The sequence below is a fragment of the Ralstonia psammae genome, from assembly GCF_958405935.1.
Lineage (GTDB): Bacteria > Pseudomonadota > Gammaproteobacteria > Burkholderiales > Burkholderiaceae > Ralstonia > Ralstonia psammae.
This window is the reverse complement of sequence record NZ_CATZBU010000001.1, coordinates 223908-336022: the sequence shown is the minus strand read 5'-3', so window position 1 is coordinate 336022 and position 112115 is coordinate 223908. Positions and strand designations below refer to the sequence as shown.

The following is a 112115-nucleotide window of genomic DNA, read 5'->3' as shown; positions in this document are numbered from 1 at the left end:
TCGTCACCGGCCCGACGCGCACCAACGTCAATGACTATCGCGTCATCCTAATTCTCTGATTCACGTTTTTGCTGACCGCTTCCGTACGCACCATGACCGATACTCTTACGATCGTCCGCCCCGATGACTGGCATCTGCACCTGCGCGACGGCGATGCCCTCGCCGATGTGGTGGGCGACACGGCACGCCAGTTCGGCCGGGCGATCATCATGCCCAACCTCAAGCCGCCGGTGACCACCACCGCGCAGGCGCGTGCCTACCGCGAGCGCATTCTCGCCGCGCTGCCCGCGGGCACGCGGTTCGAGCCGCTGATGACGCTGTACCTGACCGACAACACCTCGCCCGACGTCATTCGCGAGGCCAAGGCCAGCGGCATTGTGCACGGTGTGAAGCTGTACCCGGCGGGCGCCACAACCAACAGCGACGCCGGCGTGACTGATCTGCGCCGCTGCGCCAAGACGCTCGAAGCGATGCAGGAAGTCGGCATGCCGCTGCTCGTGCACGGCGAGGTGACCGACCCGACCGTCGACATCTTCGACCGCGAGGCTGTCTTCATCGACACGGTGATGCTGCCGCTGCGCCGCGATTTCCCCGCGCTGAAGGTCGTGTTCGAGCACATCACCACCAAGCACGCCGCCGAATACGTACGCGATGCGGAAGGCCCGGTGGGTGCGACCATTACCGCGCATCATCTGCTGTACAACCGCAACGCACTGTTTGTCGGCGGCATCCGCCCGCATTACTACTGCCTGCCGGTGCTCAAGCGCGAAACGCACCGCCTGGCGCTGGTGGCTGCGGCCACCTCGGGCCACCCGCGCTTCTTCCTCGGTACCGACAGCGCGCCGCACGCCAAGGGTGTGAAGGAACACGCCTGCGGTTGCGCCGGCTGCTACACCGCGCTGCACGCCATGGAGCTGTACGCCGAGGCCTTTGAAGACGCCAACGCACTCGACAAGCTCGAAGGCTTCGCGAGCCTGCACGGGCCGGACTTCTATGGCCTGCCGCGCAACGCCGGTACGCTCACGCTCACGCGCTCGCAATGGCAGCTTCCAGCCGAAGTCCCGTTCGGCGAGCAGACGCTGGTGCCGTTGCGCGGCGGCGAGATGCTGCGCTGGAAATCCGTCTGACTTGGCGATTGAATGGTTGCGTGCGATCGACTGGAGTCATCCGGCGTTCGCACCGCTCGCAGCGGTCGGCGGGCCCATCGCCGATGCGATCGAGCGCGGAGCCGATCTGCGCGACGCGCTGAACGCGCATCCAGCCGCGCAGGCCATCCGCACGTCCAGCGGCGATGCCGTGCGCTTCATCCCGCAAGAGGCGCTGCCGGCCGGCACCGCCTACGAAGCGCACGTTGCCGCAACCGGCGAGGTGCCGACGCGGGACAATCTCCACGACTTCTTCAACGCTCTGATCTGGCTGCATTGGCCGCGCGCCAAGGCGGCGCTTAACGCGCGTCAGGCGCGGGCGATTACGCAGGATGGGATTGGCGCGGCCCGCGGCATTGTCCGCGATGCCGCCACGCTGTTCGACGAGAACGCCCTGATCTTCCTGCACACCGATGACGCGCCGCAGCGCTGCCTGACCGCTTTCGACTGGCGCGGCCTGTTCGTAGAGGGCAGGGCAGCGTGGGGCGCAACGTGCGCCGTTCTGCCGTTCGGCCATGCGCTGCTGGAAAAGCTGGTCGCGCCGTATAAGTCGATCACCGCACATGCGTGGCCGGTGCACGTGGCTGCATTGCCCACGAATCTCTTCTCACTCGATGCCGCACTGGCCGAGGGGCTCATGCACGCCGAGCTGGCGCCGCGCAATTTTTGCCCGTTGCCCGTCATGGGGATCCCGGGTTGGTGCGATGCCAATCAAGACGCTGGCTTCTATCTGGATGCAACCGTCTTTCGCCCAGGCCGCCGGGCAAAGTGCTAGACTCGCGCCTCGCGAAGCGGACCAGACAACCGCTGCTTGCGCCGCCTTGTGCGAGCGCAAGGGGAGGAAAGTCCGGACTCCATAGAGCAGGGTGATGGCTAACGACCATCCACGGTGACGTGCGGAATAGGGCCACAGAGACGAGTCTTCGCCCAGGCTTCGGCCAGGGCGAAGGGTGAAACGCGGTAACCTCCACCCGGAGCAATCCCAAGTAAGCAGGCGATGAAGCGGCTCGCTGAGCCTGCGGGTAGGGAGCTTGAGCCGGCTGGCAACAGCCGGTCTAGAGGAATGGTTGTCACGCCGCTGGTTTCGGCCATGCGGCGCACAGAATCCGGCTTATCGGTCCGCTTCGCCTCTTATTCCGACGCCGTTGGCTGGGTAGCCAGATCCACCAGTTCCAACGAGTGCGTGATCTCTGCCGTCTTGGCCAGCATGATCGACGCCGAGCAGTACTTCTCGTGCGAAAGCTGCACGGCACGCTCCACCGTTTCCCGCTTCAGGTTGCGCCCCGTCACCGTGAAGGCGAAGTGGATGCGCGTGAAGATCTTCGGGTCGGTCTCGGCGCGGTCGGCGTGCAGCTTGACGCTGCAGCCTTGCACGTCTTGGCGGCCGCGCTTGAGGATCAACACCACGTCATAAGCGGTGCAGCCGCCGGTGCCCAGCAACACCATTTCCATCGGGCGCGGTGCGAGGTTGCGGCCACCGCCGTCGGGCGCGCCATCCATCGTGACGAGATGGCCACTGCCCGTTTCCGCCAAAAAGGCCATGCCATCCGGGCCGGTCCAGCTCACTGTGCAATCCATGTCCAATCCTTGTGCAAAGGGTCGGCCAGCGCCGACGAAAAGCCACATTGTAGCCACGGCGCCTCGCACGCGTTGGCACCCTAGGGTGAACGCGGCTTGACAGTGACACCTATGTGAAAAGGTGCAACCCGTCTTTTTTGCACCGAAATCGCGCTGAAATTGGAGGAATATCTCTAGTGTGCAGCAACCTACCTAAGATCGATTGATTGCAAGCAATTGATTAATAAAGGAATTGTGTCAAATCTTCCCCTCTTATTTGCTTTCCGCATTACGAAATGAGATTTCGTAGTGCAAATTTCCTTGCGCGTGCCCCAGAAATGGGTATAATTTGCACCATTGGATCGGCTGACGCGGTGCAACCCACCAAGTCAACGATCAGCAGGTGTCTCCTCCACCCTCCTCCTTTGGTGGATTCAAACCCAAGCTTGATGGCTTGGGTTTTTTTTCGTCCGTAGGACTTGGGTGCGCATTTTTTCTTGTGTCAAGAGGTTCTGCGGGGTAGAATCGAAATCTTTTCCGGATTGCCCGCGGAAAAGAAATCCAGAGAGCCCGCACCAACAAGCGGGAAGGCGGGCCGGCGATGACCTCGCATGAGGTTGCGCAGGCGTCCGCAAGACGATCCGTTCGTGAGCAGTTTGAACGTCAGTTCTCAGCGCGATACGGGTCCACTCGGGCACTGACTCAATATTTGGAAAAATCATGAAGACCTTTTCCGCAAAGCCCCATGAGGTGAAGCGCGATTGGTACGTGATTGACGCGACGGACAAGGTCCTCGGGCGTGTCGCCAGCGAAGTGGCACACCGACTGCGCGGCAAGCACAAGCCCGAATTCACTCCGCACGTCGATACCGGCGATTTCATCATCGTCATCAACGCAGCCAAGCTGCGTGTGACGGGCGCCAAGACGACCGACAAGAAGTACTATCGCCACTCGGGTTACCCGGGCGGTATCTACGAAACGACGTTTGGCAAGATGCAGCAGCGTTTCCCGGGCCGCGCCCTGGAGAAGGCTGTGAAGGGCATGCTGCCGAAGGGTCCGCTGGGCTACGCGATGATCAAGAAGCTGAAGGTTTACGCCGAAGGCTCGCATCCGCACGAAGCTCAGCAGCCGAAAGCGCTGGAAATCTAAGGGGCCTAATCCATGATCGGAAACTGGAACTATGGCACCGGCCGCCGCAAGAGCGCTGTGGCACGTGTCTTCATCAAGTCCGGCAAGGGCGACATCATCGTCAACGGCAAGGTCATCAACGAGTACTTTGCTCGTGAAACCTCGCTGATGATCGTGCGTCAGCCGCTGGAACTGACCAACCACGCAGCTACGTTCGACATCAAGGTGAACGTGGTTGGCGGCGGTGAAACCGGCCAAGCCGGTGCAGTGCGTCACGGCATCACCCGCGCCCTGATCGATTACGATGCAACGCTCAAGCCCGCCCTGTCGAAGGCCGGTCTGGTGACGCGCGATGCACGTGAAGTCGAGCGTAAGAAAGTGGGTCTGCGCAAGGCCCGCCGCGCCAAGCAGTTCTCGAAGCGTTAATCCGCTTCCTGCTGCTTCAGCAAAGAACCACACCCTCGGGTGTGGTTTTTTGTTTTTGAGCGTTCGAACCAAACAGTGTGATCTTCCCGGCGCCTCACTTACCCTTTGCAACAGCTCCGACATGTCTGCGGGACTACAATTCACATTTCGTTAGCGTTCGGCCCGTATGATGCAATCCGCTGTTTCTCCTAATCCGATTCTGATCCGCAAGGCGGCTCAGGAGGCGCTCGCATGAAGGCACGCCGCGTGTTGCGTCGCGTTTCCGTGCTCGCCCCGCACGTCACGGTACGTTCGCGTCTGCCTTGGCCGGTAACGGTGTTGCTGATTGCGGTGGTACTTGGGCTTGCGGCCGCAGCGGCGCTGTGGGCCTTCGAAGAAGGGCGCCGCCTGACGGGGCCGCACGACGCCGATTTGCGTGCAATGAACCGTGAGCTGACCGCCAAGCTCGCCGCAGTACAGGCCGAGCGCGACAAGCTTTCCGCTTCCGCCGGCACCGTGGACGCCCGTCTGGGGATCGCCGAAGGCGCGCAGGCGCAGATGGCCGAGCAGCTTAAGGCGCTGGAAACCGAAAACGCGCAGTTGAAGGAGGATCTGGCCTTCTTTGACAGCCTGTTGCCCGCACCCACCAATTCCGCCGGTATTTACGTGCGCAGCTTCCGCATCGCGCCGGACGAGGCGCAGCCAACGCGCATGCGGTTCCGTGTTCTGCTGATGCAAGGCGGCGGCAAGGCCTTTGCGCCGGTCTCCGAGTTCGAGGGGCAACTGGCGCTCACGCTGAATGTGGTGCAGGATGGCAAACCTGCTACGATCGATTTCCCGAGCGCGGCGGCCGGCGGATCGCCTGCTACCAGCGCCCGCGTCAAGCTCACGCACTACCAGCGCCTCGAAGGCTGGGTGGACGTGCCCCCCGGCACCACGGTGCACTCGGTGATGGTGAAAGTGCTGCAGAACGGCAAGATCAAAGCGAGCCAGAGTTTTTCCATCTGACGGGCGTTGTCCTGTCGAGGATCCGTACACAGAGGAGTCGACGATGCTGTTTGGCAAAAAGAAAGGGCTGGCGATTGAAACGCTACTGGGGGCCCGTACCAAGCTGGAGGGAGATCTGCGCTTCTCGGGCGGTCTGCGGATCGATGGCGAGATCAAGGGGAACATCTACGGCGATCCGGAAAAGCCCAGCATGCTGGTGATTACCGACAGCGCACGCGTCGAGGGCGAAGTGCACGTCGGTCACCTGATCCTGAATGGCACGGTGGTTGGCCCCGTACATGTGGCGGAGCTGCTGGAACTGCAGCCGAAGGCGCGCATCGAGGGCAACGTGCAGTATGCGGCGCTGGAAATGCACCAAGGTGCGGTCGTCATGGGCACACTGAAGCACGCGGCGCCTGGCGATGTGAAGTTGCTGCCCAATCTCAAGCTGGCGTCCAATCAGGATTGATCACATCGCGCGCTGGCCGTTGCTTGCGCACCGCACAATGCCCACTTGAAACACGGGGCTTCGGCACGATTTGCAGCTTGCGCTTAAAATACAGGCAAGTTACAGACGTTCCCACAGGAGATTTTCATGAACGCAGTCGCGCAGGCAGCCACGCCCGATGTGAACGAGGTTCCGGCTCCGCTGGTCTTTACCGACAGCGCTGCGGACAAGGTCAAGCAACTGATTGAAGAGGAAGGCAACCCGGAGTTGAAGCTGCGCGTGTTCGTGCAAGGCGGCGGGTGCTCGGGCTTCCAGTACGGCTTCACCTTTGACGAAGAGACCAACGAAGACGATACGACCATGACGAAGAATGGCGTGTCGCTCTTGATCGACTCGATGAGCTACCAGTACCTGGTGGGCGCCGAGATCGACTACAAGGAAGACATCAACGGCGCGCAGTTCGTCATCAAGAACCCGAATGCTTCGACCACGTGTGGTTGCGGCTCGTCGTTCTCGGTCTGACGCCGCATCGCTGTAAAAGAAAAAGCGCACTTCGGTGCGCTTTTTTGTTGCCTGCAAATTGGGCGCTCAAGCCGGGTAGATCGCGCCGAGGATGCGGCCGCCCGATGCGCCGGTCGCTGTGTGCAGATTGCCGTGGGCGCGAAGCACGCACTGGCGCGCAAGCCACGCGAAGGCCAGCGCCTCCACCTGATGCGCGGGCACGCCGAAGTCATCTGTTGGCGCAACTTGCACGCCCGGCAACTGCTGCGCGATACGTGCCATCAGCGCGCCGTTGCGTGCGCCGCCACCACAGACCAGCAGTGACGCCGCCTGCGGCGCATGGGCACGTACGGCATCGGTGATGGTGTCGGCGGTGAGGGCCAGCAACGTGGCTTGAACGTCTTCGGGGCGGGCGGCGTTCAGCGCATCGCCGAGGGTCCGTTGCAGCCACGCCGGGTTGAGCAGGTCGCGACCGGTGCTCTTGGGCGGAGGTGCCGCAAAGAACGGCTCCGCCTTCAGACGCGCGAGCAGGGCTTCGTCGATGCGTCCGGTGCGGGCCCAGGCGCCGTCGGCGTCGTAGCGGGTGTCGCGGTGCGTGTGGACCCAGTAGTCCATCAGCGCGTTGCCGGGGCCGCAGTCGAAGCCGAGTACGGCGTCGCGCGCGTCGCTAGCCTGCGGCGGCAAGACCGTGAGGTTGGCAATGCCCCCGATGTTGCATACCACGCGCCATGCATCCAGCACGCCGAACAGCGCGCGATGCAGCGCCGGTACGAGCGGCGCGCCTTGGCCGCCGGCGGCGATGTCGCGGCTGCGGAAATCGGCGATGACGTCGATGCCGGTGCGTTCAGCCAATACCGCAGGGTGCTGGGTCTGGCGCGTGTAACCGACGCCGTCATGCGCGCCGGGCTGATGGCGAACCGTCTGCCCATGGGCACCGATGGCCTGCACGTCGTGTGCGGCCAGACCAGTGGCGCCGAGCAGCCGGGCAACGCATTCGGCGTAGACCATGGCCAGCGCGTTGGCGGCCAGCGCTTCGCGATGAATCTCGTCGTGGCCGGCGTGCTGCAGGTCCAGAAAGCGCTGGCGCAGGTCGGGCGGGAAGGGCACGTAGACGTCGGCGAGGACGGCCGGATGTTCGCCGGAAAAGTCCGCCAGCACGCCATCGACGCCGTCCAGGCTGGTGCCCGACATCAAGCCGATGTAGCGATCGTTGGGGAGTGCGGTGTGGTTGGGATGGCTCATGCGCGACAGCTTACCAGCGCAATGGCGGGCCAAATGGACACATCACGGTAAAATCGCGAGATTGCGCGGCCGGCACGTTTGAGTCGATGTCGGCCATCGCGCACGCCCCGTTTCCCTGATTGTTGATCCGTTCGCGCCGTTTTCCATAGGCGGCGCGGTGACCTTTCCTTTTGCCATGACTGCATCTGCCACTTCCGCCGCCTCCGACAACGCCACGCCGGGCACATCCAAGTATCCGGTCACCCCGGAGGTGGCGCACGCGATGGAAGTGTCGTTGCGTGGCTGCGACGAACTGCTGATCGCCGCCGAGTGGGAGCAGAAGCTGGCCAGGAGCGCCGCCACCGGTGTGCCGCTGCGCATCAAGCTGGGCCTGGACCCCACAGCGCCTGATATCCACATCGGCCACACCGTGGTGCTCAACAAGATGCGCCAACTGCAGGATCTGGGGCATCAGGTGATCTTCCTGATCGGCGATTTCACGTCGACGATCGGTGACCCGTCCGGCCGCAACGCCACGCGTCCGCCGCTGACGCGCGAGCAGATCGAGGCCAACGCGCAGACCTACTACCGCCAGGCCAGCATGGTGCTCGACCCGAGCAAGACCGAGATCCGCTACAACAGCGAATGGTGTGACCCGCTGGGCGCGCGCGGCATCATCCAGCTGGCCGCCAAGTACACCGTGGCCCGCATGATGGAGCGCGACGACTTCACCAAGCGTTACAAGGCCGGCGTGCCGATCTCGGTGCATGAATTCCTCTACCCGCTGATGCAGGGCTACGACTCGGTGGCGCTCAAGTCCGACCTGGAGCTGGGCGGCACCGACCAGAAATTCAACCTGCTGGTCGGCCGTGAGTTGCAGAAGGAATACGGCCAGGAGCCGCAGTGCATCCTGACGATGCCGCTGCTGGTGGGCCTGGACGGTGTGGAGAAGATGTCCAAGTCCAAGGGCAACTACGTCGGCATCAGTGAGGCGCCGAATGAGATGTTCGGCAAGCTGATGAGCATCTCCGACGACCTGATGTGGACGTACTACACGCTGCTGTCGTTCCGCCCGCTGGCCGAGATCGACATGATGAAGCACGAGATTGCGCTGGGCCGCAACCCGCGCGACTGCAAGGTGCTGCTGGCGCAGGAGATCGTCGCGCGCTTCCACAGCCAGGCCGACGCCGAACGCGCGCTGGAAGACTTCAACCACCGCGCACGCGGCGGTGTGCCGGACGATATCCCGCAGATCGAGCTGTCGGGCGCGCCGCTGGGCATTGCGCAACTGCTCAAGCAGGCCGGGCTCTGCCCGTCCACGTCGGACGCCAACCGCAACATCGAGCAGGGCGGCGTGAAGATCGACGGCACCGTCGTCAGCGACAAGGGCCTGAAAGTTGAAGCCGGCACTTTCGTGATGCAAGTCGGCAAGCGTCGCTTTGCGCGCGTGGTGCTGTCGTGATCGGGCTGATCCAGCGCGTGTCGGAAGCGGCCGTGCGGGTGGACGGCCGCGTGGTCGGCGAGATCGGTCCGGGGCTGCTCGCGCTCGTGTGCGCCGAACGTGGTGACACCACCGCCGAGGCCGATCGGCTGCTGGAGAAGCTGCTGAACTACCGCGTGTTCTCCGACGCGCAGGGCAAGATGAACCTGCCGGTGCGCAATATCGACGGCAACGGGCAGGCAGGCGGCTTGCTGGTGGTGTCGCAGTTCACGCTGGCGGCGGATACCAAGTCCGGCACGCGCCCAAGCTTTACGCCCGCTGCGGCGCCGGAAGACGGCCGCCGCCTCTACGAGCATTTCGTGGCGAGAGCGAAAGCGCAGCATCCCATCATCGCCACCGGCGAGTTTGGCGCCGACATGAAGGTGTCGCTCGTCAACGATGGTCCGGTCACGTTCTGGCTGCAGGTGGCGCCGCAAGCCGCTCCGTCTGTTGCAAGAGCGGCCCCGCCGGAAGCGGCCAAATCCGTCTGATTCGTTCGGGAACCCTGTGATGCCACGTGCCGCCGCCATCCCCCTGCCGATGCCGCAGATCACCCACATCGTGCTCATCCGCCATGGCGAGACCGACTGGAACCGTGAACGCCGCCTGCAAGGCCAGCTCGACGTACCGCTGAACATGCAAGGACTGGAGCAGGCCGCGCAACTGGGCAAGGCGCTGGCGCGCGAACGGTTCGATGCCGTCTATGCGAGCGATCTGTCGCGCGCCAAGCAGACGGCGCAGGCGCTGGCAGATGAAGTCGGCGCAACCGTGCGCGATGACGCGGGTTTGCGCGAGCGCTGCTACGGGCAGTTCGAAGGCTTGACCTACGCCGAAGTCGCCGCACAGCATCCGGCCGACTTTGATGCCTGGCAAAACCGCGTGCCCGAATTCGCTCCGCCCGGCGGCGAGACCCTCACTGAATTCCACGAACGGGCGGTCGAGACCGCGTTGCGCCTGATCCGTCGCCACCCCGGCGAGCGCATCGCGCTGGTCAGCCACGGCGGTGTGCTCGATTGCCTGTATCGCCACGCCAACGCCATGACGCTCACGGAGCCGCGCCAGCATGAGCTGCGCAACGCGAGCATCAACCGGCTTTCATCCGATGGTCACCAACTGACCGTGCTGCAGTGGGGGGAGGTCGCACACCTGGACCTGCTGGTGCTCGACGAGGTTGACCGTCGCGTTCCTTAAACCTTCAGCCGGAACGGCGTGAAGTTCGTATCGCGGTCGTAGTAATCCTCGTTTTCGGCGCGCTTGAGGAAGGCGACGACGCGGTAAGTGAGCGGCGTCGCGACAATTTCCCAGCCGGTCTTGAGGATGTATTGCGCGATGGCCACGCGTAGCACCTGTTCGTGCGGCCAGATGCCGTAGAAGGCGATCACGTAGAACAGCGACGAATCGACCGCCTCGCCCACCACCGTGGACCCGACGATACGTGTCCACAGCCATTTCCCTTCCGTCGCAATCTTCATCTTCGCCAGTGTGTAACTGTTGGCGAAGCTGCCGCACCAGAAAGCGATGAGCGACCCGGCGACGATGCGCGGCGTGTTGCCGAACACGTCGTTCAGGCTCTTCTGATAATCGGACATGAACGGCGCCACCGGCAGCGCCAGCACGACCAGCGACATGAAGGACGCGAAGATCAGCGCGGCAAAGCCGGCCCACACCACCCGCCGATCACGTCCGTAGCCGTACACCTCGGTGAGGATGTCGCCGAAGATGTAGGAAATCGGGAAGAACAGCACGCCGGCGCCGAACGTGACCGGTCCCAGGACCGGTAAGGTGATCTGCGCCGCCTTGGCCGCGCCGATGAGGTTCGAGCACAGCAGCACCGTCACGAAGGCGGCCATGACGAAGTCGTAGTAGCGGAAGTTGCGCTGCGGACTTGGGGCGGTCATGGCGGTGGATGGCGCGTCAGTTGTTATTGTTGTCGTCCCAGAGGTCCGGCACGAGGCCGCTCTTGGGTGCGCCCAGCCCGAAATGCTGGTACGCCGAAGCCGTGGCCACGCGCCCGCGCGGCGTGCGCTGCAGGTAGCCTTGCTGGATCAGGTACGGCTCGAGCACGTCTTCAATCGTGTCGCGCTCTTCGCCGATGGCTGCGGCCAGGTTGTCGATGCCGACTGGGCCGCCGTTGAACTTGTGCAGGATCGCTTCGAGCAGCTTGCGATCCATCAGGTCGAAGCCCACCGCGTCCACATCGAGCATGGCCAGGGCGGCATCGGCCACCTCGCGGGTGATGATGCCGTCGGCCTTGACCTCGGCATAGTCGCGCACGCGGCGCAGCAGGCGGTTGGCGATACGGGGCGTGCCGCGCGAGCGCTTGGCAATTTCCAGCGCGCCTTCATCCACGATGTGGGCGTTCAGCAGGCCCGAGGAGCGCGTGACGATCTTCGCCAGCTCGGCAGGCGTATAGAACTCGAGCCGCGCGACGATGCCGAAGCGGTCGCGCAGCGGGTTGGTCAGCATGCCGGCGCGCGTGGTGGCGCCCACCAGCGTGAACGGCTGCAGATCGAGCTTGACCGAGCGTGCCGCCGGGCCCTCGCCGATCATGATGTCGATCTGGTAGTCCTCCAGCGCCGGGTACAGGATTTCCTCCACCACGGGCGAGAGCCGGTGAATCTCGTCGATGAAGAGGACGTCGTTGGCTTCGAGGTTCGTGAGCAGCGCGGCCAGGTCACCCGGGCGCTCCAAGACAGGGCCGGAGGTCTGGCGCAGATTGACGCCCATTTCGCGTGCAATGATGTGCGCCAGCGTCGTCTTGCCCAGGCCCGGCGGGCCGAACAGCAGCACGTGGTCCAGCGCCTCGCCGCGGTTCTTGGCCGCGGTCATGAAGATATCGAGCTGGCCGCGCACCTTTTCCTGGCCGACGTATTCGTCGAGCAGCTTGGGGCGCAGCGCGCGCTCGAACGCCTCCTCGTTGGGAGAGGCGGGGGAGGCTGAGATGATGCGCTCAGCAGAGACAGCCTTGGCGGCGAGCTTGTCGGTTTCGATCATGACGGGCGGACGGCGCCGGGAAGGCGCGAGCAGGCCATTCTACCGTCTCGCCGCGCTCGGGGCGTCAGCCTTTGGATAACGCCTTGAGCGCCAGCTTGATCCCTTCGGACACGCCCGTACCGGCCGGCACCTGCTTGATGGCAAGCGCCGCTTCCTTGTCGGAGTACCCAAGCGCCAGCAAGGCGTTGAGCACGTCGACAGCGTCGTCCGAGACGGCAGGGCCGCCGGGCACCGCACCGAGGTCCGCACCAAGCTTGCCCTTGAGTTCAAGCAGCAGGCGCTCGGCCGTTTTCTTGCCGATGCCGGGGATGCGTGTCAGCCGCCCGGCCTCCTGCAGTGTGACGGCCTGTGCCAGTTCGGCGACCGACATGCCCGACAGCACCGCCAGCGCAATGCGTGCGCCGATGCCGGAAATCTTGATGAGCTGGCGGAAGGTCTCGCGTTCGGCCGCAGTGCCGAAGCCGTAGAGCAGATGCGCGTCCTCACGCACGATCTGCTGGGTCAGCAGAACGACCTTTTCGCCGGTGGCAGGCAGGTTGTAGAACGTGCTCATCGGCACGTCGATCTCGTAACCAACCCCGTGGCAATCGACCACCAGGTGCGGCGGGTTCTTTTCGATCAGCGTCCCGGCGATGCGTCCAATCATGGGTAGTGTTCCTCCTCCAAAACGGGACGCAGTGTAGCCCAAACCTACTGCACGACCCGATCTTGACCCGGCGATGCTCACCGTACCGTTGTACGGTTGCGCTTCTGGGCGCAGCCTCGGGCCGCTCGATACGGTTTGATGCGCGAAAACTAGCGCTTGAAAGTCGACAAGGCTTGCCGCCCGATGGCGGGATCGTCGGTGAAGATGCCGTCGACGCCTGCGCGCAGGAACGCCTGGATCTCCGTAATCGAGCCGTTGACGTTGCGCGTGTTGTCTGCACCGCTGCGCAGCGACGGCGGCAGGAAGGTGTTCTCTGGGCGGAACGTGTACGGGTGGACGATCAGCCCGGCGTTGTGCGCATTGCGGATCAGGTCGGTTGGGTCGGTGAGGCGGCCGTTGGCATCCAGCCCCATGATGCTGCTCTTGTCGGGGCCCACACCGTTGGCATACGCGGCGATGTCGCGCATGCCCTGGCTGGTCATCATGTCGCCGAAGGTGCGGCTGTCTTTGGCGACCACAAAATCGTAGGGCTGTCTGCTGGATGTGCCCATCAGTTGCACGAGCTTCCAGTTGGGTTGGCTGCTGCCGATCTTGTTGCGGATGGTCTTGAGGTTCGCCACTTCGAACGACTGGATGTAGACCGCCGTGCGGCTGGCCGTGAAGGCGTCGCGGCGCAGGCCGTCGATCAGCCTGTCTTCCAGCGGCAGGCCGATCGACTGGAAGTACGTCGGGTGCTTCGTCTCCGGATAGATGCCGATGTTGCGACCGAGCCTGGCGGACTGGTCCCGCGCCAGCGCGATGATCTCGTCGAGTGTGGGGATGTCGAACTGGTCGTTGTAGGCGACGTTGTCGGGCCGGATGCTCGGTATGCGTTCTCGCGCGCGCAGTGTTTTCAACTCGCTCAGCGTGAAGTCTTCAGTGAACCAGCCGGTGACGCTCTGGCCGTCGATCGTCTTGGTGGTTCTGCGACCGGCGAAGCCAGGCATGTCCGCCACGTTGGTCGTGCCGGAGATTTCATTCTCGTGGCGCGCAACCAGCACGCCGTCTTTGGTGGAAACGAGATCCGGCTCGATGATGTCCGCGCCGTCGTCGATGGCCTTCTGGTACGAGGCCAGCGTGTGCTCGGGCCGCAAGGCAGGCGCACCGCGATGGCCGATCACCTGAACGGTGGCGATGGGCGTGGTGTTGCCCCCACCATTGCCGCCACCGTGGTTGTATTCCAGCCGGCAGGCCGACAAGGCCAGGGAGGCACTCAAGAAGAACGGGCTCAGCAGGATGAGACGGCGCAGCATCGGGGTCTCCTGAAGACGGGTACCCCGAATGGTAGTCGCCGTGTGTGGAAGCAGCTACCTGCCGTCTTTAAGAATCCTGTCAGCCGACGAGGCGCCCGCGCCGCACGCGCAGGCCCTTTTGCGCAAGCTGCGGCGCCAGTCCGGCCATGGCGGCGAGCGTCTCGCCACCGTGCGCATGGCAGATCGCCACGCCCAGCGCGTCGGAGGCATCTGCGCCGGGTTTGCCCTCGAGACTGAGCAAGCGCACGACCATTTCCTGCACCTGGTCCTTGTTGGCGCGGCCGTAGCCGACCACCGCCTGCTTCAGTTGCAGCGCGGTGTATTCGAACACGGGCAGGTTGCCGCTCATCAGGCCGCAGATCACCGCGCCACGCGCCTGGCCAAGCAGCAGCGTCGATTGCGGATTGACGTTGACGAACACCTTTTCGATGGAGGCGCAGTCCGGCCGGTAGGTGTGAACCAGTTCCGATACGCCGTCGTACAGTGTCTTCAGGCGGCTGGGCAGGTCGGCATTGCCGTTGCTCTTGATCGTGCCCGAGGCCACGTAGACGAGCTTGTGGCCGTGCCGTTCGAGCACGCCGAAACCCGTAGTGCGAAGGCCGGGGTCAATGCCGAGGATGCGCATGAAGGAAGTGGGCAGAAAGGAAAACGGGGCAAGGCGCCAGTTTACGCCTTGCCCCGTTGGTGCGTCGCGTGGACGGTGTTGCTTAATGACGGAAGTGGCGGGTGCCCGTGAAGATCATTGCCACGTTGCGCTCGTCGGCGGCGGCGATCACTTCATCGTCGCGCACCGAGCCGCCCGGCTGGATCACGCACGAGGCACCAGCGTCGACCACCACGTCCAGACCATCGCGGAACGGGAAGAACGCATCCGACGCCACGGCGGAACCGGTCAGCGCCAGGCCCGCGTTCTGTGCCTTGATGCTGGCGATGCGTGCGGAGTCCACACGGCTCATCTGGCCGGCGCCCACGCCCAGCGTCATGCCGCCGCCGCAGAACACGATGGCGTTCGACTTGACGAACTTGGCGACGCGCCAGGCAAACAGCAGGTCGTCCATTTCCTTCGGCGTCGGGTGACGCTTGGTGACCACGCGTAGTTCGCTCGGCTGCACGTTCTTGGCATCCGGGCTCTGCACCAGCAGGCCGCCGCCAACGCGCTTGAAGTCGTAGGCATTCACGCCCGCATTGGCCCCATGGGCCAGCGGAATTTCCAGCACGCGGACGTTCTGCTTGGCCGCGAACACGGCACGTGCGCCGTCCGAGAAGCCCGGGGCGATCAGCACTTCCACGAACTGCTTGGCCACCACTTGTGCGGCTGCTTCATCCAGCGGCACGTTGAAGGCGATGATGCCGCCGAAGGCCGAGGTCGAGTCGGTCTTGAAGGCCTTCTCATACGCTTCTTGCACGGTGCCGCCGATGGCCACGCCGCACGGGTTGGCGTGCTTGATGATCACGCATGCAGCGCCATGGGCCGGATTGAACGACTTCACGCATTCCCACGCGGCATCGGCGTCGGCGATGTTGTTGTACGACAGTTCCTTGCCCTGCAGTTGCTTGTAATTGGCGAGCGCGCCGTCGACGGCCTTCAGGTCGCGGTAGAAGGCGGCCGATTGGTGCGGGTTCTCGCCGTAGCGCATTTCCTGCACCTTCTCGAAGGCCAGGTTCAGCGTTTGCGGATACGCGCTGCGCGTGCTGTGCGACTTGTCCGCACCGAGGCTCGTCAGGTAATTGGTGATGGCGCCGTCGTACTGCGCGGTGTGCGCGAACACCTTCTTGGCCAGCATGAAGTTGGTCTCGTAGCCAACCGTGTTGTTGTTGGCCTGCATTTCGGCCAGCACGGTGGCGTAGTCGGCCGGATCGACGATGACCGTCACATCACGATGGTTCTTGGCCGCCGAGCGCAGCATGGTCGGGCCGCCGATGTCGATGTTCTCGATGGCGTCGGCGAGTGGGCATTCGTCCTTGGCAACCGTCTGCTGGAACGGGTAGAGGTTCACCACCAGCAGGTCGATGGTCGGGATGCCGTGCTCGGCCAGCGCGGCCATGTGCTCGGGCAGGTCGCGGCGGGCCAGGATGCCGCCGTGCACCTTCGGGTGCAGCGTCTTGACGCGGCCGTCGAGCATTTCCGGAAAGCCGGTGTAGTCCGCCACTTCCGTCACGGGCAGGCCGGACTCGGCGAGCAGCTTGGCGGTGCCGCCGGTGGAGAGGAGCTTGACGCCGCGCTCGTGCAGGGCACGGGCAAAGTCGACGATGCCGGTCTTGTCGGAAACGGAAAGCAGGGCTTGCTGGATCATGGTGGAAACGCCGGTGGGCGGGTGTGGCGCTGGGTTTGCCGAGTTGGCAGGAGGCGCCGTCAGAAAGGAAATCGGTTCAAAGGCCGGCTCGCAACCTCAGATGAGGCCGTGCTGCTGCAACTTCTTGCGCAGCGTGTTGCGGTTGATGCCAAGGTAGTCAGCCGCCTGCGACTGGTTGTTGGAAGCCCATTCCATCACGGTTTCCAGAAGCGGCCGTTCAATGGCCTGCAGCACCATGTCGTAGACGTTGGACGGATTCTCGCCGTCCAGGTCACGGTAATACGCATCCAGGCTGTCGCGGATGCAACGTTCGATCGGGTTGCGGCTCATGCGGCAAGCAGTTCCTTGTTGTTGTCGTTGTTGCCCGTCGTGGGGTGGTCGCCACCGGTGGCTGGGTCTTCGTAGACCAGACGGTCGGACAGCGCACGCTGCTCGTCGAAGAACGCATTCACGGCAGCCAACTGGGCCGTGGTGTCTTCGATGGTGTTCATGCGGTGGCGGAACAGGTTGGCCCCCGCCAACCCGCGCGTGTACCAGGCGATGTGCTTGCGTGCGGTGCGCACGCCTGTGTATTCGCCATAGAACGCGTAGTGCTCTTCCAGATGGGCGTTCATGATGCCGCGAATCTCTTCCACCTCCGGTGCCGGCAGCAGCGTGCCGGTCTGCAGGAAGTGGGAAATCTCGCGGAACAGCCACGGGCGCCCCTGCGCCGCACGGCCGATCATGATGGCATCCGCGCCGGTCACGGCCAGCACGTGCCTGGCCTTGGCCGGCGTGGTGATATCGCCGTTGGCCACGACCGGAATGCGCACCGACGCCTTGACCGCAGCAATGGTGTCGTATTCCGCATCCCCGTGGTACAGATCGGCTCGGGTGCGGCCGTGCACGGTCAGCATGCTGATGCCGGCGTCCTGCGCAATGCGTGCCACGCTCAATGCGTTGCGGTGTTCGCGGTCCCACCCGGTGCGGATCTTCAGCGTCACGGGCACGCGGTCGCCCACCGCACCCACCACGGCCTCGACAATGCGCTGGACCAGCGGTTCGTTCTGCAGCAGGGCAGAACCGGCAGCCACGTTGCACACCTTCTTGGCCGGGCAGCCCATGTTGATGTCGATAATCTGCGCGCCGCGATCGACGTTGTAGCGCGCGGCCTCGGCCATCATCATCGGCTCGGCGCCGGCAATCTGCACGGCGATCGGCTCGACCTCGCCCGTGTGGTTGGCGCGCCGCATGGTCTTCTCGCTTTTCCAGAGCTGTGCGTTGGACGCGACCATCTCGGACACCGCATAGCCCGCGCCCAGCCGCTTGCAGAGCTGGCGGAACGGGCGGTCCGTCACACCCGCCATGGGGGCGACGAACAGGTTGTTGCGGAGGGTATGCGGTCCGATCTGCAAGGCTGGCGAGAAGAAGCGGCTGAAAGAAACGAAAAATCACCCCTTCCGCCCAGAGTCGGATGACGAGCGGGCGGAGCGACGGGAGTGAAAAATGCGAGGACGGGATTTTACCGCCAAACCGCCGGATTGCCTAAATGTTGTGCACAAACTATGCGGCGATGCGGTCGGCGGCGGGGTTCTTGCCGTGGCGGGCGTTATCGAAACCGTTGTAGGCCGTAGGGCCGGGCGTCGATGAGGGGCGTGCGCTCACCGACCAGATCGGCGATGAGTCGGGCGGTGCCCGGCGCGCCCGTCATGCCCAGATGCCCATGCCCGAACGCAAAGAACACGTTGCGGTAGCGCTCTGAGCGGTCGATCACGGGCAGGCTGTCGGGTAGAGAGGGCCGATGGCCCATCCATTGGCTGTCGTCCGCGAACCTGAGGCCCGGAAAGAGCTGCTGGCCCTGTTGCATGAGGATGCGGGCGCGGCGATAGTCGGGCGGCGCGTCTAACCCGCCGATCTCCACGGTGCCGGCAATGCGCAAGCCGCCTTCCATGGGCGTGGCAATGAACTTGCGCTCGCAATCCATGATCGGCCGCGAAGGCTGCACGGTGGGCGTACGCAGCGTGGCGTGATAGCCGCGTTCGGTGTCGAGCGGAATGCGGATGCTGGTGAGCTTGGCCCCCAGCCGCATCGACCACGCACCCGCGCAGAGCACGAGCTTCGACACAGGCAGCGTGCCGCAATCGGTGTGCAGCCGCGTCGGGCCGCCGTAGTCACTTCGACCGAATTCCACGTCCAACACCTTGCGGCGCAGGAAGGTGCCGCCCGCTGCCGCGAAGTTGGCCGCCAGCGTCTTGACCAGCCGTTCCGGGTTGACCGTGAAGCCGTTGTCGGGCAGCAGCAGACCGGATTGGATGTCGGCGGCCAGTGCGGGCTCCAGTTCGCGCGCTTCGCCGGCGCTCAGGGCTTGCGAGCGCACGCCGGCAGTATCACGGATGGATTGCGCCAGCACATCGCCCGACGAGCGCGCCAGCGTGCGCCACACATACAGATGGCCGGTCTGGCGGATCAGGCCGTCGTACTGCGCGGCGTCGAGCAGGTTGCGATACCCGGGAAAGGTTGCGCTGAACAGACTCGCCAGCGGCTGCGCTGTCGCACGGGCTTGTGCTTCATTGCCCGCCAGCACCCATTGCAGGAGCCAGGGCAGCGCGCGCGGCAGGTAGGGCCAACGTACCGTCAGCGGACCCATCGGATCGGCCAGCCACTTGGGCACCTGCTTAAGCATGCCGGGCAACGCCATCGGCACGACCGACGCCACGCTCAGGCAGCCAGCGTTGCCGAACGAGCAACCCTCGCCAATGCCGGCCTGATCGAGCAGCGTGACCTGGTGGCCTTCACGTTGCAATTGCAGTGCGCACGCCGTGCCGACAATGCCGGCGCCCACCACGGTGATCTGCGGGCGATCGCCCGCGGTGCTGACCCCCGAAAATGCCACGCTAGCCTCGTTGTCCGAACATCATCTGCCTAGCCAGCCCGTGCTTGAGCGGCGGCAGGCATTCCATCAGCGTGAGCGCCGCCCCGCGCAGGTGCCCAAACGGCCGGCCGGGTACGGCAAACGCACGCGGCAGCCAATCGGTCAGGCCGATGGTGACGGCGCGGTCAAATGCGCGTTCGCGGGCAAAGCGGGCGAGGGAGGCTGCCGTTGCCCCATCCCGAAGCGCGCGCGCCATCTCGAACGCATCGCGCAGGCCGAGGTTGAAGCCCTGGCCCGCCACGGGGTGGATTGTCTGTGCGGCATTGCCGATAGCGGCGACACGGCGGTCGACCGGAATGCGCTGCGCATGCAGCCCGAGCGCGAACGTGTGGCGCGGGCTGGCGTGCGTGAAGCGGCCCATGCGCTCGCCAAAGGCGGCGCCCAGTTCAGCGAGGAAGGTGTCGTCGGGCAACGCTGCTCGTCGGCGCGCTTCGTGGGGCGCGCAGCACCAGACGAGCGCGTAGCCGGGCCCTTGCGCGTCGTCCTGCGGCAGCAATGCGAGCGGGCCTTCTGGCGTGAAGCGTTCCCACGCCCAGCCTTCCAGCGGCGCGCTGCAGCGCACGTGCGCGACGATGGCGGTCTGGCCGTAATCGCGGCGGCGCGCATGGGCGATGCCGCCTTGCTGCTTGCGTGCGTCGTCGAACAGCCCGCCTTCGGCCTGGATGACAACTTCGGTTTCGAGGGCCAGCGGATGGCGCCCTTCGCGTAGTGCCCGCACGCGGGCCGGCGCGATGGTGCCGTCGGCGCGCGGCAGTTGCTCGACCCGCTCCACGGGCGTGTGGTCGTAGCGGGTGAGGCGATTTGGGTGACGCTCCATCTGCGTGGCGAGTGCAGCGTTGAGCGTGGCGCTCAGGTCGCCGTATTGCACCACGTGGCCGAGCGCGGGGACGTCGTAGTCCTCCCGGCGGATATGCGCCTGCCCGAAGTGGCCGCGCTGCGAGACGTGGATGTGCGTGATGGGCGTAGCGCGCGCGGGCCAGCCGCCAATCTCCTGCAGCAGCACGCGCGAGCCGTGCGACAGCGCCAGCGCGCGCGGGTCTCGCGCGGCGGCTTCGGCATCGCGCGCATCGAACAGGGCGATGCGCCAATCGGTGTCGCGCAGCAACCAGTTGGCCAGCGCCAGCCCGACGGGCCCGGCGCCGACGATGGCGACGTCGAAGTCCGTCGCGGCGCTGCTCGCGGTGATGCTGTCGGTCATGCCTGGCTCCGCATCACCCATTCGATTTCGTCCGGGGCCACGGGCACGTCGCGCGTGATGATTTCGCAGCCTTCCGGCGTGACGATGGCGTCGTCTTCAATGCGGATGCCGATATGCCAATACTGTTCCGGCACGCCGGGCGCGGGACGCACATAGATGCCGGGTTCGACGGTCAGCACCATGCCGGCTTCCAGCGGGCGCCACGGGCGTTCGCCTTCAGCGGGTACGGCCGTGCCGGGGGTGCGGTATTCGCCCACGTCGTGCACGTCCATGCCGAGCCAGTGGCCGGTGCGGTGCATGTAGAACTGACGGTACTGGCCGCCGGCGATCACGTCGTCGAGCGTGCCGACCTTGTTGGCGTCAAGCAGGCCGGTGTCGAGCATGCCTTGCGCCAGCACGCGCGTGGCGGCGTCGTGCGGCACGTTATACGGCACACCCGGGCGCGTTTCGGCAATGGCGGCTTCCTGTGCGGCGACTACAAGCGCATACAACTCGCGTTGCGGGCCGCTGAAGCGGCCGTTCACGGGAAAGGTGCGGGTGATGTCCGACGCGTAGCCGTCCAGCTCGCAGCCGGCGTCGATCAGGCAGAGATCGCCGTCGCGCAGTTCGGCGTTGCCGGCGCGGTAGTGCAGCACGCACGCGTTGGGGCCGGTGGCAACGATGGAGTTGTAGGCGACGCTTTGCGCGCCGTGGCGGCGGAATTCGTACAGCAGCTCGGCTTCGAGATGGTATTCGCGCAGCCCCGCACGTGAGGCCTGCATGGCGCGCACATGGGCCCCCGCGGAGATGCGTCCGGCGCGGCGCATGATGTCGAGTTCGCTTGCGTCCTTGAACAGCCGCATCTCATCGAGGATGGCGCGCACGTCCAGCGCCTGGTGCGGCGACGACACACCCGCGCGGCTTTGCATGCGCACCGCGTCGAGCCAGCGGCGCATGCGGTGGTCGAACGTGCCGCTTTCAGCCAGCGGATAGGCCACGGCGGCGGCGTTGGCGAGCAGCTTGGGCAGCGTCGTGTCGATCTCTTCCACCGAATGCGCCTCGTCGAGGCCGAAGGCTTCCTTCGCGGCTTCGGGGCCGAAGCGGAAACCGTCCCAGATTTCGCGCTCTTCATGCTTCGGGCGGCAGAACAACACGCTGCGCGCGGGTGCGCTGCCTGCGGGTACCACGATGGCGAGCACCGCTTCGGGCTCGGTAAAGCCGGTCAGGTAATAGAAGTAGCTGTCGTGCCGGTAGGGGTAGTCGCTGTCGCGGTTGCGCATCGCTTCGGGTGCGGTCGGCACGATGGCGACCCCGCCACCCGCCGCGCGCAGCCACTGCACGACGCGCTCCCGGCGCTGGCGATAGGTCTGGAGGAAAGCGAGTTCGGTGGCGGACATGGCGTGTTTTCCAGCGGCAGAAAGGATGCGTCGATTGTAACGCCGCGCCTGGTGGGCATTCGGAGAGGGGCATCGCCACACCCGAAAGGAGACTAGTGCGGGGCAGACGGCCTCTCCTAAAGTCTCGGGCGGCCGCCGCCGTTAAATACGGACCTGTTTTGCATCCCGCTTGCGACCTCCGCCTGCAGTGGATTGGCCGTATTGGATCGGCCTGCCCAGGAGAACCGATGCTCGCCAGCAGTTACAACCCTCTTCTCGTCCTGCTTTCCCTCTTCGTGGCCATCCTGGCGTCGTATACGGCGCTGGATATGGCCGGGCGTGTCGTGACCGCACAAGGCCGCGCAGCGTTGTGGTGGCTTATCGGCGGCGCTTCGGCCATGGGGCTGGGCATCTGGTCGATGCACTTTGTCGGCATGCTGGCGCTGAACCTGCCGATCCCTGTTGGATATGACGTGGGGATCACGCTTGCCTCACTCGCCATTGGCATCGGGGCGTCGACGTTTGCCTTGTGGCTGGTCAGCCGGCGTGAATTGCCATGGCCGCGCTTGGCGGGCGGCGCGCTGCTGATGGGCGCGGGCGTCGCGGGCATGCATTACAGCGGCATGGCCGCGCTGCGCATGAACCCGGGCATTCAATACGACCCCGCCAGGTTTGCGTTGTCGATCGTGATTGCGGTGCTGGCCTCCGGCGTGGCGCTGTGGATCGCGTTCCGCCTGCGGCGGCAGGCGCGGCGCGTTCGTGCACTGCGCGCCGGTTCGGCGGTGGTGATGGGCGTGGCCATTGTCGGCATGCACTACACGGGCATGTCGGCCGCGGCGTTTCCATTCGACAGTGTGTGCGGCGCTGCGCACACCGGGGCGAGTGCCGAATGGCTGGCGCTGGTCATCATCGTCGTCACGCTGGCGGTGCTGGCGATCGCGCTCATCATTTCGGTGCTCGACTTGCGCATGGAAGCGCGCACCGCCCTGCTGGCGAACTCGCTGGCCGCAGCCAACAAGGAGTTGGCCTACCTGGCGCTGCACGACAACCTGACCAAGCTTTCCAATCGCGTGCTGCTGGAAGACCGCCTGACCCAGGCGATCCGCACGGCTGAACGCGAGAAGCGCCGCTTCGCGCTCATGTTCATGGACCTGGATGGCTTCAAGGCTGTCAACGATGTCTATGGTCACCACGTGGGCGATCTGCTGCTGATCGACGTCGCGCAGCGCATCGGCGCGCGGGTGCGCCAGCAGGACACCGTGGCGCGTGTCGGCGGCGACGAATTCGTTGTGCTCGCCTATGTGGACGATCCGGAAGACGCCGGCTCCCTGGCCGACGCGCTGCTGGAAACGGTGCGCGAGCCTTTCATGGCCGGCGGTCACGAGTTGCGCGTGTCCACCAGCATCGGCATCGCGGTCTACCCCGGCGACGGCGACAACCAGCACGATCTGCTCACCAATGCCGATGCGGCGATGTACCACGCGAAGGGCCTGGGCCGGAACGCCTACAGTTTTTTCGAGCCCTCGATGAACGCCAACGTGCATCAGCAGTTGCAGCTCGTGCAGGACTTGCGCCGGGCGGTCGAACGGCACGAACTCGTGCTGCATTACCAGCCCAAATTCAACGCGCCCGATGGGCCGATCATGGGCGTGGAGGCACTGGTGCGCTGGCAGCATCCGCAGCGCGGTTTGGTGCCAGCTGACGAATTCATCCCGCTGGCCGAGAAGACCGGGCTGATCGTGCCGCTGGGTGCATGGGTGTTGGACGAAGCCTGTCGCCAGATGGCGCATTGGCACCGCGAGGGGCACATCGGCTGGACCGTCGCAGTGAATCTTTCCGCGCTGCAGTTTGGCCATGCCGCCCTCATCGAGACCGTGCGCGATACGCTCGCGCGCCATGCACTGGACCCGCGCAGCCTGACCTTGGAGATTACGGAATCGACCGCCATGCGCGACGTCGACGCGAGCCTGCAGATCCTGCAGCAGCTCGACGCGATGGGCGTGCGGATTTCCATCGACGATTTCGGCACCGGCTATTCGAGCCTGCTGTATCTCAAGCGGCTGCCTGCCAGCGAGCTGAAGATTGATCGCGGCTTTGTGCGCGATCTGGCGCACGACACGGAAGACGCGGCCATCGTGTCGGCCATCGTGGCGCTGGGCCAGACACTGAACCTGCGCATCGTCGCAGAAGGTGTGGAGACGGCCGAGCAGCAGGCATTTCTGACGCGGCTCGGTTGTCACTCGCTGCAGGGCTATCTGCTGGGCCGCCCGATGTCGGCGGAATCGTTGAGCGCCAAGATGGCGTAAGCGCTCAGCGCGACGCGACTTCGGCGTCGAGCGCGGCCAGCTGGGCTGGCGTGCCGACGTTTTCCCAGCGGCCGTCGAAGCGCTCTCCGGTAGCACGGCCTTCGGCGATGGCCTGGTGGTACAGCGGCGTCATTGCCAGCCGCGTGCCGGGCGCGATGCCGGCAAACAGGCGCGTGTCGTACAAGCCGATGTTGCCGAAGGTGAGGCGCTCGGCACCGTCGGCGTGGAGCGCGCCTTCGTCATCCAGGGCGAAATCGCCGCGCAGGTGGTAGGGCGGGTTGGGCACCATCACCAGGTGCATGCTTGGCGCTGTTTGCGCGGCCATTGCGGGTGCCCGCTCACGCAGCAGGGCGTAGTCGTAATCGCAGAACACATCGCCGCTGACGGCAATGAAGACGCTATGGCCGTCGCCGGCATGCAGCAGCGGCATGGCCTGGGCGACACCGCCTGCCGTTTCCAGCGCTTGCCCTTCCGGCGAATACGCTAGGCGCACGCCCCACGTGCTGCCATCCCCGAGCGAGGCTTCGATCTGCGCGCCAAGCCATGCATGGTTGATGACGATGTCGCGCACGCCGGCCGCAGCCAGGCGCTCGATCTGCCAGACAATCAGCGGTTTGCCGCCAACGGTGAGCAGGGGCTTGGGCGTGTGGTCGGTCAGCGGGCGCATGCGGTCGCCGCGGCCCGCCGCAAAAATCATGGCACGCGTCGTGGAATTCAAGCCATCACCTTCATGAGAATCAGCAGCACAGCCATGCCGCCGACGATGGTCCACATCGCGCTCTTTGTCATCCGTGCGATGACGATGGCGACGATGCCGGCAAGCAGGCGCGGGTTGTCGGCCGACACCGCGAGCGCGCTGTCGCGCATCAGCAGGTCGGGCGCAATGAGCGCGGTCAGCATCGCGGCCGGCACATAGGGCAGGGCGCTGCGGAACCACACTGGCAGGTTCATGCGCCCTTCAAGCGCGATGAATGATAGGCGGATCAGGTAGGTGGCCGCGCCGGAAATCAGCAGCACGCCGAAGAGGATCAGGGCTTTCATGCGGCAGCCCCCTTGTTGGACGGTCGGGCAAGCAAGCGCTCAACCAGCGCGCCGGCAGCAATGCCCACGCACGCCGCGCTCATCAGCCCGAGCTTGTGCGGCCAGCCCGTCCACGCCACGGCCAGCGCGGCGCCGGTCAAGGCGCCGGCCAGTTGCGCCCGCGTGCGCAGCGCCGGCACCACGATGGCGATGAACGTGAGCGGCAGGAAGAAGTCGAGCGGCCACGTGGTCGGCACCTGCGCGCCCAGCACCACTCCGACGATGGTCGACGCCTGCCAGCTCGACCACAGCGCCACGCCAGCACCGAGGAAGTACCAGTGGCGATACGCGGCTTCCTCGCTGCCGGGCTGCGCGGTGACAACGCGGCGGTTCATGGCCGCGAAGGCTTCGTCGGTCAGCAGATAGGCGATCAGCCATTTCCAGCGGCGTGGCAGGTGCGCCAGCGCCGGCGCGATGCTGGCCGAGTACAGTGCGTGCCGCAGATTCACCATCGATACCGTCGCCGCGATCACCAGTGCGGGCGCGCCACCGGCCCACAACTGCACCAGGATCATCTGCGAGGCGCCGCCGAAAACGATGGCGCTCATCGCTACGGCAAGCCATGCGGGCATGCCGGCGGAGGTGGCCAGCACGCCGTAGATCAGGCCGAACGGCACCACGCCCAGCAGCATGGGCGCGAGCGCCAGCATGCCGGCGCGAAACTCAGCGGCGCGGGGGGAGGCCATCAGAATGTGTAGCCGATCTGCTGCGCGCGATCTTCGAGTTGATCGAGCAGGCGGGCCAGCGGCGCCAGCGCGTTGTAGCGGCTGCACACACGGCGCAGATAGGCGATGAAGCGCGGTGTGTCTTCCACGTAGCCGGTCTTGCCGTCACGGTAGCGCAGGCGCGCGAAGATGCCGGCCACCTTCAGATGGCGTTGCGCGCCCATCCATTCGAGCGCGCGGTAGAACTCGCCAAAGTCTTCATCCACCGGCAGCTTGGCGGCGCGGGCAGCTTCCCAGTAGCGCACGGCCCAATCCAGCTCCTGCTCTTCGTCCCACGACAGGAAGGCATCGCGTAGCAGCGAGGCGGCATCGTAGGTGATCGGGCCGTAGACGGCGTCCTGGAAGTCCAGCACGCCCGGCTGCGATGGGTCGGCCGCATTGACCATCAGGTTGCGCGGCATGTAGTCCCGGTGGACGTACACGCGCGGCTGGGCCAGGGCGCTGTCCACCAGCAGCTTGAATACCTTGTCGAGCGATTCACGCTGGGCGGCGTCCAACGGACGTTGCAAGTGGCGATCGACATACCAGTCGGGAAACAGCGACAGCTCGCGGCGCAGCAGCGCTTCGTCGTACGGCGGCAGCTCGCCTTCGCGCGAGGCCGACTGCCAGCGCACCAGGGTGTGGATGGCCGGGCGGAACAGCGTGTTGGCGTAGGCGAGGTCGAAATTGCGCTCACGCAGCGATTGCAGATACGTTTGCGGGCCCAGATCGGTCAGCAGCAGGAAGCCCTGCGCGAGATCCTGTTCCAGCACCTGCGGTGCGTGCACGCCGGCATCATTGAGCAAGCCCGCCACATGAACGAACGGGCGGCAGTCTTCCTGCGGCGGCGGGGCGTCCATGACGACCCGCGTGCCGCTGGCGCTGTCCAGGCGGAAGTAGCGGCGGAAGCTGGCATCGGCAGAAGCGGGTTGCAGCGTGTCGATGCGCAGGCCGTGGATGGCGGGCAATGTGCCGAGCCAGTCGCGCAGTTGGCCGAGGCGTGCGTCGGTTGCGCCTGCTGCGGCGCCAGGGATCGAAGCCATGCTGAGAGAATGCTGGAATGGGGCTGGAAGGAAGCCCCGTATAATACCCGACCGAGTTTCGCCGCGAGCGAGCGCCGGCCCTGTCCAGGCCGCGTCCGGCGGCGCGATTGACCGCAGTACCGACTGATTTTGTGCCTGTGCGTGCCGTTGCGCGCGCGGCCCTGTTCCCGATCTGCATGACCGAACCGAACCGAGCCAGGAAAAACCGGCAGCGCGCAGCTGTTGCCGCGCCCGATCAGCGGCCCGCCAACCGGCGGGGCACGCTGGCATTGCGCCCGCTGGTGTTCGCGGTGGCCGGTGTCTGGACGGCGACGTCCGCGGCGCAGAGCGCGGACACCACGCAAGCGACGACGCCCGCTGTCACACCGGCCTCCTCGGTGACGGCGCTGGCCACGTCCGGCCCGACCACGCCCGGCGGCAGCCCGCTGGTGCCCAAGATGGCCGAGCCCGTCCAGCGCCCGGACAACACTGTCCCCACCTTTACCGCGGCCGACAAGATGGATGGCCGCACCAACGAAGACATCCACCTGCGCGGCAGCGGCGAATTGCGCCGCAACGGTTCCGTGCTCAAGGGCGACACGCTCGACTACAACCAGGACACCGACGTTGCCACCGCCACCGGCAACGTGCGTCTGTTCAAGGGCGGCACGCTCGTCACCGGCCCGGACGCCAAGCTCAAGGTCACTGCCAACGAAGGCACCATCAGCACGCCCGCGTACGAGTTCCACACGACCGGCGGCCGCGGCACCGCAGACCGCATCGATTTCATTGACAAGGACAACAGCCGCATCACGCGCGGCACGTACACCACGTGCTCGCCCGACAACGTCGACTGGTACTTCAGCGCGAGCCGCATCGACATCGACAGCGACCGCCAGGTCGGCACGGGCCGTAACGGCGTGCTGCACTTCTTCGGCGTGCCGGTATTTGCCGCGCCGGTCATGGATTTCCCGCTCAATGACGACCGGCGCAGCGGTTTCCTGGCACCGGTGTTCGGCTACAACAGCCGCAGCGGGGCCGACGTCACGCTGCCGTACTACTTCAACCTCGCGCCCAATCGTGATCTGACGTTGTATCCGCGTCTGCTGAGCCAGCGTGGCCTGCAGCTTGGCGCCGAGTACCGTTATCTAGATACGTCGTACAACGGCGTCCTGCGCGGCGAATTCCTGCCCGATGACCGTGAAGCGGGCCGCAACCGCTGGTCGATTTCGGCACTACACACACAGCGCCTGGCGCCTGGCCTGACCGGCTACATCAACTACAACAAGGTTTCCGATAACACCTATCCGGATGATCTTGGCCGCAGCATCGTCACGGCGACGCAGCGCCAGTACGTCCAGGAAGGCGGCGTCACGTACTCGATCGGCGACTGGGTTGCGTTGGCGCGCGTGCAGAAGTTCCAAACGTTGTCGACGGCCACCACGCCACTCTCGGCGCCGTACGAGCGGTTGCCGCAGTTGAACCTGTCGTATGCGCGTTACGACGCGGGTGGCTTCGACATCAATTTCCAGACCGACTACACGCGGTTCTCGATCCCGACGGCAAACACCGTCCAGGGCGAGCGTCTGTTCATGCAGCCGACGATCAGCTACCCGATCGTCCGCCCGGGCTGGTTCGTGACACCGAAGTTCATCCTGAACGCCACGTCGTATCGACTGGATCGACCTGCTGGGGATACGCAGGACACGCAGATCAATCGCACGCTGCCCACGTTCTCGCTGGATTCGGGCATGACCTTCGAGCGCGATGCGCCGCTGGTCACCAAGCTGTTCGGCGTGAGCTACATCCAGACACTGGAGCCGCGCGTGTTCTACGTGTACACGCCGTATCGCGACCAGTCGCAGATCCCGTTGTTCGATACCGGTCAGTCGGACTACAACCTCGGCCAGATCTTTACCGAGAACCCGTACACCGGTTACGACCGCATTGCCGACAACAACAAGCTGACCGCGGGCGTGACCACGCGCTTTATTGAAGCGGAATCGGGCATTGAGCGCCTGCGTGCCACGATCGCGCAGCGCATCGATTTCGAAGGCCAGCGCGTGACGCTGGCGGGTGCGGCGCCGACGTCGGTGCGCCGCTATTCGGATCTTCTGGGCGCGACCACCATCCAGATGTTCCGTGGCATCTTTTTCGATACGAACCTTCAGTACAATCAGGACATCGATCGCATCATGCGCTCGACCGTCGCGTTCAGCTGGAAGCCGGAAGCCAACAAGGTGATCAACCTCGGCTACCGCTATTACCGGCAAGACGCCAACACCGGTCAGCTGCCGCTGGAGCAGGCCGATATCTCAACGCAGTGGCCGATCACACGGCGCCTCTATGGTCTGGGTCGCATCGGTTACGACCTGGATGCGCGCAAGCCATCGGATATGCTGCTTGGCCTGGAATATGTGGCGGATTGCTGGGTCGGCCGACTGGCGGTACAGCGCTACAGCAATGCGGTTTCGGGCTATACGACGCATATCTTTGCCCAGATCGAATTCAAAGGTTTGTCGAAGGTGGGGAACAATCCGATCGACGTGATTCGTCTGAACGTGCCCGGCTACCAGCCGGTGACCGCACAGCCGATCACGCCGTCCGTGCTGGATCAATATGAATAACGACATCATGGCTTTCCAATCGACCGCTTTCGCCACGCGTGTGGCTCCTCTGGGCCGCTTGCGTGTTGCCGGCGTGCTGGTTGCGCTGATGGCCGGGACCACGCTGTCGCCGGCCGTCCACGCGCAGCAGGCGCAATCGGCAAAGAAGAGTGCGCCGGTGCGTGGCATCTTCGCCAACCCGGGTTCGTCGCCGAGCCAGCCGCTGCTGCAGGGCACGCTGCCCGAGCCGACGGCACCGGGTGCGCAGCGCAGCCAGCTCGTCGACGAGGTGGTGGCCGTGGTCAATACCGACGTCATCACCCGCCGCGAACTGCTTAACCGCGCCGATCTGGTTGAGCGCACGTTCCGTGCACAGAATCGACCGCTGCCGCCGCGCGCAGATATGCTCGGCGAAGTGCTTGAGCAACTGATCCTGGAGCGTGTGCAGGCGCAGACCGCCAAGGAAAGCGGCATCCGCGTGTCCGACGCCGATGTGGATCGTGCCGTGGAAAGCGTGGCCCAGCGCAACAACCTGTCGGTGGCGCAGCTCAAGAGCAAGCTGAAGGACGCCGGCATGCCCTACGACAAGTACCGCGACGATCTGCGTCAGGAAATCCTGCTGGCGCGTCTGCGTGAGCGCGAGGTCGACTCCAAGGTGCAGGTCTACGACGGCGAGATCGACAACTATCTGGCGCAGCAGGGCGGCGGTACGGCCCCGGCTGGCGAGCAGCAGTACAACGTCGCGCAGATTCTCGTGCCGGTCGCCGAGGGCGCCACCGATGCCGAGAAGGCCGCTGCGCGCAGCAAGGCCGAAAGCCTGCTCAAGCAAGCGCAGGGCGGTGCGGATTTCGCCAAGCTGGCGCGTGACAATTCGGGCGCGCAGGATGCCTCGCAAGGCGGTGAGCTTGGGCTGCGTCCGATCGGTCGCCTGCCGGCGGTGTTTGCCAACGCCGTGGTCGACATGAAGGCCGGCCAGGTGGCGAGCCAAGTGGTCGAAAGCCCGGCTGGCTATCACGTGATCAAGCTGTTGGAGAAGCGCGCACCGAGCACGGCGATTGCCGCCAAGGTGCAGCAGACGCAAGTGCGCCACATCCTGATCAAGACCGGTCCGACGATGTCGGCGGAAGACGCGCGCCGCCAGTTGTTGGGCCTGCGTGATCGCATCGTCCACGGCTATGACTTTGGCGATGCGGCACGCCGGTATTCGCAGGATGGTTCGGCCGGTGCTGGTGGCGAACTGGGCTGGGTGTCGCCGGGCCAGTTGGTGCCTGAGTTCGAGCAGGCGATGAACCAGCTCAAGCCGGGCGATGTGTCGCAGCCGGTGCAGAGCCAGTTCGGTGTGCACCTGATCCAGGTGGAGGGCCGCCGCGAGGCAGAGGTGTCGGGAGACCGCCAGCGCGACTACGCCCGCTCGGTGATTCGCGAGCAGAAGGTGCAGGCCGCCTATGAAGATTGGCTGCGGGAGCTGCGCGACTCGGCACACGTGGAATACCGCGTGAACCGTCAGCAGTAAGCTACGGACATCCGCATCGCTCACGGCCGCCTGCGGGCGGCCGTGGCGTTTCTAGACCGACCTGAAACCATTGCAGGAAAGCGCTGCATGCTGAACATTGCCATCACCACCGGCGAACCTGCCGGTATCGGCCCCGACATCACTGTGGCTGCGCTGCTGCATTTGGCCCGACAGGCGTCGCCGCGTTACGCCGATGTGCAATGGCATGTGATTGGCGATGCGGCATTGCTGCAGGCGCGCGCTGATGCGATCGGGCAGGGCGATTTCTGGCGCGTTGCCTCCACGGCGCTGACTGTCGTGGAGCGCTCGCTGGGTGCGCCGGTGCGTGCCGGCGTGCTCGATGCCGCCAATGGCCGCTATGTGCTGGACCTGCTGGACGCTGCCATCGACGGCTGCCAGATTGGCACGGCAGACGGCGTCCGTTACGACGCGATGGTCACGGCGCCGGTGCAGAAGAGCACGATCAACGACGCAGGCGTGCCGTTTACCGGCCACACCGAATACCTGGCCGAGCGCAGCCGCACGCCGCGCGTGGTGATGATGCTGGCCGGTCCGCAGCCGGCGCACGACAACGCCATGCTGCGCGTGGCGCTGGCGACAACGCATTTGCCGCTGCGCGAGGTGCCGGACGCTATCACGCCCGCGGTGCTCGATGAGACGCTCGACATCGTGCAGCGTGACCTGCGCGCGCGCTTCGGGCTGAACGACCCTCGCATCCTCGTGACGGGGTTGAATCCGCATGCGGGTGAATCCGGCCACCTCGGCCGCGAAGAGATCGAGGTGATCGAGCCCGCTATCGCACGTGCGCGTGCGCGCGGCATCGATGCGCGCGGTCCGTATCCGGCCGATACGCTGTTCCAGCCCCGCCTGTTGGCCGATGCCGATTGCGTGCTGGCGATGTACCACGACCAAGGTCTGGCGCCGCTCAAGTACGGCACCTTTGGGCATGGCGTGAACATCACGCTGGGCCTGCCGTTCGTGCGCACGTCGGTGGACCACGGTACCGCGCTGGATCTGGCGGGCACAGGCCGCGCCGAGTTCGGCAGCATGATCGAGGCGATCGATACGGCCATCGCCATGGCGCGGCACGCATCGCGTTCCTGAGTTTCTTCACCTTTTCGATTTCGAGTTCGCAATGGCACGATCCACGACCGGCGTTCACCAAGGGCACCAGGCCCGCAAGCGCTTCGGCCAGAACTTCCTGGTCGATGACGGCGTGATCCACGCCATCGTTGCCGCCATTGATCCGAAGCCCGACGATGTGCTCGTCGAGATCGGCCCGGGCCTGGGCGCGCTCACCGTACCTCTCATGGAGCGCGTGCGCACGCTTCAGGTGGTCGAGCTGGATCGTGACCTCGTCGCACGCTTGCAGAAGCGTTTTGGCGATCGGCTGATCGTGCATGCGGGCGATGCGCTGGCGTTCGATTTCGGGTCGCTGGTAGAGGCGGACCGGCCGCTGCGCATCGTCGGCAACCTGCCGTACAACATCTCCAGCCCGCTGCTGTTTCATCTGGCCACGTTCGCCGATCGTGTGCGCGATCAGCATTTCATGCTGCAGAAAGAGGTGGTCGACCGCATGGTGGCCGCACCGGGCAGCAAGGCGTTCAGCCGGCTGTCGGTGATGCTGCAGGTGCGGTACTACATGGAGCTGGTGCTGGATGTGCCGCCGGGCTCGTTCAACCCGCCGCCCAAGGTGGATTCGGCGGTGGTGCGGATGATTCCATGGCCTGCCGACAAATCACCGTATGCGCCGGTGGACATGCGCGCGCTGGGCACGGTGGTGACGATGGCGTTTTCTCAACGGCGCAAGGTGCTGCGCAATACGTTGGGCGCGCTGCGCGATGTGATCGATTTCGAAGCGCTTGGCTTTGACCTGGGCCGTCGCGCGGAAGAAGTGCCGGTGGAAGATTTCGTGGCCGTGGCGAACGCGCTGCCGGCCAACCGCATCGCCGGTAGCGCTTCTGACCTTAGCGAAGATTGACGAGCAGGATGCCCGAGAGCACGAGTGCCGCGGCCAGCGCAAAGCGCAGGCCCACCGGCTCGTGCAACAGCAGCACGCCGAACGCCACGCCAAACAGCGGCGTCAGGAACGAGAACACAGACAGCCGCGACGCCAGGTAGCGGCGCAGCAGCCAGAACCACGTCAGGTAACTGGCGAACGCAATCAGCACGGATTGGTACGCCAGGCTGGCCAGCGCGGTCGGCGTCAGGTTGGCCGTGACAATCTGGTTGGTGCCCGCGGCCATCACCATCAGCAAGACAGCCGATACGGCCAACTGATACAGCAGCGTCTTGGCCGCCGGCGCTTCCGACAGCTTGCTCGCGCGCACGACGATGGTCGTTGCGCCCCATAGCGCGCCGGCTGCCACGCCCAGTGCATCGCCCAACGACGTCGACGGGCCGGCCGCCGGGTGCAGGATGCCGTCGGCAAACGCCAGTACGATGCCCGCAAACGCAATGCCGATGCCGGTCCACTGGCGCGAGCGCAGATGCTCGCCCGGCACGAAGAAGTGCAGGCCGAGCGCGGTGAAGATCGGCGCGGTGTAGAGGAACACCGCCATGCGCGACGCGGTGGTGTAGCCGAGCCCAATGAAGATGCACAGGAACTCGACGCCGAACAGCACGCCCGCCATCAGGCCACCCGGCAATGTGCCGTCACGCACCGACAGGCACGTGCCGCGCCACAGCGCAAACGCCAGCACGAGCACCGAAGCAATCGTCGAACGCACACCGGCCTGCATTACGGGCCCGATATCGTGCGCGGCCACCTTGATGGCGACCTGCTGGAAGCCCCAGCACATGCACAGCACCACCATCAGGCCGATGGCGGTGCCGTCCAGCGGCCTGCGGATGGCGTCAGTGGCGGTTGCCATCGGGCATCGAGCGTGCCTGGATCAGCTCGATCTTGTAGCCGTCCGGATCTTCCACAAACGCGATGATGGTGCTGCCGCCCTTGACGGGGCCGGCCTCGCGCGTGACCTTGCCGCCTGCATTGCGGATCTGGTCGCAGGCCTGTGCGGCATTGTCGACCTCGATGGCGAGGTGGCCGAACGCAGAACCGAGGTCGTACTCACTCACGCCGTAGTTGTAGGTCAGTTCGATGACCGTGTGGTCGGCTTCCGGGCCGTAGCCGACGAACGCCAGGGAGTACTTGTATTCGGGGTTGTCGCTGGTGCGCAGCAGCTGCATGCCGAGCACCTTGGTGTAGAAGTCGATCGAGCGCTGCATGTCGCCGACGCGCAGCATGGTGTGGAGCATTCGCATGGGGATTTCCTTCCTGGGGGAACTGCGGGAAGGCCGTATTGTAGGAGGGTGTGGCGGAGCGTGCAGGGCAGGGTTTTGCTGCCCCGCCGCATTCCTCGCATTTCAGCCCATCGCCCGAGCATGAACATCGCGTTGCGGTGCGGGCGGGACGAGTCAGAACGCCGGCAAGTATTCCGGCGGATGCGAGCGCAGCTGCTCCCGCGCCTCACGAAACTCAGGAAAGATCGACTCCACCGTGTCCCAGAAGCGCGGGCTGTGGTTCATCTCCTTGAGATGCGCCAGCTCATGCGCAACCACGTAGTCGATCAAGCTCAGAGGGAAATGCACGAGGCGCCAGTTCAGACGGATCTTGCCGTCGGCCGTGCAGCTTCCCCAGCGCGTGGCGGCTGAGGACAGCGCATACGCGCTATGCCGCACGCCCAGGCGCTCGGCATACACCTCAAGCCGCTCGCCGAACAGGCGCCTTGCCTGCGTCTGCAGCCAGCCTTGCACGCGGTCCTTGATCTGTTGCTCGGTGGTGGCGGGCGGCAGGCCCAGGTGCAGCACACTGCTGTCGGCATCGAACATCAACGCGCCGATGGGCGATTCCAGCTTGAGCGTGATCGTCTTGCCGAGGAACGGCAGCGCGGCGCCGTCCTGCCACTCCATGGGCGGCAGCATGCGGTGCGCGGCGTTCGTGCGCCATTCGGCCAGCTTGGCGAAGATCCACTTCTGCTTTTCGGCGATGGCGTGTTCGATCTCGGCGAGCGTGACCCAGCGCGGTGCCGTGATCGATAAGCCGCGGTCATCGATGACAAAGCCGATGGTGCGCCGCGACGAACGCTTGAGGTTGTAGATGAGCGCGCGCTCGCCCAGCGTCAGGCGGCGCTGGTCGGGGCCGAGCGGTGCGGTGGAAAAGTCGAGTGCGTGTGGAGCGAGGAGGGATGCGTCAGGCGGCTGCGAAGGCGACGGGGCTTCGGGCGCGAGCAGCGGCAGCTCTAGCTGGACGCTGTCGGCGGTGGTGGGCGAAGTCGGTGGGCGCAGCAGTTTCATGCGTGCTCGCGGTAGCTATCGGCGTCGATTCTACGCATTTCTGCTTCGATCCACGCTTCGACTTCGCGGTTAAGTTCGTCGCTGGTCTTGCCGGCCGTCGAGATGGCCGGACCGACCGACAGCGTGATCAGGCCCGGATGCTTCAGGAACGAATTGCGCGGCCATACGCGGCCGGAGTTGTGGGCGATGGGGATGACCCATGCGCCGGTATCCACGGCAAAGCGCGCGCCGCCGCTCTTGTAGCGCGGCTTCGGGTCGCCCGAGCGCGTGCGCGTGCCTTCCGGAAACATGATCACCCACGCGCCTTCGGCCAGGCGTTCCTTGCCCTGGCGGGCGACCGAGGCAAATGCGTTGGCGCCGTCCTTGCGGTTGATGTGCACCATTTTGAGCATGCCCAGCGCCCAGCCGAAGAAGGGCACATACAGCAGCTCGCGCTTGAACACGTAGCACAGCGGCCGCGGCATGGTCGCGACATAGGCCATGGTTTCCCAGGCCGACTGATGCTTGGAGAGCAGCACCACCGGCTTGTTGGTGGCGACGGCTTCTTCGATGTGCTCCCAGCCCTGGTATTGCCAGCGGATGCCGAGCAGCCAGCGCGCCATCCAGATGGCGGATTTGGTCCAGCCCGACACCATCCAGAACCGGCGGGCCGGATTCATGAACGGAAACACGATGAAGCAGGCCACCGCATAGATCGGCGTCCAGACGATCAGGAAAACCAGGTACAGCAGCGAACGGATAAAAGTCATTGGGGGCGAATTCAAGGGGCGCGCGTGGGCATGCCCTGGGGCGCGGGGGACAGCAGCGAACGCGCAAACGCTCGCAGGTCCTCGTGAATCTGGGTGCCCGGGGGCAGGTTGCCGGCATCGCGGGTCTTGGCGCCCTTGCCGGTCAGTACGAGGTGCGGTATGGCGCCGACTTCGGCGCCGGCTTGCAGGTCACGCAGCGAATCGCCGACCACCGGCACGCCGGTCAGATCGATGTCGAAGCGACGCGCGATCTCACGGAGCATGCCGGACCTGGGCTTGCGGCACTCGCAGGCGTCGGCGGCAGTGTGCGGGCAGAAGAAGACGGCATCGACGCGCCCGCCGTAGCTGGCGAGCGCCTTGTACATCTTCTCGTGCATGGCGTTGAGCGCGGCGGCCTCGAACAGCCCGCGTCCGATGCCCGACTGATTGGTGGCCACCACCACCTGGTAGCCGGCCTGGTTCAGCTCGGCAATGGCCTCCAGGCTGCCGTCGAGGGCGATCCACTCGTCGGGCGACTTGATGAACTGGTCGCTGTCGTGGTTGATGACGCCATCGCGGTCGAGAATCACCAGTTTGGGAACATGGGGCATGGTGGGCTCCGAACGGTGCTTGGGGGGGCGATCAGGCGGCCAGCTTGGAAATGTCCGCCACGCGGTTCATCAAGCCGTGCAGTTCACCCAGCAGCGCGAGGCGGTTGTCGCGCAGCGCGGTGTCGTCGGCCATCACCATCACGCCGTCAAAGAAGGTGTCGACCGCTTCGCGCAGGCCGGCCAGCGTTTTGAGTGCGGTGGTGAAATCGCCGCGTGCAAAGGCATCGTGCACCTGCGGCTCCGACGAAGTCACGGCCTGGTGCAGCGCGCGCTCAGCGTCTTCCTTGAGCAGTTGCGGCTGCACCGCGCCGACAGCCACATCCGTCTTCTTCAGGATGTTGGTGATGCGCTTGTTGGCGGCGGCCAGCGCTTCGGCCTGCGGCAGGGCAGCGAAGGCGCGCACGGCTTGAAGGCGCGCGACGATGTCGTCCAGGCGCTGCGGGCGTTGGCTGACGACGGCTTCCACCTCGTTGGTGCTGTAGCCCTTGTCCTTCAGATAGCCGCGCAGGCGGTCGTACAGGAAGTCGGAGATGGCGGTCAGGTCCGGTTTGACGGCGGCGATGCCATCGAAGCTGGCAGCGGCAATCTGCAGTGCATCGTCGATCGTGAGCGCGAGCGGCTTCTCGATCAGCATGCGCAGGATGCCCAGCGCGTGGCGGCGCAGCGCGAACGGGTCTTTCTCACCCGTGGGCGACAGGCCGATGCCCCAGATACCGACCAGCGTTTCCAGCTTGTCGGCCAGCGCCACCACGGTACCCGTGGCGGTGCTGGGCAGCGCGTCGCCCGCAAAACGCGGCTGATAATGCTCGGAGCAGGCCAGCGCCACGTCGTCGGGTTCGCCGTCGTGACGGGCGTAGTAGGTGCCCATCGTGCCCTGCAGCTCGGGGAACTCGCCCACCATGTCGGTCAGCAGATCGGCCTTGGCCAGCAACGCGCCGCGCGAGGCGTGCGCCACATCCGCGCCGAGCTTCTCGGCCAGTTGGCCGGCGATGGCTTGCAGGCGCGACACACGCTCAAGCTGCGTGCCGATCTTGTTGTGATAAACCACGCGGGAGAGCAGCGGCACACGGTCGGCCAGGGGCTTCTTCTTGTCCTGCTCAAAGAAGAAGCGGGCGTCGGCCAGGCGCGGGCGGACCACGCGCTCGTTGCCTTGAATGATGGCCTCGGGCGTGCCCGTGGCGATGTTCGAGACGATCAGGAAGCGGTTGCGCAGATGGCCTTGTGAATCTGTCAGCGCAAAGTACTTCTGGTTGGTCTGCATGGTCAGGATCAGGCACTCCTGCGGCACGGCGAGGAAGGCTTCCTCGAAATGGCACGGGTAGACCACGGGCCATTCGACCAGCGCGTTCACCTCATCAAGCAGCGCTTCGGGCATCACCACCGTATCGGCCTCGGCGGTCTTGAGCAGTTCGGCGCGGATGGCCTCCTTGCGCTTGCCATAGCTGGCGATGACCTTGCCCTGCGACTCCAGCGTGCTCGCATACGACGTGGCGTCTTTGATGACGATTTCGCCGGCCGACAGGAAACGGTGGCCCATTGTCACGTTGCCCGATTGCAGGCCAAAGGCGCTGACAGGGATGACTTCACTATCGAGCAGCGCGATTAGCTTGTGCGCCGGGCGCACGAATTGCACGTTCTCGCCGTTCGGGCGCTGATACGTCATCACCTTCGGGATCGGCAGGTTGGCGATGGTCTGCGCGAGTGCAGTCTGCAGGCCGTCGGCCAGCACGGCGCCGCGTGCGGTGTAGCGATAGAACAGCGCTTCGGCCTTGCCGTCCGGCGCGCGTTCGAGCGATTCGGGGGCGATGGCGTCCACGCCCACCGTCTTGGCCAGCGCAGCCAGCTTCTTGACGAGCGGCGCCGCGGGCTTGCCCTCGGCATCGAAGGCGATGGTCACGGGCAGCACCTTCTCGCGCAGTTCGCGATCGGGCGCGGTGCGGCGCACGCCGGTGATCGATGCGGCCAGGCGGCGCGGCGTGGCAAAACCTTCCACGGCGGCGCCCTCTTCGAGCAGGCCTTGTGCCGACAGACCGTCAAACAGGCCGCGCGCAAACGCCTCGCCCAGGCGGGCCAGCGCCTTGGGCGGCAGTTCTTCGGTCAGCAGTTCGATCAGGAGGGTGGACATAGCGTTTGAATCGGTGACGTCGTTGTTCTGCGCCGCTGGGTGTTCAGATCAGGTGCGGCGGTACGTTGTGTTGTTCGGTTCGGTAATCAGCAGGGCGAGCCGGGCACGGGCTCCACGCCCGAGAGCAGCCACACGCCGTTCTGCTGCTGGAACTGCAATTGCGTGCCGGCACACTGGCCCGGCGGAGGCGGCGGTGCAATCGGCGCGGGAGTGATGCCGGGCGCGGCTGCATCGCGGTGCAGGAAGCGGGCCGACAGCAAACCGCGTCGCGCGTCGTAGCGCACCTCTTGCAGCGTGCCGGACACGTTGAATTCCAGACGGCTCGGCAGTTGCCCCGCCGAGCGGAATACACGCGCACGGCGCTGCGCCTTTGCGCCGGTGCCTTGCCACTCCACCCACGTGAGCGGGAAGCGCAGGGCCGTTGCATACGTGCGCAGCGGCACGCGATGCCAGCCGAGGTCACGCGCGCCGGACAGATCGCAGGCCATCGTGCGCGCCAGGCTCGTCCATTGGTCGAGCGACGGCGGAGGCGGCGTCCAGGCCGTGCTCAGCGCTTGCTGCAGCGGCTTGGAATCGGCCACGCAAAGCTGCGTTAGGGCGTTGGGCACGACGAAAACCTTCTCCGTCGATGCCGCCTTGGAGGTGCGATGCCGCGCCGCTTGCGCAACGCTGGCCGGTAGCGCCAGCGCGGCGATGGACGCTGCCGTCAGCAGCGCCAGGCCACGCCGTGCTAGGTTGGCCGTCATGCAGCCTCCGTGGTCTTGGCGGCCGCAGCGGCCGTGCCGCACATCGGAAAACCCAGGCGCTCGCGCGAGTCGTAGTAAGCCTGCGCAACCAGGCGCGACAGGTTGCGGATGCGACCGATGTACGCTGCGCGCTCGGTCACCGAAATGGCGCCACGTGCGTCCAGCAGGTTGAAGGTGTGGCCGGCCTTGAGCACTTGCTCGTAGGCGGGCAGGGCCAGTTGCACGACGGGTGCACCGCCGTCGGAAGCGGCATCCTCTTCTGCGCGCACGCCCATCAGGCGCTTGGCTTCGGCTTCGTGCTCGGCAAAGCGGCGGAACAGCACGGTCGTGTCGGCCTGCTCGAAGTTGTAGGTCGATTGCTCGACCTCGTTCTGATGGTAGACATCGCCGTAGGTCAGTCGGCGCTTCACGAGGCCGTTCGGGCCGGGCTCTTCCCACTCGGTCCAGACCAGGTCGTAGATGTTCTCGACCTGCTGCAGGTACATCGCCAGGCGCTCGATACCGTAGGTGATCTCACCGGTCACGGGCTTGCAGTCCAGGCCGCCGACTTGCTGGAAGTACGTGAACTGCGTGACTTCCATGCCGTTGAGCCACACCTCCCAACCAAGGCCCCAGGCGCCGAGCGTGGGGTTCTCCCAGTCGTCTTCCACAAAGCGCACGTCGTTCTGCTTCAGGTCCAGGCCCAGCGCTTCCAGCGAACCGAGGTACAGGTCGAGGATGTTTTCCGGCGCCGGCTTGAGCACCACTTGGTACTGGTAGTAATGCTGCAAGCGATTCGGGTTCTCGCCGTAGCGACCGTCCTTGGGGCGGCGCGACGGTTGCACGTAAGCGGCACGCCAAGGCTCGGGGCCGATCGCGCGCAGGAAGGTGTGCACGTGCGACGTGCCGGCGCCGACTTCGAGGTCGATCGGTTGCAGCAGGGCGCAGCCCTGGGCGTCCCAGTACGACTGCAGCTTGAGGATGAGTTGCTGGAAGGTGAGCATGGTGGTACCCGTTGGTCCGCGGCAGCACGGAACGATACGTTGCGCCGCGTGACGGTGGAATGCAGCGGCGGGCACGAGAAGCGCCTGGCTCCGTGCCCGCCGTAAAACGTTGAATTTTAGCGTTTTTTGTCAGCGACTCCGGAAAGTGGCTCGAAAGCCCTTCGGTCGCTGAACGATCAATCTGTGGATGCCCGACGGCGGCGCGCACATGCCACCAACAGAACCAGCGCGCCCAGGCCCAGCGCGGGTGCGTTGCCGGCCCGCACGAATGGCGTCAGACCTTGCATGCCTTGCACGTCCGCCTGCAGTGTGCCGAGCGTGAAGACGGGCAGGCGCGCCTGCACGCTGCCGTCCGGCCGCACCACGGCGGTCGCGCCCGTGTTGGTGGCGCGCAGCATCGGTCGGCCCGTTTCCAACGCGCGCATGCGCGAGATCTGCAGGTGCTGGTCCAGCGCGATCGTGTCGCCAAACCACGCCAGGTTCGTCACATTGGCGAGCATCGTGGCGGGCTGGTCCGCATGCCGCAGCGAGGCGGCAATTTCCTCGCCAAACAAATCCTCGTAGCAGATGTTGGGAGCGACGCGTTGGTCGGCCACTGCCATGGGCGGTTGCACGGGCAGGCCGCGCCGGAAGTCGCCCAGCGGCATGTTCATCATGTTGACGAACCAGTGGAAGCCGAAGGGGATGAACTCGCCGAAGGGCACGAGATGGTGCTTGTTGTAGCGGTACACGCCCTGAAATTGCGGGCCGACGCCGAACACGCTGTTGGTGTAATCGACGCGTGAGTCCTCGCTGGCGGCACCAAAAAGCACGCTGGAGCCGGTGGTATCCACATAGGTGCGGATGGCCAGCGCAATCTCCTGCGGCATCTCTTGAATCATGATCGGGAAGGCCGTCTCGGGCGTGACCACGAGTTGTGCGGGCTTCTCGGTAACCATCTTGGTGTACAGCTCCAGCGAGCGCTCGATGCCGGTCTGCTGGAACTTTACGTCCTGCGGCACGTTGCCCTGCAAGAGGCGCACGGAGATCGGCTTGCCCACCGGCTGCGTCCACGCAATGCCGTGCAGCGGCCAGCCGGCCACCAGCACGAGCGCACCCGCGAGGCCCGCCAGCCAATGCAGGCGGCGCTCGGCAGCGACGCACAGCAGACCGGCCAGCACGGCCGCGATCAGCACGATGCCGTATACGCCCACCAGCGGCGCGTAGCCGGCCAGCGGGCCATCGGTGTGTGCGTAGCCGCCGTTGATCCAGGGGAAGCCCGTCCAGACTGTGCCGCGCAGCCATTCCGTGATGGCCCATGCCGAGCCAAATACCAGCGCGGATACGGTACCGGAACACCGCCCGCGTCTTGTCAGCCACTGCCACGTCCACACCGCCAGCGCCGGATGCAGTGCCAGGTAGCCGGCGAACAGCAGCACCGCCAGCGCAGCCATCCACGCCGGCATGTCGCCGTAGACGTGCATGCTGATATAGAGCCACCAGATGCCCGACAGGAACCAGCCGAGCCCGAAGGCATAACCGACCCACGCCGCATCCCGCAAGCGCGGCGCGCGCTGCACCAGCGCGGCCAGCCCCGTCAGCGAGAGGATCTGCAGCCACCACCAGTGGTTCGGCGCGAACGACAGCGTATGCATGACGCCAAGCAGTGCTGCCAGCGGCGTCGCAAAACGCAGCCGCGCGAGCGGCACAGCGTGGGCGTCCTGCCGACGGGACGGTGCGGCAGGGGAAGAGAACTGAGCGGGCACGGAAGGATCAGGCGGGGTGGGAACCAGAGGTGTCAGCCGTGGCATTGCCGCCGGCCGGCGTGGTGAGGCGGCGCACGAGCAGCACCTGCACTTGGCGCGCATCGGCGCGCAGCACGTCGAACTGCAGCGTGCCCATGACGATCTTCTCGCCCCGGTGCGGCACGCGGCCCAGGTGGTTGGACAGCAGCCCGCCCACGGTATCGACATCTTCGTCGGAGAAATGCGTGCCGAAGGCTTCGTTGAACTGGCTGATCTCGGTCAGCCCGCGCACGCGCATGTGTCCATCGGCGGTCGGCAGGATGTTGTCTTCTTCCTGGTCGAAGTCGTATTCGTCTTCGATGTCCCCCACGATCTGCTCCAGCACATCTTCGATGGTGATGAGGCCGGCCACGCCGCCATATTCGTCAACGACAATGGCGATGTGGTTGCGGTTGACGCGGAAGTCGCGCAACAGGACGTTCAGTCGCTTCGATTCGGGGATGAACACGGCCGGGCGCAGCATGTCGCGCACGTCGAAGCCTTCGTCGGTGTAGAAGCGCAGCAGGTCCTTGGCGAGCAGGATGCCGATGATGTTGTCTCGGCTGCCTTCGTAGACGGGGAAGCGCGAATGCGCGGCTTCCTGCACAAAGGGGATGAATTCTGACGGCGCGTCGGCGATGTTGAGCGCATCCATCTGCGCGCGCGGGATCATGATGTCGCGCGCACACAGGTCTGAGACCTGGAAGACGCCTTCGATCATCGACAGGGAGTCGGCGTCGATCAGGCTGCGCGCATGGGCGTCTTGGAGGATTTCGAGCAGCTCGGCCCGCGATTCGGGCTCGGGCGAGATGAGGTCGGTCAGGCGTTCCAGCAGCGTACGGGGTTTGTCGGCTGGCTTCGGACTGGGATACGGATCATTCATGGCGCGGTCGCGCGTCGTTAAACATCGAGCCAGCATACACCAAAAGCCCTGCCGCCCCGATGAAGCGGGGTAGCCGTCCGGCCTCCAGAAGTGCAGTTTATTTCACATCCGGAGGCGGGGTTTGGGCGCGTTAAGGCGGACAATCTGCCGAGGGGGAAGCGGTCAGTCGTGCCCGCCCGCGCCGCCGCGTTGGCCGTTGCCCTGCGCGTTGCTGCCGTCGTTGCCTTGGTGATTGTCGTTCTGGCCCTGGTCGGCGTCGCCCTGACCATGATGCTGGCCGTGCCCGCCGGGGTCGTCACCCTCGCCGCCGCGATCGTGGTCTGCCCCGTGGTTGCCGTTACCGTTGCCCTCGCCGTAATGATGGCCGTTGTTGCTGTGGCTATCGTCGCCGCCGTGGTGCCCATGATGGCCGTGGTTGCCGTCGCCGCCGTGATCGTGATCGCCACCGTGGTTGCCGCTGCCGCCATGGTCGTGGTCGCCGCCGTGGTTGCCGCTGCCGCCATGGTCGTGGTCGCCACCGTGGTTGCCGTCGCCGCCATGGTCGTGGTCGCCGCCGTGGTTGCCGTTTCCGCCATGGTCGTGGTCGCCGCCGTGGTTGCCGTTTCCGCCATGATCGTGATCGCCACCGTGATGACCGCCGTGGTCATGATCGTGATCATGGTGGTGGCCGTGATGGTGCCCGCCTCCGTGGCAGCTTCCGCACGGCGATGGGACGGGCGATGGGCTCGGCGTGGGCGTTGGGGCTGGCGTCGGTGTTGGGGTGGGGCTCGGGCTCGGCGATGGGCTTGGCCCGGGGCTCGGTGTTGGTGCCGGCGTGGGGCCGGGGCTGGGCGATGCGCCAGGGGCGGGCGCGGGTGTCGGGCTGGGCTTGGTCGGCGGCGTGTTGTTGCCGCTGGGCGGCGGTGCGTCGTTGTTGCTGGTCGTCGTGGTCGCTGCCGGTGCCGGGTCGGCGGGATGCGAATTGCTGTGATACCGGCCCAGCGTGCTCGCGCCGCCGTAGGCTGTCCAGCGTCCGGCGATTTCCATGTCGACGCCCGCAAGCCAATGGTCGCCTGTGGCGCCGACGCCCACCAGTGCCTTGCTGCTCGCAAAGTCGTAGCCGCCGCCGATGAGCGCCTGCACGCTCGTGCTGCCCACCACCGCCTGCACGCGCGGCCGGATGGTGCCTTGCGCGATCATCAGGTTCACTTCTGCGCCCACCACGTTGTTGCTGTCGGAGATGTTGACCGTGCGGCAACCGACCACCGCACCCGGATGCCATGCGCCGTCGAACACGACGACGATGCCCGCATAGCACGATTGCTTGTGTTCCGCGTGCGCGATGCGCGGCGTGACCGCGAGCGCCGTGCCGACACCCACGCCAACCAGCAGCGTGGCCCACGGAATGCTGTCCATGAAGCGTTGACGCATGATGACCTCCCCGGATAGGCCGTGCCCGTCTGTGCGCGGGTTGGCCCATGGCGCTCGTTTGCGCCGAGTTCGTGAAGCGCGCTCGAGCGGCGGCTTATGCGTGGAGGATAGGAATCGCTACGGCAAAACCCATGCGCCATACGGAGAGCGGCGAGGGTGCCGGACGGCCGACGGCCTGTGCGACGTGTATGCGCGATTCGAACGGCGCGAGCATGCGCCAAATGGCGGAGGGAAACCCGCAAACCGTTGTCAGGGCTGGGTCTGCGTCAATGGGGGTTGATTCAGCGTTGAAACAGCATGGTGCAGGAATGGAACATGCAAAAGCAAAACGCCGGCGCGAGGCCGGCGTTTGAACATCAAGCGCGTGGCGCTTTAACGATCTGCGTACGGATCGGCAAAACCGAGGTCGCGGAGGATCTCCGTTTCGATGCCTTCCATTTCTTTCGCATCGGCCGGGTCTTCGTGGTCGTAGCCCTGGGCGTGCAGCGCGCCGTGCACGATCAGATGCGCGTAGTGCGCGAGCAGCGGCTTCTTCTGCTCCTTCGCTTCCTTTTCGACCACCGCGCTGCACAGCACGATGTCGGCGGAGACCGGGTCTTCTGCACTCTCTGCGTACGAGAAGGTCAGCACGTTGGTGGCGTAGTCCTTGCCGCGGTAGGTGCGGTTGAGCGTGCGGCCTTCTTCTTCGCCGACAAAGCGCACGTTGAGCTGCGCATCGGCAAACAGCGCCGGCGCGATCCACGCTTCGATGTCGCGTTCTTTCGGCAACGCCTTGCGAGTGGCAGCCTTGAGTTCATCGCCGTACTGGACCGTCAGGTCCAGCGTGAGCATCTCGGCGCCAGCGGTGTCGTCATCGAAGGCTTCTTCTGTGGAGTCTGCCAACTCGGCCGGCTGGGTCTCGATGCGCAACGTGATGCTGTCGTGGTGCTCGGGGCGCAGCGAGAGCATGGCGTGCATGTCGGCGTCGGCGTGCTCGGCAACCAGGGTGATCGCCCCATCCACGGTATTCGGCAGGCCCAGGATCAGGCTGCGGCCGTCGGCAAAGGCGATGCGCAGCGCGCTGGCGTCGACCGTCTTGGGTTTGCCTTGGGCGTCGAACACGTCGACGCGCGGGCCAAATGACTCAGCAGCTACGGGTTGGGTCTTCTTGGTTTTTGCTTTGGTATCGGTCTTTGCTTTAGCCACGTTCAGGCGTCCTTATGCATCTTTATGCTGGGCATGGAATTCGTCATAGGCCTCGACGATGCGGGCCACCAGTGGGTGCCGCACCACGTCGACGCTCGTAAAGCGCGTCATCGCCACGCCGCGCACGTCACGCAGCACGTGCTGCGCTTCGATCAGGCCGCTCTTCTGGCCGCGCGGCAGATCGATCTGCGTTGTGTCGCCGGTGATCACCGCCTTGGAGCCGAAGCCGATCCGCGTGAGGAACATCTTCATCTGTTCCGGCGTGGTGTTCTGGGCTTCGTCCAGGATGATGAAGGCGTGATTGAGCGTGCGCCCGCGCATGTACGCCAGTGGCGCGATCTCGATCATCTGGCGCTCGAACATCTTCTGCGTTTTGTCGAAGCCGAGCAGGTCGTACAGCGCGTCGTACAGCGGGCGCAGGTACGGGTCCACCTTCTGGGCGAGATCGCCGGGCAGAAAGCCCAGGCGTTCGCCGGCTTCCACGGCCGGGCGTGTGAGCACGATGCGCTTGACGGCGTCGCGCTCGAGCGCATCCACGGCGCAGGCCACGGCCAGATACGTCTTGCCCGTACCCGCCGGGCCGATGCCGAACGACAGGTCGTGCGAGAGGATGTTGCGCAGATATTCGCGCTGCATCGGCGTGCGGCCGTGCAGGTCGGTGCGTCGCGTATGCAGCACCGGCGACAGATCATTGCCGTCCGGCACGTCGGCGCTCGATTCCGGCAGGTAAGCGCCGTGTGCTGCCACCTGGCGGGTCTCCACCAGGCCAAGCTGGATATCGTCCACCGACAGCGGGTCGCGTGCGGCGCTGTTGTAGAACGTTTCCAGTGCGTTGGCCGCGCCTTGTGCGTTGGCGCCGCGCACGGTGAACTTGCTGCCGCGCCGGTTGATGGTCACGTCCAGCGCCTGCTCGATCTGGCGCAGGTTCTCGTCCAGCGGCCCGCACAGGTTCTGCAGGCGCGTGTTGTCGTTCTTGGGCGCTGTGAATTCTGCGATGGTGGGTTTCATCAAGTCAGGTCGTGTTGACGATCAGTGAGTCGCGCTGGCCGTACGTTGTTCCGCCACTTCGCCGCGCAGCGAATGCGGGAACGCGTGCACGATGCGCACGTCCAGCATCTGGCCGATCAGCTGGTCGCGGCGCGCCTGCGGCAGATCGGGCAGCGCGAAGTTGACGACGCGGTTGTTCTCGGTGCGGCCGTGCAGTTCGGTCGGATCCTTGCGCGACGGGCCTTCCACCAGAATGCGCTGCACGCTGCCGACCATGCCTTGGCTGATGCGCGCTACGTTCGCTTCGATGGTCGCCTGCAAATGTTTCAGGCGTTCGAGCTTGACGGCCTGCGGCGTATCGTCGTGCAGGTTGGCGGCAGGCGTGCCGGGGCGCGGGCTGTAGATGAAGCTGAACGAGGTGTCGTAGCCGATCTCGTGAATCAGGTCCATCGTTTTGGCGAAGTCCGCATCGGTCTCGCCTGGGAAGCCGACGATGAAGTCGGTGGCGATCGAGATGTTCGGCCGGATCGCGCGCAGCTTGCGGATGCTGCTCTTGTATTCCAGCACCGTGTAGCCGCGCTTCATCGCCATCAGGATGCGGTCGGAGCCATGCTGCACGGGCAGATGCAGGTGGTCGACCAGTTTTGGGTTGGTGGCATAGGCCTCGATCAGGCGCGAGGTGAATTCCTTCGGGTGGCTGGTCGTGTAGCGGATGCGCTCGATACCCGGAATCTCGGCCACGTATTCGAGCAGCAGCGCGAAATCCGCACGCTCGCTGGTGTCGCCCATCTTGCCGATGTACGCATTGACGTTCTGGCCCAGCAGCGTGACTTCACGCACGCCCTGGTCTGCCAGGCCGGCCACTTCGGCGAGCACGTCGTCAAACGGGCGCGAGACTTCTTCGCCGCGCGTGTAAGGCACCACGCAGTAGCTGCAGTACTTCGAGCAGCCTTCCATGATCGACACGAAGGCGCTGGCACCATCGACGCGCGCGGGCGGCAGGTGGTCGAACTTCTCGATCTCGGGGAAGGACACGTCGACCTGCGAGCGGCCCGTGCGGCGGCGTGCTGCAATGAGGTCCGGCAGGCGGTGCAGCGTCTGCGGGCCGAAGACGACATCCACGTAGGGGGCGCGCGCCACGATGGACGCGCCTTCCTGGCTGGCCACGCAGCCGCCCACGCCGACCACGAGGTCCGGCTTGAGCGCCTTGAGCGCCTTCACGCGGCCGAGTTCGGAGAACACCTTCTCCTGCGCCTTCTCGCGCACGGAGCATGTATTGAAGAGGATCACGTCCGCGTCTTCGGGCGTGTCGGTGGGGACGAGACCTTCAGCCGCGTTGAGCACGTCGGACATCTTGTCCGAGTCGTACTCGTTCATCTGGCAGCCGTAGGTTTTGATGAAGACTTTTTTCATGTGCCGTTCGCAGTGGTTGACCTGGGGGCACGTGCTTCGTGGGGCGTTCTAACTACTGAGACTGCGATTGCGCCTGACTTTGAGCAGCCACCGCAGCCTTGTAATCGTCATCGCTGACAACCCAGGCTGTCAGCAACTGCTGATACAGGTCGAGCTGGTAGCGCACCTTGAACGTCTGGCCGATCACTGAAGAGGTCGGCAGCAGGCGCCCATCCAGCGACAGAATCCGCACGCCTGGGGCAAAGCGGATGTCAGCGCTGCTGCTCCCGAAGCCCAACAGCAGGATGCGGACGACCCCTGTGCTGCCGGTACTCAGCGTGCCGGTATTGGCCGAATTGACGGTCAATTGGGCCGCCGAGGCCGTCGCCGGAATGTTGCGCAGAACCTGCGCATGGGACAGCAGCGGCGCCGATGCCGCAGCAACGGCAGCAAAGACTAGGGCGAGGACTTGGCGTCGGGTGCGCATGGCGTCGTCAGGAGAAAGCCACCGCCGGGTGAGCGACCCGGCACACGAAACACGAGACAACCCGATATTGTAGCGTTCCGGGACGAAGTCTTATAGCGCTTCGGCAATCTTGGCGGCCAGCGCAACACCGCTCAAGAACGCGGCTTCCACACGCGGGCCTTCGCACCAATCGCCGCAGGCACCCAGGCGGGCGGCGGCGTCCCAGTGGCAAGGCACGCCGGCCGACTGCTCGACCAGTGCGTGCGGCCACAGGTGCGCGGCCATCACATCGGGCTCCGGCGTGCCCGGGAAGGCCTCGGCAAAGCGGGCGTGCATGGCGTGCAGCGCCTGTTCAGGGGTGTCCTGGGCATGCGCGGCCGACCACCCCGGCGACGCATGCACCACCCAGGATTCATCGACCATGACACGGCCCGGCTTGGTGTTGTCGCGGGCGGCCCAGGCGAGCATGTCGTCGTCGATGCGGATGCCGTCATAGGGCAAGTCCAGGGGTTGCGCAAAACCCATCATCAGCGCCCAGCACGGGGCGTAGTGCACCGGGGCGATGGCCTCCTGCAGCGGGGCGGGCATGGCGCCATGAAACAGCGCCGGCAGTTCGGGTGAGGGCAGGGCCAGGGCGATGATGTCGGCGTGCGCGGGTTCCGTGCCGTTGCGCTCGATCGTCCAGCGCCGGCCATCGTGCGCAACACGCGTGACGGCATGGCCGAAACGCACATCCAACGGCGTAGCCAGGCTGCGCACCAGCGCGCCCATACCGGGCAGGCCGACGTAGCGGGCTTCGTCGCGCGAGTCGGCTTGCAGGGCATCGACCGTGCGATGGCCCCAGCGTGCGGGCCACGGGAGCACCGAGCCCTGACGGCCAGCGGCATCCACCGCGCGGCGGAAGGCCTCGCTGCGCACATTGAACGACTGCGCGCCGTGGTCGAATGCATACGCCGGGGCTGACTCTGGCAGCACCGTGGTGGCCAGCCGGCCCCCTACACCGCCCGAGCGCTCATAGACCGTGGTGGCAATGCCTTCTGCGGCGAGCGCGTTGGCACAGGCAACACCGGCAATGCCGGCTCCGACGATGGCGATGGAAGGCTGGGTCATGGGCGAGGTGGGTGAGGGGTAGTCAGCAGAATCCCGCCATCATATCGGCTCTGTCGACCCATGCCCCAATGAAAAACGCCACCCGGAGGTGGCGTCTTGCGCAACGGCAAATCGGTGGCTCAGAAGCGGTAGCCAACGTTCAGGCCGAACACCAGCGGGTCGACCTTGATGTCGGTCTTGTTGACCGCCAGCACCTGGCCTTGCTGGCTGCGGATCGTGATGGTCGAGGTGGTCTTCAACGGCAGGTACGACAGGGTGCCCGTGGCGATCCAGTTCTTGGCGAACTCATACGACACGCCGATGTTGGCGACCGGCGTCCACGAGCTGGACGTTTCCGCCGTCACCTTGGCCGGGCCCGTCGGAACCTGGCCCATGCCCAGCTGCAGCACCTGCCCCAGGTTCTGCAGGCCGTTGACGAAGTTCTGGTTCAGCTTCAGGTTGGTGAAGAAGTTGTAGCTGACACCTGCGCCGATGAACGGGCGCACCTTGCTTTCCTTCGTGCCGAAGTGATATTGCGCGACGATTGCCGGGCTCCATTCACGCACGGTGGCCACCGGGTTGTTCTGCGGCAGGCCCAGGTTGATGAGCGTCAGCGGCCCGATCACCGGCACCGGCGCGATCACGTTGCCGCTGCCGTACAGATTGAACTTGGGCGGTACACCACCGACGAACGTCGCGGCGATGTTGTCGGTAAAGAAGTGCGTGAACGTGAGCGACAGCGTATTGGCGTTACTGACTCGCACGTCAGTTCCAGGCGACTGATAAGTGCCCAGGCCCAGCGCGCCGGTCGTGGTGGTCAGCGGCGTGGCGGAATCCATCGGGCGGATGTAGAACCAGCCCAGCGCCATGATGTTGCGTCCCCAGACGTAGTTGTCCATGAAGCCACTGAACCCGCCACTGCTGCTGGCACCACTGCCGCTGCTGGCGCTTGCGGCCACATTGGCCTCTGCGGTGGATTGGGCGTGAGCCAGGGGGGCAGCAAGGGTGCTGGCGGCAGCGCAGGCAAGGGCTGCAGCAAAGCGGCGGGCAGTGCGGTTCATGTGGTTGTCTCTCTGGATTGGATTGTTATCACGCCTTGGTGTGGCGATTTGTGTTTCCGCAGCATAACGCAGCGTTTTTGTTCCGTTACGCTGCGATGACCGAAGTTTTCCTCTAGCTTGTACGCACGCAACAAGGGGTTTCCCCTAGTCACGTTTCATACTCTCCACCGGTCGGCGGAGCCTTGGCCCACAACGGTCTTCGGGCGGCAGTCTAAAATTTGTATTCCGGATTTTTAGGGTTGAAAGTCTGGTCGTTCCAGGTCTTGCGCGTCACGCTCTCGATGACGATTTTCTCGAGCTGATTGCCCGATTCGTCCCACGCTTCTTCAATGCGCACCCACGGGTTCTTGAGGTCGAAATACAGGCGCACGCGCTTGGCGTAGAACGTGGGCGGGCCGCTTGGCGCATCCCAGGTCAGACGCAGCATGCGTTCACCGTCTTCGGTCACCATCTTGGCTTCACTGAACTTGCCGCTGCCGCCGGCTGCCACGTGGGCACGTCCGTCGCGTTCGAGCGTATCGACGATGAATTGCAGCCCAAGCTCACGTGCCGTGTGGTTCGACTGCGATTTGGCCAGCGAGCCATCCAGCGCACTCCAGATCGCCACGAAACCGACGAGCCCGCCAAGGTGGCCGTACATCTCGTCTTTGCGCACGGTTTCGTCATAGATGATTTCCTGACCCGCGTGAGAACCCCCCTTGAGCCAGCGCGCGTAGACCTGACGCGGTGCGTTGCGGTAGCGGATGAGCATGAGCGCCGGTTGGCTTTGCCACTGGTCTTTCACGCGTTCCTGGCGGCGCATGCGGTATTCATATTCGGGCAGCTTGGCCACCTCGCTCTGGAGCCAACGCACCAGCGTTTCAGGCTTCATGGCCTGCGCCATGGCGAGGACGTTTTCGTCCGACCAGCCGGCGAACGCGTTGGCGTGCACCTGGCTGGCAAGCCAAGCCGTCTGCCGGGCGATGTCCATGGCGGCAAAGCTGCCGATGGCCGCCGATTGCGGTGGGGCCGTCGGCGCGGTTGCCGCAGGCGCGGAGGCATCCGGCGCGGCAGGCTGGGCCCAGGCGTGTGCGGCGCCCGCCAGCACCGTGGCCAGGGCGAGGGTACGCAATCGCATACAGGTCTCCGGTGCGGTTGTTGTTATTGCTGCGCCTGCGCGCGGGCACGCTTGATGTCGGGATCGGCATCGCGCAGCTCGCGGCGCAAGATCTTGCCCACAGTCGACTTGGGCAGTTCTTCGTGGCGGAACTCGACGATGCGCGGCATCTTGTAGCCGGTCAGATGGGCGCGGCAGTGTTCGAGCAGGGCGGGCTCGGTCAGCGCGCCGGTGCGTGGCACCACGATGATCTTCACGCGCTCGCCGGCCACCGGGTCGGGCACGCCAATGGCCGCCACCTCCAGCACTTCGGGGTGCAGCGCTACCACGTCTTCGATCTCGTTCGGGTACACGTTGAAGCCCGAGACCAGGATCATGTCCTTCTTGCGGTCGATCAGGCGGATGTAGCCGTTGGCGTCCATCACGCCGATGTCGCCTGTAGAGAACCAGCCTTCGGTGTCGATGGACTTGGCCGTCTCATCGGGACGCTGCCAGTAGCCGCGCATGACTTGGGGCCCACGCACTTGCAGTTCGCCGGGTTCGCCCAGCGGCGCGATGGTGCCGTCGTCGCGCTTGAAGCGCACTTCGGTGGAAGGCGCGGGCAGCCCGATCGTGCCGCTGAACTCGGTCACGTGCGGCGGGTTCATCGACACGACCGGCGAGCATTCCGTCAGACCGTAGCCTTCGACAATGGTGTGACCCGTGACCTCTTTCCAGCGCTGTGCGATCGCACGCTGCACAGCCATGCCGCCACCGATGGTGATCTTCATGGCCGAGAAATCGCGCTTGGCAAAGTCCGGGTCTTCCAGCAGTGCATTGAACAGCGTGTTCACGCCCGCAATCCCCGAGAAGCGCTCGTTGCGCAGAATGAAGATCACGCGCTTGGTGTCACGCGGATTGGCGATCAGGATATTGCGCCCGCCCAGCGTCATGAACATCAGCAGGTTCACCGTGAGCGAGAAGATGTGATACAGCGGCAGCAGCGTGACGTTGGTTTCCACGCCGCCGTTGAGCATGCTCTTGGACCACTCTTCCGCCTGCAGCAGGTTGGCGATGATGTTGCGGTGGGTGAGCATCGCGCCCTTGGCCACGCCCGTGGTCCCGCCGGTGTATTGCAGGAAGGCGATGTCTTCCGGCGCCAGTTGCACCGGTTGCATCGCGCGAGAGCGGCCCGTGGCTAGCGCATCCCGCAGCCGGACCGGCGAGGGCAACTTGTAGGGTGGCACCTGCTTCTGCACGTGGCGCATCACGAAGTTCAGCGCTCGGCCCTTGAGGTTGAGCGCACCGCCCATCAGGTCGCCAATGCCGGTGATGACGAAGTTGCGAACCTGGCTGCCGGGCAGCGCCTGTTCCAGCGTGCGTGCGAAGTTCTCCAGTACGACGATCGTTTGTGCGCCGGAATCGCGCAACTGGTGCGCCAGCTCCGGCACCGTGTACAGCGGGTTGACGTTGACGACGATGGCGCCGGCCAGCAGCGTGCCGAACAGGCACACGGGGTACTGCAGGCTGTTGGGCAGCATGATCGCCACGCGGTCGCCCTTCTTCACGCCGCGCGATTGCAGCCACGCTGCAAACTGCTTGGCCTGGCGCTCGCACTCGTCGTATGTCATCTCGGTGCCGACACTCACGTACGCGACGCGGGTGCGGTACTTCTCCACCGATTCGCGAAACACCTCGGCCAGCGAGTGATAGCGATCAGGGTTGATTTCGGCGGGCACGCCCTCGGGGTACGACTTCAGCCAGATGCGGTCGGTAAGGCTGTTGCGGTCGGCAACGGTGTTCATGGTGTCTCCGTCCATGAAAAACGCGGCGTGGTTTTGTTATGTGCCGCGCGGGTTTTGGAATCTTGCTAGACCCAGGCCGTTCCCGTTGTGGCCCGAGCGGGTTACTGCGACATCGTTTCGGGGCGCTCCAGAATGGCAACGACACCTTGTCCGCCAGCGGCACAGATCGACACCAGCCCGCGTCCGCTGCCGCGCTGCGCCAGCATCTTGGCCAGCGTCGCGACAATGCGCCCGCCCGTGGCGGCAAAGGGATGGCCCGTGCCGAGCGAGCTGCCATTCACGTTCAGTTTGCTGCGGTCGATGCTGCCCATCGGGGCGCTGCGGCCGAGTTTTTCGCGGCAGTATTCGGGCGATTCCCAGGCGGCCAGCGTGCTGAGCACCTGCGCAGCAAAGGCTTCGTGGATCTCGTAGTAGTCGAAGTCCTGCAGCGTGAGGCCCGCGCGTTGCAGCATGCGCGAGACGGCATAGGCCGGCGCCATCAGCAGCCCTTCGTTCTGCTCTGGCGTGCCGCTGAAGAAATCGACGGCAGCCGTATCCGCGCAGGTCATGTAGGCGAGCACGGGCATGTTGTGCGCGCGGGCCCAGTCAACGCTTGCGAGCAGCACGCACGATGCGCCGTCGGTGAGCGGCGTGGAGTTGCCGGCGGTCATGGTGCCGGCCGCGCTGCGGTCGAATACCGGCTGCAGCTTCGCCAATTGCTCGATGGTCAGGTTGCTGCGCAGGTTGTTGTCGCGATCGAGCCCGAGGTGGGCGGTCATCAGGTCGGTGAAGAAACCGCGTTCGTAGGCGGCCGTGAGGTTGTGGTGGCTGCGCAGGGCCAACGCATCCTGATCTTCGCGGCGGATGCCCCAGCGCTTGGCCATCAGCTCGCAGTGTTCGCCCATCGACAGGCCCGTACGCGGTTCGCTGTTGCGCGGCAACAGGGGGCGTACGAACATCGACGGCCGCAGCCCGGCCAACGCTTTGACGCGCGCGCCAGTGGACTTGGCGCGGTTGGCCTCCAGCAGGATCTTGCGCATCTTCTCGTTCAGGCCGACGGGCGCATCGGAGGTGGTATCCGTGCCGCCGGCAATGCCCACGTCGATCTGCCCCAGCGCGATCTTGTTGGCGACGAGAATGGCCGCTTCAAGCCCCGTGCCGCAGGCTTGCTGTATGTCGTACGCGGGTGTCTGCTTGGCGAGCGTGGTGGACAGCACCGTTTCGCGGGTCAGGTTGAAATCGCGTGCGTGCTTGATGACCGCGCCGGCCACGACTTCATCCAGGCGCTGGCCGTGCAGGTTGAAGCGGTCGATCAGGCCCTGCAGCGCGGCGGTCAGCATCTGCTGGTTCGATGCCGTGGCGTAGGCCGTGTTCGAGCGGGCGAACGGAATGCGGTTACCGCCGAGGATGGCGACGCGGCGCAACTGCGCGTTGACGAGCATGAATTCAGTCTCCCGTGTTTTCTTGTTGTGCGTGCGGCAGCGTCAGCACGCCACGCAGATAGGGTTTGTCGCCCGTGGCGTTGCGCACTTCAAACGCGCGGCCCGGTGTGGCCTCGTTGGCTTGCCACAGCGTCGCCGCCCCCGGCAGTGATAGCGGCGTCTTGAATTCGGCCACCACTTCGCCTTGCGTGAGCGGTGCGGCCGGCAGTAGCGCGGCCAGCGCACGGGCCTTCGTCCACATGCCGTGCGCGATGGGGTGCGCAAAACCGAACAGCTTTGCGCCGATGTTGGACACGTGGATGGGGTTCCAGTCGCCTGACACACCGGCGTAGCGGCGGCCGGTGTCGGCAGGCGCGTCCCAGCGGCCAATGGGCGACAAGTTTTGTGGACTTGGCAGCGCAATCAACGGCGCACCCTGCGGAGAAGGCACGCCCACGCGCAGATAGGTCGACAGCGATTCCCATACCACCGCGCCCGCCTTGATGATGGCGGTTTCGATGGCGAACGCCTGCCCGCGTGCATGGTGGAACAACCGGCGCGGCCGCACTTCCACACGCACGCGTTCGCCTGCCTGCAGGCGCTGGTGCTGGCGGATCGTGTTGCACAGGTGCACCAGGCCGATGACCGGATACGGAAACGCCGATTCCGTCATCAGCATGAGCTGCAGCGGAAAGCCCAGCAGGTGCGGATACGTCATCGGCACCCCATGCGCGGGCGCGAACCCGCACACCGACGCGTACTGCGCGATATGTTCGGCCTCGAGCGGCACTTCCTGGCGCACCAAGGTGTGGCGCGGCAGCGGCCCGCCGCGCTTGCCTTTGCGTTGCGACAGCAGCGCGCGCCACGCCAGTGCGCCCGGCGACGGCGGCTCGGTCACCAGCGTCTGGGTCGCGATCATCGGAAAAGGCAGGGCTAGCGAGCGCATGGTCGCGTCAGGCTCCCAGCAGGCTTTGCCCGCACACGCGCACGATGTTGCCTGTGACCCCGTTCGACGCCGGGTTGGCGAACCACGCAATTGCCTCTGCCACGTCGACGGGCTGGCCGCCCTGGCTCATCGCGTTCATGCGGCGGCCGGCTTCGCGGATGGCAAACGGCACGGCCGCTGTCATTTGCGTTTCGATAAAGCCCGGCGCAACGGCGTTGATGGTGATGCCGCGCTCTGCCAACAGCGGTGCGCTCGCATGCACGAGGCCGATCACGCCGGCCTTGGACGTCGCATAGTTGGTCTGCCCCAGGTTGCCCGCAATGCCGCTGATGGACGACACACACACGATGGCTCCGCCCGCATGCAGCGCATTGGCCGCGAGCAGCGCGTCGTTGATGCGCAATTGCGCCGTGAGGTTGATGTCGAGCACGCTGCGCCAAGCGGGTTCGGTCATGCGGGCGATGGTTTTGTCGCGCGTGATCCCCGCGTTATGCACGAGGATGTCGATGCCGCCCAATGCCGCAAGTTGCTGCGCGAGCAGGGCGGGCGTGTCCGGTGCGGCAATGTCGTAGGCTATCGCTTCACCGCCGATCTCCTGCGCGACCGTATTCAGCGCTTCCTGCGCGGCGGACACATCCAGGCATAGCACACGTGCACCATCACGCGCGAGCACGTGCGCAATGGCTGCGCCGATGCCGCGCGAGGCGCCGGTTACCAGCGCGGTGCGCCCGGCCAGCGGCTTCTGCCAATCCACGGCGACCGCCGCGGCCCGATGCACGCGCACCACCTGCCCCGAGACATACGCCGAGCGCGCCGACAGCAGAAAGCGCAGCGTCGAGGCGGCCGCGGTCTCCGCACCCTCTGCTACGTAGACGAGCTGCGCCGTGCAGCCCCGCCGCACCTCCTTGCCCAGCGATCGCGTGAGCCCTTCCAGCGCGCGCTGCGCGATCGCCGCCTCGGGCGTTTTGCAGCTTTCGGGCGGACGACCGATCACGACCATGCGGCCACAACGGCCGACGGCACGCACGCCATCGTGGAACACGTGATACAGCGTGTCGAGACTGTCGACGGACGCAATGCCCGTGGCGTCGAAGACGATGCCGCCAATGCGATCAAACGCCTCGCCGTCCTTGCCCGTGGGTGCAACAAAGCGGCCTGTGATCTGCCCGTGCCGGTTGGCGGCGCCGAGCCATTCCGGATCGCTTTCATGAAAGCGCGTGGGTACGCCGGTCTCGGCAAACAGCGCGGCCAGCGCTTCACGCATGGAGCCACCCGGCGCTGCGCCCACCAGGAACGGCCCGATAAATTCCGGCTCCCCTGGCACGTAGCGGCGCAACGGCACCGGCTGCGGCAGACCGAGGTTGGCCGACAGCCACTTGCCGAAACCAGAACCGACGAAATCGAGGTACTTGTCTTGCATCGTTGTTGTTGTCTTTGATCTGGCCCCTGGACCCTCAGGCTGCGCGGGGCTCGGCGGCCTGCAGCGCATCGAGCGCATCCTTGCGGCGCTGCAGGTCGGCCATCAGGTTGAAGTCGGGCGGGAAGTCATCCACGGCGACCGCGTGTTCGCCGTAGCGCGCGTAGTCGCACAGTTGCTTGCGTTCGGCCTCATCGATGAGGTTCTGTGCGACGGCTTGCGCGGTCCAGGCTTCGAAGTCGGGCAGGCTCTGTGGCACGGGCGGCAGCTTGCCTGCGCGAATGGCGGGTTTCAAGCGCTGCTCGATCGCGTCCACCGCCGGTTGCAGGCGGAAGGCCGCTTCGCCATAGGCGATCTGGTCGACCTCAGGCGTCGGGCAGTACGAGTCGGCGAGCAGGCGGTCGCGCACGGCGCCCGGCGTTTGCATCAGCTCGGCGACCTGTGCGGCCAGCGCATCCGACGGCTTGCGATACGGCGTGCCGAACGGGAAGATCAGCGCACGCAGCAGCCCCGCGATACCCGCGTTGGGGAAGTTGGCCAGCACGCCGTCGAGTGCGTCGTGCGCCTTCACCAGCGCGTCCTGCACCGACCAATGCACCAGGGGCGCGTCCTCAGCGGGGCGGCCTTCATCTTCAAAGCGCTTGAGCGTGGACGAGATCAGGTACATCTGCGAGAGGATGTCGCCCAGCCGGCCGGTGATGCTCTCGCGGCGCTTGAGCGTGCCGCCCAGCGTGAACATCGATACATCGGACAGCAGCGCCAGCGCGGTCGAGAAGCGGTTCACGGCCTGGTAGTAGCGCAGCATTTCCGGTGCGGCATTGCTCGGTGTCGGCGCCGCGCGGCCGCCCGAGAGCGCATGCAGGAACGCACGCACCAGGTTGCCCGCGATGAATGCGCCGTGCCCGAACAGCGCCGTATCGAACGCATGCAGTGTTTCGGGGGAATCGGCGCCTTGCGCGGCCGTCATCTCGCGCAGCACATACGGATGGCAGCGGATCACGCCCTGCCCGAAGATGATCAGGCAGCGCGTCATGATGTTCGCGCCTTCCACCGTGATGGCGATCGGCACCTGCTGATACGCACGCGCCAGGAAGTTGTTCGGCCCCATGCAGATGCCCTTGCCGCCGACGATGTCCATCGCATCGGTAACCACATCGCGCGCACGTTCGGTGACGTGGTACTTGGCAATGGCGGAGATGACCGAAGGCTTTTCGCCCAGATCCACGGCCAGCGCAGACAAACGCCGCGCCGCATCCATCATGTACAGGTTGCCGCCCATGCGGCCCAGCGCTTCCTGGATGCCTTCGAACTTGCCGATGGGCGTGCGGAACTGGCGGCGCACGGCGGCATACGCGCCGGTGCTTCGCACGGCTAGCTTGGCCATGCCCACGTTGGACGACGGCAGCGAAATCGCCCGGCCCGCTGCCAGGCATTCCATCAGCATGCGCCAGCCACGGCCGACCTGCGCTTGGCCGCCGATGACCCAGTCGATGGGGATGAACACATCCTTGCCAGAGTTCGGGCCGTTCTGGAACACCGCATTGAGCGGCCAATGGCGGCGGCCGATGTTCACGCCCGGATGCTTCGTGGGGATGAGCGCGCAGGTAATGCCGGGCTCCTTGTCGCTGCCAAGCAAGCCATCCGGATCGAGCGCACGAAAGGCGAGCCCCAGCACGGTGGCGATGGGGCCGAGCGTGATGTAGCGCTTGCTCCATGTCACGCGAAAGCCGAGCGTTTCGCGGCCTTCGTGCATGCCACGGCAGACCACGCCCACGTCGGGAATGGCGGCGGCATCGGAGCCGGCGTACGCGTTGGTCAGCGCAAAGCAGGGAATTTCCTCACCGCGCGCGAGGCGCGGCAGGTAGTGGTTCTTCTGCGCTTCGGTGCCGTAGTGCAGAAGCAATTCGGCCGGGCCGAGCGAGTTCGGCACCATGACCGACACGGCTGCGGCAGAGCAGCGCGTCGACAGCTTCATGATGACCTGCGAGTGCGCGTACGCCGAGAAGCCCTTGCCGCCGTATTCCTTCGGGATGATCATGCCGAGGAAGCCGGCGCGCTTCGCATACGCCCACGCTTCGGGAGACAGGTCCTGCCAGATCTGCGTGCTTTCCCAATCGTTGGCAAGGTCGCAGAGCTTTTCGGTTTCGACGTCGAGGAAGGCTTGTTCTTCTGGCGACAGGCCCGGCTGCGGCGAAGAGAGCAATCGCGACCAGTTCGGGCGGCCGGAGAACAGTTCCGCATCCCACCAGACCGTGCCCGCCTCAATGGCATCGCGCTCCGTTTGCGACATCTCCGGCATGATCTTGCGGAACATCGCCAGCACCGGGCGCGTGATGAGTGCCCGGCGCAACGGCTTGAGCGAGAGCACCAGCGCGGGCAGCACAAAGATGATGGCGAGTACCGTGGTCATCACCGGGCCGACCAGGCCAAGCCAGGTGCCGGCCGCCAGCCACACGACGGTCACGACCAGCCAGGCGAATGCCGAGGCTTCCATGCTGGCGAGCCCGAGCACGCCGATGCAAAGCAGGACGATCCAGATCGTCGTCATGAGGGTCTCCATTCGATGCGTCTATGTGCCGGATGTCTCGAACATGCGGGGGCACCTGCTGAATGCCCGAGCGACTCCCGTGCCTGCACACGGGAGATCGGGGCGGCGCCTGCGTTGTCAGGCGTTAGGGCTGCGCCAGGGGCGCATCGGGTTGGCCGGGAAGATCGCGCGTGCCGCATTGCTGCGGCGAATGGCCAATGCCCGGGTGCGCGCGGTGGGCGCGGGGCCGTCGCCATCGCTGTCGCTGTCGTCACCGTGATGCGCGTCGTGCTCATCGGCGCCGAGATCGTCGTGGTCGTCCGCGGCATCGTCGGCGCTGGCGCGTGCGGCGGGTGTGCGGCCGAACAGGTCACCGGCGAAGGGCGAGGCCGTGGTGTGCGTCGGGCTGCGTTCGGCGCCGCGGCCATTGCCGTGCCCAGTGTGGCGGCCGGAGCCGCCGTTGCCGCTTTCGTTGCCGCTGGGGGCGTCGTCCGCTTGAGCGACGGGTGTGGGCACTTGCGCTTCGGCCAGTTCGACCACCTGGTCGAGTGCGCCGGCCTCGCCGGGCAGAGGGGCGTTGAGCGTGGCCACCACCAGCGCCGTCAGTCGTGCCAGCAGCGAGGCATCGTTCATCGGCTTGCCCTGCGTGAACAGCGGCAGCAGGTTGTTGAGATCGTCCCCGGCCAGCACGCCGGCAAGCGCCTTGAGCGCAAAGTGCAGACGCCAGCCGAGTTCAGCGCGCGGCAGGTGCGGCAGTGCACGCGAGAAGGCTTCGAAGAAGCGATCGAACACCAGCGCGTAGTGGCCGAGCAGATAGTTCTGCACGAACGGCGAGGTGTCGGAATACACGCGGCCCATCAGGCGCAGGAACGCAGGGCCGCCGGTGTCGGGGTTGCGCGCCATCTGCAGCGCCGGCACAAACAGCGCGCCGAGCACGTGATCACAGGTCAGTTGCTCTTTGGTCCAGCGCTCTTCGCACGCGGTAAGCAGCGCCAGCCGGCGCGTGTTGAGCGGGTCGAGCCGGCGCCCAAGCACCGACTGCATCAACGCTTCCTTGCTGCCGAAGTGATAGTTGACCGCCGCCAGATTGACCTTGGCGCGCGCTGTGATCTGCCGCAACGACATCGCCTCGTAGCCGAACTCGATGAACAGCAGTTCGGTGGCTTCCAGAATGCGGCCCTTGGTGTCTCCTGCTCCAGGACGTCCCATGTCTCCTACCTCGTTTTTTTAGGTCCGATATCGGGCTCGATTGCTGCAGCGCAGCGCTCGAACGTACGATTCAAACATGTGTATGGGGTTGCCCGGGCATGTTAGGAACAGACGTTTGAAAACGCCAAGCGCCCAATTCGAGCAGGCACTCTAGACGGGAGGAGCGTGTCCGGCCGACGTATGAAACACGTGGTCTGGGAAGTGAGTGGGCGCAAACATCAAGAAAGCTGAAGGGAGGTTTGCGCCCCGTTGGCGGGTCAGCCGCCGGGCTGATGGAGCGATGTCAGGCCGTCGAAGAATGCGGCCGCGTTTTGTGCGAGGGTGGGGAGGTGATACCCGCCTTCCTGAACGACCAGCGTCGGCAACCCGATTGCGCCGATGGCATGGCCCAGCCGGCTGAAGCCTTGCGTCGAGACATCCACCTGCGATTGCGGGTCTTCGCGATAGATGTCGAAGCCGAGTGACAGCACCAGCGCATCGGGCTGAAAGCGTTCGAGTGCCGCAATTGCGTCCCCGAGCTTGGAGAAGAACACCGATTCCGGCGAGCGATGCGGCATCGGCAGGTTCAGGTTCAGGCCAAGGCCGTCGCCCGTGCCGCGTTCATCGTCAAAGCCGGCGACCACAGGGTAGAAGTTGGTCGGATCGCCATGGATGGAGACGTACAGCACGTCGGCGCGGTCGTAGAAGATCTCCTGGATACCCTGACCGTGGTGCATGTCGGTGTCGAGGATGGCGACGCGCTTGTACTTGGCACGCAGCGCTTGCGCGGCGACGGCGGCATTGTTCAGGTAACAGAAGCCGCCGGCTGCCTCTCGGCGCGCATGATGGCCGGGCGGGCGGCACAGCGCGTACGCCGTGCGCTCGCCATTGAGGATGGCTTGCGCGCCGGCCGCCGCGCTTTGTGCCGACCAATACGCCGATCGCCACGTGTTCTCGCCGACCGGGCAACTCCCGTCTGCCAGATAGCGCGCGGCCTGGGCCAGCACGCCGCGTAGCGCGTTGGGCTCGCGTACGAAGATGTTGGACATGACCTCGTCGCCCCAGTCTTCGGGCAGGCGTTGCCAGTCGGCATGGGCGTCTTGCAGGAAGCGCAGATAGGGCTCACCGTGCACGGCGGTGAGCGGCGCAATGCCGTGGTCTTCGGGCCGCGCAATGGTGAAGCCGAGATCGCGTGCTGCCTGCAGCAAATTCAGCGCGCGCTCCGGCACTTCCTGCGGCGTGCGCATCTTGCCGCGCGAGTAGTAGCTCTGCGGATGGTGCAGAAGCTGTTCAGGGTGAAAGAACGTTAGCATGGGTAAAACAGGTTGGGGAGGACCGTTATGCGCCGACGGCGTCGCCGGCTGTTGCGCGGCCGCGCTGGCGCACATCGATGGCGGCGATGCACAGCAGCGAGATGCCTGCGAGCAGCGTGTAGAACAGGGCCAGCGGCCACCATTCGCCATGGAAGCGCTGTGCGAGGATGGTGCCGACCAGCGGCGTGAGCCCGCCCGCCACAGCGCCGCACACCTGGTATGACAGCGAGATCGCCGAGTACCGCACGCGCGTCTCGAACACGCCCGACACGAAGCCCGCAATGACAGAGTAGAAGCTCGCCATGCACACCACGGCCAGCGCAATGCCGAGCACCATCAGCGGCGCCTGGCGCGTCTGCACGAGCAGGAACATCGGATACGGCGATGCCATCGCCATCAGCGCCATCAGCTTGAGGAAGCGTGCGCCGCCAAGCCTTTCGGCCAGCCAGGCCGCCAGCGGCTGCGCGAGAAACTGGATGAACGCCACCACGAACAGGCAATCGAGAATCAGCGTTTTCGACAGCGACAGATACTGCGTCGTGTACGCGATCATGAACGTATTGGTGAAGTACACGCCTGCAATGCCGATGGTGTTGGCACCAATGCACAACAGCACCGGCACGCGCGCCGTGCGCCAGACTTCGGCGATCGGCAGCTTGGCCGTCTTGCGCTGCGCCTGCACCTGCGCAAACTCGGGCGACTCGTTCACGCCCAGGCGGATCGCCACGCCCACGAGCAGCAGCGCCGCGCTGGCGAGGAAGGGCAGACGCCAGCCCCAGTCCATGAATGCTTCCTTCTCCATCGACGTGACGAGACGGAAGGCCAGCAGCGAGAGAATCAACCCAGCCGGGCTGCCCAGTTGCGCGAATGACGCGAAGAACGTGCGACGGCCCTTGGGCGCGTGTTCGCCCGCCATCAGCACCGCGCCGCCCCATTCGCCCCCCACCGCGATGCCCTGCACCACGCGCAGCAGCACCAGCAGCACGGGCGCGAGGGCGCCCGCGGTGGCATATGTCGGCAGCAGGCCGATGCCGATCGTCGCCAGGCCCATCATCGTGAGCGTGATCATCAGCGCCTTCTTGCGGCCGATGCGGTCGCCCCAGTGGCCGAACACGATGCCGCCCAGCGGCCGCGCGAAAAAGCCGACGGCAAACGTGCCGAACGAAGCGAGCGTGCTGAGGAACGGATCGCCACCGGGGAAGAACAGCGGCCCGAACACGAGCGCAGCGGCCGTGGCGTAGATGTAGAAGTCGTACCACTCGATCATGGTGCCGACAAAGGCGGCGGTGGCCGCGCGCGCAGGCTGGCGGCCGCCGGATTGAGACGGTTGCATGGTGTAGCTCCTCACAGGTTTTTTTAGCCCGCCGCTTCAAGGCGGCGATGCGTGTTTATTGCCGCTTGACGGGTATTAGTCAAATTCTGAATACTTATTCTTTGTATAAATTGAATTCATATTCGTCGCCATGGATCCGTCCGCTCTTGATCCCGCCCTGGTCAGCGACCGGCTTGACTGGAACCTGCTGCGTACCTTTCTCACCATCGTTCACGAGCGCAGCATCAGCCGTGCGGCAGTGCGGCTGCATATCACGCAGCCGGCCGTCAGTCTCGCGCTGCGGCGGCTCGAAGACCAGCTTGGCCACACGCTGATCGAGCGGCGTGGCTCGCACTTCCGCCTCACGCGCGTTGGCGAAGACGTGTTGCGCATCGCCACCGATGTCTACGGCAACGTCGCGCGGCTCGGCTCAGAGCTTGGGGAACCGCAAGACGATGTGAGCGGCGTGCTGCATCTGCTGACAGTCAGCCGCATCCAGTCGGGCGTCTACGACGAATGCCTGGCGGCGTTCCACCGCCATCACCCGCGCGTGGATCTGCAGGTGGAAGTGATGCGCAGTACGGACATCATCGATGCGCTCGCGCAGAAGCGCGCGGGCATTGGGCTGAGCCTGTGCCGCACGCCCGTCGAAAAGCTTGAGCGGCAACTGTTCGTGCGTCAGCGCTACGCTGTATTTTGCGGGCGGCATCACCGGTTGTTCGGGCGGACGGGCTTGTCGATCAGCGATCTGCTCGGTGAGAACTTCGTCTCGTTCATGAGCGACCAATTGGGCGATGCGCTATCGCCGCTGGCGGTGTTTCGGGATCAGCAGGGGTTCACCGGCCGCATCGTCGCCACGTCACCGAGCCTGGACGAGATCAAGCGGCTGGTGTTTGCGGGGTATGGGATCGGCTGCCTGCCGGAGCACATCGTCGTGGACGATGTGGCACAGCAGCGCTTGTGGCGGCTGCCGCCAGAAGAGGGCGTTGCCGACATCGACCTGTACCTGATGTGGCACAAGGAGCGGCGGTTGGCACCGGCCGAAGAGGCGTTCCTGGGACATTTCCGGCGGTATATGGCGCGGTATTCGTTGGCGGAACGGTTGGGGGATGTGGTGAATGCGCCGTTGGCGGCGTTGCGGGCTCCGGTGGGGTAAACACCATCACCTGTTAAACTACGCCCCTTCTTGCAGTCCCCGGGGTCCAGTCGCCCCGTCACCTACCCAGGCTTTGTCCACGATTGGCGCACGAACGAATGCGCGGGACACGCCGGTCCAATCGCTTTTCCATGTCGTTTTCCGAACTCGGCTTGTCAGACAAGCTGGTACGTGCCGTGGCCGAACTCGGCTACGCAGAACCCACTCCGATTCAACGCCAGGCCATCCCCGCCATTCTCAAAGGCGGTGACCTGCTCGCCGGTGCACAGACCGGCACCGGCAAGACGGCCGGTTTCACGCTGCCGCTGCTGCATCGCCTGTCTGCCGCGCAACCCAACAAAGTGCAGACGCCTCAGGGCATGCGCTTCCCCATCCGCGCGCTGGTGCTGACCCCCACGCGTGAACTCGCCGCGCAGGTGGAAGAAAGCGTGCGCGCCTACGGCAAGTACCTGCCGTTGAAGTCGATGGTGATGTTCGGCGGCGTCGGCATCAATCCGCAGATCGACGCACTCAAGCGCGGTGTCGATATCGTCGTGGCCACGCCGGGCCGCCTGCTGGACCATGTCGGCCAGCGCACCATCGACCTGTCGCACATTGAACTGCTGGTGCTGGACGAAGCCGATCGCATGCTCGACATGGGCTTCATTCACGACATCCGCAAGATCCTCAACATCCTGCCGCCGAAGCGCCAGAACCTGCTGTTTTCGGCAACGTTCTCGGATGACATTCGAGAGCTGGCCGACCGCCTGCTCGACAAGCCGGCACTGATCGAAGTCGCGCGCCGCAACACGACGGCAGAGACGGTCGAGCAACGCATCTACCCGGTCGACCGCGAGCGCAAGCGCGAACTGCTCGCCAAGCTCGTGCGCGACAACGACTGGCACCAGGTGCTGGTGTTCACGCGCACCAAGCACGGCGCGAACCGCCTGGCCGAGCAGCTCACGCGCGACGGCATTCCCGCGCTGGCCATCCACGGCAACAAGAGCCAATCGGCGCGCACGCGCGCGCTGACGGAGTTCAAGGCCGGGACGCTGCGCGTGCTGGTTGCCACCGACATCGCCGCGCGCGGTATCGACATCGACCAACTGCCGCACGTGGTCAACTTCGACCTGCCGAACGTGCCCGAGGACTACGTGCACCGTATCGGCCGCACGGGCCGCGCGGGTGCACAAGGCGAGGCGATCTCGCTAGTCTGCGTGGACGAGCATGGTTTGCTGCGTGACATTGAGCGCCTCATCAAGCGTGAGCTGCCGCGCACCGTTCTGGAAGGGTTCGAGCCGGACCCGACCATCACGGCGGAGCCGATTCCGAACGGGCGTAACTCGGCGGGCCGTGGCGGCAACGCGCGCGGTGGCCGCCCGGGCGGCGGCCGGAGCCAGCAGCCCCGCCAGGCCAGCGGCAACGCTGCGCCGCGCGAGCCGAGAGCGCCGCGTGAACCTCGTGAACCGCGTCGCGAGTCGAGCGGCAACGCTCAGGACCAGGGTCAGAATCAGGGCCAGGGTCAGGGCCAGGGTCGCAATGGTGGCGGCAGCCGCCAGCGTCAGGCGCAAGGCCAACGTGACGGCCAGGCTGCGCCGAAGCCACGCAATGGCCACGGTGCCGGCAACGGCCAACGCCAGGGCAATGGCCAAAGTCAGGGTCAAGGCCAGGGCCAGGGCAATGGGAAAGGCGGGCAGGCCGGCCAACAACGCCGCGCGTCGAACACGCAAGCCGCCCAGCCGGCCCACAAGGGGCAGCCGGCCAAGCAGCCGTTCAACGGCCTGTTCGCCAAGGCTGCTGCGTTGCTCGGCGGCCGTAAAGCCTGACGTCCATGCACGACGACGGCCGGCCCGCATCAGCTGAAGCGCCCTACGATGGCCTGACGCCCGACAGCATCCTCGATGCGCTGGCGCTGGTCGGGCTGATGCCGGACGGCCGCATGTTCGCGCTCAACAGCTACGAAAACCGCGTCTACCAGGTCGGCGTGGAAGACAGCGCGCCGGTGGTGGTCAAGTTCTACCGCCCTGGGCGCTGGAACGACGCGCAGATCGTCGAGGAGCACGCCTTTACTGCGGAGCTGGCCGCGGCGGAAATCCCCGTGATCGCGCCGCTGGAAATCGACGGCCGCACGCTGCACGCGTTCGAGCGCTGGCACTTCGCGGTCTTCCCGCGCTGCGCAGGCCGTGTGCCTGCCATCGACCAAGACGACACGCTTGAATGGATGGGGCGCTTCCTGGGTCGCATCCACGCCGTCGGCGCGCAGCGGCCGTTCATGGCCCGGCCCGCACTCGACATCGACACCTTTGGCGTGCAATCGCGCGACTGGCTGCTCGAACACGATTTCATCCCACCCGATTTGTTGCCGGCCTGGCGTAGCGTGGCCGACGCCGCACTCGACGGCGTGCGCCGCTGCTACGACCGCGCGGGCGATGTTTCACTGCTGCGCCTGCACGGCGATTGCCACGCCTCTAACGTTCTCTGGATCGAAGCGGCCGACGCCAAGCCAGGCGATCCGCTGCGCAGCGCCGGCCCGCACTTCGTCGATTTTGACGACAGCCGCACGGGCCCCGCCGTGCAGGATTTGTGGATGCTGCTCTCGGGCGATCGCGCATCGATGCAATCGCAGCTCGCCAGCCTGCTGGCCGGCTACGAGGACTTCTGCGAATTCGACACGCGCGAGCTGTATCTGGTGGAAGCGCTACGCACGTTGCGCTTGCTGCACTACAGTGCATGGTTGGCGCGTCGCTGGAATGATCCGGCGTTTCCCGCCGCGTTTCCGTGGTTCAACACGCAACGCTATTGGCAGGACCGGGTCCTGGAATTGCGCGAGCAGATCGCGCTGTTGGACGAACCGCCGCTCTGGTGAAACCGAGCGGCGGTTTTTCTTTGAGGCTCAGGCGAACTTGCCTGCCTGGAAGTCTCGTACGGCCTGGAAGATCTCTTCCTGCGTGTTCATCACAAACGGGCCGTATTGCGCGATCGACTCGTTCAGCGGCTTGCCAGCCACCAGCAGCACGCGCGCCTCTGTAGCCCCTGCACGGACGACCACACCGTCGCTGCCTTCCGTGTTGGCGAGGATGGCCATCTGCTTGTCTTCCACATGCTGCAGCCCCGCGTTGCCTGACGCTTCGGCATCGCCCACCAGCGCGCTGCCACGGAACACGTAGACGAACGCGTTGTGTCCGGCCGGCAGCGGCTGCGCAAACGATGCGCCTGCAGGCAGCGTGATGTCCAGATACAGCGGCTGCGTCGCTTCACGCGTCATCGCACCTTGCACGCCTTGCGATTCGCCGGCGATCACACGCACGGCCACGCCGTCTTCCGTCGTGAACTCGGGAATCTCATTCGACGGAATGTCGCGGTACCACGGCGTCGTCATCTTCTCGCTGGCGGGCAGGTTCAGCCACAGCTGGAAGCCTTCCATCACGCCATCCTCCTGTTCCGGCATCTCAGAGTGCACGACGCCGCTGCCGGCCGTCATCCACTGCACGCCGCCGTGTTGCAGCAGGCCCTCGTGGCCGGCACTGTCGCGGTGACGCATGCGGCCCGCGATCATGTACGTCACCGTTTCGAAGCCGCGGTGCGGGTGATCGGGAAAGCCGGCCAGATAGTCGTTCGGGTCGTCACTGCGAAACGCGTCCAGCATCAGGAACGGATCGAGCCGACGTTGCAGGTTGTTCGTCAGCACGCGCGTGAGCTTCACGCCCGCGCCATCCGAGGTGGGGCGGCCGGTGATGATGCGCTCCACGCGGCGGCCACGCTGCACTTGCTGCACTTGCGGTTGCACGAGGGTTTCCATGTTGTTCTCCTGAAATCGGGGATTTGTCATATCCCAAATGTACGGTGGTTGCCCCTTGTGCACTAGTCGGTTATTGTGGGAAAAAATGTTGCTCCCGACGAGACAATAACAATCCCCGGCCGGCGCGCATCACGATAAGAGGAGGAAACCATGGATCTGAACCAATTGGCGCTGTTCGTGCGCGTGGTCGAAGCGGGGAGCTTCACGGCAGCGGCAACGCGGCTGGATCTGCCCAAATCGTCTGTCAGCCGGGGCATTGCCGCGCTTGAGCAAGATTTGAACGTACGACTGTTACAGCGCACGACGCGCACGCTGCATCTCACGGACGCGGGCCAGAGCCTCTACCAGGTGGCGTCGCATGCACTGGAAGACATCGAACGCGCCACGACCTGCGCCGGCGAGTTGCAGGATCTGCCGCGCGGCAAGGTGCGGATCACGTCTTCGGAAGACGTTGGTCGCCTGCTGGTGGCGCCGGTGGCGGCGCGCTTCATGCAGCAGTACCCGGAGATCGATCTGGACGTGGTGCTGACGCCGCGCAATGTCGATCTCGTGCAGGAAGGTTTCGACCTGGCTGTCCGCGTGGGGCGCTTGGCCGACAGTTCGCTCGTGGCGCGGTCGCTGGGCGTGTTGCGCATCGGCTTGTTCGCCTCGCCCGATTATCTGCAGCGTTGCGGCGCCCCGGCCACCGTGCAAGGCCTGGCCGACCACTGCTGCCTCGATTTTCGCGGCACCGGCCGCGGCGAAACGCAATGGCGCCTCGTCGGCCCGGACGGCCTGAAAACCGTTGCCGTGCGCGCACGCCTGAACTCCGACAGCCTCATTTACCTGGAAACGTTGATTGCGTCTGGCGCCGGGATCGGTCCGCTGCCGTTGTATGCGAGCGCCGTGGCGCGCGCCAACGCGCCGCTGCCGCGCCTCGTGCGCGTGCTGCCCGACTATGCGACCAGTGGAGAACCGATCAACCTCGTCACGCCATCCGCGCGGTTCGTTCCCAAACGCGTTCGCCTGCTGATCGACATGCTGACCGAGTCGATTCGGCAAGAGCTGGAAAACGCCGATCCCGCCTGAGGTGCCGCGGCCCAGAAGCTGGGAGCGTCAAATGTTGTCACAACTGCTCCGGCTGCACGTATCGCACGGCATCATGCGCTCCACATGTGCCGGACCAATACGTCGGACCCTTCTTGACGTTACCCCCGCAAGCATTGCAGTGCTTCCCCCCGGTGCGCTGCGATGCCTCTGGCACATGCGACCCTTGGGTGTTTCTGATCCCGTCACGTTGTGAGAAACACCACCGCCCGGACCTCGTCGTCCGGGTTTTTTTTGTCCGGGTTCGGGCGAATGCGTACGGCGTAGGGCGTTTCAAGGGTCTTCACAAATTAGGACTCTTCTCATGGCTCGTAGCAAACCTCGCCACGAAAATCGCAGATTCGTAACACATGCAACGGATCGCGCCGAACGCGACTGATCGGGCGCGACCAACGCTCATACCCTCCGGGCACGCATGTGCGCGAATTTCATGGAGCCGAACATGCGTATCGCCTTGCTTGAAGACGATGCCTTCCAAAGCGAAGTCATCGTCCAGATCCTGTCCCAGTCGGGCCACGAAGTGATGACCTACACCGACGGCGCGACGTTGCTGCGCATGCTGGGCCGCTCGTCCTACGACATGCTGATCCTCGACTGGCACACGCCGGGTATGCTCGGCATCGACGTGCTGAGCGTTGTGCGCAGCCGCCACAGGGATGCGCTGCCGATCCTTTTCGTCACAGCCGAAGAAGGCGAGAAGAGCCTCGTGCGTGCATTCACGCAAGGCGCCGATGACTACATCGCCAAGCCCTTCCGCATTGCCGAGCTGCGCGCACGTGTCGATGCGCTGCTGCGCCGTGCGTATCCGATTCCATATGGCCGCATGCCGTTCGCGCTGGGTCCGTACCACTTCAACCCGCAGCGCCAGCAGATCACCCTGCACGGCGAGCCCGTTACGCTGACGGCCATCGAATTCCAGCTGGCATTGCTGCTGTTCTCGAACGTGGGCCGCACGCTGTCGCGCGACCACATCTTCGGGCAGGTGTGGGGCCGCAACTCGTCGGAGTACACGCGCACGATCGATAGCCACGTGTCGCGCATCCGCATGAAGCTGAATATCGAGCCGGAGAACGAGGTGCGCCTGGTGGCGGTTTACAAGCACGGCTATCGCGTGGACCATCTCAAGCCGGCCGTGGGCGACATGGCTGCGCTGTCCGACATGGACGTCGCGTCGTACGACGCCTAGGCGCGAGCCGATCGACACGCAGAAAGGGCGCCACTGCAGGAACGCGGCGGCGCCCGTTTTTGTTGTTCTTCGGCTGGTATGCTCGGCGCTTCTCATTCTTTGGGCGAGGCCGGTGTGCCGCTTTTCAATCTCAATGCAGAGGCCGATGCACTGCCGCGCGCATGGTCGTCTCGCGTGCTGGAGCGCTTTGGCGGTGGCAACTTCAAGGTGCTGCGCATGGACGGGACGCCGTATCCCGACGAGGTGCACGACTATGCCGAAGGCCTGCTGGTGATCGATGGCGAGCTACGCCTGCGCATCGACGGCGAAGCGGTGACGGTGTCGCGCGGCGAGCTGTATGTGGTGCCTTCCGGGGTACCGCACAGCGTGGACGCCGGCAGCACGGGCACGTTGGTCATTCTGGACGTGTAAGCGGAGCGTCGTACGCCTCCGCGAGTTGCTTGATCCGCTGCAGCAGCATCCGACGGATCAGCCCGCTCGGGATGCGGATCAGCACCCAGTAAGGCGTGAAGCGGCGGAGCGCCGTGGTGCCGGCGCAATGCACGCACGTGCGCGTGGTCAGCAGCGTGTCGGCGCCATCAGGTTCGGCAACGAACGTCATGACGAGCTTGGCGATATCAGGTTCGGAGAACGTGCGAAATGCGCCGGCTTCAACGCGGATGAGCCCGCCGGCGGATTCCCAGAAGCGGCCGACGAGGCCGAGGGCGAATTCGCGATCTCCATCGCGGCCGAGCACCGTGAAATCGTGCAGGCCGAAGCCGGCGTCGATACGTCGCGCACTGGGTTTGCCCACCACGGCAGCGATGCGCGCCGGGATGGCACGCAGACGCAGGAACAGCCTGGCCAGCGGGAAATCATTGATGTCGAGTTGCGAAACCATGTCGAGCACCCGCGCGGGCGGGGCATTGACGCGTATGTGGTGCTGCTCGCTGAACTGATGCTCGGGAAGAAAGGTGCGCAGCAGGCTCATGGTGATGGGTGGCGTCATGTCATGACTGCGGTGTTTCGCCGGTGGCTGCGGAAGCCGGCGCGGGGGCGAACGCGGCATCGCGTGCGGGCGGCTCTGCCAGGCTGCGTTTCATCAGCCATGCGACACCGGGGATGCGCAGGCCGGCAGCGAACACCACGTCTCGCATCCAGCCGCCGTATTGCGCCTGGAAGCACGGCGTGAGTGCGCGGCTGAGCGTCTGATAGGCCTGCACGGTGCGCAGACGACGGGCGTGGTAGGCGAGGGCGCCATCGGTGGCGCCATGCACTTGCACGCATGCGGCGAGTGCCAGGGCATCTTGCGCCGCTAGCGTGGTCCCCAGGCCAAGCTGCGGGCTCATGGCATGGGCCGCATCGCCGATGACGCAGTAGGGCGGCGCGGCCAGCGCGCGCGGCCACGTGTGGCGATAGACGGCGAAAGGCATATCGTCGTGCGAGCCAATCTGCTCGACCATGGGCGCCGCTTGCGGCCACAGGCTCAGCACATGCGCTTTCCACTGAGTGATGTCGGTCTGGCGCCAGTCGTCGACGGCATCACCGGGCAGGCTCCAGAACATCGACAGGCGCGTGCGGGTGCCGTCCACTTCGGTGGGCAGCAGGCCCATCATCTCGCGCGTGCCGCGAAAGCGCTGCTGCAGCACGCGCGGGTTCCAACCGTCCACCCACCCTTGGAACCACAGCGTGCCCCATCGATAGGTGCTCGACGGGCCGGCCAGACCTGCGGCCTCGCGCAGCGCTGAGGCCGCGCCATCGGCAATCACAAACAGGTCGAAGATCGATTCGCCCTGGGCGTGCGCGACGCGTGCACGGGGGCCATCGAGGTGCAATTGCTGGATCGCGCAACCAAAGTGGAATGACGCGCCCGCGTGCAACGCGGCGTCGTACAGCATGGATGACAGCGCGTGCCGTGTGACGGCGCGGCCGGGCGTATCGGCGTAGTCGATGTCGAGCAAGCGCCAGCCGCGATGGCTCAGACCGATCAGCCGGTCGATCGGCGCGCCGATGCCTTCCAGCTCGCGACCAACGCCGAGCGCTTCGAGCGCGCGGATACCCTGCGGCTGGATCAGCAGGCCCGCTCCCATGGCGGTCCGCTGCGGGTGTTTCTCGAAGACGTGCACGTCGTGCCCCTGGCGGGCAAACGCGATGGCGGCGGCGAGGCCGGCGTTACCGGCGCCGGCAATGCCGATGGACAGCGGACGGGGGGCGGTCATGAAAGCGTGGCGGATCGTTTGCTCAGGATGATAACGATACGGCACGCACGTTAAGACTGTTCGCGCAGGCTGCGGAGATAATGCGCAGACCTCACGCCCACCACATCACCCGGACGCGCCATGCAGATCAAATGGCTGGAAGACTTCAAGGAACTCGCCAAGACGCGCAGCTTCAGCCGCGCTGCCGAGAACCGCAACGTCACGCACCCCGCATTCGGCCGGCGGATCAAGGCGCTGGAAGAATGGGTTGGCACCCCGCTGGTCGAGCGCAGCGAGCATCCGGTCATGCTCACGGCGGCGGGGCGCTTGTTTCTGGATGCAGCGGCCAATGCCGTCGACGGCCTGAACGATGCGCGCTTGCTGCTGCGCGAGGCGCAATTGCCAGTGGCGCTCAAGATCGGCACGGGGCGCACTTTGGCGCGCACCTTCGTTCCCGGCTGGTATGAAACGCTGGCACGCCAGCGCGGCACGTTTCCGCTCAGCGTGACGACGGGCGGCACGCAGGAGGGCGTACTGGCACTTGCCGATGGCACGGTCGATGTGCTGATTGCCTACGCCAGCCCGCAGGCCGATGCGCTGCTCGATCCGCGCAAGTACGACCATTGCCTGCTGGGCAGCGAGACGCTGGTGCCGGTGAGTGCGCCCGACAAGCGCGGCCGCGCGCGCTTCACGCTACCGGGTTCGGCCGCGGCACCGCTGCCTTGGCTGGCCTTCGCGCGTGGGCTGACGTTGCGGCAGATGCTCGACAGCCATCTGGCCGCCGCGGATCGCAAGGCGCATCTGCAGCCCGTGTTCCAGGCGGATTTTTACGAGGCGGTGGAAGAGATGGCCCTGCGCGGATTCGGCATGGCGTGGCTACCGTATCGCCTGGCCAAGCCGCACCTGAATGCGGGTGAGCTGCGCCCCGCCGGCGATGACGCCTGGCACATCCGCGTCAATATCCGCATGATGCGTGTGCGCAGCAACCAGAGCGCGCTGCTCGACGAGGTGTGGCAGCTGGCGGTCGACAATGCCAGCAACAACGCCAACAGCAACGCTCGCGCCGATCTCTCCTGAGTTCCTGAGGCGCATCGCAAAAAAGCCCAACCTTGTGCCGAAATGGCACAAGGCGCCTTGGCACGGCACCTAGACTCCTCCGCAACCTTCGCCCGCCAGTGCTGTTCGACAGGCGGATCGGAATAGACCACGGGGAGACAACCATGCCAGCCCACACCCTCAACGCGAGCGGCGCATCCACACGCGCCACCGACACACATCGACATCCCGCGCCCTGGCGTGCCGTACTGGCTGCCAGCGTCGGCAACGCGCTCGAATACTACGATCTGCTGATCTACGGCTATTTCGCCATCACCATCGGCAAGCTGTTCTTCCCGACGGGCGATGCGTGGAGTTCGCTGATGCTCTCCGTCGGCACGTTCGGCGTCTCGTTCATCATGCGGCCGCTGGGCTCGATGGTGCTCGGCAGCTATGCGGACCGTGTCGGCCGCAAGGCCGCGCTGACGTGGTCGATCCTGCTGATGATGGTCGGCACCGCGATGATCGCGTTTGCACCGACGTACGCGTCGATCGGGCTGTGGTCGCCGGCCATCGTGATCGTGGCGCGACTGCTGCAGGGCTTCTCGGCCGGCGGAGAATTCGGTTCTGCCACGGCGTTCATGATCGAGCATGCCAATGGCAGGCGTATGGGCTATAACGCCAGCTGGCAGGCCGCCACGCAGGGTCTTGCCACATTGCTGGCCGCGGGCTTGAGCGCATGGCTCACCTACGCGTTGACCACCGCGCAGGTGGAATCATGGGGCTGGCGCGTGGCGTTTCTGTTCGGCTTGTTGATCGGCCCCATTGGCGTCTACATCCGCCGCCACACGCCTGAAACGCCGGAGTTTGTTGCCATGCAGGCGCAAGCGCCGGCTGCAATGCAAGAGCGCTCGCCGCTGCGCGACACGCTCACGCAGGGTTTGCCTGGGCTGCTGCTGGGGGCGGGCGTGGTCGTGGCCGTCACCGCATTCAACTACGTGCAGAAGGTCTACATGCCGACCTATGCCATCAATCAACTCCACATCGCGACCAGTGCGTCGCTGGTCTGCACGATGATCACCGGCGCGATGCTGATGGTGATGGCGCCGGCGTTCGGGTTGCTGGCGGATCGTTTCGGCAGCATCCGGGTGGTGTCGATTGCGATGGTCGTGATTGCGCTCTCGACGTATCCGATGTTTGCCACCCTGGTCGCGCAACCGACGTTCTGGACGCTGCTGGTCATGCAGGCGATTGTGGGTGTACTGCTGGCGGCCATCCTGGCGCCGCTGCCCGCGCTGCTGGCCGACATCTTCCCGACGCGCACGCGCGGCACGGGCCTGGCGCTGAGCTACAACTTGTCGGTGACGATCTTCGGCGGGTTCTCGCCGCTGATCGTCACGTGGCTGATCGGTGTCACGCACATCAAGACGTCGCCGAGCTTCTATGTGTTTGCGACCACGCTGATCAGCCTGGCCTCGCTGTGGATGCTGCGCGGACGCGCGCGTGCGCACTGAGCCTGAACGGACTTCTCGTAACACCGAAGGATTTCGCATGATGACCCTGGAGGCGCTGCGCGCCACGCTGCCGGTGTACCCGATCGAGCTGCACAAGCCCGATATTCGCCGCTGGAAAGCCGGCACGCACGGCATTGATTACGTACATACGTTCGACAGCGGCATGCCCGGGCCGCACGTCATGATCAACGCGCTCACGCATGGCAATGAGCTGTGCGGAGCGATCGCGGTGGATGCGTTGCTGGCTGCCGGCGTGCGCCCGGCACGTGGCCGGCTCACGCTGTCACTCGCCAACGTCGAGGCGTACGAGCGCTTCGACATCAATGACCCGGATGCCACGCGCTTTATCGACGAAGACCTGAACCGCGTGTGGTCTGCCGACAAGCTGGATGGCCCAGGCAACACGCTGGAACTGCGCCGCGCGCGCGAACTGCGTCCGGTGATCGACACGGTCGATCATCTGCTCGATATTCACTCGATGCATGAGAAGGCCGAACCGCTGATGCTGACCGGCCCGCATGCGAAAGGCGTCGCGTTGGGCCGCCAGGTCGGCGCGCCATCGCATCTGATGATCGACGCCGGCCATGCCGCGGGCCGCCGCCTGCGCGACTACGGCGGCTTTGGCGATGCTGCCAGCCCGAAGAACGCGCTGCTGATCGAATGCGGTCAGCACTTCGAGCGCGCGAGCCGCGATGTGGCGCTGGACGCGTGCGCGCGTTTCCTGGTGGCGCTGGGCACCGTCGATGCGTCGGCGGTATCGGAGTGGCTGGGGATGGCGCCTGCGCTGGATGTGCGATGCATTCGGGTGACCGATCCGGTGGTCGCCCTGTCCACCGGCTTTCGCTTTGCGGACGACTATCGCGGCATGGAGACCATCGCGCACGCCGGCACCGTCATCGCCACCGATGGGGCAATGCAGATCGCCACCCCATACGACAACTGCGTGCTGCTGCAGCCATCGCTGCGGCATCTGGCGCCGGGCGTGACGGTGGTCCGGCTGGGCAGGCCCGAAGGCACGGCCTAAGCGCCCAGCATGGTGCGCAATGTGCCGAGCACTACCTGGCGGCAGTTGCGCACCATCTTCTCTTCGGGATCTCGATAGCCGGTCAGAAGCCACGCTGCACCGACGTTGGTCAGGGCGCCCACGAGTGCAAGGCCGATGATGCGTTGATCGGCCCGCTGTTCGGCAGCGTCGTCATTGTGGGTGCCGGGCAGTTGGGCGTTCGCCATGATCTGCTTGCCGAACTCCAGCAGGTTGCGCTGGTAGGTCGCGTCTGTTTCGGGGCTCACGCCCATCACTTCCAGCAGCAGCACGCGCGCCGCGCACGGGTCACGCAAGAACGCAAAAAACGCGTGCAGGCCGGCGTCGACACGTGCCTCCAGCGTGCCGTCCGCGGCGCCGGTGGCCGCCGATACCTGCGCGCGCAAGTCTTCGGCATGTTGCTGGTAGGTCGCGCGCAGCAGGGCTTCGGTGCTGTCGAACGCAGCGTAAAAGTACCGGTCGTTGAGCTTCGCTTCCTGGCAGATCGCACGCACGGTGGCTTTGCGAAAGCCCACCGTGCCGAAGACGCGCGTGCCGGCGCGGATCAGCGCATCGCGGCGTTCTGCCGCGCGTGCTTCCGGCGCCACACCGCCATACGGGCGGCCTTTCTTGGCCGGTGCGTTGGCTGTTTCAAGTGTTTTCTCCATTTCGCTATTTGACGTCAGGACGCTCAAAAATTAAAGTGGTGACGATTCGCACCACATTTAAGGCGAAATTTGCCACGCCCGCCGCCGGGCTGCGAACAGGAGACCGCATGGACACGACGATGGAGCGAAGCACCCGCCGAGCCGCACCCCGCAACCGTGCAGACGCGCCCGATACAGACTTCGACGTGCTCATCGTCGGCGCGGGCCTTTCAGGCGTTGGCGCGGCGTATCACCTGCGCGAGCGCTGCCCGTCGGCGCGTTTCGCCATCCTCGAAGGGCGCGAAACCATCGGCGGCACGTGGGACCTGTTCCGCTATCCGGGTATCCGATCCGACTCTGACATGTTCACGCTCGGCTACAGCTTCCGGCCGTGGCATAGCAGCAAGGCCATCTCTGACGGTCAGACCATTCTCGATTACATCCGCGACACCGCGCGCGTGTTCGGCATCGACAAGTCGATCCGCTTCCGCCACAAAGTGACGAGCGCCAGCTGGGATTCCGCCGCCGCGCGCTGGACCGTGCAAGCCCTGCGCAGCGATGGCACGCGCGAAGAATCGGTGCAGTTCACCTGCAAGTTCCTCTACATGTGCAGCGGCTACTACGACTACGAAGAAGGCCATGCCCCGACGTGGCCCGAGATGGACCAGTTCCAGGGCCGCATCGTCCATCCGCAGCATTGGCCGAATGACCTGTCGTACGCCGGGAAGCGCGTGGTGGTGGTCGGCAGCGGTGCCACGGCCGTCACGCTTGTGCCCGCAATGGCCGGCGCCGCGCAGCACGTGACGATGCTGCAGCGCTCGCCCACGTACATCGTTTCGCGGCCGGAGCAGGATGCCGTGGCCAACACGTTGCGTCGCTGGTTGCCGTCGGGCCTCGCCCACCGGCTGGTGCGCACGAAGAACGTGCTGCTGACGATGTACTTCTACAGCCTCGCGCGTCGCAAGCCCAAGGCATTCAAGGATTTCATCATCCGCATGGCCGGCAAGCAGATCGGCCCCGGGTTCGACGTGCGCAAGCACCTCACGCCACGCTACAACCCGTGGGACCAGCGGCTGTGCCTGGTGCCCGATGGCGATCTGTTCAAGACGATCCGTGCGGGCAAGGCGTCGATCGCGACTGACGAAATCGCGCGCTTCACGCCCACCGGCCTGCAGCTCAAGGGCGGCGAGCACCTTGATGCCGACGTGATCGTCACCGCCACGGGGCTCAAGCTGAAGGTGCTGGGCGGGGCGGCCATCACCGTCGACGGGTGCGCGGTGAACCTGGCAGAGACGGTGTCGTACAAGGGCATGATGTACAGCGGCGTGCCGAACCTCGCGTCGTCGTTCGGCTATACGAATGCATCGTGGACGCTCAAGGCCGAGCTGATCGCGCAGTACGTGTGCCGGCTGCTCAACCACATGCAGTCCAACGGTTTCGATACCTGCGTGCCGCGTCTCGATGATGAAGCCATGGGTCGCGAGCCCGCCGTTGACCTGACGTCAGGCTACATCCAGCGGGCTGCGGCCATTCTGCCCAAGCAGGGCAACAGGCAGCCGTGGAAGTCGTATCAGAACTACGCCCGCGATCTGATGATGCTCAAGTTCGGCACGCTGGCCGACAGCGCCATGCAGTTCGAACGCCGCGCGCAGCCGATGGGCGCGGCACAGCCCGCTTAACCACCTCGGCCTCCCGCATCGGGGACACTATGACCAGCATCGTTCTTGGCGTCATCGCGCTTGCAATCCTGGCGCCTGTTGCGTTCACCTTCTTCATTGCACGCCGTGTCACAAAGGGGTTTCCGCCAGAAGGCAAGTTCCTCGATGTCGGCGCAGACCGCGTGCATTACACCGACCGTGGCAAGGGCCCTGCCATCGTGTTCGTGCATGGCCTGTGCGGCAACCTGCGCAACTTTGCGTATCTGGATATGGACCGGCTTGCCCGTTCGCACCGCGTGATCGTGATCGACCGGCCGGGGGCAGGGCGGTCCGAGCGAGGTGTGGATTCGCCGGCCAACATCTACGCGCAGGCGCGCATGGTCGCGCAGTGCATCGAGCAGCTTGGGCTCGACAAGCCCTTGCTGGTGGGGCATTCGCTCGGCGGGGCGATTTCCCTGGCGGTGGGGCTGAACCACCCGCAAGTCATTGGCCGGCTCGCGTTGATCGCGCCGCTCACGCATGCCGAGAGCACGCCGCCCGGTGTGTTCAGCGGCCTGGTGTTGCCGTCGCCGTTGATACGCAGGCTGGTGTCATGGACGCTCGCGATCCCCGTGTCGATCCTGAATTCCCGCAAGGCGATCGCCGCGGTGTTCGCGCCCGAGACCATGCCGAAGGATTTTCCGTTCAAGGGGGGTGGCCTGCTGGGGCTGCGTCCGCACGTCTTCTATGCGGCATCGTCGGATCTTGTCTCCGCGCCGGAAGATCTGCCGGATATGGAGCGCCGCTATGCCTCGATGACGGTGCCCGTGGATGTGCTGTACGGACGCGGGGACCGCATCCTCAACGTCAAGCGCCAGGGTGAAGCGCTCAAGCAGAAGCTCGATCGTGTGAACCTGCGCATCATCGATGGGGGTCATATGCTGCCCGTGACGCAGCCGGCGTTGACGACGGATTGGGTGTTGGCGGTTGCCGCTGCGGTGCCTGCGCAAGTCGAGGCGCTTGCGTAGCGCTGGGCCGCCCGTGCGGCGGCCACGGAAGCATGCACGCAGCAGAAAAGCAAAAAGCCCTGCCGAAGCAGGGCTTTTTGGTATTTGGTGGCGAATCAGGGACTCGAACCCCGGACCTGCGGATTATGATTCCGTCGCTCTAACCGACTGAGCTAATTCGCCGAAGAAGCGGGATTCTACCTTCTTCGGCGAGGATGTCAACCCCCTAGTCAATCATTGCGATAGATATCCACATCCTTGGTCTCGCGCACGAACAGCACGCCGATCACAAAGGTGATAGCCGCGATCCAGATCGGGTACCACAAGCCGTGATAGATATTGCCGTTCTGGGCCACCAGGGCGAACGAGATGGTCGGCAGCAGGCCCCCGAACCAGCCGTTGCCGATGTGATACGGCAGCGACATCGACGTGTACCGGATGCGTGTCGGGAACATCTCCACCAGCATCGCCGCGATCGGACCGTAGACCATGGTCACGTAGATCACCAGGATCACCAGGATCACCAGCACCATGGTCGTGTTCATCTGGGCGGGATCGGCCTTGGCCGGGTAGTTGGCCGCCTTGAGCGACTCGCCTACCTGCTTCTTGAAGTCGGCGATCTTGGCCTTGCTGTCAGCGTCGAAGTTTTGACCGTCTGCCGTGCGGGTGGCATTGAGCGAGTTGATCTGCTTACCCGCGATCGACACCGAGGCGACCGTGCCGGCCGGGCCTTCGACCGTCTCGTAGCTGGCTGACGACTGCGCCAGCGTGCGCTTGGCGATGTCGCACGACGAGCGGAAGTCCACCTCGCGGGCGATCGGGCTGCCCTGGAATGAGCACTCCTTCGGGTCGGCCGTGATGGTGATCTGCGCGGTCTGCTGGGCGCGCTCCAGCGCCGGGTTGGCGTAGTGCGTGAGCGCCTTGAACAGCGGGAAGTACGTCAGCACCGCCAGCAGGCAGCCGGCCATGATGATCTTCTTGCGACCGATGCGGTCCGACAGCGAGCCGAAGAACACGAAGAACGGCGTGCCGATGGCGAGCGCCACTGCAATCAGCACGTTGGCCGTGAATGCGTCGACCTTCAGCACCTGCGTGAGGAAGAACAGCGCGTAGAACTGGCCCGTATACCACACCACGGCCTGGCCGGCGGTCAGGCCGAGCAGCGCCAGGATCACGATCTTCAGGTTGCGCCATTGGCCGAAGGCTTCCGTCAGCGGGGCCTTGGAGGTCTTGCCCTCGGCCTTCATCTTCTGGAACGCCGGCGACTCGCTCATCGACAGACGGATGTACACCGACGTTGCCAGCAGCAGGATCGACACCAGGAACGGGATACGCCAGCCCCAGTCGTCGAACGCCTTGCCGGTCAGTTCCCGCACGGCCAGGATGACGACCAGCGAGAGGAACAGGCCCAGTGTGGCCGTCGTCTGGATCCACGACGTGTAGGCACCGCGGCGGCCGTGCGGGGCATGCTCGGCGACATACGTGGCGGCGCCACCATACTCGCCGCCCAGCGCCAGACCTTGCAGCATACGCAGCGCGATCAGGATGACCGGCGCGGCGACGCCGATCGTGCCGTATGACGGAAGCAGCCCGACGATGAACGTCGACGTACCCATGATGACGATGGTCACCAGGAACGTGTACTTACGCCCGATCATGTCGCCCAGGCGGCCGAACACCAGCGCGCCGAACGGGCGCACCAGGAAGCCGGCAGCAAACGCCAGCAATGCAAAGATGAAGCCCGCCGTGGGATCCAGGCCCGAGAAGAACTGCTTGGCGATGATGGCCGCCAACGAGCCGTAGAGATAAAAGTCGTACCACTCGAACACCGTCCCCAGCGACGAGGCGAAGATGACCTTCTTCTCCTCCTTCGTCATGGGCGCGGGCTGTACACGCCCGGCGGGCGCGTTCGGTGCACTCTGCACGGTTGCCATGTTGTCTCCTGTTTTTTTCGTAGGTCGTCCCGCTGGGCATGGACATGACAACGCAAACGCTTTTCGCCCGCGGAAGTGTCAACGATTGTGGGAGGCGAAACTTACGGCGTTCTGACAGACATGTGCCTTGAAAAGCACGCGAGCGGTGGCTGGGATTTCAAAAAAATCAAGCACTTGGGCTCGCCTTGGCTGACTGGGGGTGCATCGATTTGTCCGTTGCTGCAATGCGTGCATCGCAGCAACGGGCAGCGGGTTTGTGCTCCCGGTGCCCGGCGGTATGGGGCCTTCCTGCGAATGTGCATACGCACAAGATGCAGGCGCTTGCCAAGATCGCCTCGGACGATCGAAGCCGCGCCGCGATCCGTTTGTCGTGGGAGGCCGCGCGCTGTTTCTTATGTTGTTTTGCAGCGCTAGGGAAAACCACTATCGGGGTAACACCGCCACGGAGGGCGTGAGTAAGAGTTCAGTCAGTTTCGCTATCCAGAATCGCCGCACACATTCCAAGAGCAAACCAGGAGACAGGCGATGCAGGATGGATTGGTAGGAAAAATCGAGGCGCATCCGAAATATGCGCAGCTCAAACAGCGACGCAACAAGCTAGGCCTCGTTCTGACAGTGCTGATGTTGGTCGTGTATTACGGCTACATCGCGCTGATCGCATTCGACAAGCCGTTTCTCGCCAAGCCCGTGGGCACAGGCGTGATGAGCGTGGGTGTGCCGGTCGGTATGGCCGTCATCATCTTCACCGTCGTCATTACCGGCATCTACGTGCGCCGGGCCAACAGCGAATACGATCAACTGACGCAGGACATCCTGAAGGACATCGCCAAATGAAGAAGATGCTTTCGATCCTGCTGGTGGCGTTACTGGCCGCTGGCGCCTGCGGAGCGGCTCTGGCTGCCGGCGGCGATGTCGGACAGACCGCCAAGCAGGAAACCAACACCACGGCCATCGTGCTGTTCGCACTGTTTGTGGCAGGCACACTCTGGATCACGAAGTGGGCGGCCAAGCGCACGCGCTCCGCGGCAGATTTCTATACGGCGGGCGGCGGCATCACCGGTTTCCAGAATGGCCTGGCCATCTCGGGCGACTACATGTCGGCGGCGTCCTTCCTGGGCATCTCCGCGGCCGTGATGACCTCCGGCTACGACGGCCTGATCTACTCGATCGGCTTTCTGGTCGGCTGGCCGATCATCACGTTCCTGATGGCCGAGCGGCTGCGCAACCTCGGTAAGTTCACCTTTGCAGACGTGGCGGGCTACCGGTTCGAGCAAGGCCCGATCCGCAGCTTTGCCGCCGTTGGCACGCTGGTGGTCGTGGCCTTCTATCTGATCGCTCAGATGGTGGGCGCAGGCCAGCTCATCAAGCTGCTGTTCGGGCTTGATTACTGGATCGCCGTGGTGATCGTCGGCGCGTTGATGATGGTCTACGTGCTCTTCGGTGGGATGACCGCAACGACCTGGGTGCAGATCATCAAGGCGTGCCTGCTGCTGGCCGGCGTGACGTTCATGGCCATCATGGTCCTGGCGCAGTACGGTTTCAGCCTGGAGGCGCTGTTCGCCAAGGCTGTGCAGGTCAAGACTGCCATTGCAGCCAATGCCGGAAAATCGCCCGATGAGGCCGCCAAGATCGGTTTGTCGGTGATGGCGCCGGGCGGTTTCATCAAGGACCCGATCTCGGCCATCTCGTTCGGCATGGCGTTGATGTTCGGCACCGCCGGTCTGCCGCACATCCTGATGCGTTTCTTCACGGTGCCGGACGCCAAGGAAGCCCGTAAATCGGTGTTCTGGGCGACCACCTGGATCGGCTACTTCTACATCCTGATCTTCATCATCGGTTTCGGGGCGATCACCCTGGTGTTGACCAATCCGGAGCTGTCCGACGTTGCCAAGGGCGTGATCAAGGGCGGCGCAGGAACGGCCAACATGGCAGCAGTGCTGGTGGCCAAGACGGTGGGCGGCGACGTGTTCTACGGCTTCATCTCGGCTGTGGCCTTCGCCACGATTCTTGCGGTGGTGGCTGGGCTCACGCTGTCGGGTGCCTCGGCGGTGTCGCACGATCTCTACGCCACGGTGTTCAAGAACGGCAACGCCAACAGCGCCGATGAGCTCAAAGTGTCGCGCATCACCACGCTGGTGCTGGGCGTGATCGCCGTGTTGCTGGGCATCGCTTTCGAGAAACAGAACATCGCGTTCATGGTGTCGCTGGCGTTTGCGGTGGCGGCATCGGCCAACTTCCCGGTGCTGTTCCTCTCGATGCTGTGGAAGGGCTGTACCACGCGTGGTGCGGTTATAGGCGGGTTCCTTGGGTTGATCTCGTCGGTGGGCCTGACGATCGTTTCACCGTCGGTGTGGGAAGCCACGCTCGGTTATCCGAAGGGCTCGGCATGGTTCCCGTACACCTCGCCCGCGCTGTTCTCGATGACGATCGGCTTTGTGGGCGTGTGGTTGTTCTCGGTGCTGGACAGCAGCGTTCGCGCCAAGAACGAGAAGGCGTCGTTTGCCGCGCAGCAGGTACGCTCGGAAACGGGCCTCGGTGCGGCCGGCGCGTCGGGCCACTGATCGGCCACTGGCCACGCTGATCGGAGGCGGGCGACAACATTGCATCGCCCGCCTTTAAGGCAACCATGCCTAGCGCTTTCAACTTCGCCGTCTGGCCGTTCGATTGCCTCAACCAGGACGAGCAGCGCCTGGTGCGCGATGCCGTCGACATCGGTTATTACCCGCAGGGGCAGACCATTCTCGATACGGGTGCCGCACCGCTGCATCTGTTCATGATCATCAAGGGCGGCGTCGCCCAGTACGATGGCGACGAGCTGATTGCCACCTATGGCCCCGATGATTGCTTCGACGGCCGAGCGCTGGTGGCCGGCAAGGCCAGCAGTCGATTCGTCGCTGCTGAAGAGGTGGTGGTCTATCAGGTCGCACGTCAGGCAGTGCGTGACCTCATTGCCGCCAACGCCACCTTTGGCGCGCTGCTTTTCTCCGACCTCGGCAGCAAGCTCAGCGCTATTGCTCAGCGGCAGAGCATGGAGACGATGCAGTCGTTGGCGGTCTCGCACGTGAGCGATGCCTTCATCCGGCCCGCCCATTTTGTCGATGCCGACACGGACGTGGTCTCCGTGGTCAAGCTGTTCCAAGCACATAACACCTCGAACGTGCTCGTGCGTGACGGCACCGGAAGCCCGCCGCGCGTGGGCATCTTCACACGCAGCTCCTTGCAGCGCGCCGTCCTGCAAGGCACACCGCTGGATCGCCTGCCGGTGGGGCAGATGAGCCAGTTCTCGCTCATCACCGTGCCAGCCTCCGCGCAGATCGGCGACGCCCTGACGCTGATGCTGCGCCATCGCGTGCATCGGCTGGTGGTCACGCGTGGAGATGAGATTCTCGGTTTGCTTGAATCACTGGATGTGTTCAGCTTCCTGGCCAACCACTCGTATCTGCTGACAGTGCAGATCAACCTGGCCCAGGACTTGGACGCGCTCGCGCAGGTGGCCGCGCAGATCACGCGGATGGTCGCGCTGCTCACGCGTGGCGGTTCGCGCATCGACCACGTCGCCCACCTCGTGCGCGAAATCAACGCGCGCCTGTTTGAACGCGCCTGGCAGATGATTGCGCCACCGGAACTGGTGGCCAACAGTTGCCTGTTCGTCATGGGCAGCGAGGGGCGTGGCGAGCAACTGCTCAAGACCGATCAGGACAACGCGCTGGTGCTGCGCGATGGTTATGTGCCGCCCCCTGATCTCCAACGCATCGTCACCCGCTTCTCCGATGCGCTGGCCACATTCGGTTATCCACCTTGCCCCGGCGGCGTCATGCTCAGCCGGCCCGAGTGGTGCATGAACGCAGGCGACTTCGCGCGGCGCATTCGCGAATGGCTGATCCTGCCGAGCCCCGAGGGCTTGATGCATCTGGCAATCTTCTTCGATGCGCATGCGGTATGCGGCGATGCCACCTTGCTCAAGCAACTGCGGCGGACGTTGCTGGAACTGACGCTCGACAATGACGCCGCACTTGGCCGTTTTGCTGCGGCCGTTGAAGCCTTCAGTGCCACGCCGGGCTGGCGCGATCGTTTGCTCGGCTTTAGCGATCCCGACCCGGTGCTCGACGTGAAGAAGGAGGGCATCTTCCCGATTGTCCACGGGGTGCGCAGCCTGGCGCTCGCCCACCACGTACTCGACGAGACCGGCACCGTGCCGCGCCTGGATGCACTGGTACGCGCTCAGGCGCTCGATGCGCACATGGCCGCCGAGTTGAGCGAGAGCCTGCACTTTCTGATGACGTTGCGGCTCAAGGCCGGACTGGCGGAGATCGATGCGCGCCAACCGGTGTCGTGCGACGTGCATCTGTCGCGCCTGTCGTCGCTCGAACGTGACCTGCTTAAGGATGCGCTGAGCACGGTCAAACGGTTCAAGGCGCTGCTGCGGCAGCGCTGGCGTACCGAGTGGATGTGAACATGGGCGGGCGGCCATGAGCGGACGGCTCTTCGACTGGCTGCAGGCACTGCAAAGGCGGCGCCTGCTGCGCAGGTTGCGCGATCCGGCGTTCGGCTTTCTGTTCGAGCCGCCGCCACCAGACGAGTGGGTCGCGCTGGATTGCGAGACCACCGGCCTGAACGTGCGCACCGACGAGATTGTCTCCATCGGAGCCGTCCATATTGCCGGCAATCGCATTCTGACCAGTCAACGCCTGGAGTTGCTGATCAGGCCGCGAGGGGAGATGCGCGCAGAGAGCATCCGCGTGCATCGCCTGCGCAATCGCGACCTGGACAGCGGTGTACCGATCGAGCAGGCTGTCCACGCGCTGCTGCACTTCATCGGCAGCAGGCCACTGGTGGGTTACTACCTTGAGTTCGATGTGGCCATGCTCAATCGGATCGTGGTGCCCATGCTTGGCATCGGTCTGCCCCAGCCCAAGATTGAAGTCTCGGCCTTGTATTACGACTATCAGTTCCGGCAGCTGCCGCCGTATCGGCAGCAGGGTGACCCCGATCTGGACCTGCGCTTCGCCACTGTTATGAAGGAGCTGGATTTGCCGACCTGGGACGCGCACGACGCGCTTAACGACGCGGTGATGGCCGCATTGGCCTTCTTGAAGCTGCGTCATCTGGGCGGTGCGTAACGCGCAGGGCTTCAGATGGACGGCGGGGAGGAGGATTCCGATGCGTCGCGCTGCGCGGTTTCGTCGTGTTGCGCGGCCGCATCCGCCACGCGGTTGGTCCGCCATGCATACAGCACTGTAATCAGCACATAGACGATGGGCGCCCCCTGCGCACCGACCCAGTAGGCGAAGGTCCAGTCTGAGTTGAAGAGGTGCATCGACAGGTCGCGCGCAAAGAACGCGATCACGAACGTCACGACAAACCACACTCCCAGCAACGCCGCGATCCAGCGCATGTTGGCGATCCACCGGCGGCGCGCCGGGGTTCCGGGCGTGATGCTCATGCGTTGGATTCCTCGCCCGGCGAGCAGCGGTGCAGCGTGATGCGAAAGCGCGCACCCGCCAGTCGCGGCGATGCCTGATACACGTTGTCGAGCACCTCGATGTCACCGCCGTGCTGCTGCACGATTTCGCGCACGATGGCCAGGCCCAGCCCACTGCCCTCGGCCTGTGTCCCGAGAATGCGGTAGAAGCGCTGCATCACGCGCTCGCGTTCGGCCACGGGGATGCCTGGGCCAGTGTCGTCTACGTCGATGAAGACGAACGGCTCGAACGGCGCGGTGGTCACGCGCACGGTGACATGTCCACCGTCGGGTGTGTAGCGGATCGCGTTGTCGAGCAGGTTATTGAGCATCTCGGCGAGCATCGTCGCGTTGCCCGAAATCGTGACCGGCGGCCCAGGCTCCTCAAAGCCGAGATCGATCTGCTTGGCCCACGCCTTGGGCAGCCACTCGGCCACCACCTGGCGTGACAGCGCACAGATATCCAGCGGCACCAGACCGTCGGTGGCCCCCATGTTTTCCATGCGCGCCAGCGAGAGCAACTGTTTGACAAGGTGCGCGGTGCGATCCGAACTGTCGGCGATATGCGCGAGCGTGCGGCGCAGTTCGTCGGGCGATTGTTCGCGCTGTGCCAACTCTGCCTGCATGCGCAGGCCGGCCAGCGGCGTCTTCATCTGATGCGCGGCGTCCGCAATGAAGCGCTTCTGCGTGTGCACCGATTGCTCCAGCCGCCCGAGCAGATCGTTGAACGATGCCACCAGCGGCGTCAGTTCCTGCGGCGCGGCGCCTTCGTCGATGGGGCTGGTGTCGCCCGGATTGCGTGCGCGGATGCGCTCCTGAATCGCATTGAGCGGAGCCAGCCCACGCGTCAGTCCGAACCACACCAGGATCACCGCCAGCGGCAGGATCACGAACTGCGGCAGGATCACGCCCTTGATGATTTCGTTCGCCAGTTGCGCGCGCTTGTCAAGCGTTTCCGCCACTTGCACCAGCGCGGGCTTGTCGCCAGAGCCTGGCCGCTGCACGAACGTGTACGCAACGCGAATCTCTGCGCCGTGGATGTGGTCGTCGCGCAGTTGCACGAGGCCACCAGCGTTGGCGTCTTCTTCGGGCGGCAGCGGGAGGTCGCGGTCACCGGAAACAAACTCGCCGTTGGTGCCGAGCACCTGGTAGTAAATGTTGTCGGTTTCGTCCGCGCGCAAGATTTCGCGCGCCGAGATCGGCAGTTGCAGCGTCACACGTCCGTTCACCTCGCGCAGTTGCTGGCTGAGCACGATCGCGCTCGATTCCAGCGCGCGGTCGTATGGCGCATTCGCAATCGACTTGGCCACCAGATACGTCACCGCAATGCTCATCGGCCAGAGCAACAGCAGCGGCGCAAGCATCCAGTCGAGAATTTCGCCGAAGAGGGAGCGGGCGACGGGCCGCGTGGCGTCGTCTTCGAGGTGGGGGAGGGTGTCGGTGAGATCGCCGCCGTCATCGCGGCCATCAGTCCCGGGAGTCGTGTCGTCACGGTCGCGCAGCGACGCGCGATGCCGACGCCACGGCCAGGCCAACCGATCACCCATGGGCAGCCGTCGCGGTTGTCGTCGGGGTGGCCATGCGTTCCAGGCAATAGCCCAGCCCGCGCACGGTAGCGATGCGAATGCCTTCCACCTCGATCTTCTTGCGCAGCCGGTGGATGTAGACCTCGATGGCGTTGTTGCTGACTTCTTCGCCCCAGCCGCACAGGTGGTCGACCAGTTGCTCTTTCGACACTAGGCGGCCGACGCGCGCCAGCAGAATCTCCAGCAGCCCGATCTCGCGTGCCGACAGTTCCACCACCTGTTCATGGATATAGGCAATGCGCCCGACCTGATCGAACGCCAGCGGCCCATGGCGGACGAGCGTGGCGCCACCGCCTGTGCCGCGGCGCACCAGCGCGCGCACGCGTGCTTCCAGCTCGGACAGCGCGAACGGTTTGGCCATGTAATCGTCGGCGCCAAGGTCCAGGCCCTTGACGCGTTCTTCCACGCTGTCGGCAGCGGTCAGGATCAGTACCGGCAGCATGGCCCCGCGCGAGCGCAGGCGCTTGAGGACCTCCAGCCCGGACATGCGCGGCAGGCCCACGTCGAGAATCAGCAGGTCATAGGTTTGGGCCGTTTGCGCGGACAGCGCCGCGTCGGCAGTCGCCCCATCGGAGGCTTGGTCGACGGCATAACCCGCCTGGCGTAGCGAGCGAGTAAGCCCGTCAGCCAGCGTGGCGTCGTCTTCGGCAATCAGAATGCGCATGCGTGTCTCCCCGCGATGCCGGGCAAGATGTCTTGCCCATCCCGCCCGCTACATTGTTTTCGCGCGATATGTGTTCTGGAGACTTGTCAAAACCACTGGTTTTTTATACAGTACTCCGAATTCGCGGTGCTGTAGTCTTGGCGGCGCTAAAGTCATGAAATGGGTCGTGTCGGGGGCAATCACGCTGCGGCCCGTTATTGCAGGCAACCGCTGGAATCGCAAGCCCTTGCGGCCCATTTATACACCAATTTGCACGAAGGACGACCATGGAAGACGGTAAGAAGGCAGCCGCAATGAGCGCAGAAAAGCAGAAGGCGCTGGCTGCCGCGCTCGCGCAGATCGAAAAGCAGTTCGGCAAAGGCTCCATCATGAAGATGGGCGACGCCGAGGTCGAGCCGGTCCAAGTCGTGTCGACAGGTTCGTTGGGGTTGGACGTGGCGCTGGGCGTTGGTGGCTTGCCGCGTGGCCGCGTGGTGGAAATTTACGGTCCGGAATCATCGGGTAAAACTACCCTGACACTGCAGGTGGTTGCCGAGATGCAGAAGCTGGGCGGCACTTGCGCCTTCATTGATGCTGAACATGCGCTTGACGTCACTTATGCCGACAAGATTGGTGTGAGCGTGCCGGACCTGCTGATTTCCCAGCCGGACACGGGTGAACAAGCTCTAGAAATTGCGGACGCGCTGGTGCGCTCGGGCTCGGTTGACCTGATCGTCATCGATTCGGTGGCTGCCCTGGTGCCAAAGGCTGAAATTGAAGGCGAAATGGGCGACGCACTGCCCGGCCTGCAGGCCCGTCTGATGAGCCAAGCACTGCGCAAGCTGACCGGCACCATCAAGAAGACCAATTGCATGGTCATCTTCATCAACCAGATCCGCATGAAGATCGGCGTGATGTTTGGCTCGCCGGAAACGACCACGGGTGGTAACGCACTCAAGTTCTACGCTTCGGTGCGTCTGGACATCCGCCGCATCGGCTCGATCAAGAAGGGCGACGACGTGGTCGGCAACGAGACCAAGGTCAAGGTCGTCAAGAACAAGGTGGCGCCGCCGTTCCGCGAAGCCATCTTCGACATCCTTTACGGCCAGGGCGTGTCGCGCGAGGGCGAAATCATCGACCTTGGCGTGGAAGCCAAGATCGTTGAGAAGTCCGGCGCCTGGTACAGCTACGGCGGCGAGCGCATCGGCCAAGGCCGCGACAACTGCCGCGAATACCTGCGCGAGAACCCTGACCTCGCCCGCGACATCGAGAACAAGGTCCGCGAAGCACTGGGCGTGACGCCGATGGGCGCCGTCGCAGTGGCCGAGGAAGTCGGAGAAGAGTAATTGGGTTGGCCGTCGGCGCAGATCGACGGCTCTATCGAGCTTCATACGCCTGCCGTCCCCCAACGGTGGGCGTTTTCTTTTTGAGCCTGAAACCGTATGCCGTTGCCACGCCCACCGTTATCGCTGAAGGCACGTGCGCTGGGCTATCTGTCTCGGCGCGAGCACAGTCGCGTCGAGTTGCGCCGTAAGTTGGTGCCGCACGCCGAATCCGTCGAAGAGGTCGATGCGCTGCTGGATTGGCTGGAAGGCGAAAACTGGCTTTCCAACACGCGTTTTGCCGAAAGCATGGTGCACCGCCGCGCGGGCCGCTACGGTACGGCGCGCCTGATGCAGGAGTTGAAAACACATCAGCTTGGCGCAGAGACGCTGGGCGAGGTCAAGGCGCAACTGCAAAGCACGGAAGCAGCGCGCGCCAAGGCTCTGTGGGAAAAGCGCTTCGGCCGCCCACCAGCCGATCTAGCCGAACGGGCCAAGCAGGTGCGATACATGATGGCGCGTGGATTCTCCCGGTCGGTGGTGTCGCGCATCATCGCGGGGGCCGATGAACTGCTCGAAGATGGCGACGAGTCGGACTGAACGCCGTCGATCTAGCAACAATTCGCTCGGACAATCCTCTTGTGTGCGGATCGTGGCCGTTGCACCTTACCCGGTTGTTGCAACCGCTTTCACACTGCGTTGCAGCACGCGACCAGTCTGGGCGTGACGACGTGTTAAAATTCAAGTCTTTGGTACCGTCCTTCATCTCAATAGCCGGACGGTAGTGTTCGTGTGTGGCGGCTGATGCGCTGCTGCATATGTCCCGTGGGCGATGCGCGAGATCCGCGCGCGCCGCCTCCATCGGTCCTATCAGTCGTCTGGTCCATGCCTCTGTCTGCTCCCGTCCCGCGCGTCATGCGCCACCGCCGTGCCATCACGGTGGAGGCCTATTTGCGGGAAGACGGCCTGTGGGACATCGAAGCGCGCCTGACCGACACCAAACCACGTGACATCCCCCTGGCCAGCGGCGGCGTGCGCCCGGAAGGCCAGCCGCTGCATGACCTGTGGCTGCGCGTGACAATCGATACCCGCATGAACGTCGTGGATGCCGAAGCGTGTTCCGACTGGGTGCCGTACCCCACACACTGCGACACGATTGGCCCGGCCTACCGCAAGCTCATCGGCCTGAACCTGATGAAGGGTTTTCGAAAGGCCTCGCGTGAGAGACTCGGCGGCGTGGCAGGTTGTACGCACCTGACCGAACTGTGTGGTGTACTGCCGACTGCCGCCATCCAGGCCTTCGCGGGCGATGTCTTCCCGGTGCGCGATAACTCCAACGACCTCCGGCCTGTCGAGCCCGGCGAAAAGCCGCCGTACCAACTCCACGGCTGCCATGCCCTGCATTTCGAGGGCGAGGTGGTCCGCAAGCATTACCCGCGCTGGTTTGCATACCAGCCCGAAGCCAAGATCCAACCGCCACCCACCGAGCTGTCGCCTGAGCCCTCGTCCTGAAGGGCACCGTGCTGCTCGCGTTTTCAACACTCATCACACTCACTCTGCCTAGCAAAGGAAACACGCATGAATATCCATGAGTACCAAGGCAAGGAAATCCTGCGCAAATACAATGTGCCGGTTCCGCGCGGCATTCCGGCCTTCTCTGTCGACGAGGCCATCAAGGCTGCTGAAACCCTGGGCGGCCCGGTGTGGGTCGTGAAGGCACAGATTCATGCGGGTGGCCGTGGCAAAGGCGGCGGCGTGAAGGTTGCCAAGAGCATGGACGAGGTCAAGACCTACGCCAGCAGCATCCTGGGCATGACGCTGGTGACGCACCAGACCGGTCCGGAAGGCAAGAAGGTCAACCGCCTGCTGATCGAAGAAGGCGCGGACATCAAGAAGGAACTGTACGTTTCGCTGGTGGTGGACCGTGTGTCGCAGCAGGTCGCGCTGATGGCCTCGAGCGAAGGCGGCATGGACATCGAAGAAGTCGCTGAATCGCACCCGGAAAAGATCCATACGCTGCTGATCGATCCGCAAGCCGGTCTGCAAGACGCTCAGGCTGACGACATCGCCCGCAAGATCGGCGTGCCCGACGCGAGCGTGCCGCAAGCTCGCCAAGCCCTGCAAGGCCTGTATAAGGCATTCTGGGAAACCGACGCTTCGCAAGCTGAAATCAACCCGCTGATCCTGACCGGCGACGGCAAGGTCATCGCACTGGACGCCAAGTTCAACTTCGACTCGAACGCGCTGTTCCGTCACCCGGAAATCGTCGCCTACCGCGATCTGGATGAAGAAGACGCCAACGAAATCGAAGCTTCGAAGTTCGACCTGGCCTACATCTCGCTGGACGGCAACATCGGCTGCCTGGTGAACGGCGCCGGTCTGGCCATGGCCACGATGGACACCATCAAGCTGTTCGGCGGCGAGCCGGCCAACTTCCTCGACGTGGGCGGCGGTGCCACCACCGAGAAGGTGACCGAAGCCTTCAAGCTGATGCTGAAGAACCCGAATGTGCAGGCCATCCTGGTCAACATCTTCGGCGGCATCATGCGTTGCGACGTGATCGCCGAAGGCGTGATCGCTGCGTCGAAGGCTGTGTCGCTGTCGGTGCCGCTGGTTGTGCGCATGAAGGGCACGAACGAAGACCTCGGCAAGAAGATGCTGGCCGAGTCGGGCCTGCCCATCATCGCCGCAGACACGATGGCAGAGGCCGCCGAGAAGGTCGTGGCCGCAGCCGCCGGCAAGTAAGCCGCCCGCTGACCCAACCATACGCGAACGCGAGCGGCGCCCCGAAGTACGAAACGGTACAACGGCGCGGCTCGCTGCACAAAAGGATTACAGCATGTCGATTCTGATCAACAAAGACACCAAGGTCATCACCCAGGGGATTACCGGCAAGACCGGCCAGTTCCACACCCGCGGCTGCCGCGACTACGCCAACGGCAAGAACTGCTTCGTCGCCGGCGTGAACCCGAAGAAGGCCGGCGAGGACTTCGAAGGCATTCCCATCTACGCAACCGTCAAGGACGCCAAGGCACAAACCGGCGCGACCGTGTCGGTGATCTATGTACCGCCCGCAGGCGCAGCTGACGCGATCTGGGAAGCTGTCGAAGCCGAGCTGGACCTGGTGGTTTGCATCACCGAAGGCATCCCCGTGCGCGACATGATGATGGTCAAGGACAAGATGCGTAAGGCCGGCAGCAAGACGCTGCTGCTGGGCCCGAACTGCCCGGGCCTGATCACGCCGGACGAAATCAAGATCGGCATCATGCCGGGTCACATCCACCGCAAGGGCCGCATCGGCGTGGTGTCGCGCTCGGGCACGCTGACGTACGAAGCCGTGGGCCAGCTCACTGCACTGGGCCTGGGCCAATCGTCGGCAGTCGGTATCGGCGGCGACCCGATCAACGGCCTGAAGCACATCGACGTGATGAAGATGTTCAACGACGATCCGGAAACGGACGCCGTGGTCATGATTGGTGAGATCGGCGGTCCGGACGAAGCCAACGCGGCTTACTGGATCAAGGACAACATGAAGAAGCCGGTGGTTGGCTTCATCGCTGGCGTGACCGCGCCTCCGGGCAAGCGCATGGGCCACGCCGGCGCGCTGATCTCGGGCGGCGCCGACACCGCGCAAGCCAAGCTGGAGATCATGGAAGCCTGCGGTATCAAGACCACCAAGAACCCGTCGGAAATGGCGCGTCTGCTCAAGGCGATGCTGTAATCGGCAAGGTTTGAGATTGTGCGAGAACGGGAGGCCTGGCCTCCCGTTTTTGTTTGGTCGCGATGCAGCATGCGATCCAGGCACGACATGTGTATAAGCACACAAGACGCAGGAAATCGGCTCACCTCACGCCAACCCGCAAGGACATCTTCGAAAACACTATGGCGCTCACTTCAAGCGCATTCTGGTTCGCACTCGGCTCCATCATCCTGACCAACATCGTGCTGTCGGGCGACAACGCGGTCGTCATCGCCCTGGCCGCGCGCAACTTGCCCAAGCGCCAGCAGAAGCAAGCCATTTTCTGGGGCAGCGCCGGCGCGATTGTGCTGCGCGTCGTGTTGACCGTGCTGGCCGTCAAGCTGCTTGCACTGCCCTACCTGAAGACGATCGGCGCGATGCTGCTGCTCTATATCGGCGTCAAGTTGCTCACGGAAGCCGAAGGCGAAGCCTCCGGGGGCCACCGCCAGCGCACCGGCCTGTGGCCCGCCATCCAGACCATCCTCATTGCCGACTTTGTGATGTCGCTCGATAACGTGGTCGCCGTGGCCGCTGCGGCAGAGAAGGGGCCGCCGGGCACCACGTTTCTGTTGCTCGTGCTCGGGCTTGGGCTGTCGGTGCCGCTGATCGTGTTCGGCAGCACGCTGCTGGTGGGGGTCATGGCGCGGTTTCCGGTCATCATCACGCTCGGGGCGGCGCTGCTTGGGTATCTTGCCGGCGACATGCTCGTCACCGACCCGGTGGATGCGGCTTGGTTTGAGCGGGCGGTGCCGTATGCGGGCATCGTGATCGGCTGCGTGGGGGCGCTTCTTGTGGTGTCCCTTGGCTGGTGGTTGAGCCGTCGATCGTTGCGCCAGGCCTAGTTCGAACGAATCCCCTCGAAAGTAGGTGATGACGGGTTCTGTCCGGAATTCTGTCAAGAACGGTCAGATTTGTGCCCGAAGTTTCGACAAAGCACGCCAGTTCTTGCGCAGATACACAGTGTGTGCCTTGGCATAGTCCCTGCACGGTGGCCTCCCAACAACAAAATGCCTTTTGGGGAGAGGTCATGGCTTTCAAGCACAGCAAGGGAACAAGGCGTCGGGCGGGCGGCTTTACGCTGATCGAACTGATGATCGTGGTGGCGATTGTCGGAATTTTGGCGGCGATTGCGCTGCCGGCTTACAACAACTACATGGTCAAGTCGAAGTTGACCGAAGCGACGACGACGTTGGACGCGGCACGGGTTGCAGTCAACGAGGCGTACTCATCCAACAGCGGCACCTTTCCGAGTGCAAGTTCGCCGCCCATCATTACGCAGGCCGTGGCGAGCAACGCCCAGTATGTGACCGGCATCAAGTACAACAACCCCGGAACGACTTCCGGCGTTGGCGTGGTTGTGACGCTTGGCAACACGGGTAACGCCCAAATCGATGGTCACTACCTGGGGATGTTCGGTACTGGCAAGGCTGATGGGACGGTGGCGTGGACTTGCGCGACCGCGCAAACAGCGAATGACTCCGCTTCCGGAGCGGCCGTGCAATCCATGTATCCATATTTGCCGGCGGCGTGCCAGAACTGACGGCATCTGAGAAGGAACGCCCGCACGGGCTCACACGTGTGTTGAGGCGGGCAACGGGTGTGTAACTCGTCGCCCGCATCGCTTTTTTTGAGTCGAAGGAAATCGCGACCCTACCGACAGGAGCCCGTTCAGAAACGTATCAAGGCGCGAATGATTATTGTGCATTATAAATCACAAAACTAACGACTTCTGTCACGATGTGTCAATAATTGTCATTCGACATTGCCCACAGTTGTCCATCGGGGGCGCATTTTCCGGCCTGGAACGTGGGTTTGGAGTTGGCACGATCCCTGCTCTACCTCCACCGCTTCACCTTTAACCAAACATCCGGGGGAATTTATGAAGTCGCTGCGTCTGAACAAGCGTGTCCAGAAGGGTTTCACGCTGATCGAACTGATGATCGTGGTTGCGATCGTCGGTATTCTGGCTGCCATCGCGCTGCCGGCTTACAACAACTACATGGTCAAGTCGAAGCTGACGGAAGCGACGACGCTGCTGGACTCGGACCGCTCCGCGCTTGCCGAGGCCTATGCAAACAATGGGAGCGGTTCGTTCCCGACCAACTCCCCGATCAGTACGTCGACGCCCCTCAATACGAAGTACATTGCCGCGGTTGCCTACAATCCTTCGGGCTCCAAGGTCAGCGTGATTCTGACACTGGGCAGCACGGGCAACTCGTCGATTGACGGCAAAATGCTGGGTATGTTTGGCGTTGGCCAAACTGATGGTACGGTGGCCTGGCAGTGCGGTACGGCGACCGCAGGTGCTCTGTCGGCTGCAGCGCAAACGGCCATGTATCCGTTCCTGCCGGCTGCTTGCCAGAACTGATCGCTATATTCTTGTGCTGACCAGCCCCGTGTAGTGGCTGGCCTATCAATGCATAAGAGAAATGCAAGGGCGCCTGTGGGCGCCCTTTGCTTTGTGTGGGTACGCAGGGTGAGATGGCGTTTGGAAGGCCATCAAGCTTAACTTGCGGTTCGTTCGACTACACTCGCGGACGTCGCAAGCGGTGCTTTGATTGCGTCGCTCGTATTCCCTTTCTTTCGCTGATTTTGCGCATGCTTCGATCTCGTCTTCAGTACCTCCCGCTCTGGTTTGCTCTGGCCATGAGCGGAGCGCTTCCGTATCTGTTTGCGCCGCATACGCTGCCGATGCCGACGTTCTATGTGGAATATCTGACGGCCATCTGCTGGATCATCTTGGCGATTGCCGTACTGGCGGTGACATGGAGAAGCAAGACGAGGCTGCCACGGATCGCGCTGGCGCCGCTCGCGTTGATTGTCGCGTTGTTCGCGCAACTGCTGCTTGCGCCACCGCTGAATCCGTTCTTCTCGCTCGCCGCGACGGTGTTCCTGTTGGCCGCCGCCGCGACGTGCAGTCTGGGCGCCCGCAGCCGAGAGTTGCCCGGTGTTCTGGAGGCGTTGGCGATCGGCTTGATTGTCGGGTGCCTCGCAACTGTGGCGATTGAGCTGGTGCAGCTATTTCGTGTGCCGGATCTGCCGCGAATGCTGATTGCGCCGTCCCCCGAACCTCCACGCCGGCGCCTGTGGGGCAACATGAATCAGCCCAACCATCTGGCGTCGTATCTTGCGTTCGGTTTGGCTGCCAGCATGTTCCTGGCACTACGTTGCCGTCGCGCGCGATGGCCCCTTGCGGTGGTTGCAGTGATCCTTCTGATCGGGATATCGCTGACGTTTTCGCGGATGTCATGGCTGCACATCATTGTGGTGGGCGGGCTGATCGGCATGGCATGGACGGCGGATCAGCGCGGCGTGCGTCGCTGGATGCGGGCGTGCCTACCGGTTGTTTTGCTGGTTGCGACCTACCAACTTTGCAGTTGGATGGTCGAGTACGCCAACGCGCTCTGGCATCTAGAGTTGTCCGCATCGACGGTGGATCGATTGGGGGAAGGCACGGGACGAACGCAGTTGTGGGTGCATGCATGGCATATGTTCGTCGCGCATCCGTGGCTGGGTGGTGGCTGGGGTGACTACGCCTGGAATCAATTTGTACAGACTGACGCGCTTGGCCCCGTCACGATGTCGCTGAATGCGCACAACATCGTGTTGGATCAGCTCGCCAAGGTCGGCCTGCTCGGCTTGCTTGCCATTGCGCTGCCCATGCTCGGCTTCCTGTGGAGTTTGCGAAAGCGCCGGATGACGCCAGAGTTGGCATTCCTGCTTTCCATTGCCGCGGTCATGGGTGTGCATTCCATGTTGGAGTATCCGCTGCACTACCTGTTTTTCCTGCTTCCACTTGCTTTTGCTCTGGGTTACGCCGACGAACGCAATTTGCGGGTGCCGTCCAGTGGCATGGTCTTCGTGTCCACTGCTGCCATTTCCATCGGCACCGTCGCGCTGATGGCCCATCTTTGGGGCGATTACAAGGCCGTGGAGCGCCTTCACTACTCGCCCGACGGCGGAAAGAAAGAAATTGCTAGGTACGGTGGGCACGGGCCGACGTTGTTGCTGCCCTACGAGAACCTGGCGTTCGCGATTCAATGGAACGTGACTTCCGAGATGGCATCCTCCTTGGAGAAGCTCGAATTCCACGCCATGCAGTTTTATCCCGGGTCTCTGACGGTTCAACGCTACGTGCTTGCACTGGCGTATTTGGGGCGGACCGATGAAGCCATGGTGTACGCGCGCCGTATGCGCGCCAGTTATCCCGCCGACTACGCTTCACAGACTTGGATTCTCACGCAAGCCTGTGAAAAGCAGGGCGATGGCAAGCTGAAGACGCTTTGCACTCGGCTTAAATCTGAAAAGCTGCTCGTATCGGCGCTAAAGCCATGGATTGAAAACGCACTAGTTGCCTCACAATAATTGAAGCGCCCTTTTTTGGGCGCTTTCTTATTGGAAGCATCAAAAATCGTTGCGCTTTGTATGGAGCAGCACCAACTCGCTTAGTCTTCTCCCTTTCAATTGCAAGAAGCAGTCGGCAATTGAAAATCCGAAATAACGATAGAGGAGAAGTCAATGCTGAAGAACAGTGCAGGTAAGCGGCCCCAACGGGGTTTTACGCTGATCGAACTGATGATCGTTGTCGCAATCGTCGGCATCCTTGCGGCGATTGCGGTGCCGGCGTATCAGGACTACGTTTCACGTTCGCGCGTAACAGAAGGGCTCGCACTCGCGGCGACAGCGAAGACTGCGGTGGCTGAGAATGCCGCCGCAGGCGTTCCTTTTGACCAGGGTTACACAGCCAACGGCGCGACCCGCAACGTCGCGGCAAGCGGCGTCACGATTAACCAAGCGAACGGCGAGATCGAGATCGCATACGCCTCGAATGTGGCGGATGACGGAGCCAATACGCTGGTGCTCAAGCCGACCGTAAACGGCGAAGCATTGACGGCGTCCAAACGCCCCGTCGGCGCAATTCGGTGGGATTGCTATGCCAGCGGCGTTGCTGGCCGCGCAAACTCGGTGAAGCCAGCGTCAACCCCCACTCTAGATGCTCGAATCGCTCCGTCAGAGTGTCGTTGATGCTGCCAAGCCATAAAAGAAGAGCGTCGGAAAGGCGCTCTTCTTTTGTCGCGCGATGATTATTCCGCCACCCACTCCCCCGACTTCCCCCCCCGCTTCTCCACCAACCGCACATCCCCAATCACCATCCCCCGATCCACGGCCTTGCACATGTCGTAGATCGTCAGCAGCCCCACCTGCACCGCAGTCAGCGCCTCCATTTCCACGCCAGTCTGCCCTCGCGTTTCGGCACGAACCGTACAGCGGACAGTGCTCGCCGCCTGGTCCAGCTCAAAATCAACAGCCACCTTCGTCAACGCCAACGGATGGCACAGAGGAATGAGGTCGGACGTCCGCTTGGAGCCTTGAATCGCTGCGATGCGCGCGATGCCCAGCACATCGCCTTTCTTGGCGTTGCCATCGCGCACCAGCGCAAATGTCTCGGGCAGCATGCGGATCGTGCCGGTGGCCACCGCCACGCGGTGCGTGACAGCCTTGTCGCCGACGTCGACCATGTGGGCTTGTCCGGCGGAATCGAAGTGGGTGAGTTGCGACATGAGTGACAGCGCGTTTGGCGGGCCAGAGTACGAAGCGTTTTATGATAGCAAGCACCCGGCTTGCGGCGATGTTGCCGCGCTGATTCCGCTCTCCGTGCTTTCCGTATGACGCTTTCACTTTTTCGGCCGCGCGTCCGCAAGCTGACGGCTGCCGTGTTGTTGTCGACGTGGCTGGCGCCCCTGCCGTTGCCCGTGCTGGCGCAGGGGGTGGCGTCCGCCCCGGCGGCTTCGGTCAACCCGGTCTCGGGTTCCGCGGCGGCGGCCGATCAGGTGCAAAGCAACCTGAACCGCAGCGTGCAGATCGGCCGGCAGTCGCCGTACTTGCCGAAGGAGCCGACCGTCATCGACGCGCCGACGTACGAGTTGCCTGATATGGGCGATCCGTCGACTGCGTCGTTGTCGCCCGAGATGGAGCGCCGCCTGGGCGACCGCGTGATGCGCCAGATCCGCCGCGATCCGGACTTCGTGCCCGACCCGCTGATCACCGACTACCTCAACACCATCGGCTACAAGTTGATCGAGGCGGCACGCCGTCAGCACGTGGCGGGCAGCACGTCGGCGTCGAGTTTCGAGCTGTTTGCCGTGCGTGATCCCGGCATCAACGCGTTTGCGCTGCCGGGCGGCTACATCGGCGTGAACACGGGTACGTTGGTCGCGACCGAGAGTGAATCGGAGCTAGCCTCGGTGCTCGGCCACGAAATCGGCCACGTGCTGCAGCGGCATATTGCGCGCGGCATCGACAAATCCGGTGAGTCGATGTGGATTGCGCTGGCGTCGATTCTGCTGGCCGGTTTGGCCGCCACGAAGAGCGGTGACGCCGCACAGGCGCTGGCGATGGGCGGGCAGGCGGCGGCGGTGTCGAACCAACTCGCGTTCTCGCGCGGCGCGGAGCGCGAGGCCGACCGGGTCGGCTTCACGCTGCTCACGGGCGCCGGCTACAACCCGGACGGCATGCCGGACTTCTTCCGTCGATTGCAGCGCGTGACGAACATCGCGGACACGGGCGTGATTCCCGGTTATGCGCGCACCCACCCGCTGACCGGCGAGCGCATTGCCGACATGGAGGACCGTGCACGAGGCCTGCCGCATCCGCACCAGCCGCGCCGGCCCGAATTTGGTTTTGCGAAGGTGCGTGCGCGCGTGCTGCAGGAGACATCGACGAGTGCCTATATCGACGTGCGCAATGCGATGCGCTCGCAGTTGTCGTCGGCGCCGGATGCCCCGGTCGAGAAGCGGGCGGCGCTCTGGTACGGCGTGGCCGTCGCCAATCAGATGGCGGGGCGGCTGGATGACGCAGAACAGGCGCTGCAGGAGGCGCGACGCCTGTACGGCAACATTCCCGGCATCACGTCGGGCAGCGTCGAGTTGGACGTGACGGCCATCGAACTGGCGCGCGCTCGTGACCGCGCATCCGAGGCGCTGACGTTGGCGCGTGCGGCGCTTGCTGCGTATCCGCTGTCGCGCGCGGTGGGCATCACGTATGCGCAAACGCTGCTGGCGGCCGGCCGGGCCGATGACGCGATTCCCTATCTGAAAGACAAGACCCGCGAAGACACTGCCCAGCCGATCTGGTGGGACATGCTGGCCCGCGCCTATGCCGACAAGGGCAAGCGCGTTGAGCAGCACCGCGCGTTGGCGGAGAAGTACGCGCGGGATGGGGCGTGGGGGTCCGCGGTGGAGCAGCTCAAGCTGGCCCGCGATGCCGGGGATGCGGATTTCTACACGCTATCCGAAGTGGACGCGCGCTTGCATCAGATGGAGCGCCAATACCGGGAAGAGAAGGCGGAAGACAAGGCGTTGCCGAAGTAGGGTGGGTCGGCCAGTCGGTACTATTCCGCAGGCCGGGCCACGAAGCCATAGCGCTTTGCGACTTCCGCGCGCGCAATCGGCTCAATGTCGAACGTCCGATCGCCCAGCGTCAGCGTACCCAGCGCAGCCCCGCATGCCTCTGCGTGCCATTGGGCCAAGGAGGAGAACGGCTCCAGGTCATGATCGTGCAGCAGGGCGATGGTCTCGTCTGCTTCGTATCCGCCCACGCGCCCAGAGAGCAGCACGCTACCTTGTTCATCGACACAGCAGCCGCTGGGCGAGAACGCAGCGCCGGTCGTTGTCGTGAATGCTGGCGGTGCACCGTCGGCTGACAGTCGCACCACCCAAGGCGTGTAATCGAGTTCGACAAACACCCGCTGCGGCCCGTTCTGAAAAAACCAGCGCCCGGCGTCGTCACGCGCGTAGTTGCGCACGATGAAGTCGACGAGTGCCGCGTGGCGAATCGGCTCGCCGGATAGCTTGTTGGCCTGCGCGTATTCGTTGCGCATGCGCCATTGGCCCCGACGATCCAGTGCCAGCCAGCCAAAACAGTTCGGCACGTTCGGCCACTTGGCCATGGCCTGGCGGACGATGTCATCCATGAGCGTCGTCCGCGTTGGATTGGCGGCCCAATACGTCATCGAAAAAGCGCAGGACACGAGCGGGCATCCAGTCGACGCGGCCCGCATTGCCATGGCGCAGCAGGAAGCCAACATGGCCGCCATGCAGCGGCTGGTCGAGCGTGATGTCGGGTGACACGTCGGCTGGGCCGGGCAGATGCTGGCCGGGCAGGAACGGGTCGTTGCGCGCGTTCAGTACCAATGCTGGCACACGCACCTCGCGCAGCACGGGTTTGGACGAGGCGCGCGTCCAGTAGTCGAGCACGTCGCAAAAACCGTGCAGCGGCGCGGTGACGAGGTTGTCGAACTGCCCCAGCGTGCGCGTGGCCATCATGGCGGCGCGGTCGTAGAGGCCAGGATGCTGGTCGAGCTTGGCGTTGGCCTTGTCTTTGAGCGTGCGCAGGAACATGCGCGTGTAGACCATGTTGAAGCCCCTGGACAACGCAGCGCCACCGGCCCGCATATCCAGTGGTGCGGAGACCGTCGCAGCCGCGCTCACGTAGCACGCGTCGGTACCGTGCTCGCCCAGGTAGCGCAGCAGCGCATTGCCGCCGAGCGAGATGCCTACGACCAGCAGCTTGCGGCCGTGCGGCTGGCAAACCGTCCGATAAAGGCGTTCCAGGATCCACGCAATCTCGGCGCCATCACCGCAGTGGTACATGCGCGGGGCGAGGTTCATCTCGCCCGAGCACCCGCGAAAGTGCGGAATGACGCCCGGCCAGCGGCGCGCGCGCAGCGCGTCCATCAGCAGCCGTGCGTAATGGCTGCGCGAGTCGCCCTCCAGACCATGGAACATGACGACGAGCGGCGCGTTTGCGTCGGTCTCGTGCGTGGTCCAGTCGAGGTCGATGAAGTCGTGGTCGGGCGTGTCCCAGCGCTCGCGCCGGTATGTGATGCGCGGAAAGCGCCACAGGCGGGCAGGCACGATCGTCTGCGCATTGCCGCCGATGAGCCACCACGGCGAGCGGAACGCGTGCGGCTCGAACGGCCCTGCAGGCAGGGCGCCCAGATTCAATTCAAGGGGCGTGGCGTGGCGAGACGGGTGGGTCATCGAAAGAGGCGGCAGCCACGCCCAGCGCGGCAGCTTAGTGCAGAGAGTGCGTGACGCTGGCGATGGAGGCGGCCACGCGTTCTTCGGCGGCCTGGCTGGAATGCACGTGGGCGATGCGCCAACCTTCGTGGTTCTGCATCAGCACGTAGGTCGTGTGCACGTACAGATCGGCCTCGGTGGCGGTGGCGGAGAAGCGCAGCGCTTCCGTGGCTTCGAAGATCGACACCCCCAGCGACGAATGCACCTGCTGCGAGAGGCATTCGATCCAGACCGGGTTCTTCTCTACCAGCGCATCGAGGCAACCGCGCAGTTGCTCGTGGCCGTGCAGGCGCTGACCGTCGGGCAGGATGAAACTGACCGAATCCTCATCGAGCCACAGCTTGAGCGCGCCGTCGGCATCGCGGCGCTTGAGCGCATCGCGATAGGCTTCGAGGATGTCCTCGGCGGCTTCGAACAGGCGGGCAAATCGTGGCATGGCGGTGAACGTTAAGGAGAGCGTATTACTGCGGCTGCAGCAGCCGGCGCAATTCATGAAACACCATCTCGGGGCCGATGTCGCGCAGGCAGCGCAGGTGGCCCAACGGGCATTCGCGTGCAAAGCACGGGCTGCACTCCAGATGGAGCCACATGATACTCGCAGCGGGGGACAGGGGCGGCGTGTGGCGCGGGTCGCTGGAGCCGAATACGGCCACCTGCGGGCGCCCCAGGGCAGCCGTCACGTGCATCAGGCCGGAGTCGTTGCAGATGGCGGCTTCGGCGCGGGCAAGCAGCTCGATGGCTTCGTCCAGCGAGGTTTCGCCGCACAGATTGCGCACGAACGGCGCACGTTCGACGATGGCGTTGGCCATCTCGCGGTCCTTGCCCGAACCGAGCGCGACGATCTGCGCATAGGGGAACGAGCGGCGCAGCATCTGCGCAAGCTCTGCAAAGTGCTCGGCAGGCCAGCGCTTGGCGGGGCCGTATTCCGCGCCCGGGCAGAAGGCGATCAGCCGCGCGTTGCCCGGAATGCCGAACTTGGCCGAGGTGGCGGCCACACGCTGCACATCAACGTCCAGCTTCGGGTCGGGCAGGGTGTCGGGCAGCTTGGCATGGGGCTTGAACGCCAGCGCCGCGTAGTGTTGCACCATCGGCGGACGCGCGTTCTTGGGCGGATTCGGGTAGCGCACGTTCAGCACGCCCAGGCGGGATTCGCCTTTGTAGCCGATGCGCAGCGGAATGCCGGCCAGCCACGGGATCAGCGCGCTCTTGAACGAATTCGGCAGCACATAGGCTGCATCGAAGGTTTCGCCCTTGAGCTGCTGGGCGAACATCGTGCGGCTGCCGAGCTGCAGCTTGCCGTGGGCGAGTTCGGTCGGCAGCACGCGCGCGATTTCCGGCATGCGCGCGAGCACGGGCGCGACCCATTTCGGAGCGATCGCGTGGATCTGCGCGCGCGGGTGCCGCGCCTTGAGCTGCGCAAACAGCGGCTGCGCCATCAGCGCATCACCGATCCAGTTGGGGGCGACGACGAGGATCTTGCGCATCATCAGCTCGCCTGACGTGCCGGAGGTACCTTGCGGCCGGCGTTGTACTGCGTGTGAAGACGGCTCAATGGTGGCCCTTCAGTTCAACGCCGGGGGCCAGCTTGTAGACGGTGCCGCAGTACGGGCACTTGGCTTCGCCGGTGTCGGCAATGTCGAGGAACACGCGCGGGTGGTAGTTCCAGGCCGGCGTTTTGGCGGTCGGGCAATGCAGCGGCAGGTCGTCTGCGCCGATTTCGATCGTGGGTGCGGTTTGCGTGGTCATGATGAGTGAGGAATGCCGGCGCGGTCTGAGCTGGTCAGCCACGCCCGAATATGGGCTGCAGGTCCAAAAACCGACAAAGGCGAAATTGTAAGGGGTGGGCGCAGGCGCGCCAACGCCGATTGTTGCAGTGCGTGGCGCCCGGCACGAATCGCTACGTAGCGCAGGGCACCGGCGCGTCGCCGTTAAGCGGATGCTTAACATCAAAAGTATAATCGTGTGTTTCCTACGAGCCATCCATGTCGCCCCCGACGTTCCTGCGCGCCCGCGCTGCCGGCTACCTCTGTCCGGTCGATCAAAAAGAGTCTGATTCGCCACTTTTGGGGGCGCCATGGCGCTAGTCCGCTGGGCGGCGGCATTGCAGCGCCGCTGGGAGGCCATCGATCCGGCCGAACGCGCGGGCTTCTTTGCCGGCGTGCGCGCCTACATGCCCTCGATGCCGCCAGTGCTCGCCTGGGGGCTGGTGACCGGCGTGGCGATGAGCAAGTCGGTGCTGACCATCCCGCAGGCCATCGGCATGACGATCTTTGTGTATGCCGGGTCGTCGCAGTTGGCGGTGCTGCCGCTGCTGGCGGCAGGGTTGCCGATTTGGACCGCGCTGCTGACGGCGTTCATCGTGAATGTGCGCTTCATCATCTTCAGCGCCGGCCTGATGCAGCATTTCGGGCATCTGCCGTTCATGCGGCGCGTGGTTCTGGGCGTGTTCAACGGCGATCTGCCGTTCGTGCTCTTCACCCAGCAGTACCCCTCGGCCGCGCCGCAGGCGGGCAAGGAGGGCTATTACTGGGGCATGGTCCTGCTGAGCTTCGTGGGCTGGCAGGTGTCGTCCATCCTGGGCATCGTCGCGGCGAGCCTGTTTCCTGATGCGTGGGGCTTGGCGCTGGCCGGAACGCTCGCGCTGATTCCTGTCATGGTGTCGACCATTCGTAGCCGTGCCACCCTCATGGCGGTGGCTGTGGCGGCGGTGCTGGCGCTGGTTGCCTTCAAGCTGCCGTATCGATTGAGCCTGGTGATTGCCGTCACTGGCGCGATGGCTGCCGGTCTGGCCGCGGACGAGGCCGCGGCGCGCCTGCAGTGGCAGCGCCGTCGCGCTGCGCGTATTGCAGCCGAAGAGGACGACGCATGAGCGCACTCGAAATCTGGCTGGTGATTGCCGGCATGACGGTGGTGACGATCATCACGCGCTCGCTGTTCCTGATCGTGGGTGAGCGCGTGACGCTGCCCGTGCGCATGCAGCACGCGCTGCGCTTTGCGCCGGCCGCCGCGCTGATCGCCATCGTGCTGCCCGATCTGCTCTGGAACCAAGGCCATCTGGACCTGACCTGGACCAACCCGCGCCTGATGGCCGGGGTTGCCGCCACCGCGTTCTATGTAGCGACGCGGCGCATGCTCGGCATGATCTTCGTCGGGATGGGCGTTTTTACCGTGCTGCGTCTTTGGGGATGAGCATGTCGGGTTCCAATCGCAATGGCGTGATCTTCGCGTTTCTGGCCTACACGATGTGGGGCTTGTTTCCGCTGTACTTCAAGCTGCTCAAGGCGGTGTCGCCGGTGGAGATTCTCTCGCACCGGGTGATCTGGTCATTGGCGGTGATGGTGGTGATCCTGCTCGTGAAGCGGCACGGGGCGTGGCTGTGGGCGCTGCGCACGCAACCGCGCGTGGTGGGGCGCTACGCGGCCAGCACCAGCCTGTTGGCCGCCAACTGGCTGACCTACATCTGGGCCGTCAACCACGACCATGTGCTCGAAGCCAGCCTGGGCTATTTCATCAACCCGCTGGTGGTGGTGATGCTGGCCGCGCTGGTGCTGGGCGAGCGGCTGCGGCCGGTGCAGTGGGTGTCGGTGGCGCTGGCCGCGGCCGGCGTGGCGTGGCTGACCTGGCAGGCCGGCACGCTGCCATGGATCGCCTTGGCGCTGGCGTTCTCGTTCGGGTTCTACGGTTTGCTGCGCAAGACCTCGCCGCTGGGCGCGCTGGAAGGGTTGACGCTGGAGACACTGCTGCTGTTTCCGCTGGCGCTGGCCTATCTCGGCTGGCTGGCGTCGCAGCATCAGAATGCCTTCCTGGCCGCATCGCCGGGTACGCAGTGGCTGCTGGCGCTGGCCGGCCCGCTGACGGCGCTGCCGCTGCTGCTGTTTGGCGCCGGCGCGCGGCGTATTCCGCTGTCGCTGCTGGGTTTGCTGCAATACGTGAGCCCGACGCTGCAGCTGCTGCTGGGCGTATGGCTTTACAACGAGCCGTTTGCCGGCCCCAAGGTGGCGGGCTACGTGCTGATCTGGGCGGGTCTGGCCGTCTATTCGGCCGAAGGCTGGATGCGGCTGCGCCGTCGCACGCCGCTGCCAGCGTAGTCGCCGCCAATCGGCTTCGGCAAGACGGTCGAGCCCGGAGGGTTCGGCGGAGAAACGCACGTTTTGACCAGGCGCATCGGGTAAAATCGCTGTTTTCCGCGATTCTTCCGTTGCTGCCATGCCTCACGTCCTGCGTCTGTCCGATCTCATCTCCGAAGGAAAGCTTGCCGGTAAGCGCGTGTTCATCCGCGCCGACCTCAACGTGCCGCAAGACGATGCCGGCAACATCACCGAAGACACGCGCATCCGCGCCTCCGTGCCGGCCGTGCAGGCCGCGCTGGACGCCGGTGCCGCGGTGATGGTCACCTCCCACCTTGGCCGTCCGACCGAGGGTGAATTCAAGCCTGAAGATTCGCTGGCACCGGTGGCCAAGCGCCTGTCCGAACTGCTGGGCCGCGACGTGAAGTTGGTGCAGAACTGGGTTGACGGCGTGGACGTGGCGCCTGGGCAGGTCGTGCTGCTGGAAAATTGCCGCGTGAACAAGGGCGAGAAGAAGAACTGCGACGAACTGGCCCAGAAGATGGCCAAGCTGTGCGACATCTACGTCAACGACGCGTTCGGCACTGCTCACCGCGCGGAAGCCACCACGCACGGCATCGCCAAATTCGCTCCGATCGCCTGCGCAGGCCCGCTGCTCGCGGCTGAACTGGATGCGCTGGGCAAGGCGCTGGGCCAGCCGGCGCGTCCGCTGGTGGCCATCGTGGCCGGCTCGAAGGTTTCGACCAAGCTGACCATCCTGAAGTCGCTGGCCGACAAGGTGGATAACCTGATCGTCGGCGGCGGCATCGCCAACACGTTCATGCTGGCTGCTGGCCTGAAGATCGGCAAATCGCTGGCGGAAGCCGACCTGGTGGGCGATGCAAAGGCCATCATCGACATGCTGGCGGCACGCGGCGCGTCGGTGCCCATTCCCGTCGACGTGGTGTGCGCCAAGGAATTCAGCGCAACCGCGGCCGCTACCGTCAAGGATGTGGCGGATGTGGCGGACGACGACATGATTCTCGACATCGGCCCGAAGACGGCTGCCCAACTGGCCGAACAACTCAAGACCGCCGGCACGATCGTGTGGAACGGCCCGGTCGGCGTGTTCGAATTCGACCAGTTCGGCAATGGCACCAAGGTGCTGGCCGAGGCGATTGCTGCCTCGTCGGGTTTTTCGATTGCGGGCGGCGGCGACACGCTGGCTGCCATCGCCAAGTACAACATTGCCGACAAGGTGGGCTATATCTCCACCGGCGGCGGTGCGTTCCTCGAATTCCTGGAAGGCAAGACGCTGCCGGCTGTGGAAATCCTGGAACAGCGTGCGCAGAGCCAGGCCGCTGTGGCCTGACCGCGAGCGCCGCTCACATCCCCACCACAACAACGAGACACCGCCGCCCATGACCCGCGCTACCAAGATCGTCGCAACGCTCGGCCCCGCGTCCAGCACGCAGGAAGTCCTGATCCGCATGATCGCCGCGGGGGTGGATGTGGTGCGGCTGAACTTCTCGCACGGCGCGGCGCAAGACCACATCGATCGTGCGCAGCTTGTGCGCGAGGTGGCGCGCTCGGTGGGCCGCGAGGTGGCCATCATGGCCGACCTGCAGGGTCCGAAGATCCGCGTCGGCAAGTTCGAGAACGGCAAGATCACGCTCGAACCCGGCGATCGCTTCACGCTCGACGCCCGCTGCGAATTGGGCAACCAGGAGCGCGTCGGTCTCGACTACAAGGAACTGCCGCGCGACGTTGGCCCGGGCGATCTGCTGTTGCTCAACGACGGCCTGATCGTGCTGCAGGTCGAGCGCGTGGTGGGTGAAGAGATTGAGACCATCGTCAAGATCGGCGGCGATCTGTCCAACAACAAGGGCATCAACCGCCAGGGCGGCGGACTGTCGGCGCCGGCGCTGACCGCCAAGGACATGGAAGACATCAAGACCGCGATGGCGCTGGGCGCCGATTACGTCGCGGTCAGCTTCCCCAAGAACGCAACCGACATGGAAATGGCGCGCCAGCTGGCCGCCGTGGCCGGCGCGCCGCACAACCACAAGACCCGCATGATCGCCAAGATCGAGCGTGCCGAGGCCATCCGCCCGGGCGTGCTCGAAGAGATCCTTGCCGCGTCTGACGGCATCATGGTCGCGCGCGGCGACCTGGCGGTGGAAGTGGGTAACGCGGCCGTGCCGGCGCTGCAGAAGCGCATGATCAAGCTGGCCCGCGAAACCAACAAGCTGGCCATCACCGCCACACAGATGATGGAATCGATGATCGTCAACCCGGTGCCGACGCGCGCCGAGGTGTCGGACGTCGCCAACGCTGTGCTCGATGGCACCGATGCGGTGATGCTGTCGGCGGAAACTGCCGCTGGCCGCTACCCGGTCGAGACCATCGAGGCCATGGCGGCCATCTGCGTGGAAGCCGAGAAGTCACAACCCGTGCATCTGGACGCCGACTTCCTCGACCAGACCTTCAGCCGTATCGACCAGTCGATCGCCATGGGCGCGCTGTTCACGGCGCACCACCTGCAGGTCAAGGCGATTGCCGCGCTCACCGATTCCGGCGCCACGGCGCTGTGGATGAGCCGCCACGGCATCAACATCCCTATTTATGCGATGACGCCCAATGTGGCCTCGCAGCGCAAGATGGCTTTGTACCGCAACGTGCAGTCGCTGCCGCTTGCCAACAGCGCCGACCGCGACGAAGCGCTGCACCAGGCCGAAGAACTGCTGGTCGCGCGCGGCGTTGTGCAGCGCGGCGACTTCATCGTCCTGACCGTCGGCGAGCCGATGGGGCAGGCCGGCGGCACCAACACGCTCAAGATTGTTCGCGTCGGCATGCACTGACGCCCAGGACGGAACGCCGTTTGCTACGTCTATCAGACGCCCACGCGTTCCTGAGACCGAATACAGATCGATCCATAGGAGAAAACCATGCCACTCGTCTCGATGCGCCAACTGCTGGACCACGCCGCTGAAAACGGCTACGGCCTTCCGGCATTCAACGTGAACAACCTGGAACAAGTCCAGGCTGTGATGGAAGCTGCCAAGGAAGCCGGCGCACCGGTCATCCTGCAGGCTAGTGCAGGCGCCCGCAAATACGCCGGCGAGTCCTTTATCAAGCACCTGATCCAGGCCGCTGTAGAGGCTTATCCGGAGATCCCGCTGGTGATGCACCAGGATCACGGCCAAAGCCCCGCAATCTGCCAGGGCGCCATCGACCTGGGCTTCGGCTCGGTCATGATGGACGGCTCGCTGCGCGAAGACGGCAAGACCCCGGCCGATTTCGACTACAACGTCGACGTCACCCGTCGCGTAGTCGAGATGGCGCACAAGGTTGGCGTGACCGTTGAAGGCGAACTCGGCTGCCTGGGCTCGCTCGAAACCGGCGAAGCGGGCGATGAAGACGGCCATGGCGCCGTCGGCAAGCTCGACCATTCGGCCCTGCTGACCGATCCTGAAGAAGCTGCACAGTTCGTCAAGGCGACCCAGCTCGACGCGCTGGCGATCGCCATCGGCACCAGCCACGGCGCCTACAAGTTCTCGCGCAAGCCCACCGGCGACATTCTGGCGATCAGTCGCGTGAAGGAAATCCACGCGCGCATCCCGAACACCCACCTGGTGATGCACGGCTCGTCGAGCGTGCCGCAAGAACTGCTGGCCATCATCAACCAGTACGGCGGCAAGATGAAGGAAACCTACGGCGTGCCCGTCGAGGAAATCCAGGAAGCCATCAAATACGGCGTGCGCAAGATCAACATCGATACCGACATCCGCCTGGCAATGACGGGCGCGGTGCGCAAGTTCCTGGCCGAAAACCCGGACAAGTTCGACGCCCGCGAATGGCTCAAGCCTGCCCGTGAGGCTGCCAAGGCGGTCTGCAAGGCGCGTTACATCGAGTTCGGCTGCGAAGGCCAGGCAGGCAAGATCAAGCCGATCGGCCTGTCGGTGATGGCGCAGAAGTACCAAAGCGGCGATCTGGCACAAGTGGTGCAATAAGCATTTCGCGTCACATCTAGCAAACGGCTGGCACTGCGCCAGCCGTTTTGCATTGCATGGGCCACGTATAATGCTGGCCTTTCACGTTCTCTCTTCTTCTCTCGGATTCCGCCGTGTCCGCCACCCCTGCATCCTCTGCCCTTTACGAATCGTCGATCACCAGCCTGCCGTTGCTCGGCCGGGGCAAGGTGCGCGAGAACTACGCTGTCGGCGACGACAAGCTGCTGATGGTCACCACCGACCGCCTTTCGGCGTTTGACGTGATTCTCGGCCAGCCGATTCCGGACAAGGGCCGTGTGCTCGCGCAGATGTCGGATTTCTGGTTCAACAAGCTGCGCCACATCGTGCCGACGCACGAGACTGGCATCGCACCGGAAACCGTGGTGGCCCCGAATGAAGTCGACCAGGTGCGCGGCCGCGCCATCGTGGTCAAGCGCCTGAAGCCGATCCTGGTGGAAGCCGTGGTGCGCGGCTACCTGGCCGGCAGCGGCTGGAAGGATTACCAGGCCACTGGCGCTGTCTGCGGCGTGCATCTGGCTCCTGGCC

Annotated in this window: 106 protein-coding genes, 1 tRNA gene and 1 other RNA gene (2 of these 108 cut by a window edge); 50 read left to right on the top strand and 58 right to left on the bottom strand. The window is 64.7% G+C overall.

Features of this window, described 5'->3' with window-relative positions:
- The 4 genes from R2N16_RS01620 to rnpB all read left to right on the top strand — a co-directional run.
- Window positions 1–59, top strand: partial view of a glycerate kinase type-2 family protein gene (locus R2N16_RS01620; protein WP_316663793.1) — the 3' portion only. 1240 nt of this gene lie to the left of the window's left edge; the window shows 59 of its 1299 coding nt (coding positions 1241–1299); its start codon lies off the left edge, out of view; its stop codon occupies window positions 57–59.
- Window positions 60–92: 33 nt separating this feature from the next.
- Window positions 93–1127, top strand: a complete 1035-nt coding sequence (pyrC, locus tag R2N16_RS01615; protein ID WP_316663792.1) for a dihydroorotase — start codon at window positions 93–95, stop codon at window positions 1125–1127.
- Between the two features lie 7 nt (window positions 1128–1134).
- Window positions 1135–1920 carry a DUF3025 domain-containing protein gene (locus R2N16_RS01610; RefSeq protein WP_428984083.1) on the top strand — a complete coding sequence of 262 codons (786 nt, stop codon included), beginning with the start codon at window positions 1135–1137 and terminating at the stop codon, window positions 1918–1920.
- Window positions 1921–1933: 13 nt separating this feature from the next.
- Window positions 1934–2275: RNase P RNA component class A (gene rnpB / locus R2N16_RS01605), an RNA gene on the top strand.
- A 1-nt stretch (window position 2276) separates the two neighbouring features.
- Here rnpB and R2N16_RS01600 read toward each other — a convergent pair.
- Window positions 2277–2723 carry an OsmC family protein gene (locus R2N16_RS01600; RefSeq protein ID WP_316663789.1) on the bottom strand — a complete coding sequence of 149 codons (447 nt, stop codon included), beginning with the start codon at window positions 2721–2723 and terminating at the stop codon, window positions 2277–2279.
- Window positions 2724–3422: 699 nt separating this feature from the next.
- On the opposite strand from R2N16_RS01600, the gene rplM reads away from it, so the two are divergent.
- From rplM to erpA, 5 genes are all read left to right on the top strand, one after another.
- Entirely contained in the window at window positions 3423–3851 is a 429-nt protein-coding gene (gene rplM / locus R2N16_RS01595; protein ID WP_009239122.1) for a 50S ribosomal protein L13, read from the top strand.
- 12 nt (window positions 3852–3863) lie between these two features.
- The gene (gene rpsI / locus R2N16_RS01590; protein WP_316663788.1) at window positions 3864–4256 is read left to right on the top strand and encodes a 30S ribosomal protein S9; all 393 of its coding nucleotides are present in this window, start codon (window positions 3864–3866) and stop codon (window positions 4254–4256) included.
- 231 nt (window positions 4257–4487) lie between these two features.
- A complete protein-coding gene (locus R2N16_RS01585) occupies window positions 4488–5243 on the top strand; it encodes a DUF6776 family protein (protein ID WP_316663787.1) in 756 nt (251 codons plus the stop codon).
- Between the two features lie 43 nt (window positions 5244–5286).
- Window positions 5287–5691: a bactofilin family protein gene (locus R2N16_RS01580; protein ID WP_316663786.1), complete on the top strand. Its 405-nt coding sequence runs from the start codon at window positions 5287–5289 to the stop codon at window positions 5689–5691.
- Between the two features lie 126 nt (window positions 5692–5817).
- Window positions 5818–6192: an iron-sulfur cluster insertion protein ErpA gene (gene erpA, locus R2N16_RS01575; protein ID WP_004633183.1), complete on the top strand. Its 375-nt coding sequence runs from the start codon at window positions 5818–5820 to the stop codon at window positions 6190–6192.
- Between the two features lie 66 nt (window positions 6193–6258).
- On the opposite strand, the gene R2N16_RS01570 is transcribed toward erpA, so the two are convergent.
- Window positions 6259–7413, bottom strand: a complete 1155-nt coding sequence (locus R2N16_RS01570) for an anhydro-N-acetylmuramic acid kinase (RefSeq protein WP_316663785.1) — start codon at window positions 7411–7413, stop codon at window positions 6259–6261.
- A 175-nt stretch (window positions 7414–7588) separates the two neighbouring features.
- On the opposite strand from R2N16_RS01570, the gene tyrS reads away from it, so the two are divergent.
- The 3 genes from tyrS to R2N16_RS01555 are packed head-to-tail and all read left to right on the top strand — an operon-like array spanning window position 7589 to window position 10063.
- A complete protein-coding gene (tyrS, locus tag R2N16_RS01565; RefSeq protein WP_316663784.1) occupies window positions 7589–8854 on the top strand; it encodes a tyrosine--tRNA ligase in 1266 nt (421 codons plus the stop codon).
- Window positions 8851–9363 carry a D-aminoacyl-tRNA deacylase gene (dtd, locus tag R2N16_RS01560; protein ID WP_316663783.1) on the top strand — a complete coding sequence of 171 codons (513 nt, stop codon included), beginning with the start codon at window positions 8851–8853 and terminating at the stop codon, window positions 9361–9363. Before tyrS ends, dtd begins: the two co-directional genes overlap by 4 nt.
- Before the next feature lie 19 nt (window positions 9364–9382).
- Complete coding sequence (locus R2N16_RS01555; RefSeq protein ID WP_316663781.1) at window positions 9383–10063, top strand: histidine phosphatase family protein; 681 nt, start codon at window positions 9383–9385, stop codon at window positions 10061–10063.
- Here R2N16_RS01555 and R2N16_RS01550 read toward each other — a convergent pair.
- The 11 genes from R2N16_RS01550 to R2N16_RS01500 all read right to left on the bottom strand — a co-directional run bounded on the left by R2N16_RS01550 (window position 10060) and on the right by R2N16_RS01500 (window position 21583).
- Window positions 10060–10770: a queuosine precursor transporter gene (locus R2N16_RS01550; protein WP_316663779.1), complete on the bottom strand. Its 711-nt coding sequence runs from the start codon at window positions 10768–10770 to the stop codon at window positions 10060–10062. The genes R2N16_RS01555 and R2N16_RS01550 overlap by 4 nt on opposite strands.
- 16 nt (window positions 10771–10786) lie before the next feature.
- Entirely contained in the window at window positions 10787–11866 is a 1080-nt protein-coding gene (ruvB, locus tag R2N16_RS01545) for a Holliday junction branch migration DNA helicase RuvB (protein WP_316663778.1), read from the bottom strand.
- 64 nt (window positions 11867–11930) lie between these two features.
- On the bottom strand, window positions 11931–12512 hold the full coding sequence (gene ruvA / locus R2N16_RS01540; RefSeq protein WP_316663777.1) for a Holliday junction branch migration protein RuvA: 582 nt from the start codon (window positions 12510–12512) through the stop codon (window positions 11931–11933).
- Between the two features lie 149 nt (window positions 12513–12661).
- Window positions 12662–13804 (bottom strand): glycerophosphodiester phosphodiesterase, encoded by a 1143-nt coding sequence (locus R2N16_RS01535; RefSeq protein WP_316663775.1) that lies wholly within the window; start codon window positions 13802–13804, stop codon window positions 12662–12664.
- 79 nt (window positions 13805–13883) lie between these two features.
- Window positions 13884–14429: a crossover junction endodeoxyribonuclease RuvC gene (ruvC, locus tag R2N16_RS01530; RefSeq protein WP_316663773.1), complete on the bottom strand. Its 546-nt coding sequence runs from the start codon at window positions 14427–14429 to the stop codon at window positions 13884–13886.
- A gap of 82 nt (window positions 14430–14511) precedes the next feature.
- Complete coding sequence (gene purH / locus R2N16_RS01525) at window positions 14512–16098, bottom strand: bifunctional phosphoribosylaminoimidazolecarboxamide formyltransferase/IMP cyclohydrolase (RefSeq protein ID WP_316663771.1); 1587 nt, start codon at window positions 16096–16098, stop codon at window positions 14512–14514.
- A gap of 96 nt (window positions 16099–16194) precedes the next feature.
- A complete protein-coding gene (locus tag R2N16_RS01520) occupies window positions 16195–16428 on the bottom strand; it encodes a Fis family transcriptional regulator (protein ID WP_004635563.1) in 234 nt (77 codons plus the stop codon).
- Window positions 16425–17492 (bottom strand): tRNA dihydrouridine synthase DusB, encoded by a 1068-nt coding sequence (gene dusB / locus R2N16_RS01515; protein ID WP_316663770.1) that lies wholly within the window; start codon window positions 17490–17492, stop codon window positions 16425–16427. Before dusB ends, R2N16_RS01520 begins: the two co-directional genes overlap by 4 nt.
- 194 nt (window positions 17493–17686) lie before the next feature.
- Window positions 17687–18970: an NAD(P)/FAD-dependent oxidoreductase gene (locus R2N16_RS01510; RefSeq protein ID WP_316663769.1), complete on the bottom strand. Its 1284-nt coding sequence runs from the start codon at window positions 18968–18970 to the stop codon at window positions 17687–17689.
- Between the two features lies 1 nt (window position 18971).
- Window positions 18972–20207, bottom strand: coding sequence for a UbiH/UbiF/VisC/COQ6 family ubiquinone biosynthesis hydroxylase (locus R2N16_RS01505; RefSeq protein ID WP_316663768.1), 1236 nt, complete (start codon window positions 20205–20207; stop codon window positions 18972–18974).
- The gene (locus R2N16_RS01500) at window positions 20204–21583 is read right to left on the bottom strand and encodes an aminopeptidase P N-terminal domain-containing protein (RefSeq protein WP_316663766.1); all 1380 of its coding nucleotides are present in this window, start codon (window positions 21581–21583) and stop codon (window positions 20204–20206) included. The genes R2N16_RS01505 and R2N16_RS01500 overlap by 4 nt, the downstream gene beginning before the upstream one ends.
- A 227-nt stretch (window positions 21584–21810) precedes the next feature.
- Between R2N16_RS01500 and R2N16_RS01495 the strand changes: the two genes are divergently transcribed.
- Entirely contained in the window at window positions 21811–23868 is a 2058-nt protein-coding gene (locus R2N16_RS01495) for a putative bifunctional diguanylate cyclase/phosphodiesterase (RefSeq protein WP_316663765.1), read from the top strand.
- Window positions 23869–23872: 4 nt separating this feature from the next.
- Here R2N16_RS01495 and murU read toward each other — a convergent pair whose 3' ends face one another.
- The 4 genes from murU to R2N16_RS01475 are packed head-to-tail and all read right to left on the bottom strand — an operon-like array spanning window position 23873 to window position 26695.
- Window positions 23873–24565, bottom strand: a complete 693-nt coding sequence (murU, locus tag R2N16_RS01490; RefSeq protein WP_316664210.1) for an N-acetylmuramate alpha-1-phosphate uridylyltransferase MurU — start codon at window positions 24563–24565, stop codon at window positions 23873–23875.
- A gap of 17 nt (window positions 24566–24582) precedes the next feature.
- Window positions 24583–24909, bottom strand: a complete 327-nt coding sequence (locus R2N16_RS01485; protein WP_316663764.1) for an AzlD domain-containing protein — start codon at window positions 24907–24909, stop codon at window positions 24583–24585.
- Window positions 24906–25634, bottom strand: coding sequence for an AzlC family ABC transporter permease (locus tag R2N16_RS01480; protein WP_316663763.1), 729 nt, complete (start codon window positions 25632–25634; stop codon window positions 24906–24908). Before R2N16_RS01480 ends, R2N16_RS01485 begins: the two co-directional genes overlap by 4 nt.
- The gene (locus tag R2N16_RS01475) at window positions 25634–26695 is read right to left on the bottom strand and encodes an aminoglycoside phosphotransferase family protein (RefSeq protein ID WP_316663762.1); all 1062 of its coding nucleotides are present in this window, start codon (window positions 26693–26695) and stop codon (window positions 25634–25636) included. Before R2N16_RS01475 ends, R2N16_RS01480 begins: the two co-directional genes overlap by 1 nt.
- A gap of 176 nt (window positions 26696–26871) precedes the next feature.
- Between R2N16_RS01475 and R2N16_RS01470 the strand changes: the two genes are divergently transcribed.
- The 4 genes from R2N16_RS01470 to rsmA all read left to right on the top strand — a co-directional run bounded on the left by R2N16_RS01470 (window position 26872) and on the right by rsmA (window position 32774).
- Window positions 26872–29301 carry an LPS-assembly protein LptD gene (locus R2N16_RS01470; protein ID WP_316663761.1) on the top strand — a complete coding sequence of 810 codons (2430 nt, stop codon included), beginning with the start codon at window positions 26872–26874 and terminating at the stop codon, window positions 29299–29301.
- A gap of 7 nt (window positions 29302–29308) precedes the next feature.
- On the top strand, window positions 29309–30793 hold the full coding sequence (locus tag R2N16_RS01465) for a peptidylprolyl isomerase (RefSeq protein ID WP_428984082.1): 1485 nt from the start codon (window positions 29309–29311) through the stop codon (window positions 30791–30793).
- An 87-nt stretch (window positions 30794–30880) separates the two neighbouring features.
- Window positions 30881–31897: a 4-hydroxythreonine-4-phosphate dehydrogenase PdxA gene (gene pdxA, locus R2N16_RS01460; protein WP_316663759.1), complete on the top strand. Its 1017-nt coding sequence runs from the start codon at window positions 30881–30883 to the stop codon at window positions 31895–31897.
- 31 nt (window positions 31898–31928) lie between these two features.
- Entirely contained in the window at window positions 31929–32774 is an 846-nt protein-coding gene (gene rsmA / locus R2N16_RS01455) for a 16S rRNA (adenine(1518)-N(6)/adenine(1519)-N(6))-dimethyltransferase RsmA (RefSeq protein ID WP_316663758.1), read from the top strand.
- On the opposite strand, the gene R2N16_RS01450 is transcribed toward rsmA, so the two are convergent.
- The 26 genes from R2N16_RS01450 to R2N16_RS01325 form a co-directional block, all read right to left on the bottom strand.
- Window positions 32761–33666 (bottom strand): DMT family transporter, encoded by a 906-nt coding sequence (locus R2N16_RS01450; protein ID WP_316663757.1) that lies wholly within the window; start codon window positions 33664–33666, stop codon window positions 32761–32763. The two genes, rsmA and R2N16_RS01450, sit on opposite strands and share 14 nt — an antisense overlap.
- Window positions 33650–34057 (bottom strand): lactoylglutathione lyase, encoded by a 408-nt coding sequence (gene gloA / locus R2N16_RS01445; RefSeq protein WP_316663756.1) that lies wholly within the window; start codon window positions 34055–34057, stop codon window positions 33650–33652. Before gloA ends, R2N16_RS01450 begins: the two co-directional genes overlap by 17 nt.
- Before the next feature lie 153 nt (window positions 34058–34210).
- Entirely contained in the window at window positions 34211–35089 is an 879-nt protein-coding gene (locus R2N16_RS01440) for a M48 family metallopeptidase (protein WP_316663755.1), read from the bottom strand.
- The gene (locus R2N16_RS01435; RefSeq protein ID WP_316663754.1) at window positions 35086–35838 is read right to left on the bottom strand and encodes a lysophospholipid acyltransferase family protein; all 753 of its coding nucleotides are present in this window, start codon (window positions 35836–35838) and stop codon (window positions 35086–35088) included. The genes R2N16_RS01440 and R2N16_RS01435 overlap by 4 nt, the downstream gene beginning before the upstream one ends.
- Before the next feature lie 11 nt (window positions 35839–35849).
- Window positions 35850–36428: a D-glycero-beta-D-manno-heptose 1,7-bisphosphate 7-phosphatase gene (gene gmhB, locus R2N16_RS01430; RefSeq protein WP_316663753.1), complete on the bottom strand. Its 579-nt coding sequence runs from the start codon at window positions 36426–36428 to the stop codon at window positions 35850–35852.
- Between the two features lie 31 nt (window positions 36429–36459).
- Window positions 36460–38553 (bottom strand): glycine--tRNA ligase subunit beta, encoded by a 2094-nt coding sequence (gene glyS / locus R2N16_RS01425; protein WP_316663752.1) that lies wholly within the window; start codon window positions 38551–38553, stop codon window positions 36460–36462.
- 86 nt (window positions 38554–38639) lie between these two features.
- Entirely contained in the window at window positions 38640–39299 is a 660-nt protein-coding gene (locus R2N16_RS01420) for a hypothetical protein (RefSeq protein ID WP_316663751.1), read from the bottom strand.
- On the bottom strand, window positions 39296–40282 hold the full coding sequence (gene glyQ, locus R2N16_RS01415) for a glycine--tRNA ligase subunit alpha (protein WP_316663749.1): 987 nt from the start codon (window positions 40280–40282) through the stop codon (window positions 39296–39298). Before glyQ ends, R2N16_RS01420 begins: the two co-directional genes overlap by 4 nt.
- 176 nt (window positions 40283–40458) lie before the next feature.
- Window positions 40459–41970 carry an apolipoprotein N-acyltransferase gene (gene lnt, locus R2N16_RS01410; protein ID WP_316664209.1) on the bottom strand — a complete coding sequence of 504 codons (1512 nt, stop codon included), beginning with the start codon at window positions 41968–41970 and terminating at the stop codon, window positions 40459–40461.
- A 64-nt stretch (window positions 41971–42034) separates the two neighbouring features.
- Window positions 42035–42928, bottom strand: coding sequence for a CorC family transporter (locus R2N16_RS01405; RefSeq protein WP_316663748.1), 894 nt, complete (start codon window positions 42926–42928; stop codon window positions 42035–42037).
- Window positions 42929–43090: 162 nt separating this feature from the next.
- Complete coding sequence (locus R2N16_RS01400) at window positions 43091–44338, bottom strand: hypothetical protein (RefSeq protein WP_316663747.1); 1248 nt, start codon at window positions 44336–44338, stop codon at window positions 43091–43093.
- Window positions 44339–44710: 372 nt separating this feature from the next.
- The gene (gene ybeY / locus R2N16_RS01395) at window positions 44711–45523 is read right to left on the bottom strand and encodes an rRNA maturation RNase YbeY (RefSeq protein ID WP_316663746.1); all 813 of its coding nucleotides are present in this window, start codon (window positions 45521–45523) and stop codon (window positions 44711–44713) included.
- 12 nt (window positions 45524–45535) lie between these two features.
- On the bottom strand, window positions 45536–46531 hold the full coding sequence (locus tag R2N16_RS01390) for a PhoH family protein (RefSeq protein WP_316663744.1): 996 nt from the start codon (window positions 46529–46531) through the stop codon (window positions 45536–45538).
- A gap of 21 nt (window positions 46532–46552) precedes the next feature.
- Complete coding sequence (gene miaB / locus R2N16_RS01385) at window positions 46553–47923, bottom strand: tRNA (N6-isopentenyl adenosine(37)-C2)-methylthiotransferase MiaB (protein ID WP_316663743.1); 1371 nt, start codon at window positions 47921–47923, stop codon at window positions 46553–46555.
- A 52-nt stretch (window positions 47924–47975) separates the two neighbouring features.
- Window positions 47976–48389: a hypothetical protein gene (locus R2N16_RS01380; protein WP_316663742.1), complete on the bottom strand. Its 414-nt coding sequence runs from the start codon at window positions 48387–48389 to the stop codon at window positions 47976–47978.
- Window positions 48390–48479: 90 nt separating this feature from the next.
- Window positions 48480–49478, bottom strand: a complete 999-nt coding sequence (locus R2N16_RS01375) for an NAD(P)/FAD-dependent oxidoreductase (protein ID WP_316663741.1) — start codon at window positions 49476–49478, stop codon at window positions 48480–48482.
- Window positions 49479–49597: 119 nt separating this feature from the next.
- Window positions 49598–50518: an OmpW/AlkL family protein gene (locus R2N16_RS01370; RefSeq protein ID WP_316663739.1), complete on the bottom strand. Its 921-nt coding sequence runs from the start codon at window positions 50516–50518 to the stop codon at window positions 49598–49600.
- A 211-nt stretch (window positions 50519–50729) separates the two neighbouring features.
- On the bottom strand, window positions 50730–51635 hold the full coding sequence (locus R2N16_RS01365) for a DUF1571 domain-containing protein (RefSeq protein WP_316663738.1): 906 nt from the start codon (window positions 51633–51635) through the stop codon (window positions 50730–50732).
- 23 nt (window positions 51636–51658) lie between these two features.
- The gene (locus R2N16_RS01360) at window positions 51659–53398 is read right to left on the bottom strand and encodes an AMP-binding protein (RefSeq protein ID WP_316663736.1); all 1740 of its coding nucleotides are present in this window, start codon (window positions 53396–53398) and stop codon (window positions 51659–51661) included.
- 101 nt (window positions 53399–53499) lie between these two features.
- Window positions 53500–54819, bottom strand: a complete 1320-nt coding sequence (locus tag R2N16_RS01355) for an acetyl-CoA C-acetyltransferase (protein ID WP_316663735.1) — start codon at window positions 54817–54819, stop codon at window positions 53500–53502.
- Window positions 54820–54823: 4 nt separating this feature from the next.
- On the bottom strand, window positions 54824–55717 hold the full coding sequence (locus tag R2N16_RS01350; RefSeq protein ID WP_316663733.1) for a MaoC/PaaZ C-terminal domain-containing protein: 894 nt from the start codon (window positions 55715–55717) through the stop codon (window positions 54824–54826).
- Between the two features lie 34 nt (window positions 55718–55751).
- Window positions 55752–57164, bottom strand: a complete 1413-nt coding sequence (locus R2N16_RS01345) for a 3-oxoacyl-ACP reductase (protein ID WP_316663732.1) — start codon at window positions 57162–57164, stop codon at window positions 55752–55754.
- A 34-nt stretch (window positions 57165–57198) separates the two neighbouring features.
- Window positions 57199–59709: an acyl-CoA dehydrogenase gene (locus R2N16_RS01340; protein WP_316663731.1), complete on the bottom strand. Its 2511-nt coding sequence runs from the start codon at window positions 59707–59709 to the stop codon at window positions 57199–57201.
- Between the two features lie 117 nt (window positions 59710–59826).
- The gene (locus R2N16_RS01335; RefSeq protein WP_316663730.1) at window positions 59827–60897 is read right to left on the bottom strand and encodes a TetR/AcrR family transcriptional regulator; all 1071 of its coding nucleotides are present in this window, start codon (window positions 60895–60897) and stop codon (window positions 59827–59829) included.
- A gap of 257 nt (window positions 60898–61154) precedes the next feature.
- Window positions 61155–62189 (bottom strand): histone deacetylase family protein, encoded by a 1035-nt coding sequence (locus tag R2N16_RS01330; RefSeq protein ID WP_316663729.1) that lies wholly within the window; start codon window positions 62187–62189, stop codon window positions 61155–61157.
- A gap of 25 nt (window positions 62190–62214) precedes the next feature.
- A complete protein-coding gene (locus R2N16_RS01325) occupies window positions 62215–63522 on the bottom strand; it encodes an MFS transporter (RefSeq protein ID WP_316663728.1) in 1308 nt (435 codons plus the stop codon).
- A 130-nt stretch (window positions 63523–63652) separates the two neighbouring features.
- Between R2N16_RS01325 and R2N16_RS01320 the strand changes: the two genes are divergently transcribed.
- The 3 genes from R2N16_RS01320 to R2N16_RS01310 all read left to right on the top strand — a co-directional run bounded on the left by R2N16_RS01320 (window position 63653) and on the right by R2N16_RS01310 (window position 67502).
- Window positions 63653–64657, top strand: coding sequence for a LysR family transcriptional regulator (locus tag R2N16_RS01320; RefSeq protein WP_316663726.1), 1005 nt, complete (start codon window positions 63653–63655; stop codon window positions 64655–64657).
- Between the two features lie 131 nt (window positions 64658–64788).
- Window positions 64789–66462: a DEAD/DEAH box helicase gene (locus R2N16_RS01315; protein WP_316663725.1), complete on the top strand. Its 1674-nt coding sequence runs from the start codon at window positions 64789–64791 to the stop codon at window positions 66460–66462.
- Between the two features lie 5 nt (window positions 66463–66467).
- Window positions 66468–67502: a serine/threonine protein kinase gene (locus R2N16_RS01310; RefSeq protein WP_316663724.1), complete on the top strand. Its 1035-nt coding sequence runs from the start codon at window positions 66468–66470 to the stop codon at window positions 67500–67502.
- A 27-nt stretch (window positions 67503–67529) separates the two neighbouring features.
- Here R2N16_RS01310 and R2N16_RS01305 read toward each other — a convergent pair whose 3' ends face one another.
- On the bottom strand, window positions 67530–68435 hold the full coding sequence (locus R2N16_RS01305) for a pirin family protein (protein WP_316663723.1): 906 nt from the start codon (window positions 68433–68435) through the stop codon (window positions 67530–67532).
- A 150-nt stretch (window positions 68436–68585) separates the two neighbouring features.
- Here R2N16_RS01305 and R2N16_RS01300 point away from each other — a divergent pair, with 150 nt between their 5' ends.
- The 3 genes from R2N16_RS01300 (at window position 68586) to R2N16_RS01290 (ending at window position 71118) form a co-directional block, all read left to right on the top strand.
- Window positions 68586–69503, top strand: coding sequence for a LysR family transcriptional regulator (locus tag R2N16_RS01300; RefSeq protein WP_316663722.1), 918 nt, complete (start codon window positions 68586–68588; stop codon window positions 69501–69503).
- 460 nt (window positions 69504–69963) lie between these two features.
- Complete coding sequence (locus R2N16_RS01295) at window positions 69964–70707, top strand: response regulator transcription factor (protein ID WP_316663721.1); 744 nt, start codon at window positions 69964–69966, stop codon at window positions 70705–70707.
- A gap of 78 nt (window positions 70708–70785) precedes the next feature.
- Window positions 70786–71118, top strand: a complete 333-nt coding sequence (locus R2N16_RS01290) for a cupin domain-containing protein (protein ID WP_316663720.1) — start codon at window positions 70786–70788, stop codon at window positions 71116–71118.
- Here R2N16_RS01290 and R2N16_RS01285 read toward each other — a convergent pair.
- Complete coding sequence (locus R2N16_RS01285) at window positions 71102–71677, bottom strand: hypothetical protein (protein ID WP_316664208.1); 576 nt, start codon at window positions 71675–71677, stop codon at window positions 71102–71104. The genes R2N16_RS01290 and R2N16_RS01285 overlap by 17 nt on opposite strands.
- A gap of 19 nt (window positions 71678–71696) precedes the next feature.
- Complete coding sequence (locus tag R2N16_RS01280) at window positions 71697–72905, bottom strand: FAD-dependent oxidoreductase (protein WP_316663719.1); 1209 nt, start codon at window positions 72903–72905, stop codon at window positions 71697–71699.
- Window positions 72906–73025: 120 nt separating this feature from the next.
- On the opposite strand from R2N16_RS01280, the gene R2N16_RS01275 reads away from it, so the two are divergent.
- From R2N16_RS01275 to R2N16_RS01265, 3 genes are all read left to right on the top strand, one after another.
- Window positions 73026–73961 (top strand): LysR family transcriptional regulator, encoded by a 936-nt coding sequence (locus tag R2N16_RS01275; protein WP_316663718.1) that lies wholly within the window; start codon window positions 73026–73028, stop codon window positions 73959–73961.
- 143 nt (window positions 73962–74104) lie between these two features.
- A complete protein-coding gene (locus R2N16_RS01270; protein WP_316663717.1) occupies window positions 74105–75433 on the top strand; it encodes an MFS transporter in 1329 nt (442 codons plus the stop codon).
- Window positions 75434–75470: 37 nt separating this feature from the next.
- Window positions 75471–76457: a M14 family metallopeptidase gene (locus R2N16_RS01265; protein ID WP_316663716.1), complete on the top strand. Its 987-nt coding sequence runs from the start codon at window positions 75471–75473 to the stop codon at window positions 76455–76457.
- On the opposite strand, the gene R2N16_RS01260 is transcribed toward R2N16_RS01265, so the two are convergent.
- Window positions 76454–77122, bottom strand: a complete 669-nt coding sequence (locus R2N16_RS01260; protein WP_316663714.1) for a TetR/AcrR family transcriptional regulator — start codon at window positions 77120–77122, stop codon at window positions 76454–76456. The genes R2N16_RS01265 and R2N16_RS01260 overlap by 4 nt on opposite strands.
- A 119-nt stretch (window positions 77123–77241) precedes the next feature.
- Between R2N16_RS01260 and R2N16_RS01255 the strand changes: the two genes are divergently transcribed.
- Both R2N16_RS01255 and R2N16_RS01250 read left to right on the top strand, forming a co-directional pair.
- Window positions 77242–78780 carry a flavin-containing monooxygenase gene (locus R2N16_RS01255; RefSeq protein WP_428984081.1) on the top strand — a complete coding sequence of 513 codons (1539 nt, stop codon included), beginning with the start codon at window positions 77242–77244 and terminating at the stop codon, window positions 78778–78780.
- 29 nt (window positions 78781–78809) lie between these two features.
- On the top strand, window positions 78810–79766 hold the full coding sequence (locus tag R2N16_RS01250) for an alpha/beta fold hydrolase (protein WP_316663710.1): 957 nt from the start codon (window positions 78810–78812) through the stop codon (window positions 79764–79766).
- Window positions 79767–79851: 85 nt separating this feature from the next.
- Here the strand turns inward: R2N16_RS01250 and R2N16_RS01245 are convergent.
- A tRNA-Met gene (locus tag R2N16_RS01245) sits at window positions 79852–79928 on the bottom strand.
- Window positions 79929–79975: 47 nt separating this feature from the next.
- Window positions 79976–81679 carry an MFS transporter gene (locus tag R2N16_RS01240; protein WP_316663708.1) on the bottom strand — a complete coding sequence of 568 codons (1704 nt, stop codon included), beginning with the start codon at window positions 81677–81679 and terminating at the stop codon, window positions 79976–79978.
- A 525-nt stretch (window positions 81680–82204) separates the two neighbouring features.
- Here R2N16_RS01240 and R2N16_RS01235 point away from each other — a divergent pair.
- The 4 genes from R2N16_RS01235 (at window position 82205) to R2N16_RS01220 (ending at window position 86799) form a co-directional block, all read left to right on the top strand.
- The gene (locus tag R2N16_RS01235) at window positions 82205–82513 is read left to right on the top strand and encodes a DUF485 domain-containing protein (protein WP_316663707.1); all 309 of its coding nucleotides are present in this window, start codon (window positions 82205–82207) and stop codon (window positions 82511–82513) included.
- Window positions 82510–84240, top strand: a complete 1731-nt coding sequence (locus tag R2N16_RS01230) for a cation acetate symporter (RefSeq protein ID WP_316663706.1) — start codon at window positions 82510–82512, stop codon at window positions 84238–84240. The genes R2N16_RS01235 and R2N16_RS01230 overlap by 4 nt, the downstream gene beginning before the upstream one ends.
- Window positions 84241–84305: 65 nt before the next feature.
- On the top strand, window positions 84306–86132 hold the full coding sequence (locus R2N16_RS01225) for a DUF294 nucleotidyltransferase-like domain-containing protein (RefSeq protein WP_316663705.1): 1827 nt from the start codon (window positions 84306–84308) through the stop codon (window positions 86130–86132).
- 16 nt (window positions 86133–86148) lie between these two features.
- Window positions 86149–86799, top strand: coding sequence for a 3'-5' exonuclease (locus R2N16_RS01220; RefSeq protein ID WP_316663704.1), 651 nt, complete (start codon window positions 86149–86151; stop codon window positions 86797–86799).
- An 11-nt stretch (window positions 86800–86810) separates the two neighbouring features.
- Here R2N16_RS01220 and R2N16_RS01215 read toward each other — a convergent pair whose 3' ends face one another.
- Genes R2N16_RS01215 through R2N16_RS01205 form a run of 3 tightly spaced genes read right to left on the bottom strand, consistent with a single transcriptional unit; the run spans window position 86811 to window position 89390 of the window.
- Window positions 86811–87122 (bottom strand): DUF4212 domain-containing protein, encoded by a 312-nt coding sequence (locus R2N16_RS01215; protein ID WP_316663702.1) that lies wholly within the window; start codon window positions 87120–87122, stop codon window positions 86811–86813.
- A complete protein-coding gene (locus R2N16_RS01210) occupies window positions 87119–88687 on the bottom strand; it encodes a sensor histidine kinase (protein WP_316663700.1) in 1569 nt (522 codons plus the stop codon). The genes R2N16_RS01215 and R2N16_RS01210 overlap by 4 nt, the downstream gene beginning before the upstream one ends.
- Entirely contained in the window at window positions 88680–89390 is a 711-nt protein-coding gene (locus tag R2N16_RS01205; protein WP_260798217.1) for a response regulator, read from the bottom strand. The genes R2N16_RS01210 and R2N16_RS01205 overlap by 8 nt, the downstream gene beginning before the upstream one ends.
- A 266-nt stretch (window positions 89391–89656) precedes the next feature.
- Here R2N16_RS01205 and recA point away from each other — a divergent pair, with 266 nt between their 5' ends.
- The 10 genes from recA (at window position 89657) to R2N16_RS01155 (ending at window position 99455) form a co-directional block, all read left to right on the top strand.
- A complete protein-coding gene (gene recA / locus R2N16_RS01200) occupies window positions 89657–90715 on the top strand; it encodes a recombinase RecA (protein ID WP_252691679.1) in 1059 nt (352 codons plus the stop codon).
- 96 nt (window positions 90716–90811) lie between these two features.
- On the top strand, window positions 90812–91291 hold the full coding sequence (gene recX / locus R2N16_RS01195) for a recombination regulator RecX (RefSeq protein ID WP_316663694.1): 480 nt from the start codon (window positions 90812–90814) through the stop codon (window positions 91289–91291).
- A 285-nt stretch (window positions 91292–91576) separates the two neighbouring features.
- On the top strand, window positions 91577–92203 hold the full coding sequence (locus R2N16_RS01190; RefSeq protein WP_316663692.1) for a DUF2889 domain-containing protein: 627 nt from the start codon (window positions 91577–91579) through the stop codon (window positions 92201–92203).
- A 66-nt stretch (window positions 92204–92269) separates the two neighbouring features.
- A complete protein-coding gene (gene sucC, locus R2N16_RS01185) occupies window positions 92270–93436 on the top strand; it encodes an ADP-forming succinate--CoA ligase subunit beta (protein ID WP_316663690.1) in 1167 nt (388 codons plus the stop codon).
- Between the two features lie 94 nt (window positions 93437–93530).
- Window positions 93531–94412, top strand: coding sequence for a succinate--CoA ligase subunit alpha (gene sucD / locus R2N16_RS01180; protein WP_316663689.1), 882 nt, complete (start codon window positions 93531–93533; stop codon window positions 94410–94412).
- 161 nt (window positions 94413–94573) lie between these two features.
- Window positions 94574–95272, top strand: coding sequence for a TerC family protein (locus R2N16_RS01175; RefSeq protein ID WP_316663687.1), 699 nt, complete (start codon window positions 94574–94576; stop codon window positions 95270–95272).
- A gap of 185 nt (window positions 95273–95457) precedes the next feature.
- On the top strand, window positions 95458–95970 hold the full coding sequence (locus R2N16_RS01170) for a pilin (RefSeq protein WP_316663685.1): 513 nt from the start codon (window positions 95458–95460) through the stop codon (window positions 95968–95970).
- A gap of 339 nt (window positions 95971–96309) precedes the next feature.
- Window positions 96310–96798 carry a pilin gene (locus tag R2N16_RS01165; protein ID WP_316663683.1) on the top strand — a complete coding sequence of 163 codons (489 nt, stop codon included), beginning with the start codon at window positions 96310–96312 and terminating at the stop codon, window positions 96796–96798.
- A 230-nt stretch (window positions 96799–97028) separates the two neighbouring features.
- Window positions 97029–98795 carry a Wzy polymerase domain-containing protein gene (locus R2N16_RS01160; protein WP_316663681.1) on the top strand — a complete coding sequence of 589 codons (1767 nt, stop codon included), beginning with the start codon at window positions 97029–97031 and terminating at the stop codon, window positions 98793–98795.
- A gap of 153 nt (window positions 98796–98948) precedes the next feature.
- Entirely contained in the window at window positions 98949–99455 is a 507-nt protein-coding gene (locus R2N16_RS01155; protein WP_316663679.1) for a pilin, read from the top strand.
- Between the two features lie 59 nt (window positions 99456–99514).
- Here R2N16_RS01155 and moaC read toward each other — a convergent pair whose 3' ends face one another.
- Window positions 99515–99991: a cyclic pyranopterin monophosphate synthase MoaC gene (moaC, locus tag R2N16_RS01150; protein ID WP_316663677.1), complete on the bottom strand. Its 477-nt coding sequence runs from the start codon at window positions 99989–99991 to the stop codon at window positions 99515–99517.
- Between the two features lie 105 nt (window positions 99992–100096).
- Here moaC and R2N16_RS01145 point away from each other — a divergent pair, with 105 nt between their 5' ends.
- Entirely contained in the window at window positions 100097–101800 is a 1704-nt protein-coding gene (locus tag R2N16_RS01145) for a beta-barrel assembly-enhancing protease (RefSeq protein ID WP_316663676.1), read from the top strand.
- Between the two features lie 20 nt (window positions 101801–101820).
- Here the strand turns inward: R2N16_RS01145 and R2N16_RS01140 are convergent, their stop codons facing one another.
- The 5 genes from R2N16_RS01140 to R2N16_RS01120 all read right to left on the bottom strand — a co-directional run bounded on the left by R2N16_RS01140 (window position 101821) and on the right by R2N16_RS01120 (window position 105256).
- Window positions 101821–102402 carry a DUF2946 family protein gene (locus R2N16_RS01140; RefSeq protein WP_316663675.1) on the bottom strand — a complete coding sequence of 194 codons (582 nt, stop codon included), beginning with the start codon at window positions 102400–102402 and terminating at the stop codon, window positions 101821–101823.
- Window positions 102395–103471, bottom strand: a complete 1077-nt coding sequence (locus R2N16_RS01135; protein WP_316663674.1) for a YheT family hydrolase — start codon at window positions 103469–103471, stop codon at window positions 102395–102397. Before R2N16_RS01135 ends, R2N16_RS01140 begins: the two co-directional genes overlap by 8 nt.
- A 34-nt stretch (window positions 103472–103505) precedes the next feature.
- The gene (locus tag R2N16_RS01130) at window positions 103506–103946 is read right to left on the bottom strand and encodes a YybH family protein (RefSeq protein ID WP_009239042.1); all 441 of its coding nucleotides are present in this window, start codon (window positions 103944–103946) and stop codon (window positions 103506–103508) included.
- A 25-nt stretch (window positions 103947–103971) separates the two neighbouring features.
- Window positions 103972–104997 carry a lipopolysaccharide heptosyltransferase II gene (gene waaF, locus R2N16_RS01125; RefSeq protein WP_004636133.1) on the bottom strand — a complete coding sequence of 342 codons (1026 nt, stop codon included), beginning with the start codon at window positions 104995–104997 and terminating at the stop codon, window positions 103972–103974.
- 61 nt (window positions 104998–105058) lie between these two features.
- Entirely contained in the window at window positions 105059–105256 is a 198-nt protein-coding gene (locus R2N16_RS01120; RefSeq protein ID WP_004636130.1) for a zinc-finger domain-containing protein, read from the bottom strand.
- 328 nt (window positions 105257–105584) lie between these two features.
- Between R2N16_RS01120 and R2N16_RS01115 the strand changes: the two genes are divergently transcribed.
- The 7 genes from R2N16_RS01115 to R2N16_RS01085 form a co-directional block, all read left to right on the top strand.
- Window positions 105585–106379 (top strand): AzlC family ABC transporter permease, encoded by a 795-nt coding sequence (locus R2N16_RS01115; protein WP_316663672.1) that lies wholly within the window; start codon window positions 105585–105587, stop codon window positions 106377–106379.
- Window positions 106376–106699 (top strand): AzlD domain-containing protein, encoded by a 324-nt coding sequence (locus R2N16_RS01110; protein ID WP_316663671.1) that lies wholly within the window; start codon window positions 106376–106378, stop codon window positions 106697–106699. The genes R2N16_RS01115 and R2N16_RS01110 overlap by 4 nt, the downstream gene beginning before the upstream one ends.
- Window positions 106700–106701: 2 nt before the next feature.
- Complete coding sequence (gene rarD / locus R2N16_RS01105; protein WP_316663670.1) at window positions 106702–107598, top strand: EamA family transporter RarD; 897 nt, start codon at window positions 106702–106704, stop codon at window positions 107596–107598.
- A gap of 118 nt (window positions 107599–107716) precedes the next feature.
- A complete protein-coding gene (locus R2N16_RS01100) occupies window positions 107717–108928 on the top strand; it encodes a phosphoglycerate kinase (RefSeq protein WP_316663669.1) in 1212 nt (403 codons plus the stop codon).
- 49 nt (window positions 108929–108977) lie between these two features.
- The gene (gene pyk / locus R2N16_RS01095) at window positions 108978–110417 is read left to right on the top strand and encodes a pyruvate kinase (protein WP_316663668.1); all 1440 of its coding nucleotides are present in this window, start codon (window positions 108978–108980) and stop codon (window positions 110415–110417) included.
- Between the two features lie 87 nt (window positions 110418–110504).
- Window positions 110505–111569 (top strand): class II fructose-bisphosphate aldolase, encoded by a 1065-nt coding sequence (fba, locus tag R2N16_RS01090; RefSeq protein WP_316663667.1) that lies wholly within the window; start codon window positions 110505–110507, stop codon window positions 111567–111569.
- Window positions 111570–111682: 113 nt separating this feature from the next.
- Window positions 111683–112115: the 5' end (the start) of a phosphoribosylaminoimidazolesuccinocarboxamide synthase gene (locus tag R2N16_RS01085; RefSeq protein WP_004636116.1), read on the top strand. Its footprint extends 491 nt past the window's final position; 433 of the gene's 924 nt are visible here — the first part of the coding sequence; its start codon is at window positions 111683–111685; the stop codon falls past the right edge of the window.

What these genes read in the sequence shown, in the direction of transcription:
- R2N16_RS01165 (WP_316663683.1), top strand. Translation starts at nt 96,310, where the DNA reads ATGAAGTCGCTGCGTCTGAACAAGCGTGTCCAGAAGGGTTTCACGCTG.
- glyS (WP_316663752.1), bottom strand. Translation starts at nt 38,553, where the DNA reads ATGTCCACCCTCCTGATCGAACTGCTGACCGAAGAACTGCCGCCCAAG.
- recA (WP_252691679.1), top strand. Translation starts at nt 89,657, where the DNA reads ATGGAAGACGGTAAGAAGGCAGCCGCAATGAGCGCAGAAAAGCAGAAG.
- R2N16_RS01335 (WP_316663730.1), bottom strand. Translation starts at nt 60,897, where the DNA reads ATGGGACGTCCTGGAGCAGGAGACACCAAGGGCCGCATTCTGGAAGCC.
- rpsI (WP_316663788.1), top strand. Translation starts at nt 3,864, where the DNA reads ATGATCGGAAACTGGAACTATGGCACCGGCCGCCGCAAGAGCGCTGTG.
- R2N16_RS01280 (WP_316663719.1), bottom strand. Translation starts at nt 72,905, where the DNA reads ATGACCGCCCCCCGTCCGCTGTCCATCGGCATTGCCGGCGCCGGTAAC.
- R2N16_RS01130 (WP_009239042.1), bottom strand. Translation starts at nt 103,946, where the DNA reads ATGCCACGATTTGCCCGCCTGTTCGAAGCCGCCGAGGACATCCTCGAA.
- R2N16_RS01260 (WP_316663714.1), bottom strand. Translation starts at nt 77,122, where the DNA reads ATGGAGAAAACACTTGAAACAGCCAACGCACCGGCCAAGAAAGGCCGC.
- sucC (WP_316663690.1), top strand. Translation starts at nt 92,270, where the DNA reads ATGAATATCCATGAGTACCAAGGCAAGGAAATCCTGCGCAAATACAAT.
- pyk (WP_316663668.1), top strand. Translation starts at nt 108,978, where the DNA reads ATGACCCGCGCTACCAAGATCGTCGCAACGCTCGGCCCCGCGTCCAGC.
- R2N16_RS01375 (WP_316663741.1), bottom strand. Translation starts at nt 49,478, where the DNA reads ATGACCCAGCCTTCCATCGCCATCGTCGGAGCCGGCATTGCCGGTGTT.
- glyQ (WP_316663749.1), bottom strand. Translation starts at nt 40,282, where the DNA reads ATGCTCACCTTCCAGCAACTCATCCTCAAGCTGCAGTCGTACTGGGAC.
- R2N16_RS01120 (WP_004636130.1), bottom strand. Translation starts at nt 105,256, where the DNA reads ATGACCACGCAAACCGCACCCACGATCGAAATCGGCGCAGACGACCTG.
- R2N16_RS01535 (WP_316663775.1), bottom strand. Translation starts at nt 13,804, where the DNA reads ATGCTGCGCCGTCTCATCCTGCTGAGCCCGTTCTTCTTGAGTGCCTCC.
- R2N16_RS01155 (WP_316663679.1), top strand. Translation starts at nt 98,949, where the DNA reads ATGCTGAAGAACAGTGCAGGTAAGCGGCCCCAACGGGGTTTTACGCTG.
- R2N16_RS01240 (WP_316663708.1), bottom strand. Translation starts at nt 81,679, where the DNA reads ATGGCAACCGTGCAGAGTGCACCGAACGCGCCCGCCGGGCGTGTACAG.
- R2N16_RS01450 (WP_316663757.1), bottom strand. Translation starts at nt 33,666, where the DNA reads ATGGCAACCGCCACTGACGCCATCCGCAGGCCGCTGGACGGCACCGCC.
- R2N16_RS01235 (WP_316663707.1), top strand. Translation starts at nt 82,205, where the DNA reads ATGCAGGATGGATTGGTAGGAAAAATCGAGGCGCATCCGAAATATGCG.
- R2N16_RS01250 (WP_316663710.1), top strand. Translation starts at nt 78,810, where the DNA reads ATGACCAGCATCGTTCTTGGCGTCATCGCGCTTGCAATCCTGGCGCCT.
- R2N16_RS01340 (WP_316663731.1), bottom strand. Translation starts at nt 59,709, where the DNA reads ATGACGACGATCTGGATCGTCCTGCTTTGCATCGGCGTGCTCGGGCTC.
- R2N16_RS01230 (WP_316663706.1), top strand. Translation starts at nt 82,510, where the DNA reads ATGAAGAAGATGCTTTCGATCCTGCTGGTGGCGTTACTGGCCGCTGGC.
- gmhB (WP_316663753.1), bottom strand. Translation starts at nt 36,428, where the DNA reads ATGCCCCATGTTCCCAAACTGGTGATTCTCGACCGCGATGGCGTCATC.
- R2N16_RS01300 (WP_316663722.1), top strand. Translation starts at nt 68,586, where the DNA reads ATGGATCTGAACCAATTGGCGCTGTTCGTGCGCGTGGTCGAAGCGGGG.
- R2N16_RS01205 (WP_260798217.1), bottom strand. Translation starts at nt 89,390, where the DNA reads ATGCGCATTCTGATTGCCGAAGACGACGCCACGCTGGCTGACGGGCTT.
- R2N16_RS01405 (WP_316663748.1), bottom strand. Translation starts at nt 42,928, where the DNA reads ATGAATGATCCGTATCCCAGTCCGAAGCCAGCCGACAAACCCCGTACG.
- R2N16_RS01440 (WP_316663755.1), bottom strand. Translation starts at nt 35,089, where the DNA reads ATGAAACTGCTGCGCCCACCGACTTCGCCCACCACCGCCGACAGCGTC.
- gloA (WP_316663756.1), bottom strand. Translation starts at nt 34,057, where the DNA reads ATGCGAATGCTCCACACCATGCTGCGCGTCGGCGACATGCAGCGCTCG.
- R2N16_RS01505 (WP_316663768.1), bottom strand. Translation starts at nt 20,207, where the DNA reads ATGACCGACAGCATCACCGCGAGCAGCGCCGCGACGGACTTCGACGTC.
- R2N16_RS01390 (WP_316663744.1), bottom strand. Translation starts at nt 46,531, where the DNA reads ATGAAACCCACCATCGCAGAATTCACAGCGCCCAAGAACGACAACACG.
- R2N16_RS01295 (WP_316663721.1), top strand. Translation starts at nt 69,964, where the DNA reads ATGCGTATCGCCTTGCTTGAAGACGATGCCTTCCAAAGCGAAGTCATC.
- R2N16_RS01495 (WP_316663765.1), top strand. Translation starts at nt 21,811, where the DNA reads ATGCTCGCCAGCAGTTACAACCCTCTTCTCGTCCTGCTTTCCCTCTTC.
- R2N16_RS01470 (WP_316663761.1), top strand. Translation starts at nt 26,872, where the DNA reads ATGACCGAACCGAACCGAGCCAGGAAAAACCGGCAGCGCGCAGCTGTT.
- R2N16_RS01350 (WP_316663733.1), bottom strand. Translation starts at nt 55,717, where the DNA reads ATGATCGCGACCCAGACGCTGGTGACCGAGCCGCCGTCGCCGGGCGCA.
- rsmA (WP_316663758.1), top strand. Translation starts at nt 31,929, where the DNA reads ATGGCACGATCCACGACCGGCGTTCACCAAGGGCACCAGGCCCGCAAG.
- purH (WP_316663771.1), bottom strand. Translation starts at nt 16,098, where the DNA reads ATGATCCAGCAAGCCCTGCTTTCCGTTTCCGACAAGACCGGCATCGTC.
- R2N16_RS01145 (WP_316663676.1), top strand. Translation starts at nt 100,097, where the DNA reads ATGACGCTTTCACTTTTTCGGCCGCGCGTCCGCAAGCTGACGGCTGCC.
- R2N16_RS01305 (WP_316663723.1), bottom strand. Translation starts at nt 68,435, where the DNA reads ATGGAAACCCTCGTGCAACCGCAAGTGCAGCAAGTGCAGCGTGGCCGC.
- fba (WP_316663667.1), top strand. Translation starts at nt 110,505, where the DNA reads ATGCCACTCGTCTCGATGCGCCAACTGCTGGACCACGCCGCTGAAAAC.
- R2N16_RS01345 (WP_316663732.1), bottom strand. Translation starts at nt 57,164, where the DNA reads ATGCAAGACAAGTACCTCGATTTCGTCGGTTCTGGTTTCGGCAAGTGG.
- R2N16_RS01325 (WP_316663728.1), bottom strand. Translation starts at nt 63,522, where the DNA reads ATGCAACCGTCTCAATCCGGCGGCCGCCAGCCTGCGCGCGCGGCCACC.
- R2N16_RS01365 (WP_316663738.1), bottom strand. Translation starts at nt 51,635, where the DNA reads ATGCGATTGCGTACCCTCGCCCTGGCCACGGTGCTGGCGGGCGCCGCA.
- R2N16_RS01190 (WP_316663692.1), top strand. Translation starts at nt 91,577, where the DNA reads ATGCCTCTGTCTGCTCCCGTCCCGCGCGTCATGCGCCACCGCCGTGCC.
- R2N16_RS01570 (WP_316663785.1), bottom strand. Translation starts at nt 7,413, where the DNA reads ATGAGCCATCCCAACCACACCGCACTCCCCAACGATCGCTACATCGGC.
- ruvB (WP_316663778.1), bottom strand. Translation starts at nt 11,866, where the DNA reads ATGATCGAAACCGACAAGCTCGCCGCCAAGGCTGTCTCTGCTGAGCGC.
- rarD (WP_316663670.1), top strand. Translation starts at nt 106,702, where the DNA reads ATGTCGGGTTCCAATCGCAATGGCGTGATCTTCGCGTTTCTGGCCTAC.
- R2N16_RS01110 (WP_316663671.1), top strand. Translation starts at nt 106,376, where the DNA reads ATGAGCGCACTCGAAATCTGGCTGGTGATTGCCGGCATGACGGTGGTG.
- tyrS (WP_316663784.1), top strand. Translation starts at nt 7,589, where the DNA reads ATGACTGCATCTGCCACTTCCGCCGCCTCCGACAACGCCACGCCGGGC.
- waaF (WP_004636133.1), bottom strand. Translation starts at nt 104,997, where the DNA reads ATGATGCGCAAGATCCTCGTCGTCGCCCCCAACTGGATCGGTGATGCG.
- ruvC (WP_316663773.1), bottom strand. Translation starts at nt 14,429, where the DNA reads ATGCGCATCCTCGGCATTGACCCCGGCCTTCGCACTACGGGTTTCGGC.
- R2N16_RS01500 (WP_316663766.1), bottom strand. Translation starts at nt 21,583, where the DNA reads ATGTCCGCCACCGAACTCGCTTTCCTCCAGACCTATCGCCAGCGCCGG.
- R2N16_RS01380 (WP_316663742.1), bottom strand. Translation starts at nt 48,389, where the DNA reads ATGCGCACCCGACGCCAAGTCCTCGCCCTAGTCTTTGCTGCCGTTGCT.
- sucD (WP_316663689.1), top strand. Translation starts at nt 93,531, where the DNA reads ATGTCGATTCTGATCAACAAAGACACCAAGGTCATCACCCAGGGGATT.
- R2N16_RS01115 (WP_316663672.1), top strand. Translation starts at nt 105,585, where the DNA reads ATGGCGCTAGTCCGCTGGGCGGCGGCATTGCAGCGCCGCTGGGAGGCC.
- R2N16_RS01475 (WP_316663762.1), bottom strand. Translation starts at nt 26,695, where the DNA reads ATGGCTTCGATCCCTGGCGCCGCAGCAGGCGCAACCGACGCACGCCTC.
- R2N16_RS01170 (WP_316663685.1), top strand. Translation starts at nt 95,458, where the DNA reads ATGGCTTTCAAGCACAGCAAGGGAACAAGGCGTCGGGCGGGCGGCTTT.
- ruvA (WP_316663777.1), bottom strand. Translation starts at nt 12,512, where the DNA reads ATGATTGGACGCATCGCCGGGACGCTGATCGAAAAGAACCCGCCGCAC.
- recX (WP_316663694.1), top strand. Translation starts at nt 90,812, where the DNA reads ATGCCGTTGCCACGCCCACCGTTATCGCTGAAGGCACGTGCGCTGGGC.
- R2N16_RS01480 (WP_316663763.1), bottom strand. Translation starts at nt 25,634, where the DNA reads ATGGCCTCCCCCCGCGCCGCTGAGTTTCGCGCCGGCATGCTGGCGCTC.
- erpA (WP_004633183.1), top strand. Translation starts at nt 5,818, where the DNA reads ATGAACGCAGTCGCGCAGGCAGCCACGCCCGATGTGAACGAGGTTCCG.
- R2N16_RS01220 (WP_316663704.1), top strand. Translation starts at nt 86,149, where the DNA reads ATGAGCGGACGGCTCTTCGACTGGCTGCAGGCACTGCAAAGGCGGCGC.
- R2N16_RS01320 (WP_316663726.1), top strand. Translation starts at nt 63,653, where the DNA reads ATGGATCCGTCCGCTCTTGATCCCGCCCTGGTCAGCGACCGGCTTGAC.
- R2N16_RS01555 (WP_316663781.1), top strand. Translation starts at nt 9,383, where the DNA reads ATGCCACGTGCCGCCGCCATCCCCCTGCCGATGCCGCAGATCACCCAC.
- rplM (WP_009239122.1), top strand. Translation starts at nt 3,423, where the DNA reads ATGAAGACCTTTTCCGCAAAGCCCCATGAGGTGAAGCGCGATTGGTAC.
- R2N16_RS01465 (WP_428984082.1), top strand. Translation starts at nt 29,309, where the DNA reads ATGGCTTTCCAATCGACCGCTTTCGCCACGCGTGTGGCTCCTCTGGGC.
- R2N16_RS01100 (WP_316663669.1), top strand. Translation starts at nt 107,717, where the DNA reads ATGCCTCACGTCCTGCGTCTGTCCGATCTCATCTCCGAAGGAAAGCTT.
- R2N16_RS01175 (WP_316663687.1), top strand. Translation starts at nt 94,574, where the DNA reads ATGGCGCTCACTTCAAGCGCATTCTGGTTCGCACTCGGCTCCATCATC.
- R2N16_RS01210 (WP_316663700.1), bottom strand. Translation starts at nt 88,687, where the DNA reads ATGGGTGATCGGTTGGCCTGGCCGTGGCGTCGGCATCGCGCGTCGCTG.
- R2N16_RS01225 (WP_316663705.1), top strand. Translation starts at nt 84,306, where the DNA reads ATGCCTAGCGCTTTCAACTTCGCCGTCTGGCCGTTCGATTGCCTCAAC.
- R2N16_RS01275 (WP_316663718.1), top strand. Translation starts at nt 73,026, where the DNA reads ATGCAGATCAAATGGCTGGAAGACTTCAAGGAACTCGCCAAGACGCGC.
- R2N16_RS01435 (WP_316663754.1), bottom strand. Translation starts at nt 35,838, where the DNA reads ATGACTTTTATCCGTTCGCTGCTGTACCTGGTTTTCCTGATCGTCTGG.
- R2N16_RS01285 (WP_316664208.1), bottom strand. Translation starts at nt 71,677, where the DNA reads ATGAGCCTGCTGCGCACCTTTCTTCCCGAGCATCAGTTCAGCGAGCAG.
- R2N16_RS01135 (WP_316663674.1), bottom strand. Translation starts at nt 103,471, where the DNA reads ATGACCCACCCGTCTCGCCACGCCACGCCCCTTGAATTGAATCTGGGC.
- miaB (WP_316663743.1), bottom strand. Translation starts at nt 47,923, where the DNA reads ATGAAAAAAGTCTTCATCAAAACCTACGGCTGCCAGATGAACGAGTAC.
- R2N16_RS01255 (WP_428984081.1), top strand. Translation starts at nt 77,242, where the DNA reads ATGGAGCGAAGCACCCGCCGAGCCGCACCCCGCAACCGTGCAGACGCG.
- R2N16_RS01330 (WP_316663729.1), bottom strand. Translation starts at nt 62,189, where the DNA reads ATGCTAACGTTCTTTCACCCTGAACAGCTTCTGCACCATCCGCAGAGC.
- moaC (WP_316663677.1), bottom strand. Translation starts at nt 99,991, where the DNA reads ATGTCGCAACTCACCCACTTCGATTCCGCCGGACAAGCCCACATGGTC.
- R2N16_RS01485 (WP_316663764.1), bottom strand. Translation starts at nt 24,909, where the DNA reads ATGAAAGCCCTGATCCTCTTCGGCGTGCTGCTGATTTCCGGCGCGGCC.
- R2N16_RS01290 (WP_316663720.1), top strand. Translation starts at nt 70,786, where the DNA reads ATGCTCGGCGCTTCTCATTCTTTGGGCGAGGCCGGTGTGCCGCTTTTC.
- R2N16_RS01160 (WP_316663681.1), top strand. Translation starts at nt 97,029, where the DNA reads ATGCTTCGATCTCGTCTTCAGTACCTCCCGCTCTGGTTTGCTCTGGCC.
- R2N16_RS01310 (WP_316663724.1), top strand. Translation starts at nt 66,468, where the DNA reads ATGCACGACGACGGCCGGCCCGCATCAGCTGAAGCGCCCTACGATGGC.
- R2N16_RS01360 (WP_316663736.1), bottom strand. Translation starts at nt 53,398, where the DNA reads ATGAACACCGTTGCCGACCGCAACAGCCTTACCGACCGCATCTGGCTG.
- R2N16_RS01400 (WP_316663747.1), bottom strand. Translation starts at nt 44,338, where the DNA reads ATGCGTCAACGCTTCATGGACAGCATTCCGTGGGCCACGCTGCTGGTT.
- R2N16_RS01265 (WP_316663716.1), top strand. Translation starts at nt 75,471, where the DNA reads ATGATGACCCTGGAGGCGCTGCGCGCCACGCTGCCGGTGTACCCGATC.
- pdxA (WP_316663759.1), top strand. Translation starts at nt 30,881, where the DNA reads ATGCTGAACATTGCCATCACCACCGGCGAACCTGCCGGTATCGGCCCC.
- R2N16_RS01600 (WP_316663789.1), bottom strand. Translation starts at nt 2,723, where the DNA reads ATGGATTGCACAGTGAGCTGGACCGGCCCGGATGGCATGGCCTTTTTG.
- R2N16_RS01520 (WP_004635563.1), bottom strand. Translation starts at nt 16,428, where the DNA reads ATGAGCCGCAACCCGATCGAACGTTGCATCCGCGACAGCCTGGATGCG.
- R2N16_RS01585 (WP_316663787.1), top strand. Translation starts at nt 4,488, where the DNA reads ATGAAGGCACGCCGCGTGTTGCGTCGCGTTTCCGTGCTCGCCCCGCAC.
- R2N16_RS01550 (WP_316663779.1), bottom strand. Translation starts at nt 10,770, where the DNA reads ATGACCGCCCCAAGTCCGCAGCGCAACTTCCGCTACTACGACTTCGTC.
- R2N16_RS01370 (WP_316663739.1), bottom strand. Translation starts at nt 50,518, where the DNA reads ATGAACCGCACTGCCCGCCGCTTTGCTGCAGCCCTTGCCTGCGCTGCC.
- R2N16_RS01315 (WP_316663725.1), top strand. Translation starts at nt 64,789, where the DNA reads ATGTCGTTTTCCGAACTCGGCTTGTCAGACAAGCTGGTACGTGCCGTG.
- R2N16_RS01140 (WP_316663675.1), bottom strand. Translation starts at nt 102,402, where the DNA reads ATGGATGACATCGTCCGCCAGGCCATGGCCAAGTGGCCGAACGTGCCG.
- R2N16_RS01420 (WP_316663751.1), bottom strand. Translation starts at nt 39,299, where the DNA reads ATGACGGCCAACCTAGCACGGCGTGGCCTGGCGCTGCTGACGGCAGCG.
- R2N16_RS01355 (WP_316663735.1), bottom strand. Translation starts at nt 54,819, where the DNA reads ATGCTCGTCAACGCGCAGTTGCGCCGCGTCGCCATCCTCGGCGGTAAC.
- murU (WP_316664210.1), bottom strand. Translation starts at nt 24,565, where the DNA reads ATGATTTTTGCGGCGGGCCGCGGCGACCGCATGCGCCCGCTGACCGAC.
- R2N16_RS01215 (WP_316663702.1), bottom strand. Translation starts at nt 87,122, where the DNA reads ATGAGCATCACGCCCGGAACCCCGGCGCGCCGCCGGTGGATCGCCAAC.
- pyrC (WP_316663792.1), top strand. Translation starts at nt 93, where the DNA reads ATGACCGATACTCTTACGATCGTCCGCCCCGATGACTGGCATCTGCAC.
- R2N16_RS01580 (WP_316663786.1), top strand. Translation starts at nt 5,287, where the DNA reads ATGCTGTTTGGCAAAAAGAAAGGGCTGGCGATTGAAACGCTACTGGGG.
- R2N16_RS01270 (WP_316663717.1), top strand. Translation starts at nt 74,105, where the DNA reads ATGCCAGCCCACACCCTCAACGCGAGCGGCGCATCCACACGCGCCACC.